The organism is Leclercia sp. J807, assembly GCF_009734465.1.
Taxonomy (GTDB): Bacteria; Pseudomonadota; Gammaproteobacteria; order Enterobacterales; family Enterobacteriaceae; genus Enterobacter.
Map to the genome: position 1 here is coordinate 920739 of NZ_CP046446.1, position 115343 is coordinate 1036081.

Sequence of the window (115343 nt, forward strand, 5' to 3'; positions counted from 1 at the left end):
GCACAGCCCCAGTTCACCCACCCCTTTGGCCTTCATCGGCGAGGAGATGGGGTCGGTATCGTCGAGGAAAATCACCTTCTGTTCCGGGATATCAGCATGAACCGGCACTTCATACGCCGCCATATCATGATTGACGAAGTAGCCCAGGCGGGTATCCACCGCCAGCTCTTCCATCAGCGCCGCACCGAGTCCCATAGTCATCGCGCCGATTACCTGGCTGCGGGCGGTTTTCGGGTTCAGGATCCGGCCTGCGGCACAGACCGCCAACATGCGGCGGACCCGGACTTCACCTGTCGCCCTATCTACCGCCACTTCGATAAAGTGACCGGCAAAGGTCGACTGCTGATACTGCTTATCCAGATCGCCAAACTCGATATTGTCTTCGGCGGTCAGCGTGCCGTTGGCTGCGGCCTCGCGAATGTCCGCGCTGCGGGTATCAAGGGTGATCTTCCCGTCGCTAAACTGCGCCTGGTCCGGATCAAAACCGAGGTTCGTGGCAATGGTCTGGCGTAACTTCACGCAGGCGGCGTAAACCCCCGAAGTGGAGGTGTTCGCACCCCACTGGCCGCCTGAACCGGCCGACACCGGGAAGTTCGAATCACCGAGATGCACCGTCACCTTGTCCAGCGGCACGCCCAGCATCTCCGCCGCCGTCTGGGCAATGATGGTATAGCTCCCGGTGCCGATGTCCGTCATGTCGGTTTCTACCGTCACGTTTCCGTCCGCGTCCAGATGCACCCGGGCACCCGATTTTTCTAACAGGTTATTGCGAAAACCGGCCGCCATGCCGTAGCCCACCAGCCAGCGTCCGTCGCGAACCTGGCCGGGCGTTGCGTTGCGCTGCTTCCAGCCGAACGTCTCGGCGCCGGTACGCAGGCACTCGATAAGCTGACGGCGGGAGAAAGGGCGTTTGGGATCGGCCGGATCGACCTGAGTATCATTGAGAATGCGAAATTCGACAGGATCGATGCCCGCTTTCTCCGCCATCTCATCAATGGCGATCTCAAGCGCCATCATGCCCGGTGCTTCGCCAGGGGCGCGCATGGCGTTGCCCTCGGGCAGATCCAGTTTTGCCAGCCGCAGGCCGGTATGACGATTGGCGCCCGCATAAAGCAGTTCGGTCTGCTGCACCGCCGTCTCCGGCGTGCCGCCGGGCAGATTGCCGGACCAGCTGTCATGGGCGATGGCGGTAATTTTGCCCGCCTTGTCGGTTCCGATGCGGATATGCTGAATGGTAGCCGGGCGGTGGGTGGTGTTGTTGGGGATTGTCGGGCGCGACAGCATGACCTTTACAGGGCGCTTCAGGGTTCGGGCCGCCAATGCGGCCAGCAGCGCATCGCTCCTAAGGAACAGCTTGCCGCCAAAGCCTCCGCCGATATACGGGGAGATGATGCGCACGTTCTCCTCGGGGATCTTCAGCGTCGCCGCCAGATCGGTGCGGCACCAGGCGACCATCTGATTGGAGGTCCAGACGGTCACCTTGTCGCCGTCCCAGACCGCCATAGAGGCATGCGGCTCCATCGCCATATGGCTCTGATCGGGGGTGGTATAGGTCACATCTATCTTCACCTCGGCGGCGGCAAAGGCCGCGTCAAAATCGCCGACGTTTTTGTCAGGGGTCTTCTCCGGGGGCTGGTTGACGGCGGGTTTTTCCTCCGCCAGCGACCAGGCACCCTTTTCACGCCGGTACTGGACCTGCACCAGCGACGCCGCGGCCCGGGCCTGTTCGAACGTCTCTGCCACCACCAGCGCAACGGCCTGATGGTAGTGCTCTATTTTCGGGCCGCCCAGCAGGGTGGCCGCGTTTCGCTCGCCTTTGCCGAGTTCGCCGGCACTGCTGGCCGTCACGACCGTTAGCACGCCCGGCGCGTTTTTCGCGGCCTGGGTGTCGATGGCGGCAATCTCGCCTTTGGCAATCGCCGAACCGACCACATAGCCATAGGCCGCGTTGGGTGCGGTGTCGTGCCATTCGTAGGCATAGTGCGCCTTGCCGGTGGTTTTTAACGGGCCGTCGATACGGTCATGGGGCTGTCCAACCACCTTTAACCGATCGATTGGGTTTTCCCCTGCCGGTTTCTCAAATTTCATACCTGAGCCCTCGCTTCTGTCAGCACGGAGGCAAGCGTTCGCTTCGCCAGGGTGAGTTTGAACCTGTTTTCAGCCGTCGGGTGAGCGTCGGCAAACAGCGCGTCATATACCGCCTGTGCGCCCTGGGGCAGTTGCGCATCGGCCTGCGCCATCCGCCAGGGTTTATGGGCGACGCCGCCCAGCGCGACGCGTCCGGTGCCATCTGGCTGGACAATCGCCGCCACCGACACCAGCGCAAAGGCGTAGGAGGCGCGATCGCGAACCTTACGGTAGATGTGTTGCCCGCCCACGGGCGGCGGCAGGGTGACGGCGGTAATCAATTCGCCGGGCGTCAGGACGGTCTCGATATGGGGCGTTTTTCCCGGCGCACGATAGAAGTCGGCGAGGGGGATGTTGCGCGTCTTTCCGTCCGCGGCGATGGTTTCTACCACTGCGTCCAGCAGCTGCATCGCGACGGGCATGTCGCCCGGGTGAGTGGCAATACAGGCTTCGCTCCCCCCGACGACCGCATGCTGACGACTAAAACCTTCCAGCGCCGCGCAACCGCTGCCGGGAAGGCGTTTATTGCAGGGCTGGTTCGTATCGTAAAAATAGGGGCATCGCGTGCGCTGCAGAAGATTGCCCGCTGTGGTGGCCTGGTTGCGCAACTGACCAGACGCTCCGGCCAGCAGTGCTCTGGAAAGCACGGCATAGTCACGGCGCACGCGCTCATCTGCGGCCAGATCGGTGTTACGCACCAGGGCGCCGATGCGCAGCCCGCCTTCGTCAGTGGCGTCAATCTTATCCAGCCCCAGGCCGTTCACGTCGATCAGATGCCCAGGGGTCTCAATTTCCAGCTTCATGAGATCCAGCAGATTGGTGCCGCCCGCGATAAATTTGGCGCCAGGCGTACGCTGGGCGCTGGCGGCGGCTTCAGCCGGGGTTTTTACCCGCTCATAGGTGAAGGCTTTCATGATTTTTGCCCTCCGGCGACATCCTCAATGGCAGCGAGAATATTGGCGTACGCGCCGCAGCGGCAGATGTTGCCGCTCATGCGCTCGCGGATCTCCTGCGCATTCATTTCGGGAGGGGAGACCAGATCGAGGGTCACATGGCTGGGGATACCCTCTTCAATCTCTTTCAGCACCGCCACCGAGGAGCAAATTTGCCCCGGCGTACAGTAGCCGCACTGATAGCTATCGTGTTTAACAAACGCGGCCTGCATAGGGTGCAGATTGTCAGGGGTGCCCAGACCCTCAATGGTAGTGATATCGGCGTTCTGGTGCATCACGGCCAGGGTGAGGCAGGAATTGATCCTGCGCCCGTCAACGATGACGGTGCAGGCGCCGCACTGTCCGTGGTCGCAGCCTTTCTTGGTGCCGGTCAGGTGCAGGTTCTCGCGCAGGGCATCCAGCAGGGTGGTGCGGGTATCCACCTCCAGCTGCTGCTCCTCGCCGTTGACGCGAAACGTTACCGGCATCTTCTCCGGTGCAGGGGTGACGGCGGGTTCGCCCTCTGCCAGGGCGGAACAGGGATAGACCGCCGCGGTCGCCGCCGCTGCGGCGCTGGCTTTTAAAAGGGCCCGTCGGGACAGGCTAAAATCGTGTTGTTCGTGCTTCCCGAACTCACCATCTTCGGGGTATTCGCCTTGGTTGCTCATGCCAGGCCTCCGGTATGCAAAGGGGGGAAATAACGTTCAAAGAGGGCGCGACGTTGTCGTCTGTTTTTAAACGTTAAGCATAGACGGCGATGTCGGTGGGATTATTCTCAAAAGGTGAATGCAGTTATGAGGCGGTTTAATAAGTGATTTTGCGAACAGAGGGATCGTCTCTGACCTGGCCGTATGCCCTTACAAACCGTAAAGCTACCTGGCCATATTCAAAAATTTTTTTAACTTCAAAACTACTTTTTAATTTGATTTATGGAGCGTAATATCCATAACAATTAAGTTGATTAGGATGATTCTCAAGGATGAGCCGTTCAAATACACTCTTTATCGACGGACATAAAGCCCGGGTGACCTACGATCCGGTGGTTGATATGTTCCGTGGCGTATTTCTGAATACCAAAAGTGAAGCCCGCTTTATGGCGAGCAATGTCAAAGAGCTGAAAGTTGCCGCCCGGGATGCGCTGGATAGCTATCTGAACGCCTGCTCCATTACCGGCGTTAAACCCTTCCAGCAGCGAACCCTGCGGCCTTTAATGGCGCTGCAACGGCTGAAAGCCATTCTGCATTGATTCTGCTTGCCTTCATGCCTGCCTGATAGTCCGTCAGGCAGGCAATATTGCTTTGCGCTTCGTCGGCCCGCGCTATTTATCCTGCCGGTGATCGCTAATGGCTTGTGCCGCGCAGATCAGCGCCAGATGGCTTAACCCCTGGGGCATATTGCCGACCCATTCGCCGGTACGGGTATCGAACATCTCATTGAAGGTTTCGACATTGCCGCGGTGGAACAGGGTGTTGAGAATTTCATCCATGTTCGCTTCTGCCTGCGCTGGTTCGCCCATGGAGGCCCAGGCCTCAGCCAGCCAGAAGGCGCAGGCGATAAAGGTGCTCTCCTCCTGCTCAACGCCGCTGTAGCGGTAGATCATTGCGCTGTTATGGCCCAGCTCGCGATAGATTGCCTGATAGGTGAGCTTCATGCGCTTCGGGTTCACCTTCACACCGTAGCGCGACACCAGGGTGAGTGAGGCATCCAGCAGCCCGCCATCGCCGCTGTAAAAGCAGTAGGCCTGATGGGTTTCGGACCAGCAGTGCTCTTCAATCCAGTCGCGGATCCTGTCCCGCTCCCGCGCCCAGCGAGCTTTCCATGTGGGTTCGATATGGCTGCCCTCCGCCAGTACCACGGCGCAGTCCAGCGCCAGCCAGCAGGACATTTTTGAGTGGGTATAGTGCCGCTCTTCCGGCAGCTCCCAGATGCCGGAATCCTTCATGCGCCAGCGGTCGGCGCACTGATTGGCAAGATGGCCTAAAAAGCGCGACGTGCCCGTATCCAGAATATGGCCCGCCTCGACGAACAGTTTTGCCACCCCCAGCATATCGCCATACATGCTCAGCTGGCGCTGGGTGCGGGCATTATTACCCAGGCGTACCGGCTGCGAATCCCGGTAGCCCTGGAGCTCCGCGTACTTCTCTTCCGGCACCAGCTCACCGTCGAGGGTATAGCAGGCCCGCATCTCCGGGCCGTGTTTGATGATGGTTTTCGACAGCCAGGAGAAGGCCGCCTTACACTCTTCAAGGGTGCCAAGATAGGTAAAGGCTTTGATAATCAGGCAGGCATCGCGCACCCAGGCAAATCGGTAATCATAGTTTTTGCTGCCACCGGGCCCCTCCGGCAGAGAGGTGGTGGCCGCCGCCGCCAGCGCGCCAGTAGGCGAATACCAGAGGAACTTCAGCGCCAGCGCGGAGCGGATAACGTGATCTTTATACAGGCCATCATATTTCAGTCCCTTCACCCAGTCCTGCCACGCGGTGTGGCTGGTCTCAATGCGGTTATCAATCGCCTCGATATCGGGCACCGCCAGCGGCTCACTCTGCGTCACCAGCAGAGCAACCACCTCCCGGCTCCCTTTCTTCAGGACGATCTCCGCCTCGACCTCTTCATCATCGGCATGGGTAATGACCACGTTTTCGCTGGTGTGCAGCATCGCCATCAGATCGCCAATATGATAAACGCTGCCCTTGAAGGTATCTGAACGCCAGGGCGAGCGCGTTTCGATCATCGTTCCGAACCGCAGATGAAGCCTGAACGTCACGGTGCCGCGCAGGCCCTCCAGACGGCGTGCCAGCTCACTCCAGGGCAGGCGGCCTGCCAGGGTACTGTTAATGGATTCGGTTAACAGAACGGTGCCAGCTTTTGTCTCATAGCGGGTTTCCAGAATGTTGCTGTCATCGCGATAGGCGCGCGAGACGGTGTATTCATCCGCAGGTGTCAGGCTGAAAAAACCGCCGATGTTGGGATCCAGTAGCCGATCGAAGAGGGGCGGGGAATCGAGATTGGGCGCGCCCCACCAGTCGATTGAGCCATCCGGGGCGATGAGCGCTACCGAGCGTCCTTCACCGATAGCAGCATAGTCCCCGAGGCCAACGAACCCGTTATCACGCATCGGCATATCGTATTTCGCATTTTTCAAATGAGCGATCCCTTTTCTTTGATGAACATAAAGCCTGGCATAATGCGATGAATATCGCGCTTTCACCGATGCTGTATGTCTCTCTTCGCGTACACCTCTTTTACAAAGGCACTCTGCCATGATTGATGGCCGCCAGGATCAGCACCACGAGGTTAAGGATCACGCTGACCATAAAATACGTTTTAAAAGGCTGTTTTTGGGTTTTATGGCGAAACAGCTGCTGGCCGAAGATGGCGCCCGGCCACCCGCCGACTACCCCGCAGACCAGCAAGGTCGACTCCGGAACCCGGCGCCAGGCTTTGCGGGCCGCCATTTTGTCGGCGCCGTAGATCATAAACGTCAGCGCGCTGGCGAGCAGAAACCACATCGCAAAAGGGTGAGGGGACAAGGCGCTGCCCGCAGCGGCCAGGGCCAGAAGGGAGTAACAGATGAGCGTCAGGTTCATGGAGGCAGTATCAGTAATCAAACCGGACGAGGGATGATACGTGATTCTTCCAGCATCCCAAAGCTGACGATCCTTGAACGCCCCAGCTCTTTCGCCCGGTAGAGCGCCACGTCGGCGGCGCGCAGCAGGTTATCGCCCTGAGCATGCTGCGGATAGCTGGCAATGCCGATCGATACATCAACCGGGCCGATCTCCGAGAGCTCATAACGCAGCGTCAGGTTATGCACAGCGGCATGAATTTCACTGGCGCAGGTAAACGCCGTCTCTTCATCCGCGCCCGGCAGCAGGGCCAGAAACTCCTCGCCGCCATAGCGGAACGCCATGCCCTTGTCGCTTACTGCACGCTGGACAATAGCCGCCACGCTTTTAATCACTTGGTCGCCCGCATCGTGACCCAGTCTGTCGTTGATAGCTTTAAAGTAATCGATATCGATCATCAGGCAGCTTAACGGCGTACCGCTGTGCATCGCCTGGTTCATCTGGGTGCGCAGAGCATCTTCCAGATGATGGCGGTTGCGCAGGCCGGTCAGCGGATCGAACAGCGCTTTTTCCAGCAGGGCATCGCGCAGCCGCTGGTTAGCCAGCGCCAGACCGAGCGCCTCGGCCATCAGCTCCAGATAGGCGCGGGACGGCGCCATCTCCGGGGTCAGGTTCTGGAACGAGAGCAGACCGATGGCTTCACCCTGGGCAATCAATGGCACACAGAGCGCGTGAGGAGCGCTGCTGTCCGGCAGATGGTAGCAGGCGATATCCGGCTCGCCGTTGACCGGCGGATGGCTCTGGCCGCGGCGCACCGCCCAGCACTGGTCCGGATGGAAGGGATCGGCGTCCCCCTGCGGATCGAGCCACTCGGCGACACAGCGCATCTGCCACGGATCGTGCTCAAGCAGCCAGATCCGCCCGGCGATACCCGGCGCAATGCTGGGGGCGAACAGCCGCGCCACGTTCAGCACATCCTCAATGGACTCGCACCCCTGCAGCCGCTGCGTCATTCGCGCCAGCAGCTCGCGGATCGCCCAGTCGGCATCACGCTCTTTTTCCAGCCGCTGCCGTGCCAGGCCGTTCTCTCGGAAGATCCGAATCGCCTGGGCCATATCGCCAATCTCATCGATCTGGCGATAGTCCGGGGCTTCGACCCCATAATCCTGCGAGGCCAGCCGGTTGACTACGTCGCTCAGGCGCACCACCGGGCGCAGCACCCGGCGTTTGAGGATAAAACCGAGCACAAATAAAAACATCAGCGCAGTCAGGCCGACCATCACTTCGGAGAGGGTACGCAGCCCGCGGGATTTTACCGTGGCATCGTCAATGGCCGCGTCGGTACGCCTGTCCAGCATCTGACGAAAATGGTCAAGCTGGTTCTGGACCTGCTCCAGCTCATTTTCATAACGCTCGCCATAAAGCAGCTCAATGGCCTGAGGCTGCTGCCCGCGCCCGGCGCTGGCGATGGCGCTCTGTTGCTCATCCTGCAGCGCATCGGCCACCTGCAAACCTTCGTGCAGCAGCGCCAGCTCTTCCTCACTGGCACCCGAGTCTTTCAGCTTTTGCAGGCGATGCTCAATTCTGACCATCGTTTCCGCTTTCTGGCGGTACTCCTCTGCCACCGCGGGATCCTGTTTAATGACGTACAACCGCGCCAGGTCGGAGAGCGCCCAGGCGTCAACTTCCACCTCTTCGGTGAGCTGATCGAAGACGTAGCGCTGTTCAACGGCCTGCCGCTCAACGCTTTCGGCGCTGGAGGCCATCAACATAGCCACGCCGGAAGCGATAGTCAGACAAACCGTGGCACCGTATGCCCAGTTAGTAATAGTGGCGATGCGCACGGTTTATTCCTTCTTCATAGATCAGGCGAATTTTTCCCTTCCTCGATAATCGCATCGTCAATCTCTTCGGCATTACCGGCATGATCGCGACCCGAAAGCAGATTCCAGCAGGCGATAAACAGGGCGGCGATCAACGGACCAATCACAAAGCCGTTGATACCGTAAATCTCCATCCCGCCGAGAGTGGTGATGAGGATAAGATAATCGGGCATTTTGGTGTCTTTACCCACCAGCAGCGGACGCAGCAGGTTATCCACCAGCCCCACCACCAGCACAAAGAAGCCGACGATAAACAGCCCCTGCCATAGCTGATGGGTGGCGAAGAGGAAAATGGCTGCCGGTACCCAGACGATGGCCGAGCCGACCGCCGGGATCAGCGACAGGAACGCAATCAGCGCGCCCCACAAGATGCTGCCATTAATATCGACTATCCAAAAGGCGATACCGCCCAGCACACCCTGGACCAGGGCCACCACGGCCGTGCCTTTTACCGTTGCTCGGGCGACGCCGGCAAATTTGGCAAACAGATGCTGTTTGGCGAAATTCGACAGCGGCAGGCTGTCGAGGATCTGGCGCACCAGCCACGGGCCATCTTTCAACAGGAAAAACAGCAGATAGACCATCACGCCAAAGCTGATGGCGAAGCCAAAGGTGCCTTTACCAATCAGGAAGGCGCTGCCGGCAAGGTATTGCCCGCCGCGTAACGCCGCTTCAGAGAGCTTCTGCTGGATCTGCGCGGCGGTATCCAGATCGTGTTCGATCATCAGCGCGCGTAGCCAGTCGGGCAGATGAGAGAAGAGACCAGCGAACACCCCGGAAAATTGGGTGTCGTTCTGCTGCAGGCGGGTATAAACAATATTGAGTTCAAAGGCTAACGAGGAAAAGATCACCATCAGCGGAATAAAGACGATAAGGCAAATAAGCAGCACGCTCAGCAGCGCCGCCAGCCCGTTGCGATCCCCCAGCTTGATACGCAGGGTGTTTTTGACCGGATAGAAAATCACCGCCAGGATAGCAGCCCACAGAATGGCCGAGAAGTAGGGCGACAGCACATCAAAAAACGCCCATGAGACCATCAGCAGTATCAGTATGAAGAAACCTTTGGTCAGTCCGTTAAATCGCATCAGCTCATCCTTTTTTAATGAAACACTACGACTATAGAGTGTTTTGCGTAATTTAACATATTGCGGTCTGCTGCCGGGTGGCGGCTGCGCCTTACCTGGCCTACGTGGATAAGTAGGCCCGCGCAAGCGCAGCGCCGACGGGCAGCCGCACCACCCGTCAGTCCGTAGGCCCGCGCAAGCGTAGCGCCGCCGGGCAACAGGCCGCACCACCCGCCAGTCCGTAGGCCCGTGCAAGCGCAGCGCCGCCGGGCATCAGGCCGCACCACTCGCCAGTTTAGCGGCTAATAAACAGATCCCACTTTCGCCTGACCGACGCGGGGCCTGGCGCGGTACATGCTGTAAGTACCGGTTTGCAGGAGGTGTCCTATGGCATGGCGACCCTATCTCTACGTGATTTACACGGTGCGGCCCCGGCTGAGCGCCCGTCGCGCGCGTCTTCGTCTGGTGCATGGCTAGCAATTTGTTAACAATCGCGGTATAAACACACCTTCTTTTGGATGTTTAGATGTCCATACGTATAGAAGGTGATATGCAAACAGAACAAAACGGGCAGCTACAGCGCACCATGAAGACCCGCCACCTGATCATGCTCTCCCTCGGCGGCGTGATTGGCACAGGGCTCTTTTTTAATACGGGTTACATTATTTCCACCACCGGGGCGGCGGGCACGCTGCTGGCCTATCTGATTGGCGCGCTGGTGGTCTGGCTGGTGATGCAGTGCCTCGGCGAACTCTCTGTGGCGATGCCGGAGACCGGCGCCTTTCACGTCTATGCCGCACGCTATCTCGGCCCGGCAACCGGCTATACCGTGGCGTGGCTCTACTGGCTCACCTGGACGGTAGCGCTGGGATCGAGCTTTACCGCCGCCGGATTCTGCATGCAGTACTGGTTCCCGCAGGTGCCGGTCTGGGTGTGGTGCGTGGTCTTCTGCGCGGTCATTTTTGCCCTCAACGTCATCTCAACCCGCTTCTTTGCCGAAGGGGAGTTCTGGTTCTCGCTGGTGAAGGTCATCACCATCATCGCCTTTATTGTTCTGGGCGGCGCGGCCATCTTTGGCTTTATCCCGATGCAGGACGGTTCTCCCGCGCCGGGGCTGTCGAACATCACCGCCGAAGGCTGGTTCCCGCATGGCGGGCTGCCGATCCTGATGACCATGGTGGCGGTTAACTTCGCCTTCTCCGGCACCGAGCTGATCGGCATTGCGGCGGGTGAAACCGAAAATCCGCACAAGGTGATTCCTGTCGCCATTCGCACCACCATTGCGCGGCTGATCATCTTCTTTATCGGCACCGTTTTTGTGCTGGCGGCGCTGATCCCGATGCAGCAGGCCGGGGTGGAAAAAAGCCCGTTCGTGCTGGTGTTTGAGAAGGTGGGCATTCCGTATGCTGCGGATATCGTTAACTTTGTCATCCTGACGGCGATCCTCTCGGCGGCCAACTCCGGACTCTACGCTTCCGGACGGATGCTGTGGTCCCTGTCGAATGAAAATACCCTGCCGCGCTGCTTTGCCCGGGTGAACAAAAACGGTGTGCCGCTGACGGCGCTGTCGGTGTCGATGCTGGGCGGCGTGCTGGCGCTCTTCTCAAGCGTGGTGGCCCCGGATACGGTATTTGTCGCCCTGTCGGCGATTTCCGGTTTTGCGGTGGTGGCGGTGTGGATCAGCATCTGCGCCTCGCACTTTGTCTTCCGCCGCCGTCATCTGCAGGCCGGTAAACCGCTCGGCGATCTGCACTACCGCGCCCCGTGGTATCCGCTGGTGCCGGTTCTGGGCTTTATCCTCTGCCTGGTGGCCTGCGTCGGCCTGGCCTTTGACCCGAGCCAGCGCATTGCCCTTGACTGTGGTTTGCCGTTTGTGGCGCTCTGCTATGGCGCGTACTACCTTACTCAAAATCTGAAAACCCAGGAGCCTGAACATGTCGCAGAATAATCCGCTTACCGCCCTCCTTGAAACCCAGCCGTTTGTGGTGCTGGACGGGGCGATGGCAACGGAGCTGGAAGCGCGCGGCTGTAACCTGGCCGACAGCCTGTGGTCGGCGAAAGTATTAATGGAGAACCCGGAGCTGATCCGCGACGTGCACCTCGACTACTTCCGCGCCGGGGCGCAGGTGGCGATCACCGCCAGTTATCAGGCCACGCCGGACGGGTTTGCCGCTCGCGGGCTGGATGAGACACAGTCCCGGGCGCTAATTAGCAAAAGCGTTGAGCTGGCGCGCAAGGCGCGGGAAGCGTATCTGGCGGAAAATCCGCAGGCCGGTACGCTGCTGGTGGCCGGTTCGGTGGGGCCCTATGGCGCGTATCTGGCGGACGGGTCGGAATACCGCGGCGACTATCTGCGCAGCGCAGAGGTGTTTACCGCCTTTCATCGTCCGCGGGTAGAGGCGTTGCTGGATGCCGGGGCGGATCTGCTGGCCTGCGAAACCCTGCCATCGTTTGCTGAAATTAAAGCCCTGGCGGATCTGCTGACAACATACCCGCGCGCCCGGGCGTGGTTCTCGTTTACGCTGCGCGACAGCGAGCACCTGAGCGACGGCACGCCGCTGCGCGAGGTGGTGTCGGTGCTGGCGACTTATCCGCAGGTGATTGCGCTGGGGATTAACTGTATCGCGCTGGAGAAGACCACCGCCGCGCTGCAGTATTTGCAAAGCCTGACGGCGCTGCCGCTGGTGGTCTACCCGAACTCGGGCGAGCATTATGATGCGGTGAGTAAGACCTGGCACCATCATGGGGAAGCGTGCGAGACGCTGGCGGGGTATCTGCCGCAGTGGTTAGCGGCAGGGGCGAAGCTGATTGGGGGATGTTGTCGCACCACGCCGAAAGACATTGCAGATTTAAACGCGCAGCGCTAAGTTTTTGCCGGGTGGCGGCTACGCCTTACCCGGCCTACGGTTCATGCGGTTTGTAGGCCCGGCAAGCGTAGCGCCGCCGGGCATCAATCAGGCCACCTCAGCCAGCACAAACATCCCGTACGGATGGATCTCCAGGAAATACTCTTCCCCCACGTCCGGCTGCAGCCGCGTGGCGTTCACCTGCAGTAAAATCTCCTGCCCGTGCCACTCCACAATCACCTCGTACTGCGGCCCCATATAGGCGACGTGGCGGATCACGCAGCGCTGGCTCGTCTCGCCGTGCTGGCTTAGGGTGATCGCCTCCGGGCGCACCCCAACGGTGCCAGCCCCCTGGGCGGCAAAGTGCAGCGGGCGCGGCAGGCGATAGCCGTGGATCGCCACGTAATCCTGGGTGAAGGTAGCCGGGAACAGGTTGGCATCGCCCATAAAGCTCGCCATAAAGCGCGACGCGGGCTGGCGATAGAGATCCTGCGGGGAGCCAATCTGCATGATGTTGCCCTTGTTCATCACCAGCACGGTGTCCGACACCGCAAAGGCCTCGCTCTGGTCGTGGGTCACATACAGCGAGGTGATGTTGAACTGCTTTTGCAGCTCGCGGATCTTGTCGCGCATGCTGCGGCGCAGGTTGGCGTCGAGGTTACTTAAAGGCTCATCAAACAGCAGCACTTTCGGTTTGAGGATCAGGGCGCGGGCCAGCGCCACGCGCTGCTGCTGGCCGCCGGAGATCTGATCCACATAGCGGTCCTCGAAGCCCTCCAGATCCACCATCGCCAGCGCCTCTTTGACGCGGGATTTGATCTCTGCGCGCGACACGCCGAGCATCTTCAGGCCGTAGCCGACGTTCTCCCCCAGCGACATGTGCGGGAAGAGGGCGTAGGACTGGAACACCATGCAGATATCACGCTGCTGAATGGAGCGGTGGGTCACGTCTTCGCCGTCGATGAGGATCTGCCCGTCGGTGGGCTTTTCCAGCCCGGCCACCAGACGCAGCACCGTGGTTTTGCCGCAGCCGGAGGGGCCGAGCAGGGTCACCATCTGCCCCTGGGGGATCGCCAGGTTGATGTTTTCAATCACCGTGTTGGCGCCAAAGCGCTTGGTCACGTTACGCAGTTCAACGAAATGTTTCTGAGTCATAGTGTTACGCCTGGTTTTTGGCTTTTGAACGGGAGATACGCGCCTCACCGATGAGCCAGTCAAAGAGGAAAATGATCGCCAGCATGACCACAATCAGGATCGAGCCGTAGGCAATCGCCACGCCGTATTCGCCGTCTTCCACGCGGTTCAGGATGTAGGCCGTTGCCACCCGGGTATCCGGCGTGACGAGGAACACAATGGCGCTGACGGTGGTAATGGCGCGCACAAAGCTGTAGATCAGCGCCGACAGAATGGCCGGGCGCAGCAGCGGCAGCAGAATGTGCGTAATGGTGCGCAGGCTTCCGGCGCGCAGGCTCAGCGAGGCTTCGTCCAGCGATTTGTCGATCTGGCCCAGCCCCGCGATCCCGGCGCGAATGCCCACCGGCACGTTACGCATCACCATCGAGATAATGACGATGGCGGCGGTGCCGGTGAGGTACACTGGGGCGCTGTTAAAGGCCAGGATGTACGACACCCCCGCCACGGTGCCAGGTACCGCAAAGCAGAGCATGGTGGTGAACTCGATGGTCTTTTTGCCCCTGAACTGCTGGCGCACCACTACCCAGGCGATCAGCAGCCCGAAGGCGGCGGTGATCGGCGCCGCGATCCCGGCGTAGAGCAGGGTATCGAGCAGTGAAGGCCATGCCCCGTCGCTCATCCCCTGGCCGAAGAGCTTGATAAAGTTACCCAGCGTCAGGGTGTAATCCACCCCCCAGTTGACGGTAAAGCTGCCGTAGAAAATGCTGCCGTAGAGCAGGGCGTTAAAGGCGATCCACACCGCCAGCAGGGCAACCACGCTCCACACCAGGGTGACGGGCAGGGGCTGGACGTCGCCGCGGTAGGACTTGCCGGAGACGGTGACGTAGGAGCGCTTGCCGATCCACATGTACTGGATGCAGAACACCAGCAGGGAGAAGAGCAGCAGGAAGGCGCCGAGGGTGCTGGCCGCCTGGTAGTCCAGCTGGGAGCCGGTGATGTAGAAGTAGATCTGCGTCGCCAGCACGTCGAAGTTGCCCCCCAGCACCAGCGGGTTACTGAAGTCGGCCAGCGACTGCACGATGACGATCAGGAAGGCGTTAGCCAGCGCCGGTTTCAGCAGCGGGACAAAGACGCCGTTAAAGGTCTGCCAGCGGCTGGCGCGCAGGGTGTAGGATGCCTCTTCCAGTGACGGATGAATGGTCTTGATCGCCCCGTCGAGGATCATAAAGGCCATCGGCGTAAAGGCCAGCACCTGCGCCAGCCAGATACCGGTGAAGCCATACAGCCAGTTGGTATTGGTCAGCCCAAACCAGTCCACCATCAGCTCGGTGATGTAGCCGGAGCGACCCATCATCAGCGTCACGCCGAGACCCACCACGAACGGCGGGGTAACAATCGGCAGGATGGAGAAAATACGGCCAATAATGGCGCTGCGTCTGGCGATGCGGGTAGTGTAGATCGCCAGCACCAGGCCGAAGAAGGTGCAGCCGATGCCGACGGCGATCGAGAGCAGGATCGAGTTGATGATCACCTGGATGATATGCGCCTGCGACAGCACATTCATAAACGCCAGCGGGGCGAACTCCCCGGCGTCGTTGGTGAACATCGGAATAAAGATGGCGATGCTCGGCCAGACGATAAAGATGCCGATCAGGGCGACAATGGTAATCAGCGAGCCGATGACAAAGCGGTCGCCGCCCAGCCACTCGAGGCGGGTCAGGGCCAGGGTCATGATCGCCCCCAGCGCCATAAACAGCACGATGGTGGCGTAGCCCAGGCCGCGTCCTTCGAGGGTGGCGCTGATGACCACAAAGGCCATGCACAGCAACGCCCAGCCGGCGTCGAGGTAGTGGCGGCTGCGCTGTTCGCGCTTCGCCTCGGTGAACGGGCGCACCAGCAGCAGGGTGGGGAGCAGATACCACAGCCAGCTAATGTTGAAGTGTGACCAACTGTAGGCGTCGAGGATCTCGTCGCCGGTGGACTCCAGCAGGCCGTAATCCAGGCTCCAGCTCGGCAGCAGGGCAAACGCCAGCCAGCTAACAAAAACCCAAAGGAAGACCGCATCCCGTTTTTCCACGGGATGGAGAGCGAGTGTCTGTGACATAGGTATTCCGGTGTTGTAGGCCGGGTAAGCGTAGCGCCACCCGGCAAAGGAGCAATAGCGGGCTTATTTACCCATCTTCACGTCGCTGACCCACTTGTTGATCAACGCCTTACGCACATCCGTGGAGCCGTACTTATCCATGTCGTAGCTGATGAGCTTCAGGTCATCGAGCTTCAGCGAGTTCGGAGAGGTCTCTGCGGTGGTGTTGGTCAGGATCTGATAGGACTTGCCCTGCTTCCACGCCAGCTCCTGGGCCTCTTTCGACAGCACCCAGTCCACGAACAGCTTCGCGTTCTCTTCATTGCGTGCCCCCTTCAGGATGCTAACGCCGCCGATTTCATACCCGGTGCCTTCGCAAGGCGAGATCAACTCCAGCGGCGCGCCCTGTTCTTTTTCCAGCGAGTAGTCGTGCAGGAAGCCGATGCCGATGGCTGTTTCACCGCGGGCAGCGTTACGCGCCGGGGCGATGCCCGATTTGGTGTACTGGGAGACGTTGCCGTTCAACTGTTTGAGATAGTCGAAAGCCTGATCTTCTCCCCAGAGCTGGACGAAGGTCGCCAGCGCGGTGTAGGCGGTGCCGGAGCTTTGCGGATCGGCAATCTGGATCTCGCCCTTGTATTCCGGTTTGGTCAGATCTTTCCAGCACTGCGGCACCGGCAGGTTCTTCTCTTTCAGGCGCTGGGTATTAACGCCAAAACCCAGAATGCCCACGTAAACCGCAGAGGAGAGGTTGCCTTTCACCTTGGCCGGATCGCGGAATTTCTCCATGATCTGCTCCAGGTTTTTCGATTTATATGGTTGCAGCAGCCCCATCTCACCGGCCTGAGACTGCGGGTCCAGGGTGCCGCCGTACCAGACGTCAGCCTGCGGGTTTTTCTTCTCGGCATCCACTTTCGCCAGCGTACTGCCGGAGCCGTTGCGGATAAACGAGGTTTTGACGTCGTACTTGTCGCCAAACGCTTTGGTTTCGGCCTCGCACATTTCGTTGGTGGCGCTGCAGTAGACCACCAGGCGGCCTTTGGCCTGTGCGGCACCGGTTAAGGTTGCCAGCGCGATCCCGGAAGCAATGAGGGTAGAGAGAAGCGTTGTTTTCATTATTCAGCCCTTTTTATGACGTTATGTGACTGCGAGAAGCGGTGATGCCCGCCATCAGCAGCGGCATCAGGAGTAAACCCATCAGTACGGCGGCGATGGAGAGCAAACTGAACATCCCCGACCAGCCGTAGCGTTCGATAACCTGCGACAGCGGCCATCCGGCCAGCGCCGCCCCCAGATAGGCAAACACACCAAGAAAACCGGTAATCGAGCCTGCTGCCTGCTTGTGTCCGCACTCCACGGCGGCAAGGCCGATGAGCATTTGCGGACCAAAGACAAAAAATCCCACCGTAAAAAAGCACATCGCCAGCAGGGCATAGTGGTGAACCGGGGCCAGCCACAGGGCGGCAACCGACACCATCAGCCCCAGCGTGAACAGCAAAATCATCGGCGCCCGCTGGCCGCTGAACAGCAGATCCGATCCCCATCCGGCGAAGAGGGCGCCGAGCAGACCGCCCACCTCGAACAGCATCACCGTGGCGTTGGCGCTTAGCAGGTTTACCCCGTGGCTCTCCGCCAGCCAGATGTTGCCCCAGTCGTTCAGGGCGATGCGGATCAGATAGACCAGCACATAGGAGGCCCCGAGCAGCCAGATCATCGGGTTTTGCAGCATGGTGGTGCGTAACATCTGCCACAGCCCCATCGGCGGACTCTGCTGCTCCTGGCGCAACTCCAGCGGATCGTTGCGCCACTCCCCGACCGACGGCAGACCCTCTTCCTGCGGTGTGCCCCGCAGTTGTGTGGTCAGCCACAGGCCGAGCACGATACTGATGATCCCCGGTGTCAGCATCGCCGCCTGCCAGCCCCAGCGATGGGCGGCGAAGGCGCAGATCAGCGGAATAATTGCCCCGCCGATGTTAATAGAGGTGTTCCAGCATCCCCACCAGAAGCCGCGCTCGTTACGCGAATACCAGTGGGTGAGCAACCTGGCGCAGGGCGGCCATCCCCATCCCTGAAAGAAGCCGTTCAGCGTCCAGATAAACAGCAGCAAGGGCAGGGAGTCGCCGAAGGCGAACAGCACGTTCAGCACCCCGGTCGCCATCAGGCCGATGCCCATAAACGCCCGCTGGCCTTTACTGTCATGCCACAGTCCGGCGGCAAATTTCGACAGGCCGTAGCTGAGGTAGAACAGTGACCCGATCAGGCCGATATCGCTCTTGCTTAACCCCAGATCCAACTGCAATGCGGGCAGCACGTAGTTGAGGCTTTTACGCGTCAGGTAAAACGCGGCGTAGCCCGTCGCCATGCAGAGCAGCAGTCGCGGGCGCAGCCTGCGGTAGCGTTGAGTAACCTGTTCAGCTGACAGTGCGGGCATGGCGTTCTCCATTTGCAATGACTGTATGAAAGCGCGAGGAAAAAGGGATGAGAGAAAGTCTGGCGTGACTAAGACTTTTTCCTGGTTAGCGGTGTGTTTGTTGCAAAACTGTGGGCAGGTTAACAATTACGCGCGTGCCGCCCTGCGACTCCAGGGTAAACTCGCCGCCCAGGGCATGCACCCGCTCGCGCATCCCCTGGATGCCGAAGCCGGGGATCTGCTGCGTGCTGAGACCGTTGCCGTTATCCTTAACCTCCAGGCGCAGCTGGTTATCCTGCTCACAGAGCAGGACGCTGACCTCGCTGGCGTTGGCGTGTTTGCTGACGTTATTCAGCAGTTCCTGGAGTAATCGATAGAGGGTGAAGACCAGGGTTTCACTCTGCGGCGGGGCGGTGAGCCGGTAGTCAAACCGACACTGAATGCCGCGCTCGGCAAAGGCGAACTCGTTCACCAGGTGGTGCAGGGCCTCGTTCAGGGAGAGCTCGTCCAGTACCGGGGGGCGAAGCTGGCGCAGCAGCTGGCGGGTGGAGTGGTGAATGCGGCGGGCCAGCTCGTTGATCTGCCCGGCGGCTTCCAGCGCCTGCGGATTATCTCCCGCCCGTTTCACCAACTGGGACTGGATCTGAATGGCGGTAATGTTCTGCCCAATCTCGTCGTGCAGCTCCCGGGCCAGGTGCTTGCGGGTATCTTCTTCGGTATGGATCAGCTTTTCCGTCAGCTCGCGTCGGGCCTGTAACTCGGCCTCCAGCCGACGTCGATAGTGATCGAGGTTCATCGCCAGATGCTGCTGGCGGCTGATGGCGATCCCCAGCCCAATCCCCAGCAGCGACTGGGTGGCGAGAAAAATTTCCAGCTCCAGCAGATCGCTGAACCCTACGCCGACCTGACGGGCAATGGTGATCATCATGCTGCCCAGCAGCCCGGAGAGCACGCCGCCCTGCCAGCCGAACTTCCACGCCATCACCACGTTGGGCAGAAACACCACAATCAGCAGCAGCCGCTCCAGGGACGGGGAGAGCACCATCTGGGTGCCGATGCCGATGATAAAAAACAGGCTGCACCAGATGATAAGCGAGGTGCGCAGCGGCGGGTTGCTGGTATCGAGCCCCAGCAGATGGTAGCGATGCTGCTGGCGCAAAAACTCAAACACAAGGTAGACGAACGGCGTCAGTAGCACCCCGCCAGTAAAGGAGGCCAGCACCAGCAGCGTGGCCGGGCTTTCAAGGAACGGCGCCAGGATCAGGGTCTGGAGCAGGGCATTGAGGGTCACTGCCGCGATCAGCAGCGACAAACGCTGCCAGTAGAGGGGATAGCGGTGCCAGTAGTGCTGCGCCAGCCACGCACTGACGGTGCCCACCAGCGGCACCACCAGCATCAGGTGATGGGTCAGCAGCTGTTCCTCGTGCAGCCAGAACATCGCCGCCAGCGGAGGGAGGATCAGCGCTGGCCAGAAGCGGCGCGAGAGCACGATCAGCAGCGCCAGATAGACGCCCTGAGGCAAAAACAGCGCCGCCTGCTGCCCGTTGCGGGTGAGGTAAAAACTCAGCGTCCACAGCATCAGCCAGCCGGTGCCCCAGGCCAGCATGATAAACAGCGAGAGGATGAGGTGCCGCAGGGAGCGCCGCATCAGTGGCCAGTCAGCAGCTGGTGATCGAGGGCAAAGTGCACCAGCTCGATGGTGCTGTTGCACTGCAGTTTGCCCAACACGTTGGCGCGATGGACATGGACGGTTTTGTGGCTGAGCTCAAGCTGGAAGGCAATCTCCTTCACGCTTTTGCCCTGGACCAGCAGCTCGAACACCTCTTTCTCGCGCGGGGTCAGCACCGCCAGCGCCTGTGATACCGGCTCGCCGCCACGCAGGGCTTTGACCGCATCGGCGCACAGATAGTGGCCGCCCATGCCCACGGAGCGTACCGCCTGGACCAGCTCTTCCGGGCCGCAGCGCTTGGTGAGATACCCGCTGGCCCCGGCGTCCAGCGCGCTCTGCACAAAGGCGGGAGTGTCGTAGATGCTGAGGATAATGGCGCGAAAGCCCGGGCGCTGCTGGCGCAGGCGCTTGAGCAGGCTCAGGCCGTTCTCATCGGGCATGGCAACGTCGAGCACCGCCACGTCAATGGCCTCGCGGCTGAGGGTGGGCCAGGCCTCTGCGGCGCTGCTGTACTGGCCTTCCACCACCAGATCGTCTTCCAGATTTAACAGCTGGGCGAACCCGGAACGCACCACCACGTGATCGTCCACCAGCACCACTTTGATCATCTCAGATACCTTTGCGAAGTTATCCGCCTATGATGCCTGTCAATGGGTGGCTGGCAATTGTGCGGCTGCGGTTATGTAACGGATGTAACAAAATTGCAATAATGCCGGGTAGCGTTGCCCCTTACCCGGCCTACAAAACCAACAGCAAACCGTCTTACTGCGCCGCCCGGCATAAACCGTGATTATTAATTTGGGCAAAGATTATTTTAAATATATATTAATATGCTCATGTTTATTATTTGGGTGAATATTGAATTGCCTTTCAATCGTTAAATCCTATTCCAGTAATAGCATTCGCCAATAATCTATCTTGACTGCTGTCAACAAACCCGCTCGCCACCCTTTTATGATGATCCCGCTAAAAATATAAAACGAATTCTTCTTATGGATGCTTTTTTCCCGAGGATGGAAAATGAAGAAATTAACCCGTATTGCCTCTCTATGCATTGCAGGCGCGGCGGCCTGTTATCTGGGGTTATCAGGCTACGTCTGGTATCACGATAAAGCCCGTATTCAGGAAAGCGATGTTCAGCTCTCTGCGATAAAAGAAAATAATCAGATTCTGAGTCTGTTCCGTGAAAAAGGATGTGATTATTGCCATACTCCCTCCGCCGCATTACCTTTTTACGCCTCATTTCCGGTAGCGAAACAGCTGATGGAATATGACACCCGCCTTGGTTATAACTCTTTTAATCTGGAAGCGGTGCGCAGCGCATTAATTAATGACCGTGCCGTATCGCAAAGCGATCTGAATAAAATCGAATGGGTGATGCAGCATCAGACCATGCCGCCGACACGCTATGTCGCGCTGCACTGGGCCGGACAAATGAATGACGATGAGCGCCTGCTGATCCTGGACTGGATTAAAAAGCAGCGTGAAAGCCATTATGCCCGCCTGGACGTGGCGGCTGCCCATCGTAATGAACCGGTGCAGCCGGTGCCGCGGGCGTTACCGGTTGACGCAGCCAAAGTCGCGCTCGGCTTCCGCCTGTATCACGACACCCGTCTCTCCGGGGACAGCACGCTCTCCTGTGCCAGTTGCCATTCCCTGAACGCAGGCGGCGTGGATGGGCGCCAGACCTCCATTGGCGTTAATGGCGCGGTGGGACCGATCAACGCGCCAACGGTCTTTAACGCCACCTTTAACGTAGAGCAGTTCTGGGATGGTCGCGCCGCCGATCTGCAAAAACAGGCCGGTGGTCCGCCGCTGAACCCCATTGAAATGGCCTCGAAATCCTGGGATGACATTATCGCCAAACTGGATGCCGATCCGGCGCTTAAAACAGCCTTTGAAGCGGTCTACCCGCAGGGCTTTAGCGGCGACACCATCACCGATGCCATCGCCGAATATGAAAAAACGCTCATCACCCCGGACGCGCCATTTGATAAGTGGCTGCGCGGGGATGAAAACGCCCTGACGGCACAGCAAAAGCATGGCTACCAGCTTTTCAAGGAGAACAAATGCGCCACCTGCCACGGCGGGGTGATCCTCGGCGGACGCTCGTTTGAACCGCTGGGGCTGAAAAAAGAGTATGACTTTGGCGAGGTGACGGCAGCGGATATCGGACGCATGAACGTCACTAATGAGGTGCGTGACCGCCTGCGCCAGAAAGTGCCGGGTCTGCGCAACGTGGCCTTAACCGCGCCGTACTTCCACCGCGGGGATGTGCCCTCCCTCGACGAGGCGGTGAAGCTGATGCTGCGCCATCAGGTGGGCACCAGCCTGCCGCAAAACGAGGTGGATGATATTGTCGCCTTCCTCGACAGCCTGACCGGCGTTTATACCCCCTGGCAGCCTCAGGGCCATTAAAGGATGCCATATGCTTGAGGCCCGGAATCTCCGCTGTGAACGCAACGACAGAATGCTATTTAGCGGCCTGTCGTTTGCCGTGCAACCCGGCGACCTGATGCAGGTGACGGGGGAAAACGGTGCGGGGAAAACCACGCTGCTGCGTCTGCTGGCCGGGCTCTCATCGCCGGACAGCGGCGAGGTGCGCTGGCAGGGGAAGCCGCTTGCCGCCGTGCGCGACACCTTTCATTCACAGCTGCTGTGGCTGGGGCACCAGCCGGGGATCAAGGCCCGGCTGACGGCGCGGGAGAATTTACGCTTTTACCATCCGGCGTGCCCCGATGCGGCGCTGCGCCTGGTGGGGCTTAACGGCTATGAAGAGCGTCCCGTCGGCCAGCTCTCTGCCGGACAAGAGCGGCGCGTGGCGCTGGCGCGTTTATGGCTAAGTCCCGCCCGGCTGTGGATCCTTGACGAGCCCTTTACGGCGATCGATGCCGCAGGCGTCGCGCTACTGTCTCAGCGTCTGGAGCAGCATGCCCGGGCGGGCGGGGCGGCGATCTTTACCAGTCACCAGCCTCCGTGCGGGTTAACCCTGCCGCTGCGGCGGCTTTCGCTCAAGGATGACGCGCCATGTTCCTGAAAATCTGCCGGATGGAGCTGTGTGCGGCGTTCCGTCACCGGGGGGAGCTACTCAACCCGCTGTGGTTTTTTCTGATTGTCATTACCCTGTTTCCGCTCGGGATGGGCCCGGAGCCGCAGATGCTGGCGCGCATCGCCCCCGGCGTGGTGTGGGTGGCGGCGCTGCTGGCCTCGTTGCTGGCGCTGGAGCGTCTGTTCCGGGATGACCTGCAGGATGGCAGTCTTGAGCAATTGATGCTGCTGCCGGTGGCGCTGCCCCTGGCGGTGCTGGCGAAAATCCTCGCCCACTGGCTGGTTGCCGGGCTTCCGCTGCTCCTGCTCTCGCCGCTGGCGGCGCTGCTGTTGGGCATAGATTTCAGCGGATGGCAGGTGATGGCCGCCACCCTGCTGCCCGGCACCCTGACGCTGAGCTTTATCGGTGCCCCCGCCGTGGCCCTCACGGTTGGGCTCCGGCGGGGCGGGGTGCTGCTGAGCCTGCTGATGCTGCCCCTGACCATTCCGCTGCTTATTTTTGCGACCGCGGCGATGGACGCCGCCGCGCTGCACCTGCCCGTTACCGGCTATCTGGCCCTTCTCGGGGCGCTGCTGGCAGCCAGCGCCACCCTGAGCCCGTTTGTCACTGCCGCTGCGCTGAGGATCAGCCTGCATTAATCCATTGAGGGATCGCACTATGTGGAAAATGTTTCATCAACTGGCCATGCCGCCCACGCTCTACCGGCTGTGCGGTTATGGTCTCCCCTGGCTTGCCGTCACCAGCGTTGTGGTGCTGGCGGCGGGTCTGAGTTGGGGGCTGGCCTTTGCCCCGGCGGATTATCAGCAGGGGGATGGGTATCGCATTATTTATCTCCATGTTCCCTCGGCGATGGGGTCGATGGGGATCTACGCCGCGATGGCGGGAGCGGCCTTTATCGGTCTGGTCTGGCAGCTGAAAATGGCAAACCTGGCGGTGGCCGCCATGGCGCCGGTAGGCGCGGTATGCACCTTTATCGCGCTGGTGACCGGGGCCGCATGGGGAAAACCGATGTGGGGCGCATGGTGGGTATGGGATGCCCGGCTCACCTCCGAGCTGGTGCTGCTGTTTCTCTATATGGGGGCAATTGCCCTGTGGTCAGCGATTGACGATCGCCGGCAGGCCGGGCGGGCGATGGGCATTCTGGTGCTGATCGGCGTGGTGAACCTGCCGATCATCCACTTCTCGGTTGAGTGGTGGAACACCCTGCATCAGGGCTCAACCCGCATGCAGCAAAGCGTCGCCCCGGCAATGCGCTCCCCGCTGCGCTGGTCGATAGTGGGTTTTCTGCTGCTGTGCGCCACCCTGACGCTGATGCGTCTGCGGACCCTGATTTTGCAGCAGGAGCGCCGCCGCCCCTGGGTCAGGGAGATGATCGCCAGGGGAGGTGCCCAATGAACAGCGCTTTTGCCTCATGGGCAGACTTTTTCGCCATGGGCGGCTACGCCCTCTACGTCTGGCTGTCGGTGGTCTTCACTTTGGGGCCGCTGGCGCTTCTGGCGCTGGAGAGCTGGCGACAGCACCGGCGGCTGATACGCGCTATCGCCCGGGAGCAGCGGAGGGAAGCTCATGAATCCACGTCGTAAAAACCGACTGCTGGTGGCCGGGGCGGTGCTGTGCGGCATGGGCCTGGCCGCCGGGCTGGTGCTCTATGCCCTGAGCGCCAGCATCGATCTGTTCTACACCCCGGAGGAGATCCACTTTGGGAAACGGGAGACCGGCCAACGCCCGGTTGTGGGGCAGCGGCTGCGGGTCGGGGGGATGGTAAAAGCGGGCAGCGTGAAGCGCTCAACCGAGACGCTGGCGATCGCCTTTAACCTCTACGACGCCCGGAGCGAAATTACGGTGCACTACACCGGGATCCTGCCCGATCTGTTCCGTGAGGAGCAGGGGGTTGTTGTGCAGGGCGAACTGCTGCCGGGCAACGTGGTGCTGGCGAAAGAGGTGCTGGCGAAGCATGACGAAAACTACACCCCGCCGGAGGTGAAGAAGGCGATGCAGGACAACCATTACCGTGCCGGAAGGGAGGCGTTATGATCCCGGAGGTGGGCAATATCCTGCTCTGTCTGGCGCTGGCGGCGGCGTTGCTGCTGTCGGCCTCTCCGCTGAGCAAAGACAGGCGAATGGCGACGCTGGCGAAAGGGCTGGCGTGGCTGCTTTTTCTCTGCCTGGTGGGTGCCCAGGGGGCGCTGATGTACGCCCTGGCCGTCAATGATTTCAGCGTGATCTACGTGGCGGCGAACTCAGGCAACCAGCTGCCGGTCTGGTACCGGCTGGCCGCGGCATGGGGAGCGCATGAGGGCTCCCTGCTGCTGTGGGTCACGCTGATGAGCGGCTGGACGCTGGCCGTCGCGCTCGCTAGCCACCGGGTGCCGGGGCGTACCGTGACGCGGGTGCTGGCGGTGATGGGGATGATCGGCGCGGGCTTTCTGCTGTTTATCCTCTTTACCTCCAATCCCTTCGCCCGATCCCTGGACTTTGCTCTGGAAGGGCGCGATCTCAACCCGATGTTGCAGGATCCGGGGCTGATCCTGCACCCGCCTCTGCTGTATATGGGCTACGTTGGCTTCTCGGTCTCTTTTGCGTTCGCTATCGCGGCGCTGATCGACGGGCGCTTTGAGCGCGACAGCGCCCGTTTTGCCCGGCCCTGGACGCTGGCGGCGTGGATCTTTCTGACCCTCGGCATTGTGCTGGGGTCGGCGTGGGCCTATTACGAGCTGGGCTGGGGCGGCTGGTGGTTCTGGGATCCGGTGGAAAACGCCTCGCTGATGCCCTGGCTGGTGGGCACCGCGCTGCTGCATTCCCTGCTGGTTACTGACAGGCGCGCCGGTTTTAAAGCCTGGTCGCTGCTGCTGTCGATCTGCGCCTTTTCCCTCTGTCTCCTGGGCACCTTTCTGGTGCGCTCCGGGGTGCTGGTGTCGGTGCATGCCTTTGCCTCCGATCCGGCGCGGGGGCTCTTTATCCTCGCCTTTATCGCCCTGGTGACGGGAGGCGCGCTGCTGCTGTTCGCCCTGCGCGGGCACCGGCTGCGCTCGCGGGTCAACAATGCGCTCTGGTCACGGGAGTCCCTGCTTTCAGGCAACAACGTGCTGTTGATGGCCGCCATGCTGGTGGTGCTGCTGGGCACGCTCTTCCCGCTGGTGCATAAACAGCTCGGGCTGGGCTCGATCTCCGTCGGGGAGCCCTTTTTTAATACGCTTTTTGTGGCGTTAATGGTCCCCTTTGCCCTGCTGATGGGGCTGGGCCCGCTGGTGCGCTGGGGCCGGGATCGCCCCGGTAATCTGGCGCGCCTGCTGGCAGGTATTGCGGTAGCCACGTTATGCGTCAGCCTGCTGTTACCCTGGCTATTGCAGGGGCGGGTGGTGTGGCTGGCAGCACTGGGGGTGGCTATCGCCTTTCTGATTACCAGTCTGACCCTGGCGGCAGTGCTGCGCTGGCGGGCGGCGGGTCGCCCTCTGTCACCCCGCCAGTGGGGCATGGTGCTGGCGCACCTCGGCGTGGCGGTCACGGTGGTCGGGATCGCCTTCAGCCAGAATTACAGCGTCCAGCGCGATGTCAGAATGCAGGCCGGGGAGAGCGTTCACATCGGCGATTACCGCTTTACCTTCAACGGGGTGAAAGCCACCGTCGGGCCGAACTGGCGCGGTACGGCAGGGGGGATTGCCGTCTCCCGTGACGGAGAACCGGTCACCGTCCTGCTGGCAGAAAAACGCTATTACGGTGAGCGGATGGTGATGACCGAGGCGGCGATCGATGGCGGTTTTACGCGGGATCTCTATGCCGCGCTGGGCGAAGAGCTTGACGACGGGGCGTGGGCGCTGCGCCTGTATATCAAACCCTTTGTGCGCTGGATCTGGGCCGGTGGCCTGCTGATGGCCCTTGGTGGCGGGCTATGCCTGCTGCGTGGCCGTTCACGGGAGGGCGCATGATGCGCAAACTCTATATTCTGCCGCTGGCGCTGTTCCTGTTATTAGCGCTCGCCCTGTTCTGGCAGCTGGCGCGCAATGCCCGGGGAGACGATCCCACCGCGCTGGAGTCGGTGCGGATAGGGAAGCCGCTGCCCGCGTTCAGCCTGCCGGCGTTGAGGGCACCCGAGGAACGGGTTTCATCGACAACCCTGGCGCAGCGTGGCCCGCTGCTGCTCAACGTCTGGGCCACCTGGTGCCCGACCTGTCGCGCCGAACATCAGTTTCTTAACCGGCTGGCCGGGCAGGGGGTGCGGATTGTCGGCCTGAACTACAAGGACGATCGACAGCAGGCGATCGACTGGCTGCGCGATCTGGCCGATCCCTATGCCCAGAGTCTGTTTGACGGCGACGGCATGGCCGGGCTGGAGCTTGGGGTATACGGCGCGCCGGAAACCTTTCTGATTGATGGGCAGGGGATCGTGCGCTATCGCCACATTGGAGCGCTGGATGCGCATGTATGGCAGGAGAAGCTGCAACCCCTGTGGTTACAGGCTGTCCGGGAGACGACACCATGAGAATCGTTCTGTTTATGCTGCTGCTGGCGGCCTCAGCGCTTGCCAGCGCCAGCGTTGACGTGATGACCTTTCGCGATGCGGAGCAGGAGCAGGCGTATCGCCAGCTGACGGCGCAGCTGCGCTGCCCGAAATGTCAGAACAACAGCATTGCCGACTCCAGCGCGATGATTGCCGTCGACATGCGCCAGAAAGTGTATGACCTGCTGCAGGCGGGGAACAGTCCGCAGCAGGTGGTCGATTATATGGTGGCGCGATATGGCAACTTTGTAACCTACGATCCGCCGCTCACCCCCTTCACCGCGCTGCTGTGGCTGCTGCCTGCGGCAGTGGTGGTGGCCGGATGCGGGGCGATTTACGCCCGCTCGCGCAAGCGCGTGTCGCCCGCAACACAGCCACCGCAGCCGGAAACGTCGGGCGCGCCGCGCAATCTCTGGTGGCTGACGCCCGTCGTGGCGCTGGCGCTGGGGATCGGCGTCTACAGCTATCTGCATACCGGCGGCTACCGGCAGGTGATGCAGATGCAGGCGGCGGCAGCCGCTAAGCCCGCTCTGCTGGCCCGGCTGGAAAACCCGCGCGCCGCGCCGCTGGATCTGGCCGAGCTGCGCCAGCTGGAGCTGGGATTGCGCACCCGGTTGCTGCAGGGAGAGGGAAACCGCCAACAGTCGATAGTGCTGTCGCACATTACCGCCCTGCTGGCGACAGAGGAGTCTCACTAAGCCAGATTTGGTATTTGCAATGCCGAATTTTTTCTAAAAACGATTCGGCATTAACGATGCTTTTTAATTCCTTTATCAAAATTCTCGCCGCGGAAATACTGCCTCCATAACAACAGAGGGGAGCAGACACCATGGCAATTTCATCGCGTTTTTCAGTACTCGGCGCCCTGGCGCTGTGGGTATTCCAGGCGCAGGCGGTAGATGTCACCGTCGCGTATCAAACCTCCGCTGAGCCCGCAAAAGTGGCCCAGGCGGATAAAACCTTTGAGAAAACGAGCGGCGCTAACGTGGACTGGCGTAAGTTCGACAGCGGCGCGGCCATCGTGCGGGCGCTGGCCTCCGGCGACGTGCAGATTGGCAATCTCGGCTCCAGCCCGCTGGCGGTGGCCGCCAGTCAGCAGGTGCCGATTGAAGTCTTTCTGCTGGCCTCGCAGCTCGGTAATTCCGAAGCGCTGGTGGTGAAGAAAAACATCACGAAGCCAGACGATTTGATCGGCAAACGCATCGCGGTGCCCTTTATCTCCACTACCCATTACAGTCTGCTCGCGGCCCTGAAACACTGGGGGATCAAGCCGGGGCAGGTGGAGATCATCAACCTGCAACCCCCGGCGATCATCGCCGCCTGGCAGCGTGGCGATATTGACGGAGCTTATGTCTGGTCCCCGGCGGTAAACGAACTGCAAAAGGACGGCAGCGTGCTGACCGACTCCGCCCAGGTGGGCCAGTGGGGATCGCCAACCCTCGACGTGTGGGTGGTGCGTAAAGACTTCGCCGAGAAACACCCGGAGGTGGTGAAAGCCTTCGCCAGAAGCGCCATCGACGCTCAGCAGCCCTACATTGCCAACCCGGATGAATGGCTGAAACAGCCCGCTAACCTCGAAAAACTGGCCCGCCTGAGCGGGGTGCCGGAAGCCGACGTGCCGGGTCTGGTAAAAGGCAATACCTACCTGACGCCTGCCCAGCAGCTGCAGCAGCTGTCAGGCCCGGTGAATAAAGCGATTGTTGATACCGCAGGCTTCCTGAAAGAGCAGGGCAAAGTGCCCGCGGTGGCGGCGGACTATAGCCAGTACGTGACCGATCGCTTTGTGAAGTAAGGGGGACCGGATGCTGAATATTACAAATCTCCACGCCGATTACGCTGGCAAGCCTGCGCTGGAGGATATCAACCTGACGCTGGACAGCGGCGAGCTGCTGGTGGTGCTCGGCCCGTCCGGCTGCGGGAAGACCACGCTGCTGAATCTGATCGCCGGGTTTGTACCTTATCAGCATGGCGCTATCCAGCTGGCAGGGAAAAAGGTAGTGGGACCCGGTGCCGAGCGCGGTGTGGTCTTTCAGAACGAAGGGTTGCTGCCCTGGCGTAACGTGCAGGAGAACGTCGCCTTCGGCCTGCAGCTGGCGGGCGAATCACGGGAAGCACGGCTGGCGATTGCCCGCGACATGCTGAAAAAGGTGGGGTTGGAGGGGGCGGAAAAACGCTTTATCTGGCAGCTCTCCGGCGGACAACGCCAGCGCGTCGGCATCGCCCGGGCGCTGGCGGCCAATCCGCAACTGTTGCTGCTGGATGAACCCTTCGGCGCGCTGGACGCCTTTACCCGCGAGCAGATGCAAACCCTGCTGCTGCGCCTGTGGCATGAGACCGGCAAGCAGGTGCTACTCATCACTCACGACATCGAAGAAGCGGTGTTTATGGCCACCGAACTGGTGCTGCTCTCGCCGGGGCCGGGACGGGTGCTGGAGCGTCTGCCGCTCAACTTTGCCCGCCGCTTCGTGGCGGGCGAGCCGGTGCGCAGTATCAAGTCGGACCCCGATTTTATTGCCCGGCGCGAATATGTGCTGAGCCGCGTGTTTGAACAGCGGGAGGCCTTCTCATGAGCATTGTGGTGAATGACAAAACCGCGCGCAAACGGCTGATCCTGCGCTGGCCCTTTTCCCGTTCGTTGACGCTCAGCGTCACCACCTTGCTGGTGTTGCTTGCGGTGTGGTGGGCAGTGGCGGCGGCACAGTGGATAAGCCCGCTGTTCCTGCCGCCGCCGGGCCAGGTGCTGGTGAAACTCTTTACCATCGCCGGTCCGCAGGGGTTTATGGATGCCACCCTGTGGCAGCATCTGGCGGCCAGCCTGGGACGCATTCTGGTGGCCCTGCTGGCGGCGACGATCGTCGGGATCCCGGTGGGCATCGCGATGGGGTTAAGCCCGACGGTGCGGGGCATTCTCGATCCGCTGATTGAGCTTTATCGCCCGGTGCCGCCGCTGGCGTATTTACCGCTGATGGTGATCTGGTTTGGCATCGGCGAGACCTCAAAGATCCTGCTGATCTACCTGGCGATTTTCGCCCCGGTGGCGATGTCGGCAATGGCGGGGGTCAAAAGCGCCCAGCAGGTGCGGATCCGCGCGGCGCAGTCGCTGGGGGCCAGCCGTGCCCAGGTGCTGTGGTTTGTGATTTTGCCCGGCGCGCTGCCGGAGATCCTGACCGGGCTGCGCATCGGCCTCGGCGTCGGCTGGTCAACGCTGGTGGCGGCTGAGCTGATCGCCGCCACGCGCGGATTAGGCTTTATGGTCCAGTCGGCGGGGGAGTTCCTGGCGACGGACGTGGTGCTGGCAGGGATCGCGGTGATCGCCGTGATCGCCTTCGGATTAGAACTGGGGCTGCGCGCGCTACAGCGTCGCCTGACGCCCTGGCATGGAGAGATACAATGAGTGAACGTCTGACCATTACCCCGCTGGGGCCGTACATTGGCGCGCAGATTTCCGGCCTGGATGTGACCCGCCCATTAAGCGATAACCAGTTTGAGCAGCTCTATCACGCGGTGCTGCGCCATCAGGTGGTGTTCCTGCGCGAGCAGGCGGTGACGCCCCAGCAGCAGCGCGCCCTGGCGCTGCGGTTTGGCGATCTGCATATTCACCCGGTCTATCCCCATGCCGAGGGCGTGGAGGAGATCATCGTGCTGGATACCCATAACGATAATCCACCGGATAACGACAACTGGCACACCGATGTCACCTTTATTGAGACCCCGCCCGCCGGGGCGATCCTCGCGGCGAAACAGCTGCCGGAGAGCGGAGGGGATACGCTGTGGGCCAGCGGAATTGCCGCCTTCGAGGCGTTATCCGCGCCGTTCCAGCAGCTGCTGAGCGGCCTGCGGGCGGAGCATGATTTCAAAAAATCGTTCCCGGAGTATAAGTACCGTAAAACGGAAGAGGAGCATCAGCGCTGGCGGGAGGCGGTGGCAAAGCATCCGCCGCTGCTGCACCCGGTGGTGCGCACCCATCCGGTGAGCGGCAAGCAGGCGCTGTTTGTCAACGAAGGCTTCACCACGCGGATTGTTGACCTGAGCGAGAAAGAGAGCGAGGCGCTGCTGGGGTTCCTGTTTGCGCATATCACTAAGCCTGAGTTCCAGGTGCGCTGGCGCTGGCAGGAGAACGATCTGGCGATCTGGGATAACCGGGTGACCCAGCATTACGCCAATGCCGATTACCTGCCGCAGCGGCGGATAATGCATCGGGCAACGATTTTAGGGGATAAACCATTTTATCGTGCCCCATGACAGAGGCACCCGTAGGCCCGGTAAGGCGAAGCCGCCACCGGGCGCTACAAATGGGCTTCGATATACCGCTGATAACGGCTGGCTTTCAGATAACACAAATCCACCAGCACCAGCCCGTCCACGCAGTTGTTAAACGCCGGGTCGCTGCCAAAATCGATAAACTGCACGCCGCCGGGCTCGCACAGCTCGGAATATTGCTTGTACAGCGGCGGGATGCCGCACCCCAGATTGCCAAGCAGTGACTTGAGCCGGGTCAGATCCTCCACGTAATCTTCGCCACTAAACTGTGCCAGCACGTCGGGCAATGAGGCGGGATACGGTCGGCGCGAGGTCGCCAGCGGATGAGTGGCCGGGAACCAGAGCCGGTAAAAGGCCACCAGCAGATCCCGCGCCGCAGGCGGTAATCCGCCGGAGATGGAGACCGGCCCGAACAGGTAGCGGTAGTGCGGATAGCGTGCCAGATAAGCGCCAATGCCGGACCACAGGTAGTCGAGCCCGCGGCGTCCCCAGTAGCGCGGCTGAATAAAGCTGCGTCCCAGTTCAATCCCGTGCTCCAGGATCTCATCCATGTCGTCGCCGTAGTGAAACAGACTGTGGCTGTAGAGCGCATCCCGTCCCTGCAAGGCGGTCGGCATAAAGCGGTAGGCGCCGACAATCTCCAGATCGTCGTCATCCCATAAAATCAGGTGCAGATAGTCATCGTCATAGCGATCGGTATCGCGTCGTTTACCGCTGCCTTCGGCCACGGCGCGAAAAGCAATTTCCCGCAGGCGGCCCAGCTCGCGCAGGATCGGCGCCTCTTCCTGGCCGTTGCGCTGCCACAGATAGATGCTTTTGCCATCGGCGGTGGTGCCCAGACACTCCGCCTGCGCCAGCTCGCGCTTCAGGGTCGCCCGATCTTCCGGGCGGGCAATGGCGGACTCACTTTTGAACACGCCCGGCAGCCCTTTGCCGAGACGCAGCACGTGCTGGCGGCACTGCTCGGCCATCTCCCGGGCGGAGAGCGTAGGGCTGTACCAGTGGTGCCAGCCGATCTGCTGACCGATTTTCACCGGCAGGCGGCTGTGGCGACGGCGAAACATCTGCTGCATCAGCAGCAGCATCGACAGGTCTGGAGAGAGCAGGGTGCTCGCATAAAACAGCAGGCTGTTGCGGGCGTGGATATGGACCGGCAGCAGCGGGGCGCGGAATTTGCCCGCCAGCTTGATAAAGCCGGGTTGCCACTTTTTATCGCGGATCCCGGTGCGCGTGGGGCGGGAGACTTCCCCTGCCGGGAAGAAAATCAGCACCCCACCATTTTGCAGGTGCTGCTCCATCAGGGTGAACGAGGATTTTGCCGTCCGCCCGCCCATATTATCCACAGGGATAAACAGCGAGCTTAACGGCGCCAGATGCGTCAGCATCCGGTTGGTTACCACTTTCACATCCCGGCGCACCCGGGAAACGGCGTACAGCAGCGCCAGCCCGTCCAGCGTACCGGTGGGGTGGTTCGCGATAACAATCAGCGGGCCGTGGGCGGGTATCTGTTCGAGGTCGTGAGCCGGAATGGTACAGAGGATATCAAGATGGTCCAGAACCTGTTCCACCATATCGAGCCCTTTCAGGTGACGGTGGTCGGCGGCAAACTGCTGAAACTCCTCTTCGTGTAAGAGCTTCTTTAACAGGCTTTTTTGCCAGGGTGCAGGTTTTGCCTGCGGCCAAAGGTCATCGAGAACGCTGTCGAGACTAAACATGGTGGCTCCTCCTCCTGTTCTGCTGAGACAGTAGAAGCGCCAGATGTCGATTGTATTGCAGAGGAGTGAAGCTTGTGTTGTGGGCCCGTAGGCCGGGTAAGGCGAAGCCGCCACCCGGCAATACGGATTAACGCAGAATTTTCTTCTCGGCCAGATCCAGCGCGAAGTAGCTGAAGATCAGATCCGCGCCGGCGCGCTTGATCGCCCCCAGACTTTCGAGGATCACTTTCTCTTCGTCGATCGCCCCCGCCTGGGCGGCGAATTTGATCATCGCGTACTCGCCGCTCACCTGATAGGCGCCCAGCGGCAGCTCGGTGCGCTCGCGAATATCGCGCAGGATATCCAGATATGCGCCAGCCGGTTTCACCATCAGGCAGTCAGCACCCTGCGCTTCGTCGAGCAGCGATTCACGGATCGCTTCGCGGCGGTTCAGCGGGTTCATCTGGTAGGTTTTGCGATCGCCCTTCAGCGCGGTGCCCGCCGCTTCACGGAACGGACCGTAGAAGGAGGAGGCAAACTTGGTGGAGTAGGACATGATTGCGGTATCGGTGAAGCCCGCGGCGTCCAGCGCCTGACGAATGGCCTGCACCTGGCCGTCCATTGCGGCAGACGGCGCGATAAAGTCCGCGCCTGCGGCGGCAGCCACTACGGCCTGTTTGCCCAGGTTCTCCAGGGTGGCATCGTTATCCACGCCGTGATCGCACAGCACGCCGCAGTGACCGTGGGAGGTATATTCGCAGAAGCAGGTGTCGGACATGACGATCATCTCTGGCACCGCCTGTTTGGCGATGCGCGACATACGCGCCACCAGACCGTCCTCTTTCCAGGCATCGCTGCCGGTGGCATCAGTATGGTGGGAGATGCCGAAGGTCATGATTGAGCGGATGCCTGCGTTGGCAATGCGTTCGATTTCGCGCGCCAGATGCTTCTCAGGAATGCGCATCACGCCCGGCATGGCGTCGATGGCTTTGTAGTCGTCGATCTCTTCTTCAACAAAAATCGGCAACACCAGATCGTTCAGGGACAGGGTTGTCTCTTCAAATAATGCGCGCAACGCCGAGGTTTTGCGCAGGCGACGGGGACGAGCAATTAAATCGGTCATGATATGCCTGAGGTAGTGAATCGAAGAGGAACAGTGTACCTGAAATGCAGCCGGACTGTTTTACTAAAGTTGTCGTTTAGGTAGAGAATGCAGGGTGGTGGGAGCGGTATTATTTATGGCTTTATATTTTACACCTTGAAATAAGTTTACATTATAAAATCTCGCGATAATTACTGGAACCTGGATATAGGTATCCCTGGTAATATCCTAATCCTTCTCATTGTTTTTTATAAACGCTCTTATTATTTATATATTATATTTCTTATTCCCTTTTATTTAATAATTCCCGATGATCTTTCGCCTTGTGTTTCTTTTCTTTCGATTGAATTTAAGTTTCTGTTATTTATAGTTTTTATTATTATTTTTTATATTTTAAAAAGTGCCTGGCTTATATTGTCTGTTTTCGGACATAATTGCTGCATTCATTGAACTATTTTCTTCAGGGACTGCATAATTCTCCTCGCAATATATTTGCACTGTATTTACGGACAAACTTGCTTACGTCCCTGAGGAGGGATGACCCAATGCAAACATGGAAAAAGAAATTTGTTGTATCTCAACTTGCATTAGCCTGCACGCTGGCTATCGCTTCTCAGGCCAATGCAAAATATATTTCTGGTAGCACTTATAACACCTTTGGATATGATAATACGTCTACCTCCGCCTGGTATAACGGCTACACCGACTGGAATTACTCCAGTGCGACACATGACAACGATATCTATCCTGTCATTAACAAGTCGACAGTAAACGGCGTTATCTCAACGTATTACCTTGATGATGGTGCGGGCGGGCATGCCAATTCGCTGTCAATTTCCAACAGCACAGTCAACGGTATGATCACCTCCGGTTGCATGACCACCGAATGTGCTGGCGGTTTGAATGCAGATGGTACAACGCATAACCAGTACGATCGTTTTAGTCTGAATGTCGACAATTCAACCATCAATGATACCTACGAGCACTACGCGTATGACGTCGTTGACGGTACCAACACAACCACCCGTTACTGGGATACTTACGCGCTGGGCAATGCCATTACCCTCGACGTAGAATCTGACATCGTTATTCAAAACAACTCCCGCGTGGCCGGTATCACCCTGACTCAGGGCTATCACCAGCTGGATAACACGCCGTATGATTCTGTGACCGGCATTGAAGACAACGGCCATGTCTTTACCAACACCCTGCAGGTTAAAGATTCGGTTGTCACCTCCGGCGCATACAGCGATCTGGGCACCAACGGTTTTTACGGTCAGTCGGCGAAACCAAGCGATTACGGCGAGAGCAACGCTACGGCTGCGGATGATGCAGCGCTGATCGTCAGTGCCAGCAGTGCAGATAACGCCATGCAGACTACGGCTAACTTCGATCATTCCACGCTGACCGGCGATGTGTTGTTCACCAGCACCTTCGACAACAACTTCTATCCAGATGGCGATCCGGCTACCGACACCACTGCTGACAACGTCTACAACCCGACCACTAACGGCTGGGATGGTACTGACAAACTGGATCTGACCCTTACTAACGGCAGCAAGTGGGTCGGCGCAGCCGTCTCCAGCGTCGAGGCGATTGGACCTTCTCAGATGTATGGTCTGGGCTACAGCAGCGTTGACTGGCGTAGCCTGGAGCCAAACAGCATCTGGCCTGGCTCCACCTTCAACAGCAATGGCCATCTGGTGGGCAATCAGGTTTATCAGAGCGGTCTGTTCAACGTCGCACTGGATAACGGTTCCGAATGGGATACCCGTAAGCAATCCAACATTGACAAGCTGACCGTCAACAACCGTTCACAGGTCAATGTAGAAAACTCCGGCTTACTGGCTGACAGCATCACTCTGACCAACGCGTCGACCATGAACATCGGCGATTCCGGTGCTGTGGCAACCGACAGCCTGTATCTCGACAGCGCAAGCCGGACCACCCTGACTCAGGAAACCGCGGAGCTGTATGCCAACACCATTACCGTGGATAACCATGCTGAACTGGCGCTGGGTCTGGGCCAGGTCGACACTCATAAAATGGTGCTGACCGATGGCGGTGTGCTGAATGTTGCCAGCCGTGATTATGTGTTCAATTCCGATCTGAACAATGCTCGCTATATCACCAATGATATCCACCAGGCCGATTACGATTACGGGGTGATCGCCCTGAACTCTGACGGTCATCTGGCGGTGAACGGTGAAGTGTCCGGTAACTATAAAGTGCGTCTGGATGACGCAACCGGCGCGGGTTCTGTCGCTGACTACAAGAATAAGGAAATTATTCGCGTCTACGATAATAACGCCGATACGCAGGCCAGCTTCACCGCAGCCAATAAAGCGGATCTTGGTGCTTACACCTATCAGGCACAGCAGCAGGGCGATACCGTAGTGCTCCGTCAGGAACGTCTGACTGATTACGCCAACATGGCGCTGAGCATTCCATCTGCCAACACCAACATCTGGCACCTGCAGCAGGATGCGCTCGCTAACCGTCTGACCAACAGCCGTCATGGCCTGGCAGACAACGGTGGCGCATGGGTGAACGTCTTCGGCGGTAATTTTGACGGCGATAACGGCACTATCCATTACGATCAGGACGTTAGCGGCATCATGGTGGGCCTCGATACCCATATTGATGGCAATAACGCTGACTGGATCTTCGGTGCGGCAGCAGGCTTTGCGAAAGGCGATATGAGCGACCGCAGCGGTCAGGTGGATCAGGACAGCCAGACTGCAATGCTCTATTCCGCCGCGCGCTTTGCTAACGATGTCTTCATCGATAGCTCTCTGAGCTACTCGCGCTTCAATAACGATCTCTCAGCGAACATGAGCAATGGTGAATATGTCGATGGCAATACCACGAATGACGCCTGGGGCTTTGGGCTGAAACTGGGTTACGACTGGAAACCGAACACTGCCGGTTACCTGACCCCATATGCAGCCATCTCCGGTCTGTTCCAGTCTGGGGATGACTATCGCCTGAGCAACGACCTGCGTATGGGAAGCCAGTCTTACGACAGCATGCGTTATGAAGCCGGTATCGATGCAGGTTATACCTTCGGTTATGGCGGCGATCAGGCGCTGACGCCGTTCTTCAAACTGGCCTACGTGTATGACGATGCCGGTGAAGATGCCAAAGTTAACGGCGACAACATCGATAATGGTGTGAAAGGCTCTGCGGTACGCGTAGGCCTGGGAACCCAGTTCAGCTTCACCAAAAACTTCAGTGCATACACTGATGCTACCTATCTGGGTGGTGGTGATGTCGATCAAAACTGGGGCGCAAATCTGGGTGTGAAATACACCTGGTAATATGTCTGATACGGGGAGGCTTGCCTCCCCGTTGTTATAGCGTCAGTTAAGGATGACTTGAGATCTCATGAACCGTTATGCAAAACCCATTTCTGAGTTCTCCCGACTTGAACAGTGCCTGGTGGCGCACAGCACGCCATTTACGCTTCCTGCAATGCATCCTGTCTTTGAGGATTGCGATAAAGAAAATGAAAACGCAGTAGTGCTGCAGTCGGGCACGCTCAGTATCCACCGTCAGCAGGACGATCTGCTGATAGAGATTGTCACCGCACCTTATATCTTCGGGCTTAATGCCGGCATGATGGGCTGCAGCACCGAATACCTGCTGGTGGCACAATCCCCCTGTACTGGTTTCTGGCTACCCGCATCCGGGGCCCGTCATCTGATCCAGCAGGCCGGTTTATGGTCAGATGCCTTCTGCTGGCTCTCCTGGCACCACCGGGTAATGGAGATCCGCGACAAACAGCTGGTGGGCAACAATTCGTACAGTCAAATCCGTTCCACGTTGCTGGATATGGCCCAGTGGGATGAGACGCTGCGTATGCGGGTGGGCGTAATGAATTATATCCAGCGCCGCACACGTATTTCGCGTTCCGTGGTGGCAGAAGTGCTTGCAGCGTTACGCCAGGGAAACTACATCACCATGGACAGGGGCAAACTGGTCAGAATCAACCACTTGCCCGCTGAATATTAGCGTCAGGATGCCGGGATAACTCGCGGTTTATTCTCGCTCAGCTCCACCACCAGTTGGTTAACGCCGTCGCTCATGTTGACGAAACGCGTGAGCGGCGAGCGCGTCACCACCACAAATACCCCCACGTTAGATTGCGGGATCATCGCCATATAGGTGATAAATCCGCCGCCACCGCCGGTTTTCTGAATGATGCCAGGACGCCCATTTTTAGGCGCCATATAGACCCAGCCAAGACCCAGCGCGTCCGCGCGGCCTGGTACATCCATCCCGATCACCCGGCTTAACTGGCTGCGTTGATAGATCAGGGTCTGCATTCTGTCGGCCTGGTTGCTGCGCGCGTAGAAATCAGAGGAGAGGAACTGCTGCATCCAGCGCATCATGTCGCCAGGGGTGGAGTAAACCCCGCCGCTACCGACCGCCGCCAGCGTGTTATTACACGGGCTGGCCCCTTTTTCCGCCACCATCAGGCGTTTGCATTGATCGGGAGAAGGGGTAAAGGTGGTATCTTTCATCCCCAGCGGGCGGGTAATCTGCTCTTCGAACAGCTGCGCATAGGGCTTGCCCGCGGCGTTGCCCAGCGCATCGGCCAGCAGATCGAACGCCAGGTTCGAGTAGGCGGCCTGCGAGCCCGGGGACGATTTCAGGGTGGCCGTCGACAGCCAGTTCCAGCGCTGCTCGCGGGTTGGCCAGACGAAGACCGGACGATGGGCCGCGCCGCCAGGCTGTTCGCGTGGCAGGGCGCTGGTGTGGGTAGCCAGGTTGACGAGCGTAATCGGCGCGCCCTGATATGTCGGCACCCGGGCGCCCGGTGGCGCATATTTACTTAACGGATCGTTGAGCTTGACCACGCCCTGATCGAGCAGTTTCACCAGCATCTCACTGGTCATTAACTTGGTCAGGGAGGCGATGCGCACCACAGAGTCGAGCTGCGGATGGATATTATTGCCCGGGCGCGTTTCGCCAAAGCTGCGGAATACGCGCTGGTTGCCATCAATCGCCACCAGAGCCATCCCCGTTGCGCCACTGCCGTAAAAAATATGATTCGCGTAGCGATCAACCACATCGGAGGCAAAAGCCGGGTCGGCGATCGGCTCGACAGCCTGCGCGCTGGTGAGGCTGGCCGTAAACAGCGCGGCGGAGAGGAACAGACAACGTTTCAACGAAAGTATCCATGAAGTGAATGAAAAAGTATGCGTATTTATACTACTAAACACCATAATGCAAAGGCCATAACAGCATAACGATAGCGTGAAAAACGTAACCGCGGGTAAATACAAACAATTTCGTTATTACCCATCTCCTGTTTTGTGACATTGCGCTTATGATACCTGCCAGGTTCATTGGCTTTTCCGCTCGGGTGGCGGTTGACGGCGAACTAATACAGGGCCCACAGGTCTGATAATCCGTCGTCCACAGCAGTAGCGATAACTACAAGAAGGAAGCGTTATGTTTAAGTCGTTTTTCCCAAAACCGGGACCCTTTTTTCTCTCGGCCTTTATTTGGGCTCTGATCGCGGTCATTTTCTGGCAGGCGGGTGGCGGAGCCTGGTTTGAGCGTCTGGTTGGCGCTACGGGTGATGTGCCGATCAGCGCGGCACGTTTCTGGTCACGCAGCTATCTGATTTTCTACGCCTATTATGCGTTCTGCGTCGGGGTGTTTGCCCTGTTCTGGTTTATCTACTCGCCGCACCGCTGGCAGTATTGGTCGATTCTCGGCACCGCGCTGATTATCTTCGTCACCTGGTTTCTGGTGGAGGTGGGCGTGGCGGTCAACGCCTGGTATGCCCCGTTCTATGACCTGATCCAGACCGCGCTCAGCGCGCCGCACAAAGTCTCTATCAATCAGTTTTACCATGAAGTTGGCGTGTTCCTCGGTATCGCGCTTATCGCCGTTGTTATCGGCGTGATGAATAACTTCTTCGTCAGCCACTACGTCTTCCGCTGGCGTACCGCGATGAACGAACACTATATGGCCCACTGGCAGCAGTTGCGCCATATTGAAGGTGCCGCCCAGCGTGTGCAGGAAGACACCATGCGCTTTGCCTCCACGCTTGAGGATATGGGGGTCAGCTTTATCAATGCCATTATGACCCTGATCGCCTTCCTGCCGGTGCTGGTCACGCTGTCGGCGCACGTGCCGGACCTGCCGATTGTGGGGCATCTGCCCTATGGCCTGGTGATCGCCGCGATTGTCTGGTCGCTGATGGGCACCGGTCTGCTGGCGGTGGTGGGGATCAAACTGCCGGGGCTGGAATTCAAAAACCAGCGCGTCGAGGCCGCCTACCGTAAAGAGCTGGTTTACGGCGAAGACGATGCCAGCCGCGCCTCGCCGCCGACGGTGCGTGAGCTGTTTGGCGCGGTACGCCGGAACTACTTCCGCCTCTATTTCCACTACATGTATTTCAACATTGCTCGCATTCTGTATCTGCAGGTAGATAACGTTTTCGGTTTGTTCCTGCTGTTCCCGTCGATTGTAGCCGGTACGATTACGCTGGGTCTGATGACGCAAATTACTAACGTGTTTGGTCAGGTACGCGGGTCGTTCCAGTATCTGATCAGTTCATGGACCACGCTGGTGGAGCTGATGTCCATCTATAAACGTTTACGCAGTTTTGAACGTGAGCTGGATGGTCAGGATCTTCAGGAAGTTACCCATACGTTGAGCTGATACAGGGAGCTGTTATGTCTTTTACCGTACCGCGCGTATTACCTTTTTCCCTGCTTGCCGCCCTGGTGCTGGCCGGGTGTGCTGAGCAAGGGGCTGCGCCGCTGAAAAAGGGCGAAAAGCCCGTCGACGTGGCAAGCGTGGTGCGGCAAAAAATGCCCGCCACGGTAAAAGACCGGGACCAGTGGGCCTCGGCGCTGGCGAAAACCTTTGAGAGCCAGAAGATAGCCCCTACCGAGGAGAACATCTGCTCGGTGCTGGCGGTGGCACAGCAGGAGTCGCTGTATCAGTCCGATCCGGCGGTGCCGGGGCTGAATAAAATCGCCTGGAAGGAGATTGACCGTCGCGCCGAAAAGCTGCACATCCCGGTGTTTCTGGTCCACACGGCACTGAAGATCAAATCGCCAAACGGCAAGAGCTACAGCGAGCGGCTGGATACGGTGAAAACCGAGAAGCAGCTCAGCGCCATCTTCGATGACTTTATCAATATGGTGCCTATGGGGCAGACGCTGTTTGGCTCTCTCAATCCGGTGCATACCGGTGGCCCGATGCAGGTCAGTATCGCCTTTGCCGAAAAGCATACCGATGGCTATCCGTGGAAAATCGAGAGCACGGTTCGCCAGGAGGTCTTCTCCCTGCGCGGCGGACTCTGGTTTGGCACCTACCATCTGCTGAACTACCCCGCCAGCTATACGGTGCCGCTCTACCGCTTTGCTGACTTTAACGCGGGCTGGTATGCGAGCCGCAATGCGGCGTTCCAGAATGCCGTCAGCCGCGCGAGCGGGGTGAAGCTGGCCCTGGATGGCGATCTGATCGCCTATGGCAGCAGTAACGCAGGGAAGACAGAGCTGGCGGTGCGCAAGCTTTCAGGCAAGCTGGACATGAGCGACAGTGAGATCCGTCGGCAGCTGGAAAAGGGCGACAGCTTTGCGTTTGAGAAAACCGAGCTCTATCAGCAGGTATTTAAACTGGCGGAGCAGAAGAGCGGTAAGGCGCTACCGAGAGCGATGCTGCCGGGGATCCAGCTTGAGAGCCCGAAAATCACCCGCAATCTGACGACAGCCTGGTTTGCCCAGCGCGTTGACGATCGCCGGGCAAAATGCATGGCGCTCAACTAGCGATAACGGCGCCAGCGCACGTAGAGGGCAACGGCGCCCAACACCATGAGCCCGACAAGGAAGGGGATCAACCCGAAGACGGTGCTGACGCCGAGCCCAATCTCAACGCGCGGGCGACCGCTCTCTTCAACCTGCATCAGATGCTCATAAACGCCGGGAGCATGCACAAGAATATTCAGCAGCTGTGAGCCAGCCCAGAAGCAGAACAGCACAAACAGCGCGTATGCAATATTTCCTGCCGTGGAGGTTTTTGGTTGCCTGGTGTTGAAGATGGGCTTTGACATCGTAAAATCTGCCATACATACCTCCGAGTGTTCTGACTGGCTATGTGCCTGTTGTACACGTCAAGTTTGACAGCTCATGACCGTTGTCAATATCGGAATGATGGTAATTTAGCCCGGAGAATTCTCCTGGTTTGCCGAATTCTGTCGCGCATCACAGATTTTTTACTTAAATGAAATCCTGCTCACTTTTCAGATTTTCCGCATAGGCCGCAGACCTGGGGACAAATCTGTGCGAGGATAGATTTTTTCTTCTGGAGCGACCATGAAACTGCCTGCCAAAATTCGCCGTGACTGGCATTTCTACGCCTTTGCTATTGGGCTTATCTTTATTCTGAATGGGGTGGTGGGGCTGCTGGGCTTCGAAGCGAAGGGCTGGCAGACTTATGCGGTGGGGCTGGTAACCTGGGTTGTCAGCTTCTGGCTGGCGGGGTTTATTATTCGCCGTCGCCCGGAAGAGACGACGGCGAACGACGCGGATTAACCGTTTACTGAAATCTGCAGGGCGTTGTCAGCGGCATGTCGCTCCAGCGCCAGTTCAATCAGGCGGGTGATCAGATCCGGGTAGCTGAGGCCACTGGCCTGCCACAGTTTCGGGTACATGCTGATGTTGGTGAAGCCGGGCAGGGTGTTGATCTCATTGATCACCACGCGGTTGTCCGCCGTTAAGAAGACGTCGACGCGTGCCATACCGCGACAGCCCAGCGCCTGATAGGCTTCGATGGCAATTGCGCGGATCGCGTCGTTAACGTCAGCATCCAGCGCCGCGGGTACCACCACCTGCGCGCCCTTGTCATCAATGTACTTGGTGTCGTAGGAATAGAAGTCGCTGTTCAGCACCACTTCGCCACAGGTACTGGCCTGCGGAAAATCATTGCCCAGCACCGCGCACTCAATCTCACGCCCTTTAATTCCCTGCTCAACCACCACTTTATGATCGAAGGTGAACGCCAGACGTACCGCTTCGCTGAACTGCGCTTCGCTGTTCACCTTGCTCACACCCACGGAGGAGCCCTGGTTCGCCGGTTTGACAAACAGCGGCAGGCCAAAGCGGGCACTCAGATCGGCAAAGGTGTGTTGCTCGCGGTTGGCGCGGGTCAGGGTAACAAAGGGCGCCACGTTCAGGCCGGCGTCACGCAGCAGGCGTTTAGTAACATCTTTATCCATGCAGGCGGCAGAACCAAGGACATCGGAACCGACGAACGGCAGGTTCGCCATGCGCAGCATCCCCTGCAGGGAGCCATCTTCACCCAGCGTGCCGTGGACAATCGGGAAAATGACATCGAGCTGTGAAAGCGACTGCCCGGTACCGGCATCGATAAGCTGGCCCTGCGTCACGCCCGGCACGGTGGCAACGCTGATCTCAGACGGATTCAGCGCAATATGCGCCGGATCGTCGGCGTTAAGCAGATAGCCCTGCTCGTCGTTAATGTGCCATTGACCCTGTTTATCAATGCCCAGCAGCACGACCTCAAAGCGGCTCTTATCAATCGCGTTAACGATATTTTTGGCCGATTGCAGCGACACTTCGTGCTCTGCTGATTTTCCCCCAAAGACAATACCTACCCGCAACTTCGCCATCACGTACACTCATCCACTCTGACTCAAAACCCCTACCATATCACGATGCCCGGCGGGATTCGCCGCCTTCTGCCATAATGTTTTGACACATTGCGAAGGGGGGTGAGTGAAAGGAAAAAGCCTGATTATCTGTCTAATCCTCATTGCTGCGGCTATTGCGGGCTACCGCTGGCTGCCGTCTTATTACAACCCGTTTGCACCGCTCACGCTTGACGATCCCCCCGGCACCCTGACTCAGTTTAAGCTCCGTCGCCTGACGCCTGAGCATTGTGATGTGCTGCTGGCGCAGGCCAATGCGCGTCAGCTGATCCGCACCCAGGCGGTGGCCGACAGTACGGGAGAGTGTCCGCTGAGTAATGTGGTGCGCGTACGCAGTTTTGGCCCCGTCAGTCTTAGCAGCAGTTTTCTTGCCAGCTGCCCGCTGGCACTCAGCTCGGCGCTCTTCGTCAACCAGCAGGCCCGGCCCATCACCGAAACCATGATGGGCAGTAGTCTGTCGCGCATCGAGCATTTCGGCAGCTTTGCCTGCCGCAATATCTATCACCGCGCCAACGCCCGACGCAGCGAACATGCCACCGCCGAGGCGCTGGATATCAGCGGCTTTACCCTGGAAAACGGCCAACGAATTTCGGTCTTGCGCGGCTGGAAGAGTGCCTCCACCGAACCCTGGCTGCGTGCGCTACTGAGTGCCAGCTGCGGCTATTTTGGTAACGCCCTCGGCCCGGACTATAACGCCGCCCATGCTAACCACTTTCACTTAGGGATGCGGGGATTTGGCTACTGCCCGCAAAGCATAAATCACCAGCAAAAAGGCGAAAATATGTGACATATTTCACAAATATGATGACTGGGAAGATAAAACCCCAAAGAGACGCGGGGCGCATCTCTGACAACGTCTGGTGAAAGGTAACTTGCTAATCTGATAACGAATTTACGTAATATGAAGACAGTGCTCGCCTATGGAATCGTGGAAGGTTAACCTTATTTCGGTCTGGTTTGGTTGTTTTTTCACCGGCCTTGCCATCAGCCAGATTTTGCCGTTTTTGCCGCTGTATGTCTCCCAGCTTGGCGTCTCTTCGCACGAGGCGTTGTCGATGTGGTCAGGGCTCACCTTCAGCGTCACGTTTCTGGTTTCGGCCATCGTCTCGCCCATGTGGGGCAGTCTTGCAGACCGTAAAGGGCGCAAGCTGATGCTGTTGCGCGCCTCGCTCGGCATGGCGATTGCGATCCTGCTCCAGGCATTTGCCACCAACGTCTGGCAGCTGTTCCTGCTGCGCGCGCTGATGGGGCTGACTTCCGGCTATATTCCTAACGCGATGGCGCTGGTGGCGTCCCAGGTGCCCCGGGATCGCAGCGGCTGGGCCATCAGTACCCTGTCGACGGCGCAAATCAGCGGCGTGATCGGCGGCCCGCTGATGGGCGGTTTTCTGGCAGACCATGTGGGTCTGCGCGCGGTGTTCCTGATCACGGCGGTCCTGCTGATGGTAAGTTTTCTGGTAACGCTGTTTCTGATTAAAGAGGGGGCTCGCCCCACCGTCAGCAAGGCGGAGCGGCTGAGCGGCAAGGCGGTATTTGCCTCGCTCCCTTATCCGGGGCTGATGATCAGCCTGTTCATCACTACCATGGTTATCCAGCTTTGCAACGGCTCGGTGGGGCCGATCCTCGCGCTCTTTATTCAGTCGATGGCACCCGAGAGCAATAACATCGCCTTCCTCAGCGGGATGATTGCTGCGGTGCCGGGCATCTCTGCGTTGATGTCCGCCCCACGTCTGGGCAAGCTCGGGGACCGCATCGGCACCGGGCGTATTTTGATGGCGACGCTTATCGTGGCGGTGGTGCTCTTTTTCGCCATGTCCTTTGTCACTACTCCGTTGCAGTTGGGCGTGCTGCGCTTTTTACTTGGCTTTGCGGATGGCGCCATGCTGCCCGCCGTGCAGACCCTGCTGATTAAGTACTCCAGCGATCGGGTCACCGGACGGATCTTCGGTTATAACCAGTCGTTTATGTATCTGGGGAATGTTGCAGGTCCGTTGATGGGTGCCGCGGTCTCGGCGATGGCCGGTTTCCGCTGGGTGTTTGCCGCCACCGCCGTGGTGGTGCTGGTAAACATCCTGCAGCTGGCGTGGGCAATGCGCCAGCGCCGCCTGCAGGAAGTCCGCCGTTCTTAAGTTAGCTATATAATATATTGTGATCTGGCCGCCATTATCATTTATGTGAAATGGCGGTTCTTGTTTTTAATTCAGGCTTCACAGGAAAAGCAAAATTTAATTTAAGTCGCATTTTTCCCGGTCGTATGGAAACTAATTTATGCGCGGTGTGGGGTTTGCTTAAAAATAGTACTTTTACCCACTTTGCAAGTCTCAATCATAATGATAACGTCGGAAAAAACTTGATAAGGAAATAGCACTGTGAAAAATCTTATTGCAGAGTTGTTAGTTAAGCTGGCAGAAAAGGAAGAAGAGTCAAAAGAGCTTGTGGTTCAGGTTGAGGCGCTGGAAATAGTGGTTACCGCCCTGCTAAGGCAGATGGCGCAAAGCGATCAACAGGCGCTGATTGCAAGCGTTGAAGGCGCGCTGGACGAGGCGAGGCCAGATGCTCAGGTTCCGGCCGAGGACAGCGAGATGCTGCAGCAATACGTAAAAAAGCTGCTACGGCACCCGCGCAGTTGACCGGTTATTTGATCTGAGTTGCTGTCAAAGAACCGTCACCCCGGTTGCCTGTCATCGCTCTGTTTTATTTTTATCTATTCCGGCTGGAAAAAATAAGTGAAACAGAGCGTACTTTATATTGCATGACTTCCCGCCTGCTGTTTATCCCCACAATCTATGCTGAAAATGGCGCATCGACCGCGCTACCGGGATATCACCCAGCCACCGGTCCAACATATTATTCTGCCTATTAGTGACGGAATGGGCGACGCCGAAATAAACGCCGTGCGAAATTATCCCAAAGGTGCGGGTGGTTTTTTTAGCAGTACGAACCAGACTTAAGGAGATCATTCACAGAAGGAAAGTGCTATGAAAATCACACTACTGGCGACCCTGCTCCTTGGCCTGTTCTCACTTGCTCCGGCGGGGGCGCAAGATCAGCCGCTCACACCGCAACAGCAACGTATGACCACCTGCAATCAGCAGGCGACCGCCCAGGACCTGAAGGGCGACTCCCGTAAGACCTACATGAGCGATTGCCTGAAAAACGCCTCCTCTAAACCCAACGAAAAAAGCCTGACGCCGCAACAACAAAGGATGCGTGAATGCAACTCCCAGGCGACCCAACAATCCCTCAAAGGGGACGATCGGAGTAAGTTCATGAGCGCCTGCCTGAAGAAAACCGGCTAGTTCAAAAGGGTGAGCGTTCCGTTTGGCTCACCCGAAATATCATACTTAGCGCCAGATAAGCCTTTCTATAATTTGGGAAAATGCTTTTGAGTGTTCCCAATAACCATGAATGATGAAAACATTTACAGCAAAGTCTATGCCCGGGAAGGAATAAATCTGGCGCTTTCGGCGGATGAGCATCATCGCTCAGGAATCCGTCTGGCTCGTCGTTTACGACTCCCGCGTGCGGCGGGTCTGGCTTTTCTGTTTTTCCCTGTTGCCAGCGTGCTGACCACGCAATCGGTCAACGGCGTCTGGTGGCTTTTGCTGGTTGGCTGGGTCTTTGTCTGGCCGCATCTGGCCTGGCAACTGGCGATGCGTTCTGCCGATCCCTACCACAATGAGATGTTTAACCTCAAAGTCGATGCCATTATGGCCGGGGTGTGGATTGGGCTGATGGGCGTTAATGCCATGCCCACCGCGGCATTGGTTATGATGATGAGCATGAACCTGATGGGCGTGGGGGGGCTGAGGCTCTATGGCACAGGGGCATTGATGACTGCGCTGGCGGCGCTGGTCACCCTGCAACTGATGCACATTCCGGCAGGCTTCCTCAGCACCCCGCTTGAGATTTGGCTCGCGCTGCCAGGGATCATTGGCTATCCGATGCTGTTTGCCTGGGTCAGTTTCCGTACAACCAGCCGTCTGGTGGAACATAAGCGTCGTCTTGAATTGATGAGTACCCTGGATGGGATGACAGGGGTATATAACCGCCGTCACTGGGAAGTGTTGCTGCGTACGGAATTTGAAAACTGTCGTCGCTATCACCGGAGCGCCACGATCCTGCTGATCGATATCGATCACTTCAAAGGCATTAATGACACCTGGGGCCATGATGTAGGCGATCAGGCGATTATCGCCGTGACCCGCCAGCTACAGTTGACGTTACGCGCCAGCGATATGATTGGCCGCTTTGGCGGCGATGAGTTCGCGGTGATCATGAGCGGGACGCCTGCGGAAAACGCCATTGCGGCGATGTCGCGGGTCCATGAACGGCTGGCGGAACTGCACCTGCCGGGTGCTCCGCAGGTAAAGCTCCGCATCAGCGTCGGTGTTGCGCCGCTCACGACGTCAATGGTGCATTATCAGGAATGGCTGAAAGCGGCGGATATTGCGCTCTATAAGGCAAAAAATGCCGGACGTAACCGTACCGAAGTGGCCGCCTGACGTCCGGCTGTCGATCAGGATTTACTCAGCAGCTCTGACTTTTCCATGCACTTGTTCATGGCTTCAATGACCGCTGCCCGGAAACCGCGCTCCTCCAGCACCCGCACCGCTTCAATGGTTGTGCCGCCCGGAGAGCAGACCATATCTTTCAGCTCGCCCGGATGTTTGCCGGTTTCCAGCACCATTTTGGCGGAGCCCATTACCGCCTGCGCTGCAAATTTATAGGCCTGCGCGCGCGGCATCCCGCCCAGCACTGCGGCATCTGCCATCGCTTCGATAAACATAAACACGTAGGCGGGTGCTGAACCGCTGACGCCCACCACCGGGTGGATCATCGCCTCGGCAATCACTTCCGCTTCGCCGAAACAACGGAAAATATTGACGACATCGGCAACCTCTTCGGCGGTCACCAGCGCGTTAGGGGTGATGGAGGTCATGCCCGCTTTTACCAGCGACGGCGTGTTAGGCATGGCGCGGACGATTTTACGATCATGGCCCAGTGCGCGCGCCAGCTGATCGAGGGTGATGCCTGCCGCGATAGAGACCACCAGCGTCTCTTTATTGAGGCTGGAGGTGATGTCGCTCAGGACTTTCACCATCATGTTCGGCTTCACTGCGCCGAAGACGATATCGGCTACCTGGGCCACTTCCTGGGCGCTTTGCGCGGCGTTGATCCCGTACTGGTCGTGCAGGGCGGCTACCTTATCTGGTGATGGGGTGTAGACCCAAATCTGGCCAGGCTGCACCTGACCGCTGGCAATCAGACCGCCGAGAATGGCTTTGCCCATATTACCGCAGCCGATAAAACCGATTTTCTTCTCCATCACGTCCCTCTCTTAGGCTTTGTTATGATTGTGGAACTTTAGCCTATCGCGGTTTTTTACGCAGCATTAAAGCGTCGGTACCATCTGCAACTTTGCCTGGGGCGAAAAGCAGGCGACAATAGCCGCCTGTTCTATGCCGGAGAGAGAAGATGGCGATTTGGGTGGATGCCGATGCGTGTCCGAATGTGATTAAAGAGATCCTGTTTCGTGCTGCCGAGCGCGTACAGATGCCGCTAACGCTGGTGGCGAATCAGAACCTGCGCGTGCCGCCGTCCCGTTTTATCCGTTCCTTGCGCGTACCGGCCGGCTTTGATGTGGCCGATAATGAGATCGTACGCCTGTGCAGCGCGGACGATCTGGTGATCACCGCCGATATTCCGCTGGCGGCGGAGGTGCTGGAGAAAGGGGCCGCCGCGCTCAATCCGCGCGGCGAGCGTTATTCACCAGCCACTATCCGTGAAAAGCTGACGATGCGTGATTTTATGGACACGATGCGCGCCAGCGGCGTGCAGACCGGCGGGCCGGACAGCCTCTCCCAGCGCGACAGGCAGCAGTTCGCCGCTGAGCTGGATAAATGGCTGTTGGAAGTGAAGCGCCGCCAGGGGTAATCATCACTGCATTAGTGGTTTTGGCCATTATTACCGCAATCCGGGGTTGTCAACGGCAGGTGGGTTCAGGTAAGGTGAGCGCACCGTTTAGTGCAATGATTTCTTTACAGAGTTTCCCCTTTTATCTCTGGGGTTGCCGGAAATGTCAGTTAAAAGTCACGCCTTGTGTAATAATTTTTTTACAGTAACGCGTGTACTAGCTTAATGGTATCATTGCACTCTTTTCGACTTCACGCACCGCATGCGCGCGGCATCAAAGGGAACACCTGGTCATGACCCAGCCTATTTTTTTAATTGGCCCCCGCGGCTGTGGCAAAACCACCGTCGGTCTTGAACTGGCTCGTCTGTGTCAGAGTGAATTTGTCGATACCGATCACTGGCTACAGACCCATGCCGGGCAAAGCATCGCCGAGATTGTTGAGCAGGAAGGGTGGGAGAGTTTTCGCGCCCGTGAAACAGCGACCCTCGAGGCGGTGACCGCAGGCTCCGGCATTATCGCCACCGGCGGCGGCATTATTTTGTCCGCTTACAACCGTCAGTTTATGCGTGAAAAGGGCCGGGTGATCTATCTTTGTGCCCCGGTTCCGGTGCTGGTCGGGCGTCTCGAAGCCTCTCCGGAAGAGGGACAGCGCCCAACCCTTACCGGCAAACCAATCAGCGAAGAGGTGAGCGCAGTGCTGGCGGAGCGTGACGCGCTCTATCGCGAGGCCGCTCACCACGTGGTGGATGCCTCCCTTCCCCCCGCGCAGGTGGTGCAAAATATCGTCGCTGCGCTTCATCTGGCATGCGCCAGCTAACTGATGTCTATACTGATAGTTCAGCCAACCTAATAAAATAAAGGATGAACTATGCCAACCAGACCTCCCTATCCGCGTGAAGCCCGTATTGTTGCCGTTGAGAAAGGCGCAACGGGCAAGACTGTCACCTGGTATCAGCTGCGTGCTGACCACCCTAAACCGGATTCACTGATCAGTGAGCATGAAACGGAGCAGGAAGCGAAGGACGCGAAAGTGCGTTACGAAGATCCCGACAAAGCCTGAATTAAATCCGAATACGCTCAAAACCGTACCGTAATCACACTATTTAAAAAGCGTAAACATTAAACGGAGGGTAATGTTCAAGATTAACAGACACATTCTGTCAGGCACGTGAATCTTTACATTCCAGCCGTTGAATCTGCTGCTACGCTTTTCAGCACTTTTTTCTGAACAGCGTAGTGTGCCTGTATCTGTGTCACGGTAGTGAGTGTATAGAAAGGCGAGAACGATGAAGGCGACATTGGCGATCCTCACGATTGGGGTAGTCCCGGTAAGCGAAGTACTACCGCTCTTAACGGAGCATATTTCTGCGCAACAAATTACGCATCACAGTTTGCTCGGTACGCTGAGCCGGGAAGAGGTCATGGAAGACTACGCCCCTGAACCGGGCGAGGCGCAGTTGCCTACCCTGCTCAGTGACGGCGAGCTGGGAAACGTCTCGTTGCCGAAGATCGCGTGCGCCCTGCAAGGCGTGATCGAAGTGCTCGATAACCAGGGCTATGAGGTGATCCTGCTGATGAGCACAGCGCCCATCACTGGCCTCGTCGCCCGTAATGCGATTTTGCTTGAGCCGACGCGGATCATCCCGCCGCTGGTCGGATCGATTGTCGATGGCCATCAGGTGGGGGTGATCGTGCCGATCCCTGAGCTCATGGAGAACCAATCCCGCAAATGGCAGTGCCTGGCTAAGGCGCCGCTGCTTGCTGTAGCCAATCCTTTCTGGGACAGCGAAGAGAAACTGATCGACGCCGGACGCGATCTGCTGGCCCGCGGCGCAGATGTCCTGATGCTTGATTGTCTTGGTTTTCATCAACATCACCGTGATTTACTGCAAAAACACCTGGACGTGCCGGTGCTGCTATCAAACGTGCTGGTGGCCCGGCTGGCCTCGGAATTGCTGGTCTGATGATTTTGCGTGACAGGTACGGAGTGTCACCCCTATATTGGATTGACAACCAACGACAATAAGGACCAGTCCATGCTTCAGACTAATGAATACTTTTCCGGTAAAGTGAAGTCCATCGGTTTTACCAGCAGCATTACTGGCCGCGCCAGTGTTGGCGTAATGGAAGAGGGGGAGTACGCCTTCGGTACCGCGCAGCCAGAAGAGATGACCGTGGTGAGCGGCTCGCTCAAAGTGTTACTGCCGGGGGAGACGGAGTGGAAAGTCTATAACCCGGGCGATGTTTTCAACGTGCCAGGCCACAGCGAATTCCATCTGCAGGTTGCTGAACCTGCCTCTTATCTGTGTCGTTATCTGTAAAAAAAGAGCCGGGTTAACCCGGCTCCTGTTTTTGGCATAAAGCCTGGCATGAAGCATTAACGCTGTGCTTCGCCGCCCAATCCTTCCACTACGCTCTTAATCAACGTCGCCAGTTCACCCGTCATCAGAATGAAGTCAGCATCAAAACGCTGGGCATAGTCGTCCCGGTCGATATCGTCGTTCTGATCGCGCAGTTCGTCGGAAAACTTCAGGCGCTTGATCGAGCCATCGTCACACATCATGAACTGAATGCGCTGCTGCCAGTCGAGGGCCAGTTTGGTCACCAGCTTGCCGGCTTCGATATGCACGGCGATTTCATCGCTGACCAGCTCCTGCTTCTTGGCGCGGATCACGCCCCCATCTTCCAGGATCGCTTTCAGCTCGGCTTCGTCGAGCAGCTGGAAGCCCTGCGGGACGTTGTTGCCCCGTACCCACTCGGTGAGGGTCAGCTCGATCGGGTTTTCCATCGTCAGCGGCACCACCGGCAGCGAACCGAGGCTTTTACGCAGCAACGCCAGAGTATCTTCTGCTTTTTTGGCGCTGGCGCAGTCGACCATAATCAGGCCGTTAACGGTGTCGATCCACATCATTGTCTGGCTGAAGCGGCTAAAGGCGCGCGGCAGCAGGGAGTGCAGCACTTCATCTTTCAGCGAATCTTTCTCGGTTTTTTTCAGCTTACGGCCCTGTTCGGCTTCCAGCTTAAAAATTTTGGCTTCCAGCGCCTGCTTCACTACTGGCGTCGGCAGGATCTTCTCTTCCTTACGCGCGCAGATGATGATTTGACCATTGGTGGTGTGGGTCAGCGCATCGCTCTGTGATCCCATAGGCGGAACCCATCCGGTTTTGGCCATATCCTGGCTGCCACACGGGGTAAATGCGTAAAGGTCTAACTGTTTTTCCATCTCGTCTGCACGCAGTTCGATATCGCGGCTGAGACGGTAAACCATCAAATTTTTGAACCACAGCATGATAATTTCCACGGTCTTGTCGTTTAATTCAGCGGGCATGATAGCGAATTGTCGCATCGCTTGCATTGCTAATCGGGTAGCAGGCTTCTACTCTGTTGATAATCAAAATAATGAGGAACGTTCTGTGCGAATTGGTATTGATCTCGGCGGCACGAAAACAGAAGTCATTGCCCTGGGCGAGCAGGGGGAGCAGCTGTTCCGCCATCGCCTGCCTACCCCGCGTGACGACTACCGGCAGACCATTGAAACCATCGCTACTCTGGTGGAGATGGCCGAAAAGGCCACCGGCCAGACCGGCACGGTCGGTATGGGGATCCCGGGGTCGATTTCGCCCTATACCGGGGTGGTGAAAAACGCGAACTCAACCTGGCTCAACGGCCAGCCCTTCGACCGCGATTTAAGCCAGCGCCTGAACCGTGAAGTCCGGCTGGCGAACGACGCCAACTGCCTGGCGGTGTCAGAGGCTATCGACGGCGCCGCGGCGGGGGCACAGACAGTATTTGCGGTGATCATCGGTACCGGCTGCGGCGCAGGCGTGGCCTTTGGCGGCCGCGCCCATATTGGCGGCAACGGCACGGCTGGCGAGTGGGGGCACAATCCGCTGCCGTGGATGGATGAAGACGAACTGAAGTACCGCGCTGAAGTGCCGTGCTACTGCGGCAAACAGGGCTGTATCGAGACCTTTATCTCCGGCACCGGCTTCGCCACCGATTACCGTCGTCTGAGTGGGCATCCGCTAAAAGGCAACGAGATCATGCGGCTGGTGGAAGAGCAGGACGCCGTCGCGGAGCTGGCGCTCAGCCGCTATGAAATGCGGCTGGCGAAGTCGCTGGCGCACGTGGTGAACATTCTCGACCCGGATGTGATCGTCCTGGGCGGCGGCATGAGCAACGTTGACCGTCTCTATAGCACCGTTCCCCAGCTGGTGAAGCAGTGGGTGTTTGGCGGCGAATGCGAAACCCCGATCCGTAAAGCGGTGCACGGCGACTCCAGCGGCGTACGCGGCGCGGCCTGGCTGTGGCCAAACTGACAGGGCAAAAGCCGGGTGACGCGTAGCGAGCCCGGCTTATAAAACAGCAAACTCTTTATCCAGCCTGCTGTACCCCAGCCCGTTAATCTTCTTCACTTTGATCTGCACCGGGATGCGCTCCTTCATCGCCTCGACGTGGCTGATGACGCCAATGGTTTTGCCGCTGGCATTCAGCGCATCCAGCGCATCCAGGGCGGTATCCAGCGTTTCGCTGTCCAGGGTGCCGAAGCCCTCATCGAGGAACAGCGAGTCAATTTGCGTTTTGTGGCTCACCAGGTCGGAAAGCGCCAGCGCCAGTGCCAGGCTTACCAGGAAACTTTCGCCGCCGGAGAGGGTGCGGGTATCGCGCACGGCATCCGCCTGCCAGGTATCCATCACCTCCAGCTCCAGCGCATCGCTGGCCTTGCGTTGTAGCAGATAGCGGCCATGCAGACGCATCAGCTGCTGGTTGGCGAGCCATACCAGATTGTCGAGGGTTAAGCCCTGGGCAAACTTACGGAAGCGATCCCCCTCTTTGGAACCGATCAGCGCGTTAAGATAACCCCAGTCATCCGCCAGACGGGACGCCTCCTCAATTTGCTGCATCAGTGCCTGCTGGTGCTGGCGATTATCGCTGTCCTGTTTAAGCTGCTGGCGGATCTCTCCCTGGCGGGTGGTATTTTCCCGCAGTTTCAGGCCGAGCTGCTGAAGCTGTTCCTGCAGAGCCGGCGCATCCGTCGTCAGGCCCGCCGGACGTTGTTCCAGATGTTCGTTCAGTCGTTGTCCGGCCTGCTGAAGCAGGGCCGTGGTCTGCTGGATCTGACTTTCCAGAGTCTGTTTCAACTGCTCCAGACGCCGAACCGTATCGCCATCCAGCAGGGCCGCCAGAAACGCCTCCCGATCGCTAAAGATGCTGGCAGCCAGCGCGGCGGCAAACTGCGCCTGCGATTGTTGTAAACGTTCGCTTTCCAGCGTGTACTGCTGCTGTAGCGTGGCGAGCTGGCTTTGCAGGGAGACGCACTCGGTATGGATTTCGCGCCAGTTATCCGGGATCGCACTTTCCGCCTGGGTGGAATCCGTTGCCGGAAGGGTCTCCAGCAGCGGTGCCAGGGCGGTAATGCGCTCCCGCAGGGCGCTGTGCTGAGACTGCCGCTCCTGCCAGGCCTGCGACTCTTTTTCCCGTTCCGCAAGCCAGGCCGACTCGGTACCGTCCTCCGGCGCCGCCAGCGACAGGGCATGAAGCGTTTGCGCCATAGCCGTGCGCGTCGCCAGAAGCTGCTGCTGATAAAGCTGGAGCTGGGCTTCCTCTTCGCTCAGTTGGCTTTGCAGGGTCAGGCGCTGGCTCAGCTGGTAAAGCTGCTGTTCGTACTGCTCCTGTTTAGCCAGCCACGGGGCGATGTCGTCCTGAATGCTCAACTGCACAGAAAGAGTTTCACACACCGCATTCCACTCTTTAGTGAGCGCTTGCTCATCCTGATAGAGCGTCTGCGCTTCGCTTGTTTCGCGCTGAAGCTGGCTGTTTAGCGCATTCACTTGCCCCAGAACCAGCAGGCCTTCTTCTTTGAGTGCGGCGACCTCTTTTTCCATCGCATCCCGGCGGCGCTGGTTTCCGGTGAGCGCCAGGGCCTGATACTGGGCAATGGCCGGATGTTCGGTAGAGCCGCAGAGCAGGCAGGGCTTTCCGGCCTCCAGTTCCGCCCGATAGCTCTCCAGCTTCTTAATCTTCTCTTCCTGCTCACATAAGGTTTTGAGATCGAGATAGTGCTGGTTTTTCTCTTTGTACTGCTGGCGGCGCAACGTCAGGGTTTCGTTCAGTTTTGCCAGCTCGGCCTGGGCCTTTTGCACGCTTTCGCTATTCTGCCGCAATCGCTGTTGCAGAGGCTGATAGCGGGCATGCAGGGTGGTCAGGCGCTGACGCGCCGCGCGGGACTGCGACTGCTGTGCCATCTCGGTGGCGGTCTGCTCTGCGGTAAGCGTCAGGGCGCTCTCCGGTAATCCCGCCAGCTTATGGCGTAACGCCGTGATACGGCCGGTCAGCGTCGCGATCTGGGTTTTATCGCGATTAAGCTGGGTGAAGTGGGCGCGCCAGCCTGCAATCTCCTGGCCCCACTGGCGGAAACGGTCGTGGTCGGTAAGCCACTGGGTAAGTGCAGTCAGCTCGGTTTGCAGCCTGTCGTGCGTGCGTAGCGCCCCGTTACGAATACCTGAACGCAGCGCCGTCCTGGACTGTAAGCGAGTATTCACATCCAGCATCTGCTGTTCCGTCTGCGAAAGCTGGGCAAGCTGCTCCTGCTGCCGCTCCCAGTGCGGGCGCAGCAGGGCCGCAGGCTGGGCCAGATGCAGTTTTTCCAGCTCGGGCGTGGCGTCCGTCAGGGCCTGCTGCGCCTGCTGCTGCGCGGCCTTCGACCGCAGTTGCTCCTGCACCAGCTCATCGTGGCGGGTAAGCCATTGATAATCTTTCTGGAGTTCCTGCTGCTGTGCCAGCAGTTGCGCTTCTTCGTCAGTAAGTACCTGCAAACCTTGCTGAAGCTGCTGTAGCTGCTCTTCGCTGAGTAACACCACGCCGGCAGCCTGGGCCTGGCGCTTCTCCAGCTCGCTGCGCGCCGCCTTATGTTTTTCAAACACCATGGCGGAGATCTGGCCGTAGATTTCCGTGCCGGTCAGTTCCTCCAGCAGTTCGGCGCGCTCTTTCGGTTTGGCGTTCAGAAAGGCGGCGAATTGCCCCTGGGATAAGAGCATCGAGCGGGTAAAGCGGTCATAGTCCAGCCCGGTCAGAGAGGCAACCAGCTCCAGCTTGTCCTTCACTTTATCTGCGAGGATCTTACCGTCCTTGCACTGGGCGAGCTCCACGCGGGGCACCTGCAGGTTGCCGTCCGGCTGGTTGCGCGCCCGGTTCTGGCTCCAGAATGCACGGTAAGCTACTCCTTTGACTTCAAATTCCACCTCGGCAAGGCACTCAGCGGTGTCGCGGGTCATCAGATCGTTTTGCGATTGCGAGACGGTATTCAGGCGCGGCGTCTCATGGTACAGCGCCAGGCAGATGGCATCCAGCAGGGTGGTTTTACCCGCGCCGGTCGGGCCGGTAATGGCAAACAGGCCATTGCTGAGGAAGGGCTCGGCGGTAAAGTCGATTTTCCATTCGCCCTTGAGCGAGTTAAGGTTTTTCAGGCGCAGGCTGAGAATTTTCATGCCTCATCCTCCTCATTGCTGAGGGCGTGGATCGTGTGGCTGAACAGCTCGTTTAGCCGGGCCCGCTGGGTCTCATCCAGGGTTTCCTGGGCGAGTCGGCGCTCAAAAACCTCCTCAACCCGCAGCTCGCTGAGGGTTTCACGCAGGTTGCTGGCAAGGCTTCTCTCGCGCTGCTCGCGACTGCGCCGCACCAGCAGGACCTCTACCGGCAGATCGTCCGTCAGCTGCTGGATCTTACGCTGCATATCGTGCAGGTACTCCTCGGTGGTGAGTTCGATATCCAGCCAGACGGGAGGCGTCTGCTCCACGCCGCGCCACTGCTCAAGCTGGGCGGTGATCGCCGCCAGATCGCCCTTCAGCACCGCCAGCGGCTGGGTAATGGGCACCTCAAGCGATTCGACGCTGCTGAGCTTGCCCTGGTCGAAACTCACCAGATGGACGCATTTGCTTTTGCCGGTTTCATCAAAGCTGAGGGGAATAGGGGAGCCGCAGTAGCGGATATGTTCGCAACCGCCAATCATCTGCGCCCGGTGGATATGGCCCAGCGCTATATAGTCAGCGGCCGGGAAGTGCTGCGCGGGAAACGCATCCAGCGTACCGATATAGATGTCACGTACCGCGTCACTTTTACTGGCGCCGACGGTGGTGAGATGCCCCGTGGCGATAATCGGCAGTACGCTGTCGCCGCGAAGCGCGCAGGCCTGGGTATATTGCTCGGCATAATAGTGGGTAATGGCCTGCAACAGCTGCTGCTGTTTCTCAAGCCCGGAGAGGCCTGCCTGGCTTCGCACCACGTCCCGGGGGCGTAAAAACGGGATCGGGCAGAGTACCGCGCCGGGGGTGCCGTCGCGTCGGGTCAGAATTTGCGGCCCATGTCCGGCGCTGGCGACCACGGTGGTGTTGAGAAACGCCAGGATCTCGCGGGACTCATTCAGCGTGGCGACGGAATCATGGTTGCCGGCCACAATCACCAGATGGCAGCCGGTTTTTTGCAGATTGACTACGAAACGGTTATAGAGCTCGCGCGCGTAGCTGGGCGGCGAGCCGGTATCGAAAATATCCCCGGCCACGAGGATGGCATCCACGTCATGCGATTGCGCCATCTCAAGCAGCCAGTTGAGAAATGCTTCATGTTCGGCGGCGCGGCTTTTGCTGTAAAAATTTTGTCCCAGATGCCAGTCCGAGGTGTGAAGTATGCGCATAACAGATCCGTGGCAAAAAATGGTTAGCGGGATTATAAACTTTCAGGGGGAGGAAGATAACCGCTACAATCGGGGCTGCCATAAAACAACGGCTTGCCTTTATGAGCGGGCGCGTTTTTCATAAATCTGTCATAAATCTGACGCATAATGACGCCGTATTACAAACATGTAACCTTAATAAGACAGGGCTAAGTATGGCGAGACGTATTCTGGTCGTAGAAGATGAAGCACCCATTCGCGAAATGGTCTGTTTCGTGCTCGAACAAAATGGCTTTCAACCGATAGAGGCCGAAGATTACGACAGCGCGGTGAACCAGCTCAACGAACCCTGGCCCGATCTGATCCTGCTCGACTGGATGCTGCCTGGTGGCTCTGGTCTGCAATTCATCAAACATATTAAACGTGAAGCGTTAACCCGCGATATTCCGGTGATGATGTTAACGGCCCGCGGCGAAGAGGAAGATCGCGTTCGCGGTCTGGAGACCGGCGCGGATGACTACATTACCAAACCGTTTTCCCCGAAAGAGCTGGTGGCGCGCATTAAAGCCGTGATGCGCCGTATTTCACCGATGGCGGTGGAAGAGGTGATTGAGATGCAGGGGCTGAGTCTGGACCCTACCTCGCACCGCGTAATGACCGGTGAAAATCCCCTCGATATGGGACCAACGGAATTCAAACTGTTGCACTTTTTCATGACCCACCCGGAACGCGTCTATAGCCGCGAGCAGTTGCTCAACAATGTCTGGGGCACTAACGTCTATGTTGAAGATCGCACGGTTGATGTTCATATCCGCCGTTTGCGCAAGGCACTTGAAACCAGCGGTCACGATCGCATGGTGCAAACCGTCCGCGGCACGGGTTATCGTTTCTCAACCCGTTTCTGAACAATGACAGGAGTGTGACGCGTGCTGGAACGGCTGTCATGGAAAAGGCTCTGTTTTGAACTGATACTCTGCTGTATTCCGGCCCTGATCCTCGGGGCCGTAATCGGTTATTTACCCTGGTTTTTACTGGCGGCAGTCACCGGACTGCTCATCTGGCATTTCTGGAATTTGCTCCGCCTCTCATGGTGGCTATGGGTTGACAGAAGTATGACCCCGCCGCCAGGAAGCGGCAGCTGGGAACCCCTCCTGTATGGCCTGCACCAGATGCAGATGCGTAATAAAAAACGCCGACGCGAGCTGGGCAGCCTGATCAAACGCTTTCGCAGCGGCGCCGAATCGCTGCCGGATGCGGTGGTATTGACCACCGAAGAGGGGGCGATGTTCTGGTGTAACGGACTGGCGCAGCAGTTGCTGGGCCTGCGCTGGCCGGATGATAACGGGCAGAATATCCTCAACCTCCTGCGTTATCCGGAGTTCGCCCAGTATCTGAAAAAACGCGATTTTACCCGCCCGCACAATCTGGTCATGAACAACGGTCGCCATCTGGAGATCCGCGTGATGCCCTACAGCGACCAGCAGTGGCTGATGGTGGCGCGGGATGTGACGCAAATGCACCAGCTTGAAGGGGCGCGGCGCAATTTCTTCGCCAACGTCAGCCACGAGCTGCGCACCCCGCTGACGGTATTGCAGGGCTATCTGGAGATGATGCAGGAGCAGACGCTGGAAGGCGCGCCGCGGGAAAAAGCGCTGCACACCATGCGTGAGCAGACGCAGCGCATGGAAGGGCTGGTGAAGCAGCTGCTGACCCTCTCCCGCATTGAGGCGGCACCAACCCTGGCGCTGAATGAAACCATCGACGTGCCGATGATGCTGCGAATGCTGGAGCGCGAAGCGCAGACCTTAAGCCAGCAGCAGCATCAGCTCACCTTTGAGGTGGATAACAACCTGAAAGTACGCGGCAGTACCGACGAGCTGCGCAGCGCCATCTCTAATCTGGTCTATAACGCGGTGAATCATACCCCGCCAGGCACCCACATCACCGTGCGCTGGCAGCATGCGCCAACGGGAGCGGAGTTCAGCGTGGAAGACGATGGTCCCGGTATCGGCCCGGAGCATATTCCGCGTCTTACCGAGCGTTTTTATCGGGTGGATAAGGCGCGCTCCCGGCAGACGGGGGGCAGTGGCCTGGGGCTGGCGATCGTGAAACACGCCATTAATCACCACGACAGCCGCCTGGATATCGTCAGTACGCCGGGGAAAAGTACGCGTTTTAGCTTTGTGATCCCGGAACGTTTGATTGCCAGTAACAGCGCCTGACGGCGTCACTGTAATCAGAAATTGCCACAGGCCAGCCAATGCTGGCCTGTTTGCTTTGCAGTTCAGCGAAGCGCGAATAAATATTATACGCCTGTTGCTTTTTTGTTCGCATGATTAGCCATGAGTTTTTCTTATAAATGGTTTATTATCCCACTTCTAACTTTCGAGTTGGCATATTGTTCTGGTTTTGAGATCCCATATTGCCTTTAAACGTTATAAGCGTTTAAATTGCCACCCTGATATCGTCGGACAGACTGTATTTGCGTGGTAAATCGAAAAACTATTCTTCTCCACGCCGGTAGGGAAGCATTTCCCGCTGAGGTTGCACATTTTTTCCGCTGTTTTGTTCCGCAACGGATAGCGAAAAATTCAACGTTTTCAACACCACATCCACAGGCAGTAAGGTTTTATGACCCATCAATTGAAATCGCGCGACATCATCGCGCTGGGCTTTATGACATTTGCGCTGTTCGTTGGCGCTGGCAACATCATCTTTCCTCCAATGGTTGGCTTACAGGCGGGTGAACACGTCTGGACCGCTGCGATTGGCTTTTTAATTACCGCGGTTGGCCTGCCGGTGCTGACCGTCGTTGCGCTGGCGAAAGTTGGCGGCGGCGTGGATAGCCTGAGCACCCCTATCGGGAAAGTCGCAGGTATTCTGCTGGCAACCGTCTGCTATCTGGCCGTCGGCCCGCTGTTTGCCACCCCGCGCACCGCGACCGTCTCCTTTGAAGTGGGTATTGCTCCGCTGACCGGCGACGGCGCTATGCCGCTGTTGATCTACAGCCTGATCTACTTTGCTCTGGTGATTCTGGTCTCCCTCTATCCGGGCAAGCTGCTGGATACCGTGGGTAACTTCCTCGCGCCGCTGAAAATCGTGGCCCTGATTGTCCTGGCCGTGGCTGCCGTTATCTGGCCTGCTGGCCCGATCAGCGATGCAATGGACGCCTACAAAAATGCCGCGTTCTCTAACGGCTTTGTCAATGGCTACCTGACCATGGATACTTTGGGCGCGATGGTGTTTGGTATCGTCATTGTGAACGCCGCCCGTTCCCGCGGTGTGACCGAAGCGCGTCTGCTGACCCGCTACACCATCTGGGCGGGTCTGATTGCGGGCGTAGGCCTGACATTGCTCTATCTGGCGTTGTTCCGTCTGGGTTCTGACAGCGCGGCCCTGGTAGACCAGAGCGCAAACGGCGCGGCTATCCTGCATGCCTATGTTCAGAACACCTTCGGTGGTTCGGGGAGTTTCCTGCTGGCGATCCTGATCTTCCTGGCCTGTCTGGTGACGGCGGTGGGTCTGACCTGCGCCTGCGCCGAGTTCTTTGCCCAGTATCTGCCGCTCTCTTACCGTACGCTGGTGTTCATCCTCGGTATCTTCTCCATGGCGGTCTCTAACCTCGGTCTGAGCCACCTGATCCAGGTCTCCATTCCGGTGCTGACGGCCATCTACCCGCCGTGTATCGTGTTGGTGGTGCTGAGCTTCACCCGCGGTTGGTGGAATAATTCTTCCCGAATTATTGCCCCGGCCATGTTTATTAGCCTGCTTTTTGGTATCCTTGACGGCATCAAAGCATCGGCTATCGGCGATACGCTCCCTGCCTGGACACAGCGTCTGCCGCTGTCCGAACAGGGCCTGGCCTGGTTGATGCCTACCGTTGTTGCACTGGTTCTGGCCGTAATCTGGGATCGTGCTGCGGGGCGTCGGGTAACGTCGAACGCGCACTAATCAACGGATAAATGTTCAACCACGGGGCTTATGGCCCCGTGGTTTTTTGTTTTTTTTGTGTTGAATGGCAAGACGTAAATGGAAAGCTCTAACAAACTGAAGCGGGGCCTTACCGCCCGCCACATCCGCTTTATGGCGCTGGGTTCTGCGATAGGTACTGGTCTTTTTTATGGCTCGGCAGATGCCATCAAAATGGCCGGTCCCAGCGTTTTGCTGGCGTATCTTATCGGCGGTGTTGCCGCTTATATCATCATGCGCGCGCTGGGGGAGATGTCCGTTCATAACCCCTCAGCCAGCTCCTTCTCCCGCTATGCCCAGGAAAACTTAGGCCCACTGGCGGGCTATATCACCGGCTGGACCTACTGCTTCGAAATCCTGATTGTGGCCATTGCCGACGTAACGGCCTTCGGCATCTATATGGGGGTCTGGTTCCCGGCGGTGCCGCACTGGATCTGGGTGCTCAGCGTGGTGCTGATCATCTGCGCCATCAACCTGATGAGCGTGAAGGTGTTTGGCGAACTGGAGTTCTGGTTCTCCTTCTTTAAAGTGGCCACCATCATCATCATGATTGCCGCCGGTATTGGCATCATTATCTGGGGTATCGGCAATGGCGGCGAACCAACCGGCATCCATAACCTGTGGAGTAACGGCGGCTTCTTCAGTAACGGCTGGATAGGCATGGTGATGTCGCTGCAGATGGTGATGTTTGCCTACGGCGGGATCGAAATTATCGGTATCACCGCCGGGGAAGCGAAAGATCCGGAGAAGTCTATTCCGCGCGCCATTAACTCGGTGCCGATGCGTATCCTGGTCTTCTACGTGGGCACGCTGTTTGTGATCATGTCCATCTATCCGTGGAACCAGGTGGGCACGAACGGTAGCCCGTTTGTGCTGACGTTCCAGCATCTGGGGATCACCTTCGCCGCCAGTATTCTGAACTTCGTGGTGCTCACCGCGTCGCTCTCCGCCATCAATGCCGACGTATTCGGCGTGGGGCGTATGCTGCACGGCATGGCCGAGCAGGGCAGTGCGCCGAAGGCTTTCGCCAAAACCTCCAGCCGCGGCACGCCGTGGGTGACGGTGCTGGTGATGACCGTGGCGCTGCTGCTGTCGGTCTATCTCAACTACATCATGCCGGAGAATGTCTTCCTGGTGATCGCATCGCTGGCGACCTTTGCCACCGTCTGGGTCTGGATGATGATTCTGATGTCGCAGATTGGCTTCCGTCGCCGTCTGTCGCCTGAAGAGGTCAAAGCGCTGAAGTTTAAAGTGCCGGGCGGCGTGGCAACTACCGTTGCTGGCCTGATCTTCCTGGTCTTTATTATCGGCCTGATTGGTTACCACCCGGAAACCCGTATCTCGCTGTATGTCGGCTTTGCGTGGATTGCGCTGTTGCTGGTGGGATGGGTGTTCAAACGCCGTCGCGAACGCCAGTTAGCAGAAGCTCAGTAACCGAAATGCCCGGCAAACGCCGGGCATTTTTCTCCTCCCCCTTCCTCCTCCCCCAATAAATCTCTCCATGAGGAGGGAACATCAACTACCCTGTGGCAAGGTGGCCTCATTTCTGGGAAAGGGGATAAAAGATGTTGAATGCATGGCACCTGCCGGTTGCCCCATTTGTTAAACAAAACAACGACAAACTTGTCATCACCCTGTGGCTGACAGGGGAAAACCTGCCTGAGCGGGTGACGCTTCGCGCTGAATTCGATAATGAAGAGACCTCGCTGCCGATGCATAAGCAGCGCAGCCAGCCGCAGCCCGGCGTCACTGCCTGGCGGGCGACCATTGACACGACGAAAGGGCAGCCGCGGCACCGCTACAGCTTTAAAATGCTCTGGCATAACCGCCAGCTGTGGTTCACCCCGCAGGGCTTCAGCCGCTTTCCGCCAGCGCGGCTGGAGCAGTTCGCCATTGATTACCCGGATGCCGGGCCGCAGTGGGTGGTCGAGCAGGTTTTCTATCAGATCTTCCCGGACCGCTTTGCCCGCAGCCAGCGGCGCAACCCTGAGCTGGACAAAACGTATTATCACCATGCCGCAGGCCATGAGACGATTTTCCGCGCGTGGGACGAACCGGTCACCGCCCATGCGGGGGGCTCCACCTTTTACGGCGGGGATCTCGACGGCATCAGTGAAAAGCTGCCTTATCTGAAAAAACTCGGCGTCACGGCACTCTACCTCAATCCGGTGTTTGTCGCCCCCAGCGTGCATAAATACGACACCGAAGATTACCGCCACGTGGATGAGCGGTTTGGCGGCGATGAGGCCCTGTTACGCTTGCGGGAGAATACCCAACGGGAGGGAATGCGCCTGATCCTGGACGGGGTGTTTAACCACAGCGGGGACTCCCACGCCTGGTTTGATCGCCACAACCGCGGAACCGGCGGCGCCTGTCATAACCCGGACTCGCCCCAGCGCGACTGGTACAGCTTTGACGACGAGGGCCGCGCCCTCGACTGGCTGGGCTATGCCAGCCTGCCGAAGCTGGATTATCAGTCGTCAGGCGTGGTGAACGAGATCTACGGCGGCGAGGAGAGTATTGTTCGTCACTGGCTGAAAGCGCCGTGGAATATGGATGGCTGGCGGCTGGATGTGGTGCATATGCTCGGAGAAGAGGGTGGGGCGCGCCATAATCTACAGCATGTTACCGGGATCACCCGTTCGGCGAAGCAGGCCAATCCGGAGGCCTTCGTCTTTGGCGAGCACTTTGGCGACGCCCGCCAGTGGCTGCAGGCCGATGCAGAAGATTCGGCGATGAACTACCGCGGCTTCACCTTCCCACTGTGGGGTTTCCTTGCCAACACCGATATCTCCTACGATCCGCAGCACATCGACGCGGAAACCTGCGTGAAATGGATGGATAACTACCGCGCCAGCCTGTCGCATCAGCAGCAGCTACGCATGTTTAACCAGCTCGACAGCCATGACACCGCCCGCTTTAAGTCGCTGCTCGGTAAGGATGTCGCCCGCCTGCCGCTGGCGGTCACCTGGCTGTTTACCTGGCCTGGGGTGCCATGCATTTACTACGGGGACGAGGTAGGGCTGGACGGCAATAACGATCCGTTCTGTCGTAAGACTTTCCCGTGGGAGACTGATAGGCAGGATTCAGTGCTGTTCACGCTTTATCAGCGGCTGATTAAACTGCGCAAACAGAGTCAGGCGCTGCGCTACGGCGGCTGCCAGGTGGTCTACGCCCACGATAACGTGGTGGTGTTTGTTCGCGTCTATAATCAGCAGCGTGTGCTGGTGGCGATTAACCGGGGCGAGGCCTGCGAAGTGGTGCTGGAAGATTCACCCCTGCTGGCGGGGAAAACGTGGAAGAGCAAAGAGGGTAAAGCGACGTTCCAGGACGGCGTGCTCACGCTTCAGGCAATCTCCGCTGCGGTCTGGTTCGGTAGTTAATATCGGGCGGAACGGTTCCCACCTTTTAAGATGGCGTAAATGCAACGATTTGTGTCAATCTTAACGGATCGTTAACGGTGAAGGTGGAAACATGGACGAGCTTTACATCCTTGGCTGTCTGTTCCTGATTTTTGCGCTGGTGGTTGCGCCCGTGCTTGCGGTTATCGGATTTAATCGAAGCACGGCGGCGAAACAGGAGATCGCCCGGCTTCGCCAGCGCATTGAGGCTCTTGAGCAGCGCGGCGTGGCGGAGAAAGCGCCGGAGCTTGAACAGGTCGCTGTTCCGTTGGCCGTGGCTGAGCCGGTAGTTGACGACGCGCCCGCGCCTGTCGACCCCTGGCGCCCGGATATTCCCGCTGCCGCGGCAGAACCCGCAACCGCTCCGGCTCCCGCGCCCGCGGCAAAACAGCCTTCTGCTTTTGGCGGCATACTGACGTCGCTGGTGCGCTGGTTCATGCAGGGCAATCCGCTGGCGAAGCTTGGGATCCTGCTGCTTTTTCTCGGTCTTTCATTCCTCCTGCGCTATACCGTCGAGCACGCCCTTTTCCCGCTTGAGCTGCGCCTGGCCGCGACGGCGCTGCTTGCTATGGTTCTGCTGGCCCTCGGGTGGCGGCTGCGGCACAGACAGCGCGTCTATTCGCTGATCCTCCAGGGTGGAGCGGCAGGCATCCTCTATCTGACCGTCTTTGGTGCTTTCCGGCTCTGGCAGATGTTGCCGATGACGCTGGCCTTTGCGCTGCTGGTGGTCATTTGCGCGGCGAGCGTCGGGCTGGCGGTGCTGCAGAGGGCCCTGAGCCTCGCTATGCTTGCGAGTCTCGGTGGGTATCTTGCGCCGCTGCTGTTGTCTACCGGAGGCGGCAGCTTTGTGGCGCTGTTCTCTTTCTACCTCCTGCTTTCCATCGGCATTCTCGCTATCAGTATCTGGCAACACTGGCGCGAGCTGAATCTGCTCGGGCTGCTGTTTACATTCGGCGTGGGTGGCCTTTGGGGACTGAACGACTACCGACCTGAAGACTATGGGGTCTGCCAGCTGTTCCTGATTGCCAATACGCTGATATTCGGTGTGCTGAGCGTGGCGCTGTCGCTGCGGGCGCAGGAGAAAGGGAAGCAGATTATCGACGGCGTGCTGCTGTTTTCCCCGCCGCTGGTTGGTTTTGGAATGCAGTACGGCATGACTCAGCACTGGACCTACGGCCCGGCGCTCAGCGCGCTGGGGTACGGTGCGTTTTACCTCTCGCTGGCGTTCCTCGCGCTGCGGCGCTATCCCTCCCTCGGACGGCCGCTGGTCATGGCGGCGCTGGCGATCGGCGGCGGATTTGCCACGCTCGCCATTCCGCTGGCGCTGTCGGCGCGCTGGACGGCAATGGCCTGGGCGCTGGAGGGGCTGGGTATCCTCTGGCTGGGCTTGCAACAGCAGCAGCGGCGCATGAGCTATAGCGGGACGGCGCTGCTGGTGCTAGCGCTGGGTAGCGCGCTGTGGGCGCAAACGAACGGTGTTACGTCGCTGAGCCTGCTGCTTATCTTCGCCGTCCTCAGCCTTTGCTGGCTGGCTGCGGCCTGGCTGTGGCGGGAAATTGTTCTGCCCGTCAGCTGGGTACTGCTGGCCGGCGGGCTACTGTTCTGGATAGTGGCGCTGCTGGGGGCGTCACAGCTGATGCTGAAGCAGGAATTATCCGTTCTGGCAGGCGTGCTGGCGCTCTCGGCCGCGTCGGTCTGGGGCTGGCGGCAGGCTGCCGCTCGTCTGGCGTGGCGGGAGCTGGATGCCAGCAAATGGCTGCTCTGGCCGCTGATGCTGCTGATGGTGGCTTATCAGCTCTGGCATCAGCTGGTCTTTGCTGCTGGCTGGTCAAATCTGGCCTGGTGCGTTGCGCTTCCTGCCGCACTGATGCTGCTGCGGCGCGACGGTGAAAGGCTCCAGCCGCGCATCGCGATGGGGCTGCATCTGTCCCTGTTCTGGATGATTTTACTGGCGCTGGCCGCCGAGCTTTACTGGTTTGCCCGTTCGCTACCGTGGGGAATGGCGGCCTGGGGGAGTGGACTGGCGATGGCCGCGGGTGGCGGTTTGATTATGGCGCTCTCTGCGGCGGTACGGCGTCGCGGGTGGCCGTTCCGGGAATGGCCTGCGCTTTACGCCTGCCAGGCACCGATCCCTGTTGTCGTGGCGTTGCTGGTGTTGTTGGTCGTGACCAATTTCCAGGACGGCGTGGTCTATCGCCAGACCTGGCTGCCGCTGGTGAACCCGCTTGAGGAAGGTGCCGCGTTCGCGTTGCTGGGGCTGGTGGTCTTTTATCGGGCGGTGGATCGTTACTACCCCGCGTTGCTTTCGCAAGCCCGCCCGTGGCCTGCCGTCGCGCTTATGGCGTTTGGCTTCTGGTGGCTTAACGGGGCGCTAATGCGCGCGCTGGCCTGGTATGGCGACGTGGCCTGGAATATGGCCTCGCTGTGGGATTCCCGGCTTGTCCAGACCTGTTTTGCCCTGTTCTGGATGCTGAGCGCGCTGGTGGTCATGATCCATGCCACCCGTCGGGCTTCCCGGCAGGAGTGGCTCTGCGGCGCTGCGCTGCTGGGTGTCGTGATGGTTAAATTGATGCTGGTAGACAGCGCGGGCGGAGGCGGTCTGTCGCGTGCGGTGGCGTTTATCGGCGTGGCGATCCTGGTACTGATCGTAGGTTACTTCTCACCGCTGCCGCCCAAAACAGGAGATGAAAAATGAAATGGATGAAAGCGGTAGCGTGTAGCGCGCTGCTGGCGCTTTCCGGCCCGGCGTTTTGCGACGAGGGACAAACGGAATCGCCCCGGGACTATGCCTTTGGACGTTCACTGGATACGTCCGTCCCTTCCCAGTGGTATCGGGTGATGCTGCCGCTTGCCGTCTATGAGCAGAGCACGTCACCCGATCTGCATGATGTCCGTGTCTTTAATCAATCGGGCGAGCCGGTTCCCTTCAGCCTGGTCACCGCGACGCGTCCGCAGGCGTCAGTGCAATCCACACCACTTCGCCTCTTTCCTCTGAACGCCTCGCCGCTTGCACCTGCGCGCGGGGATGCGGATAGCGATAAAATCCTGCTCCGCTCCCGAAACGGCGTAGAGATTGTGCTCGAGGGGCAAAAAGCCGCCGCAGCCGGGCAACATTATCTGCTGACCTTGCCGGAGCAGACGACGGGCGAGATGGCCCTGTCCCAGTTGCAGCTGCTCTGGAATAGTCCTCAGACGCCGTGGCAGGGAACGGCGTCGGTCTATTACAGCGAGGATCTTAAGCAGTGGTATACCCTGCGCGAGGGTATGCCCCTGCTGGACGTCGTCAGCGGCCAGGATCGCCTTAAGCTCGATCGGATCGATACCGATATGGTTTTATCTCCCGATGCGAATCGCTATCTTATGGTGGTGCTGAATACGCAGAGCCAGGAGATAACCCTGACCGGCGTAAACGCAATTAGCGCACCTGCGCAGGCGGCCCCGGAAGAGATCAGCCTGGAGGGGGAAGGAGAACAGTTATCAACAAGTGAAGTTCAGTGGCACTGGACGCGGCCGCAGCCGCTAAGTGCTGTCAGCATCTCACTGAATGGCGATGGCGTGCTTCCCGTGGAGATAGCGTGGCGGAGTAGCGAAAAAGAGGCATGGCACCCGCTGAAAAAAGAGGTCCTTTACCGTCTGGAAGGGAAAATGTCTGCACCGGTTTCGCTTAACGGGGGCCTGGTGCAGGCGGTGAAAATCACGACGCTGAATGCGCGTTTGCCAGAATACCTGCCGAGCGTCACGGGGCATCGCGACCGTTATGACCTGGTGTTCAACGCGCAGGGGAAAGCGCCGTACGTGCTTGCCTGGGGCAACGGAGCGGCAAAGCCTGCCAGCGTGCAGCCCGACATGCTGATCCCTGCCGATCTGCGCAAAACCTATGATATGGCAAACCTGCCGCAGGCTGACATTCAGGATAATGTCGCCTTAGGCGGCGAGGGGCGTCTGACCGCCACCTCCGCGGCCGAGCGGGAGAGCAGGATGACCACGCTGCTGGTGTGGGGCGTGCTGATTGCGGGCGTGATTTTGCTGGCCGGTATGGCCTGGCGTATCTGGCGGGAGACGCAGCGTAAGGCATAAAAAAAGGCCCGCATAAGCGGGCCTTTTTCGTAAACCGTGCCAATTACAGGCTGGATACGTTCTCAGACAGGTATTTAGCAACGCCGTCTGGAGACGCGTTCATACCTTCTTTCCCTTTTTCCCACTGAGCCGGGCACACTTCACCGTGCTCTTCGTGGAACTGGAGTGCGTCAACCATACGCAGCATTTCGTCGATGTTACGACCCAGCGGCAGATCGTTCACTACCTGGTGACGCACGATGCCGTTCGCGTCGATCAGGAAGGAGCCACGCAGGGCAACGCCCGCGTCCGGATGCTCGATACCGTAAGCCTGCTGGATTTCGCGTTTGATGTCCGCAACCATCGCGTATTTCACTGGACCGATGCCGCCATTGTCGACAGGGGTGTTACGCCATGCGTTGTGTACAAACTCAGAGTCGAAGGAGACGCCAACCACTTCCACGCCACGCTTCTGGAACTCTTCGTAACGCTTGTCGAACGCGATCAGCTCAGACGGGCAAACGAAGGTGAAGTCCATCGGCCAGAAGAACAGAACGGTGGCTTTACCGTTGGTGTGCTGTTTGAAGTTGAAGTTTTCAACGATTTCACCATTGCCCAGAACAGCGGCAGCTGTAAAATCCGGAGCCGGACGAGTTACCAGAACCATATGATTCTCCTGTAATTACTAAGGTTATTTAGAACGCAACGCGGGCCAGTATAGAGAGTGTTCACCTGAAAGACAAAGAGGCGTTGACAATCGTTAACCCAGCTTTTACCTATCAATCACATTTATATTAAAGCTGCTTATGTTTCGCCTGTTCCATCATCCGCGGATAAAACTGCCAGAAACGGGTCTCCAGGGCGTCGTAATGGGCATCCAGATCCTGCCAGGAGTCGCGCAGGGCATCGAGACGCGGACGGCGGCTGGCCATGCCGTTAAGCACCCGCTGTATAAAATCCATCTCGCTATAGCGCTCCAGCCAGCGCTCCGACCACAGATAGCTATTCAGATTCACAAAGCGCGGCGGTGAATCGGGCAAAATGATCGCCACCTGCGCATGGGCGTAGCGGACAAACTCCGGCAGCGGCATCTCCGGGGAGAGCTGAGCCCAGTGGCGGGAGACAAAGTGATCCCACATCACATCCAGCGTAATGGGCGCTACGCGCCGGGTCTCCGGGCGGAACCACTCCTTTGCCTCTTTGACCTCGGGCAGGTTGTCGGTGAGGACATCAATCCGGCGGTGCATGAAGATGCCTTCCACCACGTCGGCGGGATACGCCTCAGCGGGGTTGCCGCGCACGAAGTCGGCCAGCAAGTTGCCGGAAAGGGAGCTGTCAGCGAGATGAGCGAGGTGCAGGTGAGCGAGAAAATTCATGCGATTCGTTATCCGAAGCGAGGCTAGTTGTTGCAGCAAAGAGGTGTGAGCACTAGACTAAGCCGCCTGTTTTTAAGTCACGAGTATATGCCATGCGCGTCGCCGATTTCTCTTTTGATTTACCCGAGTCCCTGATTGCCCACTATCCTATGCCGGAGCGCAGTAGCTGTCGCTTATTGTCGCTGGATGGGCCGACGGGTGCGCTGACGCACGGTACCTTCACCGATCTGCTCGACAAGCTCAACCCGGGCGACCTGCTGGTGTTCAATAACACCCGTGTGATCCCGGCCCGTCTGTTTGGCCGTAAAGCCAGCGGCGGCAAAATTGAAGTGCTGGTCGAAAGAATGCTCGATGATAAACGTATTCTGGCACATATTCGCGCTTCCAAAGCACCGAAGCCGGGCGCGGAGCTGCTACTGGGGGATGACGAGAGCATCAATGCCACCATGGTGGCGCGCCACGATGCGCTCTTTGAAGTGCAGTTCAACGATGAGCGTCCGGTACTGGATATCCTCAACAGCATCGGCCACATGCCGCTGCCGCCGTACATTGAGCGTCCGGATGAAGAGGCCGACCGCGAGCTGTATCAGACCGTCTATAGCCAGAAGCCTGGCGCGGTAGCAGCGCCGACCGCAGGCCTGCACTTTGATGAACCGCTGCTGGAAAAACTGCGCGCAAAAGGCATTGAGATGGCATTCGTCACGCTGCACGTCGGCGCGGGGACCTTCCAGCCGGTGCGCGTGGACAGCATCGAAGATCACATCATGCACTCCGAATATGCCGAAGTGCCGCAGGAGGTTGTGGATGCGGTACTGGCAGCGAAAGCGCGCGGTAATCGCGTGATTGCCGTCGGCACCACCTCGGTTCGCTCACTGGAAAGCGCAGCCCAGGCCGCCAAAAACGATCTGATCGAACCCTTCTTTGGCGACACACAAATCTTCATCTATCCAGGTTATCAATATCAGGTGATCGACGCGCTGGTAACGAATTTCCATTTGCCGGAATCGACCCTGATCATGCTGGTATCGGCATTTGCGGGTTATCAAAACACCATGAATGCTTACAAGGCTGCGGTAGAACAAAAATATCGGTTTTTTAGCTACGGTGACGCGATGTTTATCACGTACAATCCGCAGGCTTTGAATGAACGTGTCGGGGAATAAGTCCGCGGCACTGGTTTAACGCGCCGGACTGTTTTTCTGGTGCAGGAGAAAAAATGAAATTTGAACTCGATACCACCGATGGTCGCGCTCGCCGTGGCCGCCTGGTGTTTGATCGTGGCGTAGTAGAAACGCCCGCTTTTATGCCTGTGGGTACTTACGGCACCGTAAAAGGGATGACGCCGGAAGAAGTTGAAGCCACTGGCGCGCAAATTATCCTCGGTAACACCTTCCACCTGTGGCTGCGTCCTGGTCAGGAGATCATGAAGCTGCACGGGGATCTGCATGACTTTATGCAGTGGAAAGGACCGATTCTGACCGACTCCGGCGGCTTCCAGGTCTTCAGCCTGGGTGATATCCGCAAGATCACCGAAAAGGGTGTACATTTCCGCAACCCGATTAACGGCGACCCGATTTTCCTCGATCCTGAAAAATCAATGGAGATTCAGTACGATCTCGGCTCCGATATCGTGATGATCTTCGACGAATGTACGCCATACCCGGCGGACTGGGACTATGCCAAGCGCTCGATGGAGATGTCGCTGCGTTGGGCGAAGCGCAGCCGCGACCGTTTTGATAGCCTCGGCAATAAAAATGCGCTGTTTGGCATTATTCAGGGCAGCGTTTACGAAGATTTACGCGATATCTCTGTTAAAGGTCTGGTAGAGATAGGTTTTGATGGCTACGCTGTCGGCGGTCTGGCTGTAGGGGAGCCGAAGGAAGATATGCACCGTATTCTGGAGCATGTTTGCCCGCAAATTCCAACAGATAAACCTCGATACCTGATGGGCGTCGGTAAACCAGAAGATCTGGTTGAAGGCGTACGTCGCGGCATTGATATGTTCGACTGCGTTATGCCGACCCGCAACGCCCGTAATGGTCACCTTTTCGTGACCGATGGCGTGGTAAAAATCCGTAATGCGAAGCATAAAAGCGACACCAGCCCACTCGATGCCGAGTGCGATTGCTATACCTGTCGCAATTATTCTCGTGCCTATTTGCATCATCTTGATCGTTGTAATGAAATACTGGGCGCGCGTCTCAACACGATTCATAACCTTCGCTATTACCAGCGCTTAATGGCTGGTTTACGCAAGGCTATTGAAGAGGGTAAATTAGAGAGCTTCGTGACCGATTTTTACCAACGACAGGGTCGGGATGTTCCACCTTTGAACGTTGATTAATTTATTTAATGAGGGAAATTTAATGAGCTTTTTTATTTCTGATGCGGTAGCGGCAACAGGTGCACCGGCGCAGGGCAGCCCGATGTCTCTGATTCTGATGCTGGTGGTGTTCGGTCTGATCTTCTATTTCATGATCCTGCGTCCACAGCAGAAGCGCACCAAAGAGCACAAAAAGCTGATGGACTCCATCGCGAAAGGCGATGAAGTGCTGACTAACGGTGGTCTGGTAGGTCGTGTAAGCAAAGTCGCTGATAACGGCTATATCGTTATCGCACTGAACGATACCACTGAAGTGGTTATCAAACGTGACTTCGTTGCTGCCGTTCTGCCGAAAGGCACCATGAAAGCGCTGTAATTAACTTTTCCCAAAGGGAACTGCCGTGTTAAACCGTTATCCTTTGTGGAAGTACGTCATGCTGGTCGTCGTCATTGTCGTCGGCCTGCTGTATGCGCTTCCCAACCTGTATGGTGAGGATCCGGCTGTTCAAATCACTGGCGCGCGCGGCGTCGCCGCCAGTGAGCAAACGCTGATCCAGGTCCAGAAAACTTTACAAGAAGAAAAAATTACCGCTAAGTCTGTGGCACTGGAAGAGGGCGCAATTCTTGCTCGCTTCGACTCCACCGACACGCAGCTCCGCGCTCGTGAAGCGCTGATGGGCGTGATGGGTGATAAATATGTCGTGGCGTTGAACCTTGCTCCTGCAACGCCGCGTTGGTTAGCTGCTATCAACGCTGAGCCGATGAAACTCGGTCTCGACCTGCGTGGCGGCGTTCACTTCCTGATGGAAGTGGATATGGAAACCGCACTGGGCAAACTCCAGGAACAAAATATCGACAGCCTGCGTAGCGATCTGCGCGAAAAAGGCATCCCTTACACCACCGTGCGTAAGGAAGATAATTACGGGATGAGCATCGCGTTTCGCGACAGCAATGCCCGCGACCAGGCGATGGATTATCTGACCCAGCGTCATCGTGACCTGGTGCTCTCTTCTCAGGGCAGCAACCAGTTGCGTGCGGTAATGACCGATGAGCGTCTGAAAGAAGCGCGTGAATACGCGGTTCAGCAGAACATCAACATCCTGCGTAACCGTGTAAACCAGCTCGGCGTTGCTGAACCGCTGGTACAGCGTCAGGGTGCTGACCGTATCGTGGTTGAACTGCCAGGTATCCAGGATACCGCGCGTGCCAAAGAGATTCTCGGCGCAACCGCGACCCTGGAATTCCGTCTGGTTAACACCAACGTCGATCAGTCTGCTGTCGCATCTGGCCGCGTTCCGGGCGACTCTGAAGTGAAACAGACCCGTGAAGGCCAGCCGGTTGTGATGTACAAGCGTGTGATCCTGACCGGTGACCACATCACTGACTCCACCTCCAGCCAGGATGAGTACAACCAGCCGCAGGTTAACATCTCGCTTGATAGCGCGGGTGGTAACATCATGTCTAACTTCACCAAGGACAATATCGGTAAGCCGATGGCGACCCTGTTCGTGGAGTACAAAGACAGCGGTAAAAAAGATGCCAACGGTCGTGCGGTTCTGGTGAAAGAGGAAGAGGTGATTAACATCGCCAATATCCAGTCTCGCCTGGGTAACAGCTTCCGTATCACCGGTATCAACAACCCGAACGAAGCCCGTCAGCTGTCGCTGCTGCTGCGTGCCGGTGCGCTGATTGCGCCAATTCAGATTGTTGAAGAGCGTACCATCGGTCCAACCCTTGGGATGCAGAACATCACTCAGGGTCTGGAAGCGTGTCTGGCGGGTCTGGCAATCTCCATCATCTTCATGGTCTTCTTCTACAAGAAGTTTGGTCTGATTGCGACCTCTGCGCTGATTGCAAACCTGGTGCTGATTGTCGGCATTATGTCCCTGCTGCCGGGGGCAACGCTGACCATGCCAGGCATTGCGGGTATCGTTCTGACCCTTGCGGTGGCGGTCGACGCCAACGTACTGATAAACGAACGTATTAAAGAGGAACTGAGCAACGGTCGCTCAGTCCAACAGGCGATTGACGAAGGTTACCGTGGCGCTTTCAGCTCCATCTTTGATGCGAACGTAACCACACTGATTAAGGTTATTATCCTGTATGCAGTGGGTACCGGCGCGATCAAGGGCTTTGCTATCACCACCGGTATTGGTGTGGCAACGTCAATGTTTACCGCTATCGTCGGCACCCGTGCCATCGTGAACCTGCTGTACGGCGGCAAGCGCGTTAAAAAGCTGTCTATCTGAGGAGTGCGTTGTGGCACAGGAATATACTGTTGAACAATTGAACTACGGCCGTAAAGTCTGGGACTTTATGCGCTGGGACTACTGGGCCTTTGGCATATCAGGTTTTCTGCTGATTCTGTCCATCGCCATCATCGGCGTGAAGGGCTTTAACTGGGGTCTCGATTTTACCGGTGGTACGGTAATTGAGATCACCCTGGAAAAACCGGTCGATATGGACCAGATGCGCGAGTCGCTGCAAAAAGCGGGCTTTGAAGAGCCGCTGCTGCAGAACTTCGGCAGCAGCCGTGACATCATGGTGCGTATGCCGCCGGTGAAGGATGCCAACGGCAGCCAGGAGCTGGGCAGCAAGGTCGTGACCGTGATTAACGAAACGACCAGCCAGAATGCGACGGTAAAACGTATCGAATTCGTTGGCCCGAGCGTGGGTGCTGATCTGGCCCAGACCGGTGCGATGGCGCTGCTGGTGGCGCTGCTCTGTATCCTGGCGTATGTCGGCTTCCGCTTCGAATGGCGTCTGGCTGCCGGGGTGGTTATCGCTCTGGCGCACGACGTGGTGATCACCATGGGCGTTCTGTCGCTGTTCCATATCGAGATCGACCTGACCATTGTGGCCTCGTTGATGTCGGTTATCGGGTACTCGCTGAACGACAGTATCGTGGTATCGGACCGTATCCGTGAAAACTTCCGTAAGATCCGTCGCGGTACGCCGTACGAAATCTTTAACGTGTCGTTGACCCAGACGCTGCACCGTACCTTGATCACCTCCGGGACTACGTTGATGGTGATCCTGATGCTGTATCTCTTCGGCGGTCCGATTCTGGAAGGCTTCTCGCTGACCATGCTGATCGGTGTCTCCATTGGTACGGCCTCATCCATCTACGTGGCGTCCGCACTGGCACTGAAACTCGGCATGAAGCGCGAGCACCTGCTCCAGCAGAAAGTCGAAAAAGAAGGGGCGGATCAGCCGTCTATTCTGCCGTAACCCGGCCTCTGCTTAAAAAAACCGTAGCCTCAGTGCTGCGGTTTTTTTTATCATTAATAAAACAGGGCAACGTACAACGGGGTTTGCTCCAGCGTTTGATACACCTCTGGCTATTACTCCCCAAAATTCTACGCGGCTGGAAAGCGGCTATCGCGACAAAGCGTTAAAACAATTTTCTGTGGGTGATGCTGCGTCGGAACCTGTTAGTGATGCGATAGCTTCGCCATACGACTTAAAATCATGGATGCTTTTTGCACGTTTAACACGGATGTTAGTTAATGAAAAATACGCACTATTTCACTTTGCAGTTTCACGGTTTTACTGCGGTCAACCATCCCAAAAGCAGCTATCTGCGCCTGATAACACCTCAGCATACTTTTTATACTGATAAGTCTTTTTTTGATGAAAATGTCAACTTTGACCTGTTAAAGCCGGGCAGCCAGATCTTTATGGGTACCCATCGTTTAAACGATGGAAGTTACTGGATTGACTGGATTACAGACGGCGCTGTAACGTTAAATACGGCGGGTGCACGCCCAGCCTTACCTCTTCCTCTTATCCGTCTATTTACCAGCGTCACAGTATTTTTTGTTTCCGCCTCGATGATGTTTACATCAGGTTATTTGATGATGCTGCTGTTTTTCGTTGTCACGATGATCTTGCTCACCTATGGTCTGGAGGATCTCCATGCCGTGTGTTTGAGAACTTCACCGCGCGTTAGAGAACTACTGAAAAGGCTGGAACAGGCAAAACGCGGTGATACGGCATTTTGCAAAGATATTGGCTGTTCGTTGTTAACGCTGCCGTTTCCTGATGCGATGCCAAAAGGTTTCTCTGATTTTGGCCCGCAGTTGAGTGAGATAAAACATCAGGTCACTGCGGTCAGAGGGGGGGAGTGGACATCATACATTTCTGATAACTCCGGCATAGCGCTCGTGTATGTTTGTCAGGGAAGGCCGTTATCACTGAACTGGCGAATGGGCGATCCGACATGGCGTAGCCAGATGAATAAAATTTTGCCCTTTTTCTATAAAGTGCATGCGCCTTTTATCGGCGTTGGCGACCACCTGTTAACTATTTTTAACCACCACAGTAATCAAGCAGTCGGTATCTATAACTATACTGACGGCAGCTGTTATATCACTAACGGAAACTGGTATCGCAGCGATCAAAGCGTCGCGGCATTTTATCATTCTGTTCTGTTCATTTTCGCCCCTTGCATGCTGGTGATTGCATTGCTGTTTGGGGCTGGCTTTGCCTTGAGCGCGGGTGAATTCCACTGGAACTGGCATGCTATCGGCAGGGCGATTGAGACGCTGATTTCAGTCATCTTCATGTGCTGTGGCGCACTTCTCGGGGCAAGTGACCTGGCGATTCAACTTACCCGCTTGTGCTCAAAACGCGTGTCTTACTGGCTACGTCTGCGTAAGCAGCTTGAAAAATTACGCAAAGAACGACAGCGTTCCGGTTACGTGCAGGAGATCTGGTAATGTTCTCAACCTTCCCCCGACGCTGTCTGTGTGTGGCGATTTTACTGGCGATTAGCTATTGGCTCAGTCCATTTACTTTTTAGCAGACCGGTATTGTCATAAAAAAGCACCGAACGAGCATTTCGTCCGGTGCTTTGTTTTCAAGCTAGTCTTCTGGAACAGATCAGAAGTTGTAACCCACAACCAGGTAACCACCCCAGCCGGTAGAACGAACACTGAAGTCACCGTCGCCGAAGTTCAGGCTTGCGTCGTCGTTCCACTGACCACCGTTGTGCCAGTAACGGGCAACAACAGAGTAGTGCCAGTGATCGTAGTTCAGCGCCAGAATGTGGCTGGAGGCGATAGAGTCTTTGGTGCGCGCTTTCTTACCGTTCAGGTCACGGAAATCGTTGTCGCCCAGATCTGAACCCCAGTCAAAGTTGGTGAAGCCGATATAGCTCAGGTTACCGCCCCACAACTGGGTGATTGGCACGAAGTATTTCACTTTGAAACGGTAGCCATCCCACTCGTTTTCGTTCGCCGCGCCATAGTTCTGCCACTGGTACTTCGCATAGACGTTCATGGACAGGCTCATCGGCAGACCGGTGTCAATGTCAGTACCCAGACCCATGTACCAGGTGCTCTGGCGACCGGACTTGTTACGACCCATGTCATAGATGTAGTTGTTCGCGAAGTACCACTCTTTGAACGGACCAAACGCCAGGCTGGTGCCGGTCAGCTTGTCGATAGAGAAGCGTGGTTCGATCTCCATGAACAGTGGGGAACCGTGGTTCCAGATACCTTTGGCGTCAGTGTTACCGCCGAAGAAGACCGGCGCATCCATGTAACCATAGAAATCAAACCAGTCTTTCTTGGCAAACGCTTCGTATTCCAGGTAGGTATCGTTGCGGATCTGCGGTCCAAAACGGGTGTGATAGCTGCCGACGACGTTAACGCTCTGGTGCCACCAGTCGGAGAGGTATTCTGGTTTATCGTTTTCCGCTGCCTGCACAGAGAACGTAGAAGAGAGCGCCAGGACTGCACCGGCTGCGAGTAATGTTTTTTTCATAATAATGCCACTGATTTGAAATCCCTGACGGGAGTGAAAAAGGCGCGAATTGCGTTTCTAAATATTTCGTGTTTCTGGGAGCCTATTATAGGAATCCTTGCTCACAAAAATATGTGTTGTTTCACAGTTCTCTCACATACGTAATCGATTGCGTTCACGTTTGCGTATTTTTGACGGAGCGGATTGTAATAGCAAACATTTCTGTTGCCAATGTTTGTAACCAAAGAAGGGAGCGGAACGCGAACACGTTCCGCAGGGGGATTATCGCGCGACGGGCTGAATATCGTGGATGCGGATAAAGCCGAGCTGATCGGGCGTCATGCCGTTAAGCTGCAGTGGAATATCAACATCGCTGGGTGCCAGCACACTGGCCGGAGCATTAATGAGCTGGGTCTGAACGTTCAGCTCCTGGAAGCTGTCGGTCGTGCCCTGGATCTGGCCCCACTCTACGGTGGCGCTAAATGCTGGCAGCGGATCGTTGGATTCGCCCTGGATGCGCAGCGTGGCCCGGGTGCCATCGGCATTAGGCGCAACATTCATCAGCGACATACGCAGCGTGCCTATCTGGCTGTTCAGTCGGGCAGGGGTGTTTGACCCTGGCAGCAGATAGACGCCGCTGGTCGATTTAGCGTTCAGCGCATTCTGCTGGGTGATTTTGACGGTTTCCTGGTTGAGCTTGTTCATGGTCGTATTCAGCGAACTGATGCTCTGGTTCATCTGACGAACTTCGCTTTGCTGCGCGCAGGCGCTGAGGCTAAAGAGGCTTCCCACCAGCAGGATCCTCAGGTAACGTCTTGTCATGGCAATTATTTCCCTGAAATATCGGATTCTGCTAAGGGTAGTCAACGACGCAGACGTTCGTATAGATCCTTTATCTCAAAAACGCTCCTTCTTTGTTGTGAGGCCAGTTCGGGGTAAAATAGAGTTCAGTCAACCCGATAGTCAGGACACCGTATGCATTGCCCATTCTGTCTCGCCGTGGATACCAAAGTAATCGACTCCCGACTCGTGGGAGAGGGCTCGTCCGTGCGCCGCCGTCGGCAGTGCCTGGTGTGTAACGAACGTTTCACCACCTTTGAGGTGGCAGAGCTGGTGATGCCGCGTGTGGTGAAAAGTAACGACATCCGCGAACCGTTCAACGAAGAAAAACTGCGCAGCGGGATGCTTAAGGCACTGGAAAAACGGCCAGTGAGCGCAGATGACGTTGAAATGGCGCTTAATCACATCAAAACCCAGCTGCGCGCCACCGGCGAACGCGAAGTGCCGAGTAAAATGATCGGCAACCTGGTGATGGAGCAGCTCAAAAAGCTCGATAAAGTTGCCTATATCCGCTTTGCTTCCGTGTATCGCAGTTTCGAAGATATCAAAGAGTTCGGCGAAGAGATCGCCCGCCTACAGGATTAAGCCCATGCTGGATGAGATTTACATGGCGCGAGCGCTCAAGCTGGCGCAACGCGGGCGTTTTACCACCCATCCCAATCCAAATGTCGGCTGCGTCATTGTGAAGGATGGCGAGATCGTCGGGGAAGGTTTTCACTACCGTGCCGGTGAGCCGCATGCCGAAGTCCATGCCCTGCGCATGGCCGGCGAGAAGGCGCGGGGCGCAACCGCCTACGTCACGCTGGAGCCTTGTAGCCATCATGGCCGAACCCCGCCTTGCTGCGATGCCCTGATTGCCGCTGGCGTTTCACGGGTTGTGGCGGCGATGCAGGATCCTAATCCGCAGGTAGCCGGGCGCGGTCTGTACCGCCTTCAGGAGGCTGGGATCGAGGTCAGCCACGGCCTGATGATGAGTGAAGCCGAACGCCTGAATAAAGGTTTTCTCAAGCGGATGCGGACCGGTTTCCCTTACGTGCAGTTAAAACTTGGCGCGTCGCTGGATGGCCGCACGGCAATGGCCAGCGGTGAAAGCCAGTGGATCACCTCCCCACAGGCAAGGCGCGATGTGCAACGTCTGCGCGCGCAAAGCCATGCTATCCTCACCACGCATGCCACCGTGCTGGCCGACGATCCTGCGCTGACCGTGCGCTGGGATGAGCTAAACGCGGATACTCAGGCACTCTATCCGCAAGAGAATTTACGCCAGCCGCTGCGGATTGTGGTCGACCGACAGAATCTTGTTACCCCTGAGCACCGCATTGCGCAGCAGCCAGGCGAGACCTGGTTTGCCCGCACTCAGGAAGATGCGCGCAGCTGGCCGGAAGGCGTGCGCAGCATTCTGGTGCCGGAGCATAAAGGACATCTCGATTTAGTGGTGCTGATGATGCTGCTGGGCAAACAGCAGATCAACAGTATCTGGGTCGAAGCTGGCCCGACGCTCGCCGGGGCGCTGTTGCAGGCGGGGCTGGTGGATGAGCTGATCGTCTATCTTGCGCCTAAACTGTTAGGCAGCGACGCGCGCGGCCTGTGCGCCTTGCCAGGGCTGGAAAAACTGGCGGATGCACCGGCATTTAGCTTCAGCGAAATACGTCCGGTTGGGCCGGATGTCTGTCTTCACCTGACCACCGCGTAAGGCTTGCCTAAATAGGGAAGCAGTGCGCAAAATATTATGATAAAATCCGCCCCCCTGCGGGGCCACCAAATGAACCCGTTAAGGAAGAGTATGAACATTATTGAAGCAGCCGTTGCTACCCCGGACGCTCGCGTCGCCATCACCATTGCGCGTTTCAACAACTTCATCAACGACAGCCTGCTGGATGGCGCGATTGACGCCCTGAAACGTATCGGCCAGGTGAAAGACGAAAACATTACCGTTGTCTGGGTTCCGGGTGCTTACGAACTGCCACTGGCAGCGGGCGCACTGGCGAAAACCGGCAAATACGATGCGGTAATCGCACTGGGTACGGTGATTCGTGGCGGTACCGCGCACTTTGAATATGTTGCGGGTGGCGCAAGCAACGGTCTGGCGCACGTGGCGCAGGATGCAGAAATTCCTGTCGCGTTCGGCGTACTCACCACTGAAAGTATTGAACAAGCCATCGAACGTGCTGGCACCAAAGCCGGTAACAAAGGTGCAGAAGCTGCACTGACCGCGCTTGAAATGATCAATGTATTGAAAGCCATCAAGGCCTGATTTTTTTGTAAGGGGAATTCCGTGAAACCTGCTGCTCGTCGCCGCGCCCGTGAATGTGCCGTTCAGGCACTTTACTCCTGGCAGTTGTCCCAGAACGACATCGCTGATGTTGAATACCAGTTCCTGGCGGAACAAGACGTCAAAGACGTTGACGTCGTGTACTTCCGTGAACTGCTGTCGGGAGTGGCGACTAATAGCGCGTATCTCGACGGTCTGATGAAGCCGTACCTGTCCCGTCTGCTCGAAGAGCTGGGCCAGGTTGAAAAAGCGGTGCTGCGTATCGCACTGTTTGAGTTGTCTAAACGTGACGATGTGCCTTACAAAGTGGCCATCAACGAAGCGATCGAACTGGCGAAAACCTTCGGTGCTGAAGACAGCCACAAATTTGTGAATGGCGTGCTGGATAAAGCTGCACCTGCGATCCGTCCCCGTAAAAAGTGATCCGCAAGCCGGAGTGTCGTACTGCCTTTGGGTGGTGCGGGCTCCGGTTTTTTTATTTTCTTTGCTGAGGCATAACGTATGGCATGTGGCGAATTTTCCCTGATTGCCCGTTATTTTGACCGAGTCAGAAGCTCGCGTCGCGATGTGGAAACCGGCATCGGCGACGACTGTGCACTTCTCAATATTCCCGAAAAACAGACGCTGGCGATCAGCACCGACACCCTGGTGTGCGGTAACCATTTCCTGCCGGATATTGATCCTGCCGATCTGGCGTACAAAGCGCTGGCGGTAAACGTGAGCGATCTGGCGGCAATGGGGGCCGATCCGGCGTGGTTAACCCTGGCGCTGACCCTGCCAGAGGTCGATGAAAGCTGGCTTGAAGCCTTCAGCGACGCGCTGTTTGAACAGCTTAACTACTACGATATGCAGCTGATCGGCGGCGACACGACCGCCGGGCCGCTGTCGATGACCCTGGCGATCCACGGTTACGTACCAGCAGGCCGCGCGCTGAAACGCGCTGGCGCGAAGCCGGGCGACTGGATTTATGTCACCGGTACGCCGGGTGACAGCGCGGCAGGGCTGGCGATTTTGCAGAAGCGCCTGATGGTAGAAAACGTCGATGACGCGGCCTATTTCGTGCAACGCCATCTGCGCCCGACGCCGCGTATTCTGCACGGTCAGGCGCTGCGCGATCGCGCCAGTTCAGCTATCGATCTCTCCGATGGCCTGATCTCCGATCTGGGGCATATCCTGAAAGCCAGCGGCGTGGGCGCGCGGATCGACCTCGATCTCTTCCCGCTCTCTGAGGCGATGCGCAGGCATGTGGAGCCAGAGCAGGCGCTGCGTTGGGCGCTCTCCGGCGGGGAAGATTATGAGCTGTGCTTTACCGTACCCGAGCTGAACCGCGGCACGCTGGATGTGGCGTTAGCCAATCTGGGGGCAGGGTTTACCTGTATCGGCCAGATTATGCCGGAAAGTGAAGGACTGCAATTTGTGCAGAACGGCGAGCCGGTGACGCTCGACTGGAAAGGGTACGATCACTTCGCTTAGTTTTGTGCGGTCTGCTGCGCCGGGTGGCGGCTTCGCCTTACCCGGCCTACGAACACACATGTAGGCCCGGTAAGCGCAGCGCCACCGGGCTTTTTTATTTAAACCCCACCACCGGATGCTCCTTGTATGGCGTCTCCAGCTCGGCAATCTGCTCCGGCGTCAGGGTGATATCCACGGCGTTGATCAGCTCATCCAGCTGCTCTTCCCGCGAGGCACCGATAATCGGTGCGGCTACGCCCCGTTTGCTCAGCACCCATGCCAACGCCACCTGGGCGCGCGTTACACCAAGATCCTCGGCAACGCCCGTTAAGCGCTCAGCGATTTGCGCATTGTTGGCCTCGGTTTCGTCATACAGCGTTTTGCCAAATTCATCGGATACCGAGCGGGCAGTGGTTTCGCCCCACGGACGGGTTAAACGCCCGCGCGCCAACGGACTCCATGGAATCACCGCCACGCCATGCTGGTAGCAGAGGGGCAGCATCTCCCGCTCTTCTTCGCGATAAATAAGATTGTAGTGATCCTGCATGGTGACGAACGGTGCCCAGCCGTGTTGTTCCTGTAGTGCCAGCGCTTCGGCAAACTGCGCGGCATGCATTGACGACGCGCCGATATAGCGCGCTTTGCCTGCCCTGACCACGTCGTTCAACGCTTCCAGCGTCTCTTCGATCGGGGTGTTGTAATCCCAGCGGTGGATCTGCAGGAGATCGACATACTCCATATTCAGGCGGCGCAGGCTGTCATCAATGGAGCGCAGGATCTGCGCCCGGGAGAGGCCTTCCGGTAGATCGCCTACCTGATGGTAAACTTTGGTGGCAACCACCACCTCCTCGCGGCGGGCAAAATCGCGCAGCGCCCGGCCAACGATCTCTTCGCTGCTGCCGTCGGAGTAGCTGTTGGCGGTATCAAAGAAGTTAATGCCGCCTTCGAGGGCGTGTTTGATGATCGGACGGCTGCTCTCTTCCGGCAACGTCCAGGCGTGTTTACCCCGGTCCGGTTCACCAAAGGTCATGCAGCCCAGGCAAAGACGGGAAACCTTAAGATCCGTTTTTCCTAATGTATTGTATTGCATGGTTCCACTCCTGCTGTTTGCTTAAAACGTACCGTTAAGCATAGCAGGAGCGGAAAGGGGAGGGATTATGCCAGCCAGGCGGCGATGCGCGCTTCGATACCTGCGGCATCCAGGCCGATTTCGGCCCGTGCTTCGTCCTGGGTGCCCTGCGGAATAAAGTGATCCGGCAGGCCGAGGTTCAGAACAGGCACAACTTTACGCTTCGCCATTAGCACTTCGTTCACGCCACTGCCCGCGCCGCCCATAATCGCATTCTCTTCGAGTGTGATCAGTGCTTCGTGCTCAGATGCCATCTTCAGGATCAGCGCCTCATCGAGCGGTTTCACAAAGCGCATATCCACCAGCGTCGCGTTAAGGGATTCCGCCACTTTTGCCGCTTCCGGCATCAGCGTACCGAAGTTGAGGATCGCCAGCTTTTCACCGCGACGCTTAACCACGCCTTTACCAATCGGCAGTTTTGCCAGCGGCTCGAGAGTAACGCCAACCGCGTTACCGCGCGGATAACGCACGGCCGTTGGGCCATCCTGATAGTGATAGCCGGTGAACAGCATCTGACGACATTCGTTCTCGTCGCTCGGGGTCATCACCACCATATCCGGGATACAGCGCAAGAAGGAGAGATCGAACGCCCCCTGGTGCGTCTGGCCGTCGGCACCGACAATGCCCGCCCGGTCAATGGCGAACAGCACCGGCAGTTTCTGGATCGCAACATCGTGGATCACCTGATCGTAGGCGCGCTGCAGGAAGGTGGAGTAGATCGCCACGACCGGCTTATAACCGCCAATTGCCAGGCCCGCGGCAAAGGTCACCGCATGTTGCTCGGCAATGGCGACATCAAAATACTGGGTCGGGTATTTGCGGGAAAACTCGACCATGCCGGAGCCTTCGCGCATCGCCGGGGTCACAGCCATCAGCTTGCTGTCTTTGGCGGCGGTTTCGCACAGCCAGTCACCGAAGATTTTCGAATAGCTCGGCATGCCGCCGCTGCTTTTTGGCAGGCAGCCGCTGGTATGATCGAACTTAGGTACTGCGTGGAAAGTGATCGGATCTTTTTCCGCCGGTTCATAACCACGACCTTTTTTGGTCATGATATGCAGGAATTGCGGGCCTTTCAGGTCGCGCATGTTTTTCAGCGTGGAGACCAGCCCCAGTACGTCATGCCCGTCTACCGGGCCGATGTAGTTAAAGCCCAGCTCCTCAAACAACGTGCCGGGAACCACCATGCCTTTGATGTGCTCTTCGGTGCGCTTCAGCAGCTCTTTAATGGGTGGCACGCCGGAGAGCACTTTTTTGCCGCCTTCACGCAGGGTGGAGTAGAGCTTGCCGGAGAGCAGATTCGCCAGGTGGTTGTTCAGCGCCCCGACGTTTTCAGAAATCGACATCTCGTTGTCATTGAGGATGACCAGCATGTCTGGTTTGATATCACCCGCGTGGTTCATCGCCTCAAAGGCCATCCCGGCGGTGATCGCGCCATCGCCAATGACGCAGACGGTGCGGCGCTGTTTGCCCTCTTTAGCCGCCGCGACCGCTACCCCGATCCCGGCAGAAATCGAGGTGGAGGAGTGGCCGACGCTCAGCACGTCGTACTCGCTTTCGCCCCGCCACGGGAACGGATGCAGGCCGCCTTTCTGGCGAATCGTGCCAATTTTATCGCGGCGGCCGGTAAGAATTTTGTGCGGATAAGCCTGATGACCTACGTCCCAGATCAGCTGATCGAACGGGGTGTTGTAGACATAATGCAGCGCCACGGTGAGCTCCACCGTGCCAAGCCCGGAGGCGAAATGGCCGCTGGAGCGGCTTACGCTGTCGAGCAGATAGCGACGCAGCTCGTCGCACAGCTTCGGCAGGCTCTCTTTCGGCAACAGACGTAACTCCTGGGTGGAGTCAACCAACGCCAGTGTCGGGTATTTGGCAATATCAAAACTCATCAGAGACTCATCGTGGTTTTTTCGTTATTTATCACGCTGGATTATATAGTCCGCTAGCGCTTCCAGTGCCGAGGTATCCAGCGACTGCGCAGCCAGTTGCTCAAGCGACTGACGGGCATCCGCAATCAGGTCCCGGGCTTTTTGTCGGGCTTGCTCAAGGCCCAGAAGGGCGGGATAGGTACTTTTGCCAAGCTGCTGATCGGCACCCTGACGTTTACCCAATGTTGCAGTATCGCCCACGACATCCAGAATGTCATCCTGAACCTGGAACGCTAAACCGATACTTTCTGCGTAGCGATCCAGAATCGGCAAGGCTTCGCGTCCTCGCTCACCCGCGCTCAGCGCCCCCAGACGAACGGCGGCGCGAATCAGGGCGCCGGTCTTGTGACGATGAATGCGCTCCAGCTGTTCCAGATTAACCTGACGGCCTTCCGCCTCCAGATCCAACGCCTGACCGCCGCACATGCCGGCAACGCCGCTGGCCATCGCCAGCTCCGAAACCATCGCCAGACGGTCGCGATCCGCCACTTCCACCATCGGTGCATCGCTCAGGATCGAAAACGCCAGCGTTTGCAGGGCATCGCCTGCCAGAATGGCATTCGCTTCGCCAAACTTAATATGGCAGGTTGGTTGGCCGCGGCGCAGATCGTCGTCGTCCATCGCCGGGAGATCGTCATGGATCAGCGAATAGGCATGAACACACTCCACCGCAGCGGCCGGGGCATCCAGCGTATCCAGACTGATCCCGAACATTCTGCCGGTGGCATAGACCAGAAAAGGACGCAGGCGCTTACCGCCTAACAGTGCGCCATAATGCATGGCCTCAACCAGTGGAGTGTTCTGAAAAGGCTGTGGTTCTATAAAACGGCGCAGTGCGTCGTTAGCTCGCTCGACACACGCCTGAAGCTGGTTCGAAAAATCCATCTACTCGGCATCCGGGGTGAAGGGTGTGGTGGCAGCGTTTTCATTGTCGGAGAGCAGGATCTGCACGCGCTGTTCCGCCTGTTGCAGCTTTACCTGGCCCTGGCGCGCCAGCTGCACGCCGCGTTCGAATTCATTAAGCGCCTCTTCTAACGGCAGGTCGCCGCTTTCCAGACGGGTAACGATTTGCTCCAGTTCACTCAGCGCAGTTTCGAAACTGGCGGGTGCATCGTTTTTCTTCGGCATAGTGAATGTCTGACTCTCAGTTTTTTATCCCTGATATGGTATCGGACTCAGGGTAATTATCAAATAACGCGCAATGTGCACAGGAGGCGCCTGATGGTGGTATACTTGCGCGCCTGGAAGCAGCCTTCGGTTAAAGGGGCTGCTGTACTTTTCCATTACAAGCTTAAATGCTTGCCAAAGAAACATTGCCGCCATGAAGTTTATCATTAAATTGTTCCCGGAAATCACCATCAAAAGCCAATCTGTGCGTTTGCGCTTTATTAAAATTTTAACCGGGAACATTCGTAACGTTCTGAAGCACTACGACGAGACCCTTGCCGTCGTGCGTCACTGGGATCATGTTGAAGTCCGCGCTAAAGATGAAAATAAGCGCCTGGACATTCGTGATGCCTTAACCCGCATCCCGGGGATCCACCATATTCTGGAAGTGGAAGATGTTCCGTTCACTTCCCTGCACGACATCTTCGAAAAAGCGCTGGCGCAGTATCGCGATCAGATCGAAGGCAAAACTTTCTGCGTGCGCGCCAAGCGTCGCGGTAAACATGAGTTTAGCTCGATTGAAGTAGAACGTTACGTGGGCGGTGGTCTGAATCAGCACGTTGAATCTGCGCGCGTACGTCTGACCAACCCGGAAGTGACCGTTCACCTTGAAATCGAAAACGACCGTCTGCTGCTGATTAAAGGGCGCTATGAAGGGATTGGCGGTTTCCCGATTGGTACTCAGGAAGATGTGCTGTCGCTGATCTCCGGCGGTTTCGACTCCGGTGTCTCCAGCTATATGCTGATGCGTCGCGGCTGCCGCGTACACTACTGCTTCTTTAACCTTGGCGGCGCCGCCCATGAAATTGGCGTGCGTCAGGTTGCGCACTATCTCTGGAACCGTTTCGGCAGCTCCCACCGCGTGCGTTTTGTCGCGATTAACTTTGAACCTGTGGTGGGTGAAATCCTCGAAAAAGTGGACGACGGCCAGATGGGCGTGGTGCTGAAGCGCATGATGGTGCGTGCGGCCTCGAAAGTCGCTGAGCGTTACGGCGTACAGGCGCTGGTGACCGGCGAAGCGCTGGGCCAGGTCTCCAGCCAGACCCTGACCAACCTGCGTCTGATCGACAACGTGTCGGATACGCTGATCCTGCGTCCGCTGATCTCTCACGATAAAGAGCACATCATCGATCTGGCGCGTGAGATCGGTACCGAAGACTTTGCCCGCACCATGCCAGAATACTGCGGCGTGATCTCGAAAAGCCCAACCGTAAAAGCGGTGAAGGCGAAGATCGAAGCGGAAGAAGAGAACTTCGATTTCTCCATTCTTGATAGAGTGGTGGAGGAAGCCTCTAACATCGATATCCGCGAAATCGCCCAGCAGACCGAGCAGGAAGTCGTCGAAGTGGAGACCGTTAACGGTTTCGGCCCGGATGACGTGCTGCTGGATATCCGCTCCGTTGATGAGCAGGATGCGAAGCCGTTTGAGCCGGAGGGAGTAGAAGTGGCCTCGCTGCCGTTCTACAAGCTGAGCACCAAATTTGGCGATCTCGATAAGAGCAAAACCTATCTGCTGTGGTGCGAGCGCGGGGTGATGAGCCGTCTGCAGGCGCTCTATCTGCGCGAGCAGGGCTTTACCAATGTGAAGGTGTATCGCCCGTAGTGGTTGTGCCGGGTGGCGGCTACGCCTTACCCGGCCTACTCGTGCTGTGTAGGCCCGGCAAGCGTAGCGCCGCCGGGCAATTTCTACGCTTCGTAATAATTATAAATTCCCGCCGCCATCACCAGCGATGAGGCCACTTCATACGCTTTTTCGCGCCCGACCAGCAGCTCAATAATCTTCAGCGCAAAATCAATCGCCGTACCTGGCCCCTGGCTGGTGAGCAGGTTGACGCGCGGATCCCAGACCATACGTTTGTCCACCCATTGCTCTTCGGGAATGCGATCTTTCAGCGTCGGGAAACCGGTCATGTTGCCAATCGGGAAGATATTGTGCGGAACCAGCACCGTAGCCGCCGCCGCGCAAATGGCCGCGACGATCCGCCCGGAATGGTGAAACTGCCTGACCGTCTCGACCAGCAGCGGGCTGTCGCGGAAACACTCGGCGCCCTTCAGGCCACCCGGCAGGACAATAACGTCGTAATCACCGTCGGCGACTTCCACCAGCGGGGCATCTGCCACAATCTTCACCCCACGAGAGCAGGTAATAACCAGGTTGCCATCGCTGGCGACGCTTGCCGTTGTGACGCTAATCCCGGCGCGAACCAGCAGATCGATGGTGGTGACCGCTTCGGTCTCTTCGCTACCAGGGGCGAGGCATACCAGTGCCGACGCGCTCATACTCACTCTCCTTACGTTTAACCTGTTCATACAGACGGACATTTTCTGGCACGCTGATACCGTGCGCCCGGGCGCGTTTTAGCAGGTAACCGGTGATGTAGTCAATTTCAGTATGGCGCAGGGCGCGGATATCCTGCAGCATCGAGGAGATATTCTGCGCGGTACTTTCAATGACCTCTTCGACGTAATAGCGAATGTCCTCTTCCGAGGTGTGAATGCCTTCCCGCTCTACCACCGCGGCCACCTCGGCGCACAGCGTTGCCACCTCCTCAGGGTGATGTTTAAGCTCACCGTTCGGGCAATTCAGCAGGGCAGTCAGCGGATTGATCACGCAGTTTACCGCCAGCTTGCGCCACATCTGTGGGCGAATGTTATCGTGCCAGGCGACATCCGGCAGCACCTGTTGAAAGCGATCCGCCAGATAACTGTAGTCGCCCGCCTGGTCTCGGGCAGGGCCGATATGCGTCATGCCGCTGGCGACATGAACAATCACATTGCCATCCCGGCGGGCAGCATGGGTGGTGATTGCCATCAGCAGCGGCTGGTGAATGTGTCTGAGCTCTTCAATGGTGCCCATGCCATTGTGTAACAACATGATCGGGGAGGTGCGGGGGAGGGTGGTTGCCAGCGCCCGGACCGCATCGGAAACCTGCCAGGCTTTCAGGGTGACCAGCAGCAGATCGCTTTGCGCCAGAAAATCAGGATCGTTAGCGATAAGAGATTCGTTAAAGATACTCCCATCTTCTTCAATCACGTTTACACTGCAATAGGGCTGTGGCACGCGCAGCCAGCCCTGTACTTCATGCCCATGTTTGCAAAGTGCGGTGAGCCAAAGTTGTCCCAATGCCCCGCATCCGAGCACGGTAATTTTCATCGTTCCTCCTCACCTGCAACTGCGCCAGGTGTTACAGCATTTAGTATAGCGTCGACAACTAAGCTTCTGTTGAGTTATGCCTCGTAGCGGGTATTATGCAACGCAACAAAAGTGAAGGGAGAAGAAAAGATGCCATCTTTCGATATTGTTTCCGAAGTTGATATCCAGGAAGTACGTAACGGCGTGGACAACGCCAGCCGCGAGGTTGAGTCTCGCTTCGATTTTCGTGGCGTTGAGGCTTCATTTGAGCTGAATGACGCAAATAAGACGATTAAAGTGCTGAGTGAGTCTGATTTCCAGGTGAATCAGCTGCTGGATATCCTGCGTGCCAAGCTGCTGAAGCGCGGCATTGAGGGGACGTCTCTGGATGTACCGGAAGATTTTGTCCACAGCGGTAAAACCTGGTTTGTTGAAGCCAAACTGAAGCAGGGCATTGAGAGCGCGGTTCAGAAGAAGATCGTTAAGCTCATCAAAGACAGCAAGCTGAAGGTGCAGGCGCAGATCCAGGGCGAAGAGATTCGTGTAACCGGGAAATCCCGCGACGATCTGCAGAGCGTGATGGCGCTGGTACGCGGCGGCGATCTCGGCCAGCCGTTCCAGTTCAAGAACTTCCGCGATTAAGAAAATGCCCGGCTTAGCCGGGCATTTTTTCAGGCTCTCAGTGCCTGTTCAACTTCGAAGCGGTTTGTCACTTTACTGTCGATTTTGACATACAAACTGCGCTCCTCAGGCACCAGTAATACCTCACTGACACCCTCTTTGGCTTCAAGTCGCTGTTTTAAGGTATCGCTGATATTCACATCAGACGGAATTTCCACCCGCAGGCTGCTGACATACTTCGGTTCTTTCATGGTGCTGGCGACCAGCAGCCAGAGTGTTGCCAGCAGCGCGCCCGCCAGGAAAACGGTTTGTGAATCAAACAGGCCGTCAACCCAGCCGCCTAATGATCCGCCGATTGCCACACCGATAAACTGGCTGGTGGAGTAGATCCCCATTGCCGTGCCTTTATAGCCTGCCGGGGATTCTTTACTGATCAGGGACGGCAGCAGGGCTTCCATCAGGTTGAACGCAAGGAAGAACAGCTGCACACCCGCAACCAGCTCCCAGAAGTGCGGGCCTGAGCCCCACAACACAATTTCCGCAATCAACAACAGGGCGACGCAGGTGATAAAGACGCGCTTCATCCGGCGCTTCACTTCGGCATAAATAATAAACGGCACCACGGAGACAAACGAGATGAGCATGGTCACCAGGTAGATTTTCCAGTGCTCGGCTGCGGGGAAACCCGCTGCGGCAAGCTGGCCGGGCAAGGCGACGAAGGTGGACATCAGCAAAATATGCAGGCACATAATGCCGAAGTTGAGCTTCAGCAGGCGCGGCTCAACCAGCACTTTGCTGAAGCAGCCCTTAACCATTCCCGATTCGCGGTTCAGCACATGGTTTTTGCTGTCCGGCACTACCCATATCGTCAGGGCGATACCCAGCGTCGCCAGTACGGCAATCATCCAGAACAAGGCATGTAGCCCAAGAGCATGAGTGATGATCGGGCCCAGCACCATGGCGATGGCAAAGGTCACGCCGAAGCTCACGCCAATAAAGGCCATCGCTTTGGTGCGGTTCTGTTCACGGGTCAGATCGGACAGGAGCGCCATCACGGCGGCGGCGATGGCACCGGAGCCCTGCAACGCGCGACCGAGAATAATGCCCCAGATAGAGTGGGAGAGGGCGGCAATCACACTACCGGCGACAAATACCAGCAGCCCGCCGACGATTAACGGTTTACGGCCGACGCGATCGGAGAGCAGGCCAAAGGGGATCTGAAATATTGCCTGCGCAAGGCCGTAAATGCCGATGGCAAGGCCAATCAGCGCCTCGCTTGCGCCCTGTAACGCCATGCCGTATGTCGTCAGGACCGGCAGAACCATAAACATGCCGAGCATGCGCAGTGAAAAAACCGTCCCCAAACCCCAGGTAGCGCGTAGCTCGCCCGGCGTCATTTTATAGTCGTTCATTACCACCTCTGTCTAAAAAGCGCGTCCAGTGTAGTCTGAGAGCGGGACGGGGTAAACAGAGCGATGATAAACAATTATTTCTGGAGTTAATGATTCGTGCGATTAAACCGGGGGCAGGGTGATTAATTTTTTTCTATCACGTTAATAGAGAGAGGAACGGTAGTTCACGACAAAAAGAGCAGTAATAATTATAAAAAATAAAAGGGGATTTAATAAATTTAAAAGTATAGAGTCAGGGGCAAAGCCCCTGACTCTATATTCATAGCGAATTACGCGTTGGCGCCATCCAGGAAGCTGTTCCAGCTAGAGGAAGCATTATCCTTAAATTCGGACCAGTTTTTACCAGCAGTGTCGGTAAATTTATTCCAGCTGTTAGCACCATTGGTAAGGAAACCATTCCAGTTTGAATCACCCTTCAGGAAATCACCAAACGCAGTGGCGCTTTCAGCGACGAAGTCAGCGAATGCTGCACCGGAGTTCAGGGCGAAGGTACCAAAGCTCTGAGACGCATTAGCCAGGAAGCTGTTGAAACCGCTTAACGCGCCGAACAGGTTAAAACCGCCGGATACGAACTGAATTTCTTGAACTGATAATTCTTTCATTTTGTATTTCCTTATGGAATGAAATTAATGGGTGGGCTAATTACCCACGGCGAAGATTACCATTGGTCCATATCGTTGGGTAGTTAATATTATTTGCAGCGGTTTATATGTTCTCTTTTTGGCTTGATCGATATTTTGTTTATATTTATATGTCGTGAATTATTTGTCTTTAATATAAAAATAGCCCGCGACCGTTAAGGTGGCGGGCTATTTTATGCTTACGTCTGGCGGGCAGACGTAAGGTTATTAAAACTTACCAGACGTAAGTCAGCAGGTTATGTGAATCTGGCACCATAAAATCTACAGACATCATGACGCTCAGTGCGGTAATGGCGATGATGGAGAAGCCGAACAGCTTACGCGCCCAGACTTTATCATCTTCCACTTTATAACCGCGCAACGCCATGCCGAGCCACCAGACGCTCACCGCTGCAGCAACAACCAGATATTTATATCCGGCGTAACCGCCCAGGGAGAGCATCAGCGTAGCCACCGCAAAAGCGATGATATAGAGCGTGATATGGTTCTTGGCGACGGAGATGCCTTTCACCACCGGCAGAACCGGGATGTTCGCTGCCTGATAATCCTTAAAGCGGAAAATCGCAATGGCGTAGGAGTGGGGCATCTGCCACAGGCTAAAGATAGCCAGCAGGATGAGCGCACCGCTGTCGAACTCGTTGGTGACTGCGCAGTAGCCAATCACCGGCGGCGCAGCGCCGGAGAGAGAACCAATCAACGTACCGTAGACGGAGTGACGTTTCATATACAGGCTATAGATGCCCACATAAACCACGAAACCCATCACCCCCAGCCAGCAGGCCAGAGGATTGGCGCCGAACCACAGCAGCATAAAGCCAGCAATACCCAGCAAGGTGGCGTACACCAGCGAGACGGCAGGAGACATCAGGCCTTTTACCAGCACCCGATTTTTCGTCCTTTCCATCTTCCTGTCGATATCCATGTCGATGTAGTTGTTAAATACACAACCGGACGCAACCACCAGTGACACCCCAATCAGCGTGGAGATAAAGAGGGTGTAATCGATGCTGCCTTTAGAAGCCAGCAGGAACCCTCCGATCACCGAGATCAGGTTGCCAAAGATGATGCCTGGTTTTGTTACTTGCAGGTATTGCTTAAACATACTCGCCGCTCTTAGTGAACCATCATGTTGTAGTTGAGGTTCCACATAATCCAGATGGATCCGACTACCAGGATTGCGATGATAATCACGGTAAAGATGAATGCTGTCATATTCCAGCCTTCATCAGACTTGGTGTTCATGTGCAGGAAGCAAACCAGATGCACCAGAATCTGCACTACCGCGGTAACCAGGATGGTGCCCAGAATTGCCGCGTGAGAAGCAGTACCGCTCATCACCATCCAGAACGGAATGACCGTCAGGATGATCGACAGGATAAACCCTGTCATGTAGGTCTTTACGCTGCCGTGGGAAGCGCCATGATCGTTAGAATGACTCATTACATCGCCCCCATCAGATAGACTACAGAGAACACACAGATCCAAACCACATCCAGGAAGTGCCAGAACAGGCTCAGGCACATAATACGGGTGCGGTTAGTGCTGGTCAGGCCGCGACGGGAAATCTGGAACATCAGAACAGCCATCCAGATCAGACCGGAAGTCACGTGCAGACCGTGGGTACCGACCAGCGCGAAGAACGCTGACAGGAAGCCACTGCGATCCGGGCCGAAGCCTTCCATGATCAGGTGATGGAATTCATAGATTTCCATCCCGATGAAGCCAGCACCAAACAACCAGGTCAACGCCAGCCAGGAGACGACCTGGCTCTTGTTGTTTTTGTACATGGCGATAGCCGCCATGCCGTAGGTGATGGAGCTGAACAGCAGCAGGGCAGTTTCAACCAGAACGAACGGCAGCTCAAAAATGTCCTTACCGGTCGGGCCGCCCGCTGTGCCGTTCACCAGAACGGCATAGGTCGCGAACAGACAGCAGAACAGAATGCAGTCGCTCATCAGGTAGATCCAGAAGCCGAAAACTTTCGTCGGCCCTGTATCGTGGTGCGCGTGGTCATGCGCGTGGGCAGTTGAGTGCGTCAAAGTATCAGTTGCCATTTTTCAGCCCCGCTTTAGAAATCTCATCGAAATGCTGGTTTTCCAGTTTTTCGACTTCACGGACTGGTACGTAGTAGTCCACGTCCTCGTCAAAGCTCTTCACAATCCAGCTAATTACGACGCCGGCAAAGCCAACAATCGCCAACCACCAGATGTGCCAGATCATTGCGAAACCAAATACCGTAGTGAAGGCGGCGATGACAATGCCCGCACCGCTGTTTTTCGGCATGTGGATCTCTTCGTAATGCGTAGGTTGCTTGTACGCTTCGCCTTTTTCTTTCATTTCCCAGAATGCGTCACGCTCATGAATGTGCGGCACAACGGCAAAGTTATAGAACGGCGGTGGAGAAGAGGTCGCCCACTCCAGCGTACGGCCACCCCATGGGTCACCGGTCAGGTCGCGGTTCAGGTTACGGTCACGGATAGAGACGTAGTACTGAATCAGCTGACATGCGATACCGCAGGCAATCAGCGCCGCGCCGCCCGCTGCAATCAGCAGCATTGGGTGGAACTGCGGATCGATCTGCTGGCTCAGACGACGGGTCATACCCATGAAGCCCAGCACGTACAGCGGCATAAATGCCACGAAGAAGCCGATAATCCAGAACCAGAACGCGCGTTTACCCCAGGTTTCGTTCAGCGTGAAGCCGAACGCTTTTGGCCACCAGTAGGTTACGCCAGCGAAGCAGCCGAAGACGACGCCGCCGATGATAACGTTGTGGAAGTGCGCGATTAGGAACAGGCTGTTGTGCAGAACGAAGTCAGCACCTGGAACAGCCAGCAGTACACCGGTCATCCCACCGACGGAGAAGGTCACGATGAAGCCGATGGTCCACAGCATTGCTGAGTGGAACTGGATACGGCCCTGGTACATGGTGAACAGCCAGTTGAAGATCTTAACCCCGGTAGGGATTGCGATAATCATGGTCGTAATACCGAAGAAGGCGTTTACGTTCGCGCCCGCACCCATGGTGAAGAAGTGGTGCAGCCAAACGATGAACGACAGAACGGTAATACATACGGTTGCCCACACCAGCGAGGTGTAACCAAACAGACGTTTACGCGAGAAGGTCGCCGCGATTTCGGAGAAGACACCGAACACCGGCAGAACCAGGATGTACACTTCCGGGTGACCCCAGGCCCAAATCAGGTTGATGTACATCATCATGTTGCCACCCATATCGTTGGTAAAGAAATGGGTACCCAGATAGCGATCCAGGGTCAGCAGCGCGATGGTGACGGTCAGAATTGGGAAAGAGGCGATAATCAGGACGTTGGCGCACAGAGATGCCCAGGTAAATACTGGCATCTTGAACATCGTCATGCCTGGGGCACGCATCTTCAGGATGGTCACGAAGAAGTTAATACCGGTCAGGGTAGTACCGATACCGGAGAGCTGCAGCGCCCAAATCCAGTAGTCAACACCTACACCAGGACTGTATTCAATTCCCGATAGCGGCGGATAGGCCAGCCAACCGGTCTGCGCGAACTCACCGACGCCCAGAGAGAGGTTAACCAGAATCACACCGACAACCGTGAACCAGAAGCTCAGGTTGTTCAGGAACGGGAACGCAACGTCACGCGCACCGATTTGCAGCGGCACGACCACGTTCATCAGACCGATAACCAGCGGCATCGCCACGAAGAAGATCATGATAACGCCGTGGGCGGTAAAGATCTGATCGTAGTGGTGCGGTGGCAGGAAGCCTGCTTCGCCTGCGGAGGCAAGCGCCTGCTGGCTACGCATCATGATCGCATCCGCAAAGCCACGAATTAACATGACGATACCGACGAGGCAGTACATGATGCCGAGTTTTTTGTGGTCGACCGAAGTCAGCCACTCATTCCACAGGTAGCTCCACTTACCGAAGTAAGTGATCAGGCCAACTAAGGCCGCGCCACCAATGATAATTGCAGCAATCGTAACCATGATAATAGGTTCATGGTACGGCACTGCATCCAGTGTCAATTTTCCGAACATTTTCTTCCTCGGCCCCTTAGTGAGCGGTTTCCGCGTGGCTCATGTCCATGCCTTCCATACCTTCGTGCGAGTTGTGCTCGCCTTCAGGCTGGGTCACGTCCATGCTCTTGCCATGTCCCATAAATTTGCCAATGACATCTTTGAACAAATTCGGTTTCACGTTAGAGAAGTACTCCACTTTGTTGTATTCGCTAGGCGTTGCCACTTTTTCGAACGTAGCCATGTCAGACATGGTGTTCGGGGACTGTTTCGCTTTAGCGACCCACTGGTCGAAAGCGGCACGGTCAGGTGTGGCAATGGCTTTGAACTTCATACCAGAGAAGCCCGGACCACTGTAGCTGGCGGAGATACCGTCATAGGTGCCTGCTTCGTTGGCAATCAGGTGCAGGTTAGTCTGCATACCGGCCATCGCGTAAATCTGGCTGCCCAGACGCGGAATAAAGAAGGAATTCATCACGGAGTTAGAGGTCACTTTGAACTCTACCGGAGTGTTCGCCGGGAAGGCGATTTCATTCACGGTAGCAATGCCCTGTTCCGGGTAGATGAAGAACCATTTCCAGTCCATGGAGACCACTTCGATGGTGATAGGTTTCTCATCGTGAACCAGCGGTTTGCTCGGCTCGAGCGAGTGAGTGGTTTTCCATGTCAGCACGGCAAGGAACAGGATGATCAGGATAGGCACCGTCCAGACCACAGCTTCCACTTTATTGGAGTGTGACCAGTTAGGGCTGTACTTCGCATCTTTGTTGCTCGCACGGTACTTCCAGGCGAAACCAATAGCCATCAAAATGGCAGGAATAACGACGATCATCATCAAGCCGAAAGCCGTCAGAATCAGGGAACGTTGTTCCAGTCCAATCTGTCCTTTGGGGTCCAGAAGCGCAGAATCACAGCCACTGAGTAATACAGTGCCTGCAATTAACGACAACCAGCCCAAACCTTTATTGTATTTCCTAAGTGTCATTTAACGACCTCAATTCCACGGGGACCTTGGTGGCGTTTAAAGTGTGGGGGCATTTTACGGGAAGGTTACATTACTGTAAACATCATTAGGACTGTGTCAGTAACGTGTTACCGGGTTCTGCCGGATAAGTCACACATGTTGCAAAGTATAGCCAATCCCGGACAGGAGTCCCGTCATACGCGGCTTATAACGAATCCAGTCCTGTCGGGAGGGGAAAGGGGTTAATTGGTATAACCATTGTGAAAAAGACACAAATAATTAACAAATAATTTGCAATAAAAAGACAATTAAAAAACGGAAAATTAATCTTTCGGTTGCTGAATCGGTTAAAGGAAAATAGGGTTTATTACCGCTTCCAATAATTTCCGGAATTCTAAGACGCACGAAACAACAAATATTATTTTGAACTGGACAGATTTATTTACCGTTATAATTTCACAAGGTGATTACAACGGCAAATAACCGTTTTTTATCATTTTACGCCGTTTGGGTTTTACGCATGGCCAGATAATCGAGAAGCGCACCGGTCACGATCCCGACCATCGCCAGCAGCGCACCCACATCAAGCAGCAGCAGGGTAAACGGCAGATCGAGGGTGGTCGTGGCATTCATAATCGCCACGACAAGCCACAGCGCCAGCATCAGACAGCCCGCCAGCAAGATTCTTAAGGCGAAGCGATAGGCGGACGGATAGAGCGTCCTTTCCATAAAGTGTTCGGTTTGCTGGGTATATTCCAGCGAACGGCGGCATATTAATAACAGGAGCAGCCCAGGAATGGCCGCAAACACAGAGAACAGATAGAACTCCGCCCAGCCGTGCGTTTCAACGAACCAGCCCGCGATAGGGCCAACGTAGACGCGACCTACCGCAGAGAGCGCCGAGAGCAGGGCGAACTGCGTGGCGGAAAACGATTTATTGCACAGGGTCATCAGCAGTGCGACAAACGCGGCTGTCCCCATCCCACCACACAAGTTTTCGAAGAACACCGCCGTCGCCATGCTGAGCATATGCTTATCGGTGATGGAGAGCAGCCAGTATCCGGCGTTCGAAATCCCCTGCAGAATGCCGAAAATCAGCAGGGCACGAAACAGGCTTAAGCGCTGCATCAGCACGCCGCCGTAGAGCGCGCCGATAATCGTGGCAATCAGCCCCAGCGTTTTGTTAACGACCCCCACTTCACCAGCATCGAAGCCCACTCCGCGTATCAGGAAGGTCGTGGTCAGGCTCATCGCAAACGCATCGCCAAGTTTGTACAACACAATCAACAGCAGAATGAGCCAGGCGTTGTTACGGCCAAAAAAGTCACGCAACGGTTCAGCCACAGCCTGCTCAAGGGAGCGGGGGACCGGGATCACATCGCTCGGTTCCGGGGCAAGAATTGTGGCGATCATGCAGGGAATAAGCAGGATGGCCATCAGCCAGTACATCCCCTGCCAGCCGAGGTATCTGTCCGCCAGCCACAGGGCCAGCCCGCCTGAGACCAGCATGCCCAGACGGTAACCCAGAACGCTGATGGCGGCACCGGCGCCGCGCTCTTCGGCTGAAAGCACGTCCGTTTTCCAGGCATCAAATACGATATCCTGCGACGCAGAGCAAAACGCGATCACCACCGCCAGCGCAGCCATCCAGCGCAGCTGCGACGCAGGCTCAAGGAAGCCCATGGCGGCAATCGCCAGCAGCAGCATCGCCTGGGTCATCAGCAACCAGCCACGACGCCTGCCGAGGAAAGGCGGCGTGTAGCGGTCCATCATTGGTGACCATAAAAACTTAAAGACATAGGCCTGACCGACCAGCGAGAAGAAGCCGATAGTTTTAAGATCGATATTTTCGACGGTCATCCACGCCTGGAGCGTGCCGGATGTCAGGGCAAGGGGTAAACCGGAGGCAAAACCGAGGATCAGCAAGATAGCTGATTTAGGCTGCTGGAAAATGCGTAAGTAATGACTGGACATGAGGTAATACTGACCCGACCGGTGGCCGGGTCAGCAGGCAGACTTAACGTGCGTTCTGCTTGATGAATTCGTGAATGCTGGTGTCCTGCGCCATATCGGCGATGGTGTCGGTCAGCACGCTGTTAACCGCGTTAGCAATGTTCTGGTTAGAGGCCTGGAACGCACCTTCAACAGAGTAGCTTGCACGGTAGTTTTTGTTCATTTTGTTGCCGTTCTTCGCGGTAGCGATGATAGCGATATCGGCTTTGGTGGCGATGTTATAGCGCACGTTGCCCTGAGAGACGTCAGCGTACAGGTTGTTCACGATGATCTGCAGATCCACCGCGCCGCTTGGGCCAACCATATAACCGCGAGCGGTCATCTGCTTCTCAAGCACTTCCTGCAGCAGGAAACGCAGATCGCGGGAAGCGGTCAGGGTGACAACCTGGTTGTCGCGGGTGACTTTCGCCAGCGCCTGGTCGCGACGCTGGTCTGCGCCGTTAATGCTTACGGTCACGCCCATCAGGCTTGGATCCTGCTGTGGCAGGGTGATCTTTGGCGAAACATCAATGGTGGTTGGCGGGGTCGCGCAGCCAGCCAGCATAAACAGGGCGACTAAAGGGAAAAAGAGTTTTTTTAACATGTTCAGGCTCTCAACGAATCGTAAGCATATAGAGATAAAAATTGCCGCCATCATAACATCGCCAACGGCAAGGGGAAGTGGTCAACGCATGTAAATTCATCGCCTTGTCTGAAAACTGACCACCTGAAACGCTTTTCCGTTATTCGAACGACAAAACGACGCTTCCCTTATAGGACTTCATACGGTTGAATGAGAAAATCAGACGAAAGCTAAATTTTTGTTGTCTTGTTGTTATGCAAGCGGTAAAAGCGGCTAACATTTAAAGGGATGGGTGACATCTCAGCGTTGTCGGAGGAGTAATTTCATGATGATACGTGAACAGATTGAAGATAAGTTAAGGGCGGCGTTTGAACCTGTGTTCCTTGAAGTCGTCGACGAAAGCTATCGTCATAACGTACCGGCAGGCTCTGAGAGCCACTTTAAAGTGGTGCTGGTCAGTGACCGTTTCGCTGGCGAGCGTTTTCTCAACCGTCACCGTATGATTTACGGAACCTTGACGGAAGAGCTCTCGACCACGGTCCATGCGCTGGCGCTCCACACTTATACAATCAAAGAGTGGAAGGGGTTACAGGATACGATTTTCGCATCGCCACCGTGCCGGGGAGCCGGAACGATCGCGTAATAAATCCTGTTTGCAACAGCAGGAGCTTTTCCAGTATGTTGCATAAAGATTACGTCAAAGCGGCCTGCGGGCCGTTTTGTTTTGTCCGGGTTTTGAGCCGGTGGCGCGATTTTAAGGCTAAAAATAGCCTTAATTTGTGAAAAAAGCCGCAGCAACATACGCCAACCGTTCTCGACTCACTAAAGTGATGCCGCTATAATGCCGCGTCTTAATGAATGTCTTCGGGATGATTCTGGCGACAGGGAATGTGAATCTGCTACAAGAGAGCATCCCGGTATTGCGAGGCAAATTCAGAGTTGACCGAGCACTGTGATTTTTTTGAGGTAACAAGATGCAAGTTTCAGTTGAAACCACTCAAGGCCTTGGCCGCCGTGTAACGATTACAATCGCTGCTGACAGCATCGAAAACGCTGTAAAAAGCGAGCTGGTCAACGTAGCGAAGAAAGTCCGTATTGACGGCTTCCGTAAGGGCAAAGTACCGATGAATGTCGTTGCTCAGCGTTATGGCGCTTCTGTTCGCCAGGACGTGCTGGGTGACCTGATGAGCCGCAACTTTGTTGACGCGATCATCAAAGAAAAAATCAACCCAGCCGGTTCCCCGACCTATGTTCCGGGTGAATACAAACTGGGCGAAGACTTCACCTACGCGGTAGAGTTCGAAGTCTATCCAGAAGTTGAGCTGAAAGGCCTGGAAACGATTGAAGTTGAAAAACCTGTCGTTGAAGTGACTGAAGCTGACGTTGACGGCATGCTGGACACCCTGCGTAAGCAGCAGGCGACCTGGAAAGACAAAGACGGCGCTGCTGACGCAGAAGACCGTGTCACCATCGACTTCACCGGCTCTGTAGACGGCGAAGAGTTCGAAGGCGGTAAAGCATCTGACTTCGTACTGGCGATGGGCCAGGGTCGTATGATCCCAGGCTTCGAAGAGGGTATCAAAGGCCACAGCGCTGGCGAAGAGTTCACCATCGATGTGACCTTCCCGGAAGAGTACCACGCTGAAAACCTGAAAGGTAAAGCGGCTAAGTTCGCCATTACCCTGAAGAAAGTTGAAGACCGCGAGCTGCCAGAACTGACTGAAGATTTCATCAAACGTTTCGGCGTTGAAGATGGTTCTGTTGAAGGTCTGCGTGCAGAAGTGCGTAAAAACATGGAACGCGAGCTGAAAGGCGCCGTGCGTAACCGCGTGAAGTCTCAGGCTATCGAAGGTCTGGTTAAAGCTAACGAGATCGAGATCCCGTCTGCGCTGATCGACAGCGAAATCGACGTTCTGCGCCGTCAGGCTGCACAGCGTTTCGGTGGTAACGAGAAGCAAGCGCTGGAACTGCCACGCGAGCTGTTCGAAGAGCAGGCTAAACGCCGCGTTGTCGTTGGTCTGCTGCTGGGCGAAGTGATTCGTACCCACGAGCTGAAAGCTGACGAAGAGCGCGTTAAAGGCCTGATCGAAGAGATGGCTTCTGCCTATGAAGATCCGTCAGAAGTTGTTGCTTTCTATGGCAGCAACAAAGAGCTGATGGAAAACATGCGCAATGTCGCCCTGGAAGAGCAGGCTGTTGAAGCGGTTCTGGCCAAAGCGAAAGTGTCCGAAAAAGCCACTTCTTTCAACGAACTGATGAACCAGCAGGCGTAATTCTGCCCGCTTTGTTTAAAGTTTGAGCAAAAAACCCGTTGCCTTTCGGCGGCGGGTTTTTTTTATCACAGTTATAAATCACGAAGCGTGATAAAACGCCTTTTCAGTGTTAGCGTTACAACAAAAGATTGTTATGCTTGAAATAGGGCTGAGCCATCCCCATTAGTGGGGAAGCAGTATTAAAGAGACTGGCTGATAATCCGTCCGCAAGGTTACAATCAGTACAGCAGGTATTTTCATTTTTTATCCAGGAGACGGAAATGTCATACAGTGGCGAACGAGATAACTTTGCACCCCATATGGCGCTGGTGCCAATGGTTATTGAACAGACCTCTCGCGGTGAACGTTCTTTTGATATCTACTCCCGTCTGCTTAAAGAACGCGTTATCTTCATGACCGGCCAGGTGGAAGACCACATGGCGAACCTGATCGTGGCGCAGATGCTGTTTCTGGAAGCGGAAAACCCGGAAAAAGACATTTACCTGTACATTAACTCCCCGGGTGGCGTTATCACCGCCGGGATGTCCATTTACGATACCATGCAGTTCATCAAGCCTGATGTGAGCACCATTTGTATGGGCCAGGCGGCATCGATGGGCGCATTCCTGCTGACCGCAGGGGCGAAAGGCAAGCGTTTCTGCCTGCCTAACTCGCGCGTTATGATCCACCAGCCGCTGGGCGGATACCAGGGCCAGGCGACAGACATTGAGATTCACGCCCGTGAAATTCTGAAAGTTAAAGGGCGCATGAATGAACTTATGGCTCACCACACGGGTCAATCACTTGAGCAGATCGAGCGTGATACCGAGCGCGATCGCTTCCTGTCCGCACCAGAGGCAGTTGAGTACGGCTTAGTCGACTCCATTTTGACCCATCGTAATTGATGCCCACGACGCGGGTGTGCCGCTATACTATGGTAGGGCGGCACTTTGCTTACGAGCAGCTTGCGTCTGAGAATGGCATTTGCGTCGTCATGTGCGGCACAAAGAACTTAAAAAGAGGTTTTGACTCATGACAGATAAACGCAAAGATGGATCGGGCAAACTGCTTTACTGCTCTTTTTGCGGCAAAAGCCAGCATGAAGTGCGCAAACTGATTGCCGGGCCATCCGTGTATATCTGCGACGAATGTGTCGACTTATGTAACGACATCATCCGCGAAGAGATTAAAGAAGTCGCACCACACCGTGAGCGCAGCGCGTTACCGACCCCGCATGAGATTCGTCATCATCTTGACGACTATGTCATCGGTCAGGAACAGGCGAAAAAAGTGCTGGCAGTGGCGGTGTACAACCACTACAAACGTCTGCGTAACGGGGATAACAGCAACGGCGTTGAGCTGGGCAAAAGTAACATTTTGCTGATCGGCCCAACCGGTTCCGGTAAAACCCTGCTGGCAGAAACCCTGGCACGTCTGCTGGATGTTCCATTTACTATGGCGGATGCCACCACCCTGACCGAAGCCGGTTATGTGGGTGAAGATGTGGAAAACATCATCCAGAAACTGCTGCAGAAATGTGATTACGATGTGCAGAAGGCACAGCGCGGTATCGTGTATATCGATGAGATCGATAAAATCTCGCGTAAATCCGATAACCCATCGATCACCCGTGACGTGTCCGGTGAAGGTGTGCAGCAGGCATTGCTGAAACTGATCGAAGGGACGGTTGCCGCGGTTCCACCGCAGGGCGGTCGTAAGCATCCTCAGCAGGAGTTCCTGCAGGTTGATACCTCCAAGATCCTGTTTATCTGTGGCGGCGCGTTTGCCGGTCTGGATAAAGTCATCGCTAACCGTGTTGAAACCGGCTCGGGTATTGGCTTTGGCGCCACCGTAAAAGCGAAGTCTGAAAAAGCGAAAGAGGGCGAGCTGCTGATGCAGGTTGAGCCAGAAGATCTGATCAAGTTTGGTCTGATCCCTGAGTTCATTGGCCGTCTGCCGGTTGTCGCCACGCTGACAGAACTGAGCGAAGATGCGCTGATTCAAATTCTGAAAGAGCCGAAAAATGCCCTGACCAAGCAGTATCAGGCGTTGTTCAATCTGGAAGGCGTTGAGCTGGAGTTCCGCGACGAAGCGCTGGACGCGATTGCCAAGAAAGCGATGGCGCGTAAAACCGGTGCGCGTGGCCTGCGTTCTATTGTTGAAGCAGCCCTGCTCGATACCATGTACGACCTGCCTTCTCTGGAAGAGGTTGAGAAAGTGGTTATCGACGAGTCCGTGATTGCCGGTCAAAGCAAGCCGCTGCTGATTTACGGTACGCCGGAAGCGCAGCAGGCATCTGGCGAATAATTCACCAGAGCATACAAGTAGTTAATCAAAAAGGGGGGATTTAATCCCCCCTTTTATTTTTCCGTAAACATGGCGTTGAATGTGTGGGAAACATCCCCATATACTGGATTACATGTTAATGGTTATGTGAAGCACAGTCTCATGACCAGCTTACCAGGCGGACACTAAACTAAGAGAGAGCTCTATGAATCCTGAGCGTTCTGAACGCATTGAAATCCCCGTATTGCCGTTGCGCGATGTGGTGGTTTATCCGCACATGGTCATACCCTTATTTGTAGGGCGGGAAAAATCTATCCGTTGCCTTGAAGCCGCCATGGATCATGATAAAAAAATCATGCTGGTTGCGCAGAAAGAAGCATCAACGGATGAGCCGGGTGTAAACGATCTTTTCACCGTCGGGACCGTGGCCTCTATTTTACAAATGCTGAAGCTGCCTGATGGCACCGTCAAGGTGCTGGTCGAGGGGCTGCAGCGTGCGCGTATTACCACGCTATCTGATGATGGCGAACACTTCGCAGCAAAAGCCGAATACCTTGACTCACCTCAGCTGGACGAGCGTGAGCAGGAGGTGCTGGTTCGCACCGCGATCAGTCAGTTTGAAGGCTACATCAAGCTGAACAAAAAAATCCCACCAGAAGTGCTGACGTCGCTGAACAGCATCGACGATCCTGCACGTCTGGCTGACACCATCGCTGCGCACATGCCGCTGAAGCTGGCGGATAAACAGTCCGTGCTGGAAATGTCCGACGTCAATGAGCGTCTGGAATACCTGATGGCGATGATGGAGTCTGAAATCGATCTGCTGCAGGTTGAGAAACGCATTCGCAACCGCGTGAAGAAGCAGATGGAGAAATCGCAGCGCGAGTACTATCTGAACGAGCAGATGAAGGCTATTCAGAAAGAGCTCGGCGAGATGGACGACGCGCCGGACGAAAACGAAGCGCTGAAGCGTAAGATCGACGCGGCGAAGATGCCAAAAGAGGCGAAAGAGAAAGCGGAAGCAGAGCTGCAGAAGCTGAAAATGATGTCTCCGATGTCGGCTGAAGCGACCGTTGTACGCGGCTATATCGAGTGGATGGTTCAGGTTCCGTGGAACGCCCGCAGCAAGGTCAAAAAAGACCTGCGTCAGGCCCAGGAGATCCTGGATACCGACCACTACGGTCTTGAGCGTGTCAAAGACCGCATCCTTGAGTATCTTGCGGTTCAGAGCCGTGTGAATAAGCTCAAGGGGCCAATTCTCTGCCTGGTCGGGCCGCCGGGGGTAGGTAAAACCTCTCTGGGGCAGTCCATTGCCAAAGCCACCGGTCGTAAATACATCCGTATGGCGCTGGGCGGCGTGCGTGACGAGGCGGAAATCCGCGGTCACCGGCGGACCTATATCGGCTCAATGCCGGGCAAACTGATCCAGAAGATGGCGAAAGTGGGCGTTAAAAACCCGCTGTTCCTGCTGGATGAGATCGACAAAATGTCGTCCGATATGCGTGGCGATCCGGCTTCAGCCCTGCTTGAAGTGCTGGATCCAGAGCAGAACGTGGCGTTTAGCGATCACTACCTGGAAGTGGACTACGACCTGAGCGATGTGATGTTCGTGGCGACCTCTAACTCCATGAACATCCCGGCACCGCTGCTGGATCGTATGGAAGTGATCCGTCTTTCTGGCTACACCGAAGACGAAAAGCTGAACATTGCCCGTCGTCACCTGCTGTCGAAGCAGATTGAACGTAACGCCCTGAAAGAGAGCGAACTGACCGTTGATGACAGCGCGATTATCGGCATTATTCGTTACTACACCCGTGAAGCGGGCGTGCGTAGCCTGGAGCGTGAAATCTCCAAGCTGTGTCGTAAGGCGGTTAAACAGCTGCTGCTCGATAAATCGCTGAAGCACATTGAAATCACTGGCGACAACCTGCACGAATACCTCGGTGTTCAGCGCTACGACTATGGCCGTGCGGACAGCGAAAACCGCGTCGGACAGGTAACGGGTCTGGCATGGACGGAAGTGGGCGGCGATCTGCTGACCATTGAAACCGCCTGCGTACCGGGTAAAGGTAAGCTGACCTACACCGGCTCGCTGGGTGAAGTGATGCAGGAGTCCATTCAGGCTGCGCTGACCGTGGTGCGCGCGCGTGCGGAAAAACTGGGTATTAATCCGGACTTCTACGAAAAACGCGATATTCACGTTCACGTGCCGGAAGGGGCAACGCCGAAAGATGGCCCAAGCGCAGGTATCGCTATGTGTACCGCGCTGGTTTCTTGCCTGACCGGTAACCCGGTTCGTGCCGATGTGGCAATGACCGGTGAAATCACCCTGCGTGGCCAGGTATTGCCGATTGGTGGTTTGAAAGAGAAACTGCTGGCGGCACACCGCGGTGGCATTAAAACGGTCCTCATCCCGTATGAGAATAAGCGCGATCTGGAAGAGATTCCGGATAACGTTATCGCCGATCTGGAGATTCATCCGGTGAAACGTATTGAGGAAGTTCTGACACTTGCGTTGCAGAATGAGCCTTCAGGAATGCAGGTTGTGACCGCAAAATAGTGACCTCGCGCAAAGAGCGTCAATAAAATAAAGGTTGGTAAGCTATTTCGGGCTTGCCAGCCTTTTTTTGTATAGCTAATTTAGATTGCTGATTGGGCTAGCCATCAACAACGGGTGTTGTAAGGTCATGGCAGGCCTGATATAACTGCTGCGCGGTCGCGTTGTGAAGGATTCAGACGCGATATAAATTATAAAGAGAGGAAGAGAAGAGTGAATAAATCTCAACTGATTGACAAAATTGCTGCGGGTGCTGACATCTCCAAAGCTGCGGCTGGACGTGCGTTAGATGCTTTGATTGCTTCTGTTACCGAATCTCTGCAGGCTGGGGACGACGTAGCGCTGGTAGGTTTTGGTACTTTTGCTGTTAAAGAGCGTGCTGCCCGTACTGGCCGCAACCCTCAGACCGGTAAAGAGATCACCATCGCTGCTGCTAAAGTGCCTGGCTTCCGTGCCGGCAAAGCGCTGAAAGACGCGGTAAACTGATCGCTTTCTTACTTCAGGGAAGTTGAAAAGTACAAGGGCGCATCATTTGATGTGCCTTTTTTGTTTGTCCAGACCTGATTTATGTGAGTTTATGCGAGTTGTGGGCTGACAATAGCCCCGGTTTCTTGTCACAATACGCCTTTACGCGCTGCGGTCAGGATTCCGCCAGCGTCAGGTCACCAGTCACCTACAGCGGAGTGTGGTTACACCATGATGGACAGCTTACGCACGGCTGCTAACAGTCTCGTGCTCAAGATTATTTTCGGTATCATTATCGTGTCGTTCATATTGACCGGCGTGAGCGGATACCTGATTGGCGGTAGTGCAAACTACGCCGCAAAAGTGAACGACCAGGAAATTAGCCGTGGGCAGTTTGAAAATGCATTTGCCGGTGAACGTAACCGCATGCAGCAACAACTGGGCGACCGGTTCTCTGAACTGGCGGCGAACGAAGGGTACATGAAGAACCTGCGTCAGCAGACGCTGAACCGTCTTATCGATGAAGCGCTGCTGGATCAGTATGCCCGTGAACTGGGTCTGAGCATCAGCGATGACCAGGTGAAGAGTGCGATTTTCGCGACCCCTGCTTTCCAGAATAACGGCAAATTCGATAACACCCGTTATACCGCCATCGTTAATCAGATGGGGATGACGCCGGATCAATACGCTCAGGCACTGCGCAATCAGCTCACCACTCAGCAGCTTATTAACGCTGTTGTGGGCACCGACTTCATGCTTAAGGGCGAAGCGGACGAGCTGGCGACGCTGGTTGCTCAGCAGCGCGTCGTGCGCGAAGCCACTTTCGACGTTAATGCCCTGGCAGCTAAGCAGCAGGCGAGCGACGAAGAGGTGAAAAGCTACTACGAGCAGAATAAAAACAACTTCACCGCCCCGGAACAGTTCCGCGTGAGCTACATCAAGCTGGATGCAGCTGCGATGCAGGAAAACGCCACCGATGCGGAGATCCAGTCTTACTACGATCAGCATCAGGATCAGTTCACTCAGCCACAGCGTAACCGTTACAGCGTGATCCAGTCCAAAACGGAAGCTGACGCTAAAGCGGCGCTGGATGAGCTGAATAAAGGCACCGACTTTGCAACGGTCGCAAAAGAGAAGTCCACCGATATCATCTCTGCGAAAAACGGCGGTGACATGGGTTGGCTGGAAGAGGCGACCACTCCGGACGAGCTGAAAAATGCCGGCCTGAAAGAGAAAGGTCAACTTTCTGGCGTGATTAAATCTTCCGTCGGTTTCCTGGTGGCACGTCTGGATGATATCACCCCTGCGACAACCAAACCGCTGGCTGACGTCCATGATGAGATCGCGGCGAAAGTGAAGCAGGAGAAAGCGCTGGATGGCTTCTATGCGTTGCAGCAGAAAGTGAGCGATGCGGCCAGCAACGACAACGAATCCCTGGCGGGTGCTGAGCAGGCTGCGGGCGCGAAAGCGGTCACCACCGGTTGGTTTGATCGTGACAACCTGCCGGAAGAGCTGAACTTCAAGCCAGTAGCGGATGCCATCTTCAGTGGCGGTCTGGTGGGCGAAAACGGCACCCCGGGCAGCAACTCCGACATCATCACCGTGGACGGCGACCGCGCCTTTGTTCTGCGTGTGAGTGAGCACAAGCCGGAGGCTGTTAAGCCGCTGGACGAGGTGAAAGATCAGATTACTGCGCTGGTGAAGCATAACAAAGCCGTTCAGCAGGCGAAGCTGGATGCTGAAAAGCTGCTGGCTGAGCTGAAAGCCGGTAAAGGTGATGAAGCGCTGAAAGCGGCTGGCCTGAGCTTTGGTGAGGCGAAGACCCTGAGCCGTACCGGTCAGGATCCGATCAGCCAGGCGGCATTTACCCTGAGCCAGCCTGCGAAAGACAAACCGAGCTTTGGTATCGCCAACGATATGCAGGGCAACGTGGTGATTCTGGCGCTGGACGAAGTCAAAGCGGGCACCATGCCGGAAGCGCAGAAGAAAGCGATGGTTCAGGGTATCACCCAGAACAACGCGCAAATCGCTTTCGAAGCGTTGATGAGCAATCTGCGTAAAGAAGCCAAAATTAAGCTGGGCGATATCATCACTCAGCAGTAATTACGGCGCTGCTCGCAAACTTAAGCAACATACTGCAATACCAAAAGGCCGCTTTCGCGGCCTTTTCCATTTCTGCAATCTGCTGTTTGTTCCTGAAAAGCGGCCCGAATAAGGTAAGGGGGCTGTCAACAAACAAGGAGAAAACAGCATGAAACATGGAATCAAAGCCCTTTTTGTCACGCTTGCCATCGTAACGGCGGGGTTGAGCCACAGCGCGCTGGCGGCACCCTCGGTCGCGAAAACGCAGGTCACACAAAGCAAATCTGAGCCGTCGGCTTCCGCTACATCGTCACCGCAGTCGAAAGCCATCGCGAGCAGCAATAATGGCGAAGAGGAAGGGGTGCGGGTCAGCATTAATTCTGCATCGGCAGAGGAGCTGGCAAAGGTGATGAATGGCGTAGGGATAAAGAAAGCCCAGGCGATCGTCAGTTACCGCGAAGAGTACGGTCCGTTTAAAACCCTGGACGATCTCCGGCAGGTTCCGGGTATGGGTGGGGCGCTGGTGGAACGTAATCTTGCGCATCTGATGCTGTAATAACTTGCACAGTGGCAAAAATTTGCCAGGATAAAGAGGTCATACCAGTTGTGACCTCTGAATCTTATAATTAACTACCCTGAAGGCTATTGCGCTATGCAGACCCAAATCAAAGTTCGCGGCTACCACCTGGATGTTTACCAACATGTTAATAATGCCCGTTATCTGGAGTTCCTCGAAGAGGCGCGCTGGGATGGACTGGAAAACAGCGACAGTTTTCAATGGATGACCGCACACCGTATCGCTTTTGTGGTGGTGAACATCAATATCAACTATCGCCGTCCCGCAGTGCTCAGCGATCTACTCACCGTGACCAGCCAGCTACAGCAGTTAAACGGAAAAAGTGGAGTACTGAGTCAGGTGATTACCCTGGAGCCGGAAGGACAGGTGGTGGCAGATGCGTTAATTACCTTTGTCTGCATCGATCTGAAAACGCAGAAAGCGCTGCCGCTGGAGGGGGAGTTACGTGAGAAGCTGGAGCTGTTAATCAAATAACCCCGCTTCTGATGCCGGGCGAAGCGGAGCCTTCACCCGGCAGACTGGCCCGAATTAGTTAAGACCGGTTTTCTTTTTCAGGGCCGCCATCACCCCGGCTTTATCCGCCAGATAGTGATTCAGGCCATTAGCGCGCAGATTACACGCCGCACACTGGCCGCAGCCATCGCCTTTGATGCCGTTGTAGCAGGTCAGCGTTTCGTTACGCACCAGATCCAGCTTGCCCCAGTAGTCGGCCAGCGCCCAGGTTTCGGCTTTATCGAGCCACATCAGCGGCGTTTCAAAGCGGATATCTTTGGCCATGCCGAGGTTCACGGCGTGGTTGAGGGCTTTAACAAACTCGTCGCGGCAGTCCGGGTAGCCGGAAAAATCGGTTTCGCACACGCCGGTAATGATTGCCTCGGCTTTCACCTGGTAAGCATAGATGGCCGTCAGGGTCAGGAAGAGGATATTACGCCCCGGTACGAAGGTATTCGGGATCCCCTCGGCATCCGGTTCGTAGTCCGGCACCGGAATGCTGTCCCGGGTGAGGCTGCTCACCGCCAGTTCGTTGAGCAGGGTGACATCCAGCACCTTATGCGCCCGTGCGCCGAGTTTCACCGCCAGTTTCTGCGCGACCTCAATCTCTTCGCTATGGCGCTGACCATAGTCAAAAGTCACACAATGGACTTCATCATATTGCTGCAGAGCCTGAACCAGACAGGTCGTGGAGTCCTGACCTCCACTGAACACGACAACGGCACGTTTCATTAATCTTCCCAACTTTGACGGTTAAAAACCTATGGTAACGTCTGCCCGTGACGGCGACCAGCTTCTTCACGTTTTCGGCGCAGGCAGCCAGGCCTCGGTAAAATCAAACCAGCCGCGCGGATTCAGGCGGATGCCGTTTACCCCCGGCGGGGCGCTGATTTGGTACTGATAGTTGAACAGGGGCGTCAGCACGCCACGCGCCATCAGGCGAGAGTAAACCTCTTTCAGCGCCAGATGGCGGGCAGATGGGTCGGGCTGGGTCTGAACGGCATCCAGGGTCGCCATCAGGTGGGCAAATTCCGGCGCGCTGAGCAGATAAGGCCATAGGGCATCGCAGCGCAACCACTGCTCCAGGGTGTACTCTGGCGCCTCGCCAATTAACCTGTCCCCCATCATGATATCCGCCTCCGCCAGAGCGGTGCAGCCGTCCCAGGTTTTAGCGTCATGAAAAATTACCCGGAGCTGACACCCTTCCTGCGCCAGATAGCGTTTCAGCTGTTCCGCCATGGTATGCAACTCCACCGGCAGGTGATAAAGCAGGGTAAGCGTTTCCGGCAGAACGGTCTCCTGTTCCTGCGTCCACTGCGGGATTGACCAGCCTGGCAGCAATTCCTGAGTCGGTGTGATGAGGTTTTCGTCCAGCGGCAGGGTATGCAGCAGCGACGTGTGATGAATAATGTCGATCAGTCTGCGGGCCTGCGCCTCGCTTAAACGGTCGCTCTGTTTCAGCGTGAGGTAGCAAAAACCGAGGCTGATGCTGTTACTGACCGGCCGCAGGCTGGCAAGCTCCTCCGGCTCACCGATGGCTATCTGCGCCGGATGGCGAAAGCTGGTGCCTGAATCTTGGTCAAAAAGCTGAGGAGTGATCCAGTATTCAATCGCTTTCAGTAGAGGATGTCCGAGATGGTACTGCTCGTGGCTTTCCAGCCGGACCAGATCCGCGTCGAAGATCGCCAGCCGAAACGGCCCGCTCCCCGTCAGAGGCTCTTCTGGGTGGGCGAGACGGCTACAGTAGCTTGCCAGGCGGTGCGCCAGCCAGTAATCCGGCTGATGTAGTACGAAGGTCAGACACTGAGGATGGGTGACCTCAATTTGCCTCACGCTGTTAAACAGCTTGCGCAGCGCGGGCAGGGTAAGCAGCTTCGCCAGCTGGTTCTGGAGCTGAGTTGCCTCGACTTTATCCCCGTTGTGCCAGTGCAGCGTGGAGCGAATGTAGAAATGCCAGCGCAGCCCGTCGGCCGAGATCTCCCAGTGATGCGCCAGATCGCCCACGGGTTCGCTGCGGGTATCGTCGAACCGGGTCAGTCCGGAAAAGATCTGTCCTACAAGATGCTGTTCAGCGCGACCCGGCAGAAAACCAGGCTGGAGCGGATCGAGTGGACGGTAATAGGGAATGCGCAGCGTCGGCGTGTCATTCTGCCACTGCCCGCCGAGAAAAGGATGCAGCAGCGCCCGCAGCGCCTGGGGTGCCAGCTGTGCCAGCGCCAGGGCGTTCTGCTGATGTCCGCTTTCCAGCGCCTCTTCCATCATCGCGTTACGTAACGATTCCGGCGAGACGTGGAAGCGCAGCTCGCCGCGCTTTCCGCGTCCGGACTGCGCATGCCAGCTGAGCCAGCCCGCCTCCTGGGCCTGGCGCAGCAGGGTGCGGACGTGCCGTTCACTGCAAAAACAGCGGCTCGCCAGCTCTGCCACGCTGACCTGCTGGGGCGCACCGGCAGAGGGCTGCCACAGTCTCTGGTACTGATTAAGTCGATTAAGCTGGCGCATCGTAAACCCGGAACAATAATTTCCATCTATTCAGTATTACTTCCGTATATACCAGGCAATACTGTTGCACAAGTTACCCCTTCACATTTTTGGAGTTCCCATGGCGCGGCTGGCGGCATTTGATATGGACGGCACCTTGTTAATGCCGGATCACCGTTTAGGTGATAAGACGCTAAGCGTGCTTAAGCGGCTGCGTGAGCGCGATATCACGCTCACCTTCGCCACGGGCCGTCATGTGCTGGAGATGCGTCATTTAATGGGGGCGCTCTCCCTCGACGCCTTTTTGATTACCGGCAACGGCACGCGCATTCACTCTCTGGAAGGGGATGTGCTTTATCGTCAGGATCTCGCCCCGGATGTAGCAGAACAGGTGCTGCACAGCACATGGGATACGCAGGCCAGCATTCACGTTTTTAACGATACCGGCTGGCTGACAGGCAAGGAAATCCCGGCGCTGCTCGAAGCGCACGTCTATAGCGGCTTCCAGTATCAGCTGACCGATCTGCGCCGTAT

105 protein-coding genes (2 of these 105 cut by a window edge) are annotated in these 115343 nt (G+C 56.9%); 62 read left to right on the forward strand and 43 right to left on the reverse strand.

Annotated features, from left to right (window positions below; translation table 11 throughout):
* The 3 genes in view from paoC to paoA are tightly spaced (each overlapping or abutting the next) and all read right to left on the reverse strand, a layout consistent with a single transcriptional unit that may run on beyond the window.
* Positions 1–2088, reverse strand: partial view of an aldehyde oxidoreductase molybdenum-binding subunit PaoC gene (gene paoC / locus GNG26_RS04275; RefSeq protein WP_156237882.1) — the 5' portion only. It extends 111 nt beyond the left edge of the window; 2088 of the gene's 2199 nt are visible here — the first part of the coding sequence; the start codon lies at positions 2086–2088; its stop codon lies off the left edge, out of view.
* A complete protein-coding gene (locus tag GNG26_RS04280) occupies positions 2085–3041 on the reverse strand; it encodes a xanthine dehydrogenase family protein subunit M (RefSeq protein ID WP_114315808.1) in 957 nt (318 codons plus the stop codon). Before GNG26_RS04280 ends, paoC begins: the two co-directional genes overlap by 4 nt.
* Complete coding sequence (gene paoA / locus GNG26_RS04285; RefSeq protein ID WP_156237883.1) at positions 3038–3727, reverse strand: aldehyde dehydrogenase iron-sulfur subunit PaoA; 690 nt, start codon at positions 3725–3727, stop codon at positions 3038–3040. The genes GNG26_RS04280 and paoA overlap by 4 nt, the downstream gene beginning before the upstream one ends.
* 311 nt (positions 3728–4038) lie before the next feature.
* Between paoA and GNG26_RS04290 the strand changes: the two genes are divergently transcribed.
* Positions 4039–4305, forward strand: coding sequence for a type II toxin-antitoxin system HicB family antitoxin (locus tag GNG26_RS04290; protein WP_114315806.1), 267 nt, complete (start codon positions 4039–4041; stop codon positions 4303–4305).
* A 72-nt stretch (positions 4306–4377) separates the two neighbouring features.
* Here the strand turns inward: GNG26_RS04290 and GNG26_RS04295 are convergent, their stop codons facing one another.
* The 4 genes from GNG26_RS04295 to GNG26_RS04310 form a co-directional block, all read right to left on the reverse strand.
* Entirely contained in the window at positions 4378–6201 is a 1824-nt protein-coding gene (locus GNG26_RS04295) for a glycoside hydrolase family 15 protein (RefSeq protein ID WP_156237884.1), read from the reverse strand.
* A 100-nt stretch (positions 6202–6301) separates the two neighbouring features.
* Positions 6302–6646, reverse strand: coding sequence for a DUF1294 domain-containing protein (locus GNG26_RS04300; protein ID WP_156237885.1), 345 nt, complete (start codon positions 6644–6646; stop codon positions 6302–6304).
* 17 nt (positions 6647–6663) lie between these two features.
* Complete coding sequence (locus tag GNG26_RS04305; RefSeq protein ID WP_156237886.1) at positions 6664–8469, reverse strand: diguanylate cyclase; 1806 nt, start codon at positions 8467–8469, stop codon at positions 6664–6666.
* 14 nt (positions 8470–8483) lie between these two features.
* A complete protein-coding gene (locus GNG26_RS04310; protein WP_156237887.1) occupies positions 8484–9593 on the reverse strand; it encodes an AI-2E family transporter in 1110 nt (369 codons plus the stop codon).
* 529 nt (positions 9594–10122) lie between these two features.
* Between GNG26_RS04310 and mmuP the strand changes: the two genes are divergently transcribed.
* Both mmuP and mmuM read left to right on the forward strand, forming a co-directional pair.
* Positions 10123–11520: an S-methylmethionine permease gene (gene mmuP / locus GNG26_RS04315; protein ID WP_156237888.1), complete on the forward strand. Its 1398-nt coding sequence runs from the start codon at positions 10123–10125 to the stop codon at positions 11518–11520.
* Positions 11507–12439: a homocysteine S-methyltransferase gene (mmuM, locus tag GNG26_RS04320; RefSeq protein WP_156237889.1), complete on the forward strand. Its 933-nt coding sequence runs from the start codon at positions 11507–11509 to the stop codon at positions 12437–12439. Before mmuP ends, mmuM begins: the two co-directional genes overlap by 14 nt.
* A gap of 87 nt (positions 12440–12526) precedes the next feature.
* On the opposite strand, the gene fbpC is transcribed toward mmuM, so the two are convergent.
* From fbpC to GNG26_RS04350, 6 genes are all read right to left on the reverse strand, one after another.
* Complete coding sequence (fbpC, locus tag GNG26_RS04325; RefSeq protein WP_114315800.1) at positions 12527–13573, reverse strand: ferric ABC transporter ATP-binding protein; 1047 nt, start codon at positions 13571–13573, stop codon at positions 12527–12529.
* Positions 13574–13577: 4 nt separating this feature from the next.
* Complete coding sequence (locus tag GNG26_RS04330) at positions 13578–15656, reverse strand: iron ABC transporter permease (RefSeq protein WP_156237890.1); 2079 nt, start codon at positions 15654–15656, stop codon at positions 13578–13580.
* A 63-nt stretch (positions 15657–15719) separates the two neighbouring features.
* Complete coding sequence (locus tag GNG26_RS04335; protein WP_032616757.1) at positions 15720–16751, reverse strand: ABC transporter substrate-binding protein; 1032 nt, start codon at positions 16749–16751, stop codon at positions 15720–15722.
* A 13-nt stretch (positions 16752–16764) separates the two neighbouring features.
* Positions 16765–18066 (reverse strand): MFS transporter family glucose-6-phosphate receptor UhpC, encoded by a 1302-nt coding sequence (gene uhpC, locus GNG26_RS04340; RefSeq protein WP_103823981.1) that lies wholly within the window; start codon positions 18064–18066, stop codon positions 16765–16767.
* Between the two features lie 85 nt (positions 18067–18151).
* Positions 18152–19693: an MASE1 domain-containing protein gene (locus tag GNG26_RS04345; RefSeq protein ID WP_156237891.1), complete on the reverse strand. Its 1542-nt coding sequence runs from the start codon at positions 19691–19693 to the stop codon at positions 18152–18154.
* Positions 19693–20322, reverse strand: a complete 630-nt coding sequence (locus GNG26_RS04350) for a response regulator transcription factor (protein ID WP_103823983.1) — start codon at positions 20320–20322, stop codon at positions 19693–19695. The genes GNG26_RS04345 and GNG26_RS04350 overlap by 1 nt, the downstream gene beginning before the upstream one ends.
* Before the next feature lie 412 nt (positions 20323–20734).
* On the opposite strand from GNG26_RS04350, the gene GNG26_RS04355 reads away from it, so the two are divergent.
* From GNG26_RS04355 to tauD, 13 genes are all read left to right on the forward strand, one after another.
* Positions 20735–22132, forward strand: a complete 1398-nt coding sequence (locus tag GNG26_RS04355; protein WP_156237892.1) for a cytochrome c peroxidase — start codon at positions 20735–20737, stop codon at positions 22130–22132.
* A gap of 10 nt (positions 22133–22142) precedes the next feature.
* A complete protein-coding gene (gene ccmA, locus GNG26_RS04360; protein ID WP_156237893.1) occupies positions 22143–22751 on the forward strand; it encodes a cytochrome c biogenesis heme-transporting ATPase CcmA in 609 nt (202 codons plus the stop codon).
* Entirely contained in the window at positions 22742–23401 is a 660-nt protein-coding gene (ccmB, locus tag GNG26_RS04365) for a heme exporter protein CcmB (RefSeq protein ID WP_156237894.1), read from the forward strand. Before ccmA ends, ccmB begins: the two co-directional genes overlap by 10 nt.
* Positions 23402–23420: 19 nt before the next feature.
* A complete protein-coding gene (locus GNG26_RS04370; protein ID WP_156237895.1) occupies positions 23421–24158 on the forward strand; it encodes a heme ABC transporter permease in 738 nt (245 codons plus the stop codon).
* Positions 24155–24346 (forward strand): heme exporter protein CcmD, encoded by a 192-nt coding sequence (gene ccmD / locus GNG26_RS04375; RefSeq protein ID WP_156237896.1) that lies wholly within the window; start codon positions 24155–24157, stop codon positions 24344–24346. Before GNG26_RS04370 ends, ccmD begins: the two co-directional genes overlap by 4 nt.
* On the forward strand, positions 24330–24797 hold the full coding sequence (ccmE, locus tag GNG26_RS04380; protein ID WP_156237897.1) for a cytochrome c maturation protein CcmE: 468 nt from the start codon (positions 24330–24332) through the stop codon (positions 24795–24797). The genes ccmD and ccmE overlap by 17 nt, the downstream gene beginning before the upstream one ends.
* Positions 24794–26689, forward strand: a complete 1896-nt coding sequence (locus GNG26_RS04385; RefSeq protein ID WP_156237898.1) for a heme lyase CcmF/NrfE family subunit — start codon at positions 24794–24796, stop codon at positions 26687–26689. The genes ccmE and GNG26_RS04385 overlap by 4 nt, the downstream gene beginning before the upstream one ends.
* Entirely contained in the window at positions 26686–27243 is a 558-nt protein-coding gene (locus GNG26_RS04390) for a DsbE family thiol:disulfide interchange protein (protein ID WP_156237899.1), read from the forward strand. The genes GNG26_RS04385 and GNG26_RS04390 overlap by 4 nt, the downstream gene beginning before the upstream one ends.
* The gene (locus GNG26_RS04395) at positions 27240–27959 is read left to right on the forward strand and encodes a cytochrome c-type biogenesis protein CcmH (RefSeq protein ID WP_197080126.1); all 720 of its coding nucleotides are present in this window, start codon (positions 27240–27242) and stop codon (positions 27957–27959) included. Before GNG26_RS04390 ends, GNG26_RS04395 begins: the two co-directional genes overlap by 4 nt.
* Before the next feature lie 131 nt (positions 27960–28090).
* Entirely contained in the window at positions 28091–29053 is a 963-nt protein-coding gene (gene tauA / locus GNG26_RS04400) for a taurine ABC transporter substrate-binding protein (RefSeq protein WP_156237901.1), read from the forward strand.
* 10 nt (positions 29054–29063) lie between these two features.
* On the forward strand, positions 29064–29831 hold the full coding sequence (tauB, locus tag GNG26_RS04405; protein ID WP_103823993.1) for a taurine ABC transporter ATP-binding subunit: 768 nt from the start codon (positions 29064–29066) through the stop codon (positions 29829–29831).
* Positions 29828–30655: a taurine ABC transporter permease TauC gene (tauC, locus tag GNG26_RS04410; protein WP_156237902.1), complete on the forward strand. Its 828-nt coding sequence runs from the start codon at positions 29828–29830 to the stop codon at positions 30653–30655. Before tauB ends, tauC begins: the two co-directional genes overlap by 4 nt.
* On the forward strand, positions 30652–31503 hold the full coding sequence (gene tauD / locus GNG26_RS04415; protein WP_156237903.1) for a taurine dioxygenase: 852 nt from the start codon (positions 30652–30654) through the stop codon (positions 31501–31503). The genes tauC and tauD overlap by 4 nt, the downstream gene beginning before the upstream one ends.
* Before the next feature lie 44 nt (positions 31504–31547).
* On the opposite strand, the gene GNG26_RS04420 is transcribed toward tauD, so the two are convergent.
* Together GNG26_RS04420 and hemB are read right to left on the reverse strand one after the other, a co-directional pair.
* The gene (locus GNG26_RS04420; RefSeq protein ID WP_156237904.1) at positions 31548–33236 is read right to left on the reverse strand and encodes a lysophospholipid acyltransferase family protein; all 1689 of its coding nucleotides are present in this window, start codon (positions 33234–33236) and stop codon (positions 31548–31550) included.
* 127 nt (positions 33237–33363) lie between these two features.
* The gene (hemB, locus tag GNG26_RS04425) at positions 33364–34338 is read right to left on the reverse strand and encodes a porphobilinogen synthase (protein WP_156237905.1); all 975 of its coding nucleotides are present in this window, start codon (positions 34336–34338) and stop codon (positions 33364–33366) included.
* A gap of 524 nt (positions 34339–34862) precedes the next feature.
* Between hemB and GNG26_RS04430 the strand changes: the two genes are divergently transcribed.
* Positions 34863–37637 (forward strand): autotransporter outer membrane beta-barrel domain-containing protein, encoded by a 2775-nt coding sequence (locus GNG26_RS04430; RefSeq protein WP_156237906.1) that lies wholly within the window; start codon positions 34863–34865, stop codon positions 37635–37637.
* Positions 37638–37704: 67 nt separating this feature from the next.
* Complete coding sequence (locus GNG26_RS04435) at positions 37705–38331, forward strand: helix-turn-helix domain-containing protein (protein WP_103823999.1); 627 nt, start codon at positions 37705–37707, stop codon at positions 38329–38331.
* Positions 38332–38333: 2 nt separating this feature from the next.
* Here GNG26_RS04435 and ampH read toward each other — a convergent pair whose 3' ends face one another.
* Complete coding sequence (ampH, locus tag GNG26_RS04440) at positions 38334–39491, reverse strand: D-alanyl-D-alanine-carboxypeptidase/endopeptidase AmpH (RefSeq protein WP_103824000.1); 1158 nt, start codon at positions 39489–39491, stop codon at positions 38334–38336.
* A gap of 286 nt (positions 39492–39777) precedes the next feature.
* On the opposite strand from ampH, the gene sbmA reads away from it, so the two are divergent.
* Both sbmA and GNG26_RS04450 read left to right on the forward strand, forming a co-directional pair.
* Positions 39778–40998: a peptide antibiotic transporter SbmA gene (gene sbmA / locus GNG26_RS04445; protein WP_156237907.1), complete on the forward strand. Its 1221-nt coding sequence runs from the start codon at positions 39778–39780 to the stop codon at positions 40996–40998.
* 14 nt (positions 40999–41012) lie between these two features.
* On the forward strand, positions 41013–42113 hold the full coding sequence (locus tag GNG26_RS04450) for a DUF1615 domain-containing protein (RefSeq protein ID WP_156237908.1): 1101 nt from the start codon (positions 41013–41015) through the stop codon (positions 42111–42113).
* On the opposite strand, the gene GNG26_RS04455 is transcribed toward GNG26_RS04450, so the two are convergent.
* Positions 42110–42412 carry a DUF2755 family protein gene (locus GNG26_RS04455; protein ID WP_103824002.1) on the reverse strand — a complete coding sequence of 101 codons (303 nt, stop codon included), beginning with the start codon at positions 42410–42412 and terminating at the stop codon, positions 42110–42112. The genes GNG26_RS04450 and GNG26_RS04455 overlap by 4 nt on opposite strands.
* 247 nt (positions 42413–42659) lie before the next feature.
* Here GNG26_RS04455 and GNG26_RS04460 point away from each other — a divergent pair, with 247 nt between their 5' ends.
* Positions 42660–42878 carry a DUF2754 domain-containing protein gene (locus tag GNG26_RS04460; RefSeq protein WP_039031465.1) on the forward strand — a complete coding sequence of 73 codons (219 nt, stop codon included), beginning with the start codon at positions 42660–42662 and terminating at the stop codon, positions 42876–42878.
* On the opposite strand, the gene ddlA is transcribed toward GNG26_RS04460, so the two are convergent.
* Complete coding sequence (gene ddlA, locus GNG26_RS04465) at positions 42875–43975, reverse strand: D-alanine--D-alanine ligase (protein ID WP_156240131.1); 1101 nt, start codon at positions 43973–43975, stop codon at positions 42875–42877. The genes GNG26_RS04460 and ddlA overlap by 4 nt on opposite strands.
* Before the next feature lie 106 nt (positions 43976–44081).
* Between ddlA and GNG26_RS04470 the strand changes: the two genes are divergently transcribed.
* The 5 genes from GNG26_RS04470 (at position 44082) to adrA (ending at position 48519) form a co-directional block, all read left to right on the forward strand.
* A complete protein-coding gene (locus GNG26_RS04470; protein ID WP_156237909.1) occupies positions 44082–44801 on the forward strand; it encodes an extensin family protein in 720 nt (239 codons plus the stop codon).
* A gap of 133 nt (positions 44802–44934) precedes the next feature.
* Positions 44935–46143, forward strand: coding sequence for a multidrug efflux MFS transporter (locus GNG26_RS04475; RefSeq protein WP_103824004.1), 1209 nt, complete (start codon positions 44935–44937; stop codon positions 46141–46143).
* A 240-nt stretch (positions 46144–46383) separates the two neighbouring features.
* On the forward strand, positions 46384–46644 hold the full coding sequence (gene iraP / locus GNG26_RS04480) for an anti-adapter protein IraP (RefSeq protein ID WP_103824005.1): 261 nt from the start codon (positions 46384–46386) through the stop codon (positions 46642–46644).
* 348 nt (positions 46645–46992) lie between these two features.
* Positions 46993–47313 (forward strand): phosphate starvation-inducible protein PsiF, encoded by a 321-nt coding sequence (psiF, locus tag GNG26_RS04485; protein WP_103824006.1) that lies wholly within the window; start codon positions 46993–46995, stop codon positions 47311–47313.
* Positions 47314–47403: 90 nt separating this feature from the next.
* Complete coding sequence (gene adrA / locus GNG26_RS04490; protein WP_304599199.1) at positions 47404–48519, forward strand: diguanylate cyclase AdrA; 1116 nt, start codon at positions 47404–47406, stop codon at positions 48517–48519.
* Between the two features lie 14 nt (positions 48520–48533).
* On the opposite strand, the gene proC is transcribed toward adrA, so the two are convergent.
* Positions 48534–49343 carry a pyrroline-5-carboxylate reductase gene (proC, locus tag GNG26_RS04495; RefSeq protein WP_114387805.1) on the reverse strand — a complete coding sequence of 270 codons (810 nt, stop codon included), beginning with the start codon at positions 49341–49343 and terminating at the stop codon, positions 48534–48536.
* 149 nt (positions 49344–49492) lie between these two features.
* Here proC and GNG26_RS04500 point away from each other — a divergent pair, with 149 nt between their 5' ends.
* From GNG26_RS04500 to ppnP, 5 genes are all read left to right on the forward strand, one after another.
* Positions 49493–49951 carry a YaiI/YqxD family protein gene (locus tag GNG26_RS04500; protein ID WP_103178438.1) on the forward strand — a complete coding sequence of 153 codons (459 nt, stop codon included), beginning with the start codon at positions 49493–49495 and terminating at the stop codon, positions 49949–49951.
* 272 nt (positions 49952–50223) lie between these two features.
* A complete protein-coding gene (gene aroL / locus GNG26_RS04505; protein WP_103178439.1) occupies positions 50224–50748 on the forward strand; it encodes a shikimate kinase AroL in 525 nt (174 codons plus the stop codon).
* Between the two features lie 51 nt (positions 50749–50799).
* A complete protein-coding gene (yaiA, locus tag GNG26_RS04510) occupies positions 50800–50991 on the forward strand; it encodes a protein YaiA (RefSeq protein WP_103178440.1) in 192 nt (63 codons plus the stop codon).
* A 226-nt stretch (positions 50992–51217) separates the two neighbouring features.
* A complete protein-coding gene (locus tag GNG26_RS04515) occupies positions 51218–51895 on the forward strand; it encodes an AroM family protein (protein ID WP_156237911.1) in 678 nt (225 codons plus the stop codon).
* Between the two features lie 72 nt (positions 51896–51967).
* A complete protein-coding gene (gene ppnP, locus GNG26_RS04520) occupies positions 51968–52252 on the forward strand; it encodes a pyrimidine/purine nucleoside phosphorylase (protein ID WP_103178442.1) in 285 nt (94 codons plus the stop codon).
* 56 nt (positions 52253–52308) lie between these two features.
* Here the strand turns inward: ppnP and rdgC are convergent, their stop codons facing one another.
* Positions 52309–53220, reverse strand: coding sequence for a recombination-associated protein RdgC (gene rdgC, locus GNG26_RS04525; RefSeq protein ID WP_156237912.1), 912 nt, complete (start codon positions 53218–53220; stop codon positions 52309–52311).
* Positions 53221–53344: 124 nt separating this feature from the next.
* Between rdgC and mak the strand changes: the two genes are divergently transcribed.
* Positions 53345–54250 carry a fructokinase gene (gene mak, locus GNG26_RS04530; RefSeq protein ID WP_168192002.1) on the forward strand — a complete coding sequence of 302 codons (906 nt, stop codon included), beginning with the start codon at positions 53345–53347 and terminating at the stop codon, positions 54248–54250.
* Positions 54251–54286: 36 nt separating this feature from the next.
* Here the strand turns inward: mak and sbcC are convergent, their stop codons facing one another.
* Both sbcC and sbcD read right to left on the reverse strand, forming a co-directional pair.
* Positions 54287–57418 carry an exonuclease subunit SbcC gene (gene sbcC / locus GNG26_RS04535; RefSeq protein ID WP_156237913.1) on the reverse strand — a complete coding sequence of 1044 codons (3132 nt, stop codon included), beginning with the start codon at positions 57416–57418 and terminating at the stop codon, positions 54287–54289.
* Complete coding sequence (gene sbcD / locus GNG26_RS04540) at positions 57415–58620, reverse strand: exonuclease subunit SbcD (RefSeq protein WP_114315782.1); 1206 nt, start codon at positions 58618–58620, stop codon at positions 57415–57417. The genes sbcC and sbcD overlap by 4 nt, the downstream gene beginning before the upstream one ends.
* 194 nt (positions 58621–58814) lie before the next feature.
* Here sbcD and phoB point away from each other — a divergent pair, with 194 nt between their 5' ends.
* The 7 genes from phoB (at position 58815) to GNG26_RS04575 (ending at position 70046) form a co-directional block, all read left to right on the forward strand.
* The gene (gene phoB / locus GNG26_RS04545) at positions 58815–59504 is read left to right on the forward strand and encodes a phosphate response regulator transcription factor PhoB (protein ID WP_039031479.1); all 690 of its coding nucleotides are present in this window, start codon (positions 58815–58817) and stop codon (positions 59502–59504) included.
* Between the two features lie 21 nt (positions 59505–59525).
* Entirely contained in the window at positions 59526–60821 is a 1296-nt protein-coding gene (gene phoR / locus GNG26_RS04550) for a phosphate regulon sensor histidine kinase PhoR (protein WP_156237914.1), read from the forward strand.
* Between the two features lie 409 nt (positions 60822–61230).
* On the forward strand, positions 61231–62550 hold the full coding sequence (brnQ, locus tag GNG26_RS04555; protein WP_103178447.1) for a branched-chain amino acid transporter carrier protein BrnQ: 1320 nt from the start codon (positions 61231–61233) through the stop codon (positions 62548–62550).
* Between the two features lie 78 nt (positions 62551–62628).
* On the forward strand, positions 62629–64002 hold the full coding sequence (gene proY / locus GNG26_RS04560) for a proline-specific permease ProY (protein ID WP_114387800.1): 1374 nt from the start codon (positions 62629–62631) through the stop codon (positions 64000–64002).
* A gap of 131 nt (positions 64003–64133) precedes the next feature.
* On the forward strand, positions 64134–65951 hold the full coding sequence (gene malZ, locus GNG26_RS04565; RefSeq protein WP_156237915.1) for a maltodextrin glucosidase: 1818 nt from the start codon (positions 64134–64136) through the stop codon (positions 65949–65951).
* A gap of 91 nt (positions 65952–66042) precedes the next feature.
* Complete coding sequence (locus tag GNG26_RS04570) at positions 66043–68664, forward strand: DUF2339 domain-containing protein (RefSeq protein ID WP_156237916.1); 2622 nt, start codon at positions 66043–66045, stop codon at positions 68662–68664.
* Complete coding sequence (locus GNG26_RS04575) at positions 68661–70046, forward strand: DUF3999 domain-containing protein (protein WP_156237917.1); 1386 nt, start codon at positions 68661–68663, stop codon at positions 70044–70046. The genes GNG26_RS04570 and GNG26_RS04575 overlap by 4 nt, the downstream gene beginning before the upstream one ends.
* Positions 70047–70089: 43 nt before the next feature.
* Here the strand turns inward: GNG26_RS04575 and GNG26_RS04580 are convergent, their stop codons facing one another.
* Positions 70090–70692: a peroxiredoxin gene (locus tag GNG26_RS04580; RefSeq protein WP_040076949.1), complete on the reverse strand. Its 603-nt coding sequence runs from the start codon at positions 70690–70692 to the stop codon at positions 70090–70092.
* 127 nt (positions 70693–70819) lie between these two features.
* Complete coding sequence (gene acpH, locus GNG26_RS04585; protein WP_103824018.1) at positions 70820–71401, reverse strand: ACP phosphodiesterase; 582 nt, start codon at positions 71399–71401, stop codon at positions 70820–70822.
* A gap of 92 nt (positions 71402–71493) precedes the next feature.
* Between acpH and queA the strand changes: the two genes are divergently transcribed.
* The 6 genes from queA (at position 71494) to GNG26_RS04615 (ending at position 78445) form a co-directional block, all read left to right on the forward strand.
* On the forward strand, positions 71494–72564 hold the full coding sequence (queA, locus tag GNG26_RS04590; protein WP_103824019.1) for a tRNA preQ1(34) S-adenosylmethionine ribosyltransferase-isomerase QueA: 1071 nt from the start codon (positions 71494–71496) through the stop codon (positions 72562–72564).
* A gap of 53 nt (positions 72565–72617) precedes the next feature.
* Positions 72618–73745 (forward strand): tRNA guanosine(34) transglycosylase Tgt, encoded by a 1128-nt coding sequence (gene tgt, locus GNG26_RS04595; protein WP_114315774.1) that lies wholly within the window; start codon positions 72618–72620, stop codon positions 73743–73745.
* 22 nt (positions 73746–73767) lie between these two features.
* The gene (yajC, locus tag GNG26_RS04600; protein ID WP_032616800.1) at positions 73768–74100 is read left to right on the forward strand and encodes a preprotein translocase subunit YajC; all 333 of its coding nucleotides are present in this window, start codon (positions 73768–73770) and stop codon (positions 74098–74100) included.
* 25 nt (positions 74101–74125) lie between these two features.
* A complete protein-coding gene (gene secD, locus GNG26_RS04605; protein ID WP_103824021.1) occupies positions 74126–75973 on the forward strand; it encodes a protein translocase subunit SecD in 1848 nt (615 codons plus the stop codon).
* 10 nt (positions 75974–75983) lie between these two features.
* The gene (gene secF, locus GNG26_RS04610; protein ID WP_114387795.1) at positions 75984–76955 is read left to right on the forward strand and encodes a protein translocase subunit SecF; all 972 of its coding nucleotides are present in this window, start codon (positions 75984–75986) and stop codon (positions 76953–76955) included.
* A gap of 278 nt (positions 76956–77233) precedes the next feature.
* Entirely contained in the window at positions 77234–78445 is a 1212-nt protein-coding gene (locus tag GNG26_RS04615; protein ID WP_156237918.1) for a hypothetical protein, read from the forward strand.
* 163 nt (positions 78446–78608) lie between these two features.
* On the opposite strand, the gene GNG26_RS04620 is transcribed toward GNG26_RS04615, so the two are convergent.
* Both GNG26_RS04620 and GNG26_RS04625 read right to left on the reverse strand, forming a co-directional pair.
* On the reverse strand, positions 78609–79493 hold the full coding sequence (locus tag GNG26_RS04620; protein ID WP_156237919.1) for a nucleoside-specific channel-forming protein Tsx: 885 nt from the start codon (positions 79491–79493) through the stop codon (positions 78609–78611).
* A gap of 261 nt (positions 79494–79754) precedes the next feature.
* A complete protein-coding gene (locus tag GNG26_RS04625) occupies positions 79755–80294 on the reverse strand; it encodes a DUF3251 domain-containing protein (RefSeq protein WP_156237920.1) in 540 nt (179 codons plus the stop codon).
* Positions 80295–80447: 153 nt separating this feature from the next.
* Between GNG26_RS04625 and nrdR the strand changes: the two genes are divergently transcribed.
* The 5 genes from nrdR to thiL all read left to right on the forward strand — a co-directional run bounded on the left by nrdR (position 80448) and on the right by thiL (position 84057).
* Positions 80448–80897: a transcriptional regulator NrdR gene (gene nrdR / locus GNG26_RS04630; protein ID WP_103178462.1), complete on the forward strand. Its 450-nt coding sequence runs from the start codon at positions 80448–80450 to the stop codon at positions 80895–80897.
* 4 nt (positions 80898–80901) lie between these two features.
* A complete protein-coding gene (ribD, locus tag GNG26_RS04635) occupies positions 80902–82005 on the forward strand; it encodes a bifunctional diaminohydroxyphosphoribosylaminopyrimidine deaminase/5-amino-6-(5-phosphoribosylamino)uracil reductase RibD (protein ID WP_156237921.1) in 1104 nt (367 codons plus the stop codon).
* Between the two features lie 90 nt (positions 82006–82095).
* On the forward strand, positions 82096–82566 hold the full coding sequence (gene ribE, locus GNG26_RS04640; RefSeq protein ID WP_039032362.1) for a 6,7-dimethyl-8-ribityllumazine synthase: 471 nt from the start codon (positions 82096–82098) through the stop codon (positions 82564–82566).
* 21 nt (positions 82567–82587) lie between these two features.
* On the forward strand, positions 82588–83007 hold the full coding sequence (nusB, locus tag GNG26_RS04645) for a transcription antitermination factor NusB (protein WP_032616814.1): 420 nt from the start codon (positions 82588–82590) through the stop codon (positions 83005–83007).
* 78 nt (positions 83008–83085) lie between these two features.
* Positions 83086–84057: a thiamine-phosphate kinase gene (thiL, locus tag GNG26_RS04650; protein WP_156237922.1), complete on the forward strand. Its 972-nt coding sequence runs from the start codon at positions 83086–83088 to the stop codon at positions 84055–84057.
* Positions 84058–84151: 94 nt separating this feature from the next.
* On the opposite strand, the gene GNG26_RS04655 is transcribed toward thiL, so the two are convergent.
* From GNG26_RS04655 to xseB, 4 genes are all read right to left on the reverse strand, one after another.
* A complete protein-coding gene (locus tag GNG26_RS04655; protein WP_103178465.1) occupies positions 84152–85126 on the reverse strand; it encodes an aldo/keto reductase in 975 nt (324 codons plus the stop codon).
* Positions 85127–85191: 65 nt separating this feature from the next.
* The gene (gene dxs, locus GNG26_RS04660) at positions 85192–87054 is read right to left on the reverse strand and encodes a 1-deoxy-D-xylulose-5-phosphate synthase (protein WP_156237923.1); all 1863 of its coding nucleotides are present in this window, start codon (positions 87052–87054) and stop codon (positions 85192–85194) included.
* A gap of 24 nt (positions 87055–87078) precedes the next feature.
* Entirely contained in the window at positions 87079–87978 is a 900-nt protein-coding gene (gene ispA, locus GNG26_RS04665) for a (2E,6E)-farnesyl diphosphate synthase (protein WP_103824032.1), read from the reverse strand.
* Positions 87979–88221 (reverse strand): exodeoxyribonuclease VII small subunit, encoded by a 243-nt coding sequence (gene xseB, locus GNG26_RS04670; RefSeq protein ID WP_103824033.1) that lies wholly within the window; start codon positions 88219–88221, stop codon positions 87979–87981.
* Positions 88222–88414: 193 nt separating this feature from the next.
* Here xseB and thiI point away from each other — a divergent pair, with 193 nt between their 5' ends.
* A complete protein-coding gene (thiI, locus tag GNG26_RS04675; protein WP_156237924.1) occupies positions 88415–89863 on the forward strand; it encodes a tRNA uracil 4-sulfurtransferase ThiI in 1449 nt (482 codons plus the stop codon).
* A gap of 83 nt (positions 89864–89946) precedes the next feature.
* Here thiI and yajL read toward each other — a convergent pair whose 3' ends face one another.
* The gene (gene yajL, locus GNG26_RS04680) at positions 89947–90540 is read right to left on the reverse strand and encodes a protein deglycase YajL (RefSeq protein WP_103824035.1); all 594 of its coding nucleotides are present in this window, start codon (positions 90538–90540) and stop codon (positions 89947–89949) included.
* Positions 90503–91414 carry a 2-dehydropantoate 2-reductase gene (gene panE, locus GNG26_RS04685; RefSeq protein WP_156237925.1) on the reverse strand — a complete coding sequence of 304 codons (912 nt, stop codon included), beginning with the start codon at positions 91412–91414 and terminating at the stop codon, positions 90503–90505. Before panE ends, yajL begins: the two co-directional genes overlap by 38 nt.
* 129 nt (positions 91415–91543) lie before the next feature.
* Here panE and GNG26_RS04690 point away from each other — a divergent pair, with 129 nt between their 5' ends.
* Complete coding sequence (locus GNG26_RS04690; RefSeq protein ID WP_103178471.1) at positions 91544–92035, forward strand: YajQ family cyclic di-GMP-binding protein; 492 nt, start codon at positions 91544–91546, stop codon at positions 92033–92035.
* 29 nt (positions 92036–92064) lie between these two features.
* On the opposite strand, the gene GNG26_RS04695 is transcribed toward GNG26_RS04690, so the two are convergent.
* The 9 genes from GNG26_RS04695 to GNG26_RS04735 form a co-directional block, all read right to left on the reverse strand.
* Positions 92065–93426 carry an MFS transporter gene (locus GNG26_RS04695; protein WP_156237926.1) on the reverse strand — a complete coding sequence of 454 codons (1362 nt, stop codon included), beginning with the start codon at positions 93424–93426 and terminating at the stop codon, positions 92065–92067.
* Between the two features lie 269 nt (positions 93427–93695).
* Positions 93696–94028: a hypothetical protein gene (locus GNG26_RS04700; RefSeq protein WP_103824038.1), complete on the reverse strand. Its 333-nt coding sequence runs from the start codon at positions 94026–94028 to the stop codon at positions 93696–93698.
* 253 nt (positions 94029–94281) lie between these two features.
* On the reverse strand, positions 94282–95169 hold the full coding sequence (gene cyoE / locus GNG26_RS04705) for a heme o synthase (RefSeq protein ID WP_156237927.1): 888 nt from the start codon (positions 95167–95169) through the stop codon (positions 94282–94284).
* A gap of 11 nt (positions 95170–95180) precedes the next feature.
* Positions 95181–95507, reverse strand: a complete 327-nt coding sequence (locus GNG26_RS04710) for a cytochrome o ubiquinol oxidase subunit IV (protein WP_103178475.1) — start codon at positions 95505–95507, stop codon at positions 95181–95183.
* On the reverse strand, positions 95507–96121 hold the full coding sequence (locus GNG26_RS04715) for a cytochrome o ubiquinol oxidase subunit III (protein WP_103178476.1): 615 nt from the start codon (positions 96119–96121) through the stop codon (positions 95507–95509). The genes GNG26_RS04710 and GNG26_RS04715 overlap by 1 nt, the downstream gene beginning before the upstream one ends.
* A complete protein-coding gene (cyoB, locus tag GNG26_RS04720) occupies positions 96111–98102 on the reverse strand; it encodes a cytochrome o ubiquinol oxidase subunit I (protein WP_103824040.1) in 1992 nt (663 codons plus the stop codon). Before cyoB ends, GNG26_RS04715 begins: the two co-directional genes overlap by 11 nt.
* A gap of 16 nt (positions 98103–98118) precedes the next feature.
* Positions 98119–99066 carry a cytochrome o ubiquinol oxidase subunit II gene (gene cyoA / locus GNG26_RS04725; RefSeq protein WP_103824041.1) on the reverse strand — a complete coding sequence of 316 codons (948 nt, stop codon included), beginning with the start codon at positions 99064–99066 and terminating at the stop codon, positions 98119–98121.
* A 477-nt stretch (positions 99067–99543) separates the two neighbouring features.
* On the reverse strand, positions 99544–101019 hold the full coding sequence (gene ampG / locus GNG26_RS04730) for a muropeptide MFS transporter AmpG (protein WP_156237928.1): 1476 nt from the start codon (positions 101017–101019) through the stop codon (positions 99544–99546).
* 43 nt (positions 101020–101062) lie between these two features.
* A complete protein-coding gene (locus tag GNG26_RS04735) occupies positions 101063–101641 on the reverse strand; it encodes a lipoprotein (protein ID WP_103178480.1) in 579 nt (192 codons plus the stop codon).
* A 304-nt stretch (positions 101642–101945) separates the two neighbouring features.
* On the opposite strand from GNG26_RS04735, the gene bolA reads away from it, so the two are divergent.
* The 9 genes from bolA (at position 101946) to fadM (ending at position 112313) form a co-directional block, all read left to right on the forward strand.
* Entirely contained in the window at positions 101946–102263 is a 318-nt protein-coding gene (gene bolA / locus GNG26_RS04740; protein ID WP_039032378.1) for a transcriptional regulator BolA, read from the forward strand.
* A 331-nt stretch (positions 102264–102594) separates the two neighbouring features.
* Positions 102595–103893 carry a trigger factor gene (gene tig, locus GNG26_RS04745; RefSeq protein ID WP_103824043.1) on the forward strand — a complete coding sequence of 433 codons (1299 nt, stop codon included), beginning with the start codon at positions 102595–102597 and terminating at the stop codon, positions 103891–103893.
* 260 nt (positions 103894–104153) lie between these two features.
* Positions 104154–104777 carry an ATP-dependent Clp endopeptidase proteolytic subunit ClpP gene (gene clpP / locus GNG26_RS04750; RefSeq protein ID WP_032616835.1) on the forward strand — a complete coding sequence of 208 codons (624 nt, stop codon included), beginning with the start codon at positions 104154–104156 and terminating at the stop codon, positions 104775–104777.
* 127 nt (positions 104778–104904) lie between these two features.
* Entirely contained in the window at positions 104905–106179 is a 1275-nt protein-coding gene (clpX, locus tag GNG26_RS04755) for an ATP-dependent protease ATP-binding subunit ClpX (RefSeq protein WP_103178482.1), read from the forward strand.
* A gap of 184 nt (positions 106180–106363) precedes the next feature.
* On the forward strand, positions 106364–108718 hold the full coding sequence (gene lon / locus GNG26_RS04760; RefSeq protein ID WP_103824044.1) for an endopeptidase La: 2355 nt from the start codon (positions 106364–106366) through the stop codon (positions 108716–108718).
* Positions 108719–108928: 210 nt separating this feature from the next.
* Positions 108929–109201: a nucleoid-associated protein HU-beta gene (hupB, locus tag GNG26_RS04765; RefSeq protein ID WP_002444653.1), complete on the forward strand. Its 273-nt coding sequence runs from the start codon at positions 108929–108931 to the stop codon at positions 109199–109201.
* A gap of 210 nt (positions 109202–109411) precedes the next feature.
* On the forward strand, positions 109412–111283 hold the full coding sequence (gene ppiD / locus GNG26_RS04770) for a peptidylprolyl isomerase (RefSeq protein ID WP_156237929.1): 1872 nt from the start codon (positions 109412–109414) through the stop codon (positions 111281–111283).
* Between the two features lie 148 nt (positions 111284–111431).
* Positions 111432–111818, forward strand: coding sequence for a helix-hairpin-helix domain-containing protein (locus GNG26_RS04775; protein ID WP_156237930.1), 387 nt, complete (start codon positions 111432–111434; stop codon positions 111816–111818).
* Positions 111819–111914: 96 nt separating this feature from the next.
* Entirely contained in the window at positions 111915–112313 is a 399-nt protein-coding gene (gene fadM / locus GNG26_RS04780; protein ID WP_103178486.1) for a long-chain acyl-CoA thioesterase FadM, read from the forward strand.
* 54 nt (positions 112314–112367) lie between these two features.
* On the opposite strand, the gene queC is transcribed toward fadM, so the two are convergent.
* Positions 112368–113063, reverse strand: coding sequence for a 7-cyano-7-deazaguanine synthase QueC (gene queC / locus GNG26_RS04785; RefSeq protein WP_103178487.1), 696 nt, complete (start codon positions 113061–113063; stop codon positions 112368–112370).
* Between the two features lie 66 nt (positions 113064–113129).
* Entirely contained in the window at positions 113130–114830 is a 1701-nt protein-coding gene (locus GNG26_RS04790; protein ID WP_156237931.1) for an SgrR family transcriptional regulator, read from the reverse strand.
* A gap of 100 nt (positions 114831–114930) precedes the next feature.
* On the opposite strand from GNG26_RS04790, the gene cof reads away from it, so the two are divergent.
* A protein-coding gene (cof, locus tag GNG26_RS04795) for an HMP-PP phosphatase (RefSeq protein ID WP_103824050.1) crosses the window boundary here: on the forward strand, positions 114931–115343 show its 5' portion. 406 nt of this gene lie beyond the right edge of the window; the window shows 413 of its 819 coding nt (coding positions 1–413); the start codon lies at positions 114931–114933; its stop codon lies beyond the right edge, outside the window.

What these genes read in the sequence shown, in the direction of transcription:
- tgt (WP_114315774.1), top strand. Translation starts at nt 72,618, where the DNA reads ATGAAATTTGAACTCGATACCACCGATGGTCGCGCTCGCCGTGGCCGC.
- cyoE (WP_156237927.1), bottom strand. Translation starts at nt 95,169, where the DNA reads ATGTTTAAGCAATACCTGCAAGTAACAAAACCAGGCATCATCTTTGGC.
- tig (WP_103824043.1), top strand. Translation starts at nt 102,595, where the DNA reads ATGCAAGTTTCAGTTGAAACCACTCAAGGCCTTGGCCGCCGTGTAACG.
- nrdR (WP_103178462.1), top strand. Translation starts at nt 80,448, where the DNA reads ATGCATTGCCCATTCTGTCTCGCCGTGGATACCAAAGTAATCGACTCC.
- uhpC (WP_103823981.1), bottom strand. Translation starts at nt 18,066, where the DNA reads ATGCCCGCACTGTCAGCTGAACAGGTTACTCAACGCTACCGCAGGCTG.
- GNG26_RS04450 (WP_156237908.1), top strand. Translation starts at nt 41,013, where the DNA reads ATGTCTTTTACCGTACCGCGCGTATTACCTTTTTCCCTGCTTGCCGCC.
- ribD (WP_156237921.1), top strand. Translation starts at nt 80,902, where the DNA reads ATGCTGGATGAGATTTACATGGCGCGAGCGCTCAAGCTGGCGCAACGC.
- tauB (WP_103823993.1), top strand. Translation starts at nt 29,064, where the DNA reads ATGCTGAATATTACAAATCTCCACGCCGATTACGCTGGCAAGCCTGCG.
- proC (WP_114387805.1), bottom strand. Translation starts at nt 49,343, where the DNA reads ATGGAGAAGAAAATCGGTTTTATCGGCTGCGGTAATATGGGCAAAGCC.
- GNG26_RS04700 (WP_103824038.1), bottom strand. Translation starts at nt 94,028, where the DNA reads ATGAAAGAATTATCAGTTCAAGAAATTCAGTTCGTATCCGGCGGTTTT.
- psiF (WP_103824006.1), top strand. Translation starts at nt 46,993, where the DNA reads ATGAAAATCACACTACTGGCGACCCTGCTCCTTGGCCTGTTCTCACTT.
- acpH (WP_103824018.1), bottom strand. Translation starts at nt 71,401, where the DNA reads ATGAATTTTCTCGCTCACCTGCACCTCGCTCATCTCGCTGACAGCTCC.
- GNG26_RS04690 (WP_103178471.1), top strand. Translation starts at nt 91,544, where the DNA reads ATGCCATCTTTCGATATTGTTTCCGAAGTTGATATCCAGGAAGTACGT.
- fadM (WP_103178486.1), top strand. Translation starts at nt 111,915, where the DNA reads ATGCAGACCCAAATCAAAGTTCGCGGCTACCACCTGGATGTTTACCAA.
- thiI (WP_156237924.1), top strand. Translation starts at nt 88,415, where the DNA reads ATGAAGTTTATCATTAAATTGTTCCCGGAAATCACCATCAAAAGCCAA.
- GNG26_RS04355 (WP_156237892.1), top strand. Translation starts at nt 20,735, where the DNA reads ATGAAGAAATTAACCCGTATTGCCTCTCTATGCATTGCAGGCGCGGCG.
- GNG26_RS04420 (WP_156237904.1), bottom strand. Translation starts at nt 33,236, where the DNA reads ATGTTTAGTCTCGACAGCGTTCTCGATGACCTTTGGCCGCAGGCAAAA.
- GNG26_RS04615 (WP_156237918.1), top strand. Translation starts at nt 77,234, where the DNA reads ATGAAAAATACGCACTATTTCACTTTGCAGTTTCACGGTTTTACTGCG.
- mmuM (WP_156237889.1), top strand. Translation starts at nt 11,507, where the DNA reads ATGTCGCAGAATAATCCGCTTACCGCCCTCCTTGAAACCCAGCCGTTT.
- brnQ (WP_103178447.1), top strand. Translation starts at nt 61,231, where the DNA reads ATGACCCATCAATTGAAATCGCGCGACATCATCGCGCTGGGCTTTATG.
- clpP (WP_032616835.1), top strand. Translation starts at nt 104,154, where the DNA reads ATGTCATACAGTGGCGAACGAGATAACTTTGCACCCCATATGGCGCTG.
- xseB (WP_103824033.1), bottom strand. Translation starts at nt 88,221, where the DNA reads ATGCCGAAGAAAAACGATGCACCCGCCAGTTTCGAAACTGCGCTGAGT.
- GNG26_RS04290 (WP_114315806.1), top strand. Translation starts at nt 4,039, where the DNA reads ATGAGCCGTTCAAATACACTCTTTATCGACGGACATAAAGCCCGGGTG.
- GNG26_RS04695 (WP_156237926.1), bottom strand. Translation starts at nt 93,426, where the DNA reads ATGAACGACTATAAAATGACGCCGGGCGAGCTACGCGCTACCTGGGGT.
- GNG26_RS04330 (WP_156237890.1), bottom strand. Translation starts at nt 15,656, where the DNA reads ATGTCACAGACACTCGCTCTCCATCCCGTGGAAAAACGGGATGCGGTC.
- GNG26_RS04385 (WP_156237898.1), top strand. Translation starts at nt 24,794, where the DNA reads ATGATCCCGGAGGTGGGCAATATCCTGCTCTGTCTGGCGCTGGCGGCG.
- GNG26_RS04370 (WP_156237895.1), top strand. Translation starts at nt 23,421, where the DNA reads ATGTGGAAAATGTTTCATCAACTGGCCATGCCGCCCACGCTCTACCGG.
- ppnP (WP_103178442.1), top strand. Translation starts at nt 51,968, where the DNA reads ATGCTTCAGACTAATGAATACTTTTCCGGTAAAGTGAAGTCCATCGGT.
- ddlA (WP_156240131.1), bottom strand. Translation starts at nt 43,975, where the DNA reads ATGGCGAAGTTGCGGGTAGGTATTGTCTTTGGGGGAAAATCAGCAGAG.
- ccmE (WP_156237897.1), top strand. Translation starts at nt 24,330, where the DNA reads ATGAATCCACGTCGTAAAAACCGACTGCTGGTGGCCGGGGCGGTGCTG.
- GNG26_RS04580 (WP_040076949.1), bottom strand. Translation starts at nt 70,692, where the DNA reads ATGGTTCTGGTAACTCGTCCGGCTCCGGATTTTACAGCTGCCGCTGTT.
- paoA (WP_156237883.1), bottom strand. Translation starts at nt 3,727, where the DNA reads ATGAGCAACCAAGGCGAATACCCCGAAGATGGTGAGTTCGGGAAGCAC.
- queC (WP_103178487.1), bottom strand. Translation starts at nt 113,063, where the DNA reads ATGAAACGTGCCGTTGTCGTGTTCAGTGGAGGTCAGGACTCCACGACC.
- yajC (WP_032616800.1), top strand. Translation starts at nt 73,768, where the DNA reads ATGAGCTTTTTTATTTCTGATGCGGTAGCGGCAACAGGTGCACCGGCG.
- phoB (WP_039031479.1), top strand. Translation starts at nt 58,815, where the DNA reads ATGGCGAGACGTATTCTGGTCGTAGAAGATGAAGCACCCATTCGCGAA.
- sbmA (WP_156237907.1), top strand. Translation starts at nt 39,778, where the DNA reads ATGTTTAAGTCGTTTTTCCCAAAACCGGGACCCTTTTTTCTCTCGGCC.
- GNG26_RS04715 (WP_103178476.1), bottom strand. Translation starts at nt 96,121, where the DNA reads ATGGCAACTGATACTTTGACGCACTCAACTGCCCACGCGCATGACCAC.
- GNG26_RS04430 (WP_156237906.1), top strand. Translation starts at nt 34,863, where the DNA reads ATGCAAACATGGAAAAAGAAATTTGTTGTATCTCAACTTGCATTAGCC.
- GNG26_RS04790 (WP_156237931.1), bottom strand. Translation starts at nt 114,830, where the DNA reads ATGCGCCAGCTTAATCGACTTAATCAGTACCAGAGACTGTGGCAGCCC.
- GNG26_RS04500 (WP_103178438.1), top strand. Translation starts at nt 49,493, where the DNA reads ATGGCGATTTGGGTGGATGCCGATGCGTGTCCGAATGTGATTAAAGAG.
- fbpC (WP_114315800.1), bottom strand. Translation starts at nt 13,573, where the DNA reads ATGACTCAGAAACATTTCGTTGAACTGCGTAACGTGACCAAGCGCTTT.
- ppiD (WP_156237929.1), top strand. Translation starts at nt 109,412, where the DNA reads ATGATGGACAGCTTACGCACGGCTGCTAACAGTCTCGTGCTCAAGATT.
- rdgC (WP_156237912.1), bottom strand. Translation starts at nt 53,220, where the DNA reads ATGCTGTGGTTCAAAAATTTGATGGTTTACCGTCTCAGCCGCGATATC.
- lon (WP_103824044.1), top strand. Translation starts at nt 106,364, where the DNA reads ATGAATCCTGAGCGTTCTGAACGCATTGAAATCCCCGTATTGCCGTTG.
- GNG26_RS04435 (WP_103823999.1), top strand. Translation starts at nt 37,705, where the DNA reads ATGAACCGTTATGCAAAACCCATTTCTGAGTTCTCCCGACTTGAACAG.
- GNG26_RS04735 (WP_103178480.1), bottom strand. Translation starts at nt 101,641, where the DNA reads ATGTTAAAAAAACTCTTTTTCCCTTTAGTCGCCCTGTTTATGCTGGCT.
- yaiA (WP_103178440.1), top strand. Translation starts at nt 50,800, where the DNA reads ATGCCAACCAGACCTCCCTATCCGCGTGAAGCCCGTATTGTTGCCGTT.
- thiL (WP_156237922.1), top strand. Translation starts at nt 83,086, where the DNA reads ATGGCATGTGGCGAATTTTCCCTGATTGCCCGTTATTTTGACCGAGTC.
- GNG26_RS04460 (WP_039031465.1), top strand. Translation starts at nt 42,660, where the DNA reads ATGAAACTGCCTGCCAAAATTCGCCGTGACTGGCATTTCTACGCCTTT.
- GNG26_RS04515 (WP_156237911.1), top strand. Translation starts at nt 51,218, where the DNA reads ATGAAGGCGACATTGGCGATCCTCACGATTGGGGTAGTCCCGGTAAGC.
- mmuP (WP_156237888.1), top strand. Translation starts at nt 10,123, where the DNA reads ATGCAAACAGAACAAAACGGGCAGCTACAGCGCACCATGAAGACCCGC.
- sbcD (WP_114315782.1), bottom strand. Translation starts at nt 58,620, where the DNA reads ATGCGCATACTTCACACCTCGGACTGGCATCTGGGACAAAATTTTTAC.
- cyoB (WP_103824040.1), bottom strand. Translation starts at nt 98,102, where the DNA reads ATGTTCGGAAAATTGACACTGGATGCAGTGCCGTACCATGAACCTATT.
- queA (WP_103824019.1), top strand. Translation starts at nt 71,494, where the DNA reads ATGCGCGTCGCCGATTTCTCTTTTGATTTACCCGAGTCCCTGATTGCC.
- GNG26_RS04390 (WP_156237899.1), top strand. Translation starts at nt 26,686, where the DNA reads ATGATGCGCAAACTCTATATTCTGCCGCTGGCGCTGTTCCTGTTATTA.
- GNG26_RS04395 (WP_197080126.1), top strand. Translation starts at nt 27,240, where the DNA reads ATGAGAATCGTTCTGTTTATGCTGCTGCTGGCGGCCTCAGCGCTTGCC.
- panE (WP_156237925.1), bottom strand. Translation starts at nt 91,414, where the DNA reads ATGAAAATTACCGTGCTCGGATGCGGGGCATTGGGACAACTTTGGCTC.
- yajL (WP_103824035.1), bottom strand. Translation starts at nt 90,540, where the DNA reads ATGAGCGCGTCGGCACTGGTATGCCTCGCCCCTGGTAGCGAAGAGACC.
- clpX (WP_103178482.1), top strand. Translation starts at nt 104,905, where the DNA reads ATGACAGATAAACGCAAAGATGGATCGGGCAAACTGCTTTACTGCTCT.
- aroL (WP_103178439.1), top strand. Translation starts at nt 50,224, where the DNA reads ATGACCCAGCCTATTTTTTTAATTGGCCCCCGCGGCTGTGGCAAAACC.
- dxs (WP_156237923.1), bottom strand. Translation starts at nt 87,054, where the DNA reads ATGAGTTTTGATATTGCCAAATACCCGACACTGGCGTTGGTTGACTCC.
- GNG26_RS04350 (WP_103823983.1), bottom strand. Translation starts at nt 20,322, where the DNA reads ATGATCAAAGTGGTGCTGGTGGACGATCACGTGGTGGTGCGTTCCGGG.
- GNG26_RS04655 (WP_103178465.1), bottom strand. Translation starts at nt 85,126, where the DNA reads ATGCAATACAATACATTAGGAAAAACGGATCTTAAGGTTTCCCGTCTT.
- ampG (WP_156237928.1), bottom strand. Translation starts at nt 101,019, where the DNA reads ATGTCCAGTCATTACTTACGCATTTTCCAGCAGCCTAAATCAGCTATC.
- GNG26_RS04455 (WP_103824002.1), bottom strand. Translation starts at nt 42,412, where the DNA reads ATGGCAGATTTTACGATGTCAAAGCCCATCTTCAACACCAGGCAACCA.
- ispA (WP_103824032.1), bottom strand. Translation starts at nt 87,978, where the DNA reads ATGGATTTTTCGAACCAGCTTCAGGCGTGTGTCGAGCGAGCTAACGAC.
- GNG26_RS04345 (WP_156237891.1), bottom strand. Translation starts at nt 19,693, where the DNA reads ATGCGGCGCTCCCTGCGGCACCTCATCCTCTCGCTGTTTATCATGCTG.
- GNG26_RS04310 (WP_156237887.1), bottom strand. Translation starts at nt 9,593, where the DNA reads ATGCGATTTAACGGACTGACCAAAGGTTTCTTCATACTGATACTGCTG.
- proY (WP_114387800.1), top strand. Translation starts at nt 62,629, where the DNA reads ATGGAAAGCTCTAACAAACTGAAGCGGGGCCTTACCGCCCGCCACATC.
- GNG26_RS04575 (WP_156237917.1), top strand. Translation starts at nt 68,661, where the DNA reads ATGAAATGGATGAAAGCGGTAGCGTGTAGCGCGCTGCTGGCGCTTTCC.
- GNG26_RS04620 (WP_156237919.1), bottom strand. Translation starts at nt 79,493, where the DNA reads ATGAAAAAAACATTACTCGCAGCCGGTGCAGTCCTGGCGCTCTCTTCT.
- GNG26_RS04300 (WP_156237885.1), bottom strand. Translation starts at nt 6,646, where the DNA reads ATGAACCTGACGCTCATCTGTTACTCCCTTCTGGCCCTGGCCGCTGCG.
- ccmD (WP_156237896.1), top strand. Translation starts at nt 24,155, where the DNA reads ATGAACAGCGCTTTTGCCTCATGGGCAGACTTTTTCGCCATGGGCGGC.
- tauA (WP_156237901.1), top strand. Translation starts at nt 28,091, where the DNA reads ATGGCAATTTCATCGCGTTTTTCAGTACTCGGCGCCCTGGCGCTGTGG.
- cyoA (WP_103824041.1), bottom strand. Translation starts at nt 99,066, where the DNA reads ATGACACTTAGGAAATACAATAAAGGTTTGGGCTGGTTGTCGTTAATT.
- GNG26_RS04775 (WP_156237930.1), top strand. Translation starts at nt 111,432, where the DNA reads ATGAAACATGGAATCAAAGCCCTTTTTGTCACGCTTGCCATCGTAACG.
- malZ (WP_156237915.1), top strand. Translation starts at nt 64,134, where the DNA reads ATGTTGAATGCATGGCACCTGCCGGTTGCCCCATTTGTTAAACAAAAC.
- tauD (WP_156237903.1), top strand. Translation starts at nt 30,652, where the DNA reads ATGAGTGAACGTCTGACCATTACCCCGCTGGGGCCGTACATTGGCGCG.
- tauC (WP_156237902.1), top strand. Translation starts at nt 29,828, where the DNA reads ATGAGCATTGTGGTGAATGACAAAACCGCGCGCAAACGGCTGATCCTG.
- sbcC (WP_156237913.1), bottom strand. Translation starts at nt 57,418, where the DNA reads ATGAAAATTCTCAGCCTGCGCCTGAAAAACCTTAACTCGCTCAAGGGC.
- GNG26_RS04625 (WP_156237920.1), bottom strand. Translation starts at nt 80,294, where the DNA reads ATGACAAGACGTTACCTGAGGATCCTGCTGGTGGGAAGCCTCTTTAGC.
- bolA (WP_039032378.1), top strand. Translation starts at nt 101,946, where the DNA reads ATGATGATACGTGAACAGATTGAAGATAAGTTAAGGGCGGCGTTTGAA.
- GNG26_RS04710 (WP_103178475.1), bottom strand. Translation starts at nt 95,507, where the DNA reads ATGAGTCATTCTAACGATCATGGCGCTTCCCACGGCAGCGTAAAGACC.
- GNG26_RS04335 (WP_032616757.1), bottom strand. Translation starts at nt 16,751, where the DNA reads ATGAAAACAACGCTTCTCTCTACCCTCATTGCTTCCGGGATCGCGCTG.
- GNG26_RS04570 (WP_156237916.1), top strand. Translation starts at nt 66,043, where the DNA reads ATGGACGAGCTTTACATCCTTGGCTGTCTGTTCCTGATTTTTGCGCTG.
- GNG26_RS04475 (WP_103824004.1), top strand. Translation starts at nt 44,935, where the DNA reads ATGGAATCGTGGAAGGTTAACCTTATTTCGGTCTGGTTTGGTTGTTTT.
- GNG26_RS04280 (WP_114315808.1), bottom strand. Translation starts at nt 3,041, where the DNA reads ATGAAAGCCTTCACCTATGAGCGGGTAAAAACCCCGGCTGAAGCCGCC.
- ccmA (WP_156237893.1), top strand. Translation starts at nt 22,143, where the DNA reads ATGCTTGAGGCCCGGAATCTCCGCTGTGAACGCAACGACAGAATGCTA.
- ribE (WP_039032362.1), top strand. Translation starts at nt 82,096, where the DNA reads ATGAACATTATTGAAGCAGCCGTTGCTACCCCGGACGCTCGCGTCGCC.
- hemB (WP_156237905.1), bottom strand. Translation starts at nt 34,338, where the DNA reads ATGACCGATTTAATTGCTCGTCCCCGTCGCCTGCGCAAAACCTCGGCG.
- ccmB (WP_156237894.1), top strand. Translation starts at nt 22,742, where the DNA reads ATGTTCCTGAAAATCTGCCGGATGGAGCTGTGTGCGGCGTTCCGTCAC.